This window comes from Pseudomonas sp. JQ170C (assembly GCF_035581345.1).
Classification (GTDB): domain Bacteria; phylum Pseudomonadota; class Gammaproteobacteria; order Pseudomonadales; family Pseudomonadaceae; genus Aquipseudomonas.
The window spans coordinates 979149-1091868 of the sequence record NZ_CP141608.1; the positions used below are offsets into that span (position 1 = coordinate 979149).

General features: G+C 58.6%; 107 protein-coding genes, 1 tRNA gene and 3 pseudogenes (1 of these 111 running past the window's edge). 61 read left to right on the top strand and 50 right to left on the bottom strand.

The annotated features are described in order from the left end of the window. Positions 1 to 72: 72 nt before the first annotated feature. Together U9R80_RS04410 and U9R80_RS04415 are read right to left on the bottom strand one after the other, a co-directional pair. Positions 73 to 747: a heavy metal response regulator transcription factor gene (locus U9R80_RS04410; protein ID WP_038614581.1), complete on the bottom strand. Its 675-nt coding sequence runs from the start codon at positions 745 to 747 to the stop codon at positions 73 to 75. Between the two features lie 505 nt (positions 748 to 1252). Next, positions 1253 to 2596, bottom strand: a complete 1344-nt coding sequence (locus U9R80_RS04415; protein ID WP_038614579.1) for an OprD family porin — start codon at positions 2594 to 2596, stop codon at positions 1253 to 1255. Between the two features lie 399 nt (positions 2597 to 2995). Between U9R80_RS04415 and U9R80_RS04420 the strand changes: the two genes are divergently transcribed. The 6 genes from U9R80_RS04420 (at position 2996) to U9R80_RS04445 (ending at position 10862) form a co-directional block, all read left to right on the top strand. Next, positions 2996 to 4276: a TolC family protein gene (locus U9R80_RS04420; RefSeq protein ID WP_191832361.1), complete on the top strand. Its 1281-nt coding sequence runs from the start codon at positions 2996 to 2998 to the stop codon at positions 4274 to 4276. A gap of 218 nt (positions 4277 to 4494) precedes the next feature. Next, a complete protein-coding gene (locus U9R80_RS04425; RefSeq protein WP_038614578.1) occupies positions 4495 to 6084 on the top strand; it encodes an efflux RND transporter periplasmic adaptor subunit in 1590 nt (529 codons plus the stop codon). A 14-nt stretch (positions 6085 to 6098) separates the two neighbouring features. Next, the gene (locus U9R80_RS04430; RefSeq protein WP_038614576.1) at positions 6099 to 6440 is read left to right on the top strand and encodes a P-II family nitrogen regulator; all 342 of its coding nucleotides are present in this window, start codon (positions 6099 to 6101) and stop codon (positions 6438 to 6440) included. An 11-nt stretch (positions 6441 to 6451) separates the two neighbouring features. Next, positions 6452 to 9574, top strand: coding sequence for an efflux RND transporter permease subunit (locus U9R80_RS04435; protein ID WP_301840751.1), 3123 nt, complete (start codon positions 6452 to 6454; stop codon positions 9572 to 9574). A 237-nt stretch (positions 9575 to 9811) separates the two neighbouring features. Continuing rightward, positions 9812 to 10135, top strand: a complete 324-nt coding sequence (locus U9R80_RS04440) for a DUF2790 domain-containing protein (RefSeq protein ID WP_038614574.1) — start codon at positions 9812 to 9814, stop codon at positions 10133 to 10135. A gap of 538 nt (positions 10136 to 10673) precedes the next feature. Then, a complete protein-coding gene (locus U9R80_RS04445; protein ID WP_324804806.1) occupies positions 10674 to 10862 on the top strand; it encodes a hypothetical protein in 189 nt (62 codons plus the stop codon). A 19-nt stretch (positions 10863 to 10881) separates the two neighbouring features. Here U9R80_RS04445 and U9R80_RS04450 read toward each other — a convergent pair whose 3' ends face one another. The 9 genes and pseudogenes from U9R80_RS04450 to U9R80_RS04490 form a co-directional block, all read right to left on the bottom strand. Beyond that, the gene (locus U9R80_RS04450; protein WP_191832358.1) at positions 10882 to 11097 is read right to left on the bottom strand and encodes a hypothetical protein; all 216 of its coding nucleotides are present in this window, start codon (positions 11095 to 11097) and stop codon (positions 10882 to 10884) included. 598 nt (positions 11098 to 11695) lie between these two features. Continuing rightward, entirely contained in the window at positions 11696 to 13114 is a 1419-nt protein-coding gene (locus U9R80_RS04455) for a heavy metal sensor histidine kinase (protein WP_191832357.1), read from the bottom strand. After that, a complete protein-coding gene (locus U9R80_RS04460) occupies positions 13111 to 13785 on the bottom strand; it encodes a heavy metal response regulator transcription factor (protein WP_191832356.1) in 675 nt (224 codons plus the stop codon). The genes U9R80_RS04455 and U9R80_RS04460 overlap by 4 nt, the downstream gene beginning before the upstream one ends. A 910-nt stretch (positions 13786 to 14695) precedes the next feature. Continuing rightward, on the bottom strand, positions 14696 to 14950 hold the full coding sequence (locus tag U9R80_RS04465) for a YebG family protein (RefSeq protein WP_191832355.1): 255 nt from the start codon (positions 14948 to 14950) through the stop codon (positions 14696 to 14698). Positions 14951 to 15061: 111 nt separating this feature from the next. After that, positions 15062 to 16420: a tyrosine-type recombinase/integrase gene (locus U9R80_RS04470; protein WP_301840747.1), complete on the bottom strand. Its 1359-nt coding sequence runs from the start codon at positions 16418 to 16420 to the stop codon at positions 15062 to 15064. Continuing rightward, the gene (locus tag U9R80_RS04475) at positions 16404 to 16931 is read right to left on the bottom strand and encodes a hypothetical protein (RefSeq protein WP_191832353.1); all 528 of its coding nucleotides are present in this window, start codon (positions 16929 to 16931) and stop codon (positions 16404 to 16406) included. The genes U9R80_RS04470 and U9R80_RS04475 overlap by 17 nt, the downstream gene beginning before the upstream one ends. Next, a complete protein-coding gene (locus tag U9R80_RS04480; protein WP_191832352.1) occupies positions 16928 to 19036 on the bottom strand; it encodes a hypothetical protein in 2109 nt (702 codons plus the stop codon). Before U9R80_RS04480 ends, U9R80_RS04475 begins: the two co-directional genes overlap by 4 nt. Continuing rightward, complete coding sequence (locus U9R80_RS04485; RefSeq protein ID WP_191832351.1) at positions 19029 to 21311, bottom strand: hypothetical protein; 2283 nt, start codon at positions 21309 to 21311, stop codon at positions 19029 to 19031. Before U9R80_RS04485 ends, U9R80_RS04480 begins: the two co-directional genes overlap by 8 nt. A gap of 75 nt (positions 21312 to 21386) precedes the next feature. Continuing rightward, positions 21387 to 21482: pseudogene (locus tag U9R80_RS04490) on the bottom strand (YebG family protein); the annotation flags it as partial. Positions 21483 to 21719: 237 nt separating this feature from the next. On the opposite strand from U9R80_RS04490, the gene U9R80_RS04495 reads away from it, so the two are divergent. From U9R80_RS04495 to U9R80_RS04545, 11 genes are all read left to right on the top strand, one after another. Next, positions 21720 to 22226 carry a disulfide bond formation protein B gene (locus U9R80_RS04495; RefSeq protein WP_301840745.1) on the top strand — a complete coding sequence of 169 codons (507 nt, stop codon included), beginning with the start codon at positions 21720 to 21722 and terminating at the stop codon, positions 22224 to 22226. A gap of 564 nt (positions 22227 to 22790) precedes the next feature. Continuing rightward, complete coding sequence (gene cyoA, locus U9R80_RS04500; protein ID WP_274117863.1) at positions 22791 to 23735, top strand: ubiquinol oxidase subunit II; 945 nt, start codon at positions 22791 to 22793, stop codon at positions 23733 to 23735. A gap of 3 nt (positions 23736 to 23738) precedes the next feature. Further along, positions 23739 to 25757 carry a cytochrome o ubiquinol oxidase subunit I gene (gene cyoB / locus U9R80_RS04505; protein ID WP_301840744.1) on the top strand — a complete coding sequence of 673 codons (2019 nt, stop codon included), beginning with the start codon at positions 23739 to 23741 and terminating at the stop codon, positions 25755 to 25757. A gap of 3 nt (positions 25758 to 25760) precedes the next feature. Next, entirely contained in the window at positions 25761 to 26390 is a 630-nt protein-coding gene (cyoC, locus tag U9R80_RS04510; RefSeq protein ID WP_274117861.1) for a cytochrome o ubiquinol oxidase subunit III, read from the top strand. After that, positions 26391 to 26723, top strand: coding sequence for a cytochrome o ubiquinol oxidase subunit IV (gene cyoD / locus U9R80_RS04515; RefSeq protein WP_301840743.1), 333 nt, complete (start codon positions 26391 to 26393; stop codon positions 26721 to 26723). Between the two features lie 11 nt (positions 26724 to 26734). Continuing rightward, positions 26735 to 27622: a heme o synthase gene (gene cyoE, locus U9R80_RS04520; protein WP_028942727.1), complete on the top strand. Its 888-nt coding sequence runs from the start codon at positions 26735 to 26737 to the stop codon at positions 27620 to 27622. Between the two features lie 137 nt (positions 27623 to 27759). Continuing rightward, complete coding sequence (locus U9R80_RS04525) at positions 27760 to 28890, top strand: hypothetical protein (protein WP_301840741.1); 1131 nt, start codon at positions 27760 to 27762, stop codon at positions 28888 to 28890. A gap of 138 nt (positions 28891 to 29028) precedes the next feature. After that, positions 29029 to 30225 carry an alanine transaminase gene (gene alaC / locus U9R80_RS04530; protein ID WP_301840740.1) on the top strand — a complete coding sequence of 399 codons (1197 nt, stop codon included), beginning with the start codon at positions 29029 to 29031 and terminating at the stop codon, positions 30223 to 30225. Positions 30226 to 30407: 182 nt separating this feature from the next. Next, positions 30408 to 30779: a YkgJ family cysteine cluster protein gene (locus U9R80_RS04535; RefSeq protein WP_028942731.1), complete on the top strand. Its 372-nt coding sequence runs from the start codon at positions 30408 to 30410 to the stop codon at positions 30777 to 30779. A 131-nt stretch (positions 30780 to 30910) separates the two neighbouring features. Then, a complete protein-coding gene (locus tag U9R80_RS04540) occupies positions 30911 to 31405 on the top strand; it encodes a GNAT family N-acetyltransferase (protein ID WP_442964962.1) in 495 nt (164 codons plus the stop codon). Beyond that, on the top strand, positions 31405 to 31962 hold the full coding sequence (locus U9R80_RS04545) for a hypothetical protein (RefSeq protein ID WP_442964935.1): 558 nt from the start codon (positions 31405 to 31407) through the stop codon (positions 31960 to 31962). Before U9R80_RS04540 ends, U9R80_RS04545 begins: the two co-directional genes overlap by 1 nt. Here the strand turns inward: U9R80_RS04545 and U9R80_RS04550 are convergent. After that, the gene (locus U9R80_RS04550) at positions 31959 to 32438 is read right to left on the bottom strand and encodes a DMT family transporter (protein ID WP_301840738.1); all 480 of its coding nucleotides are present in this window, start codon (positions 32436 to 32438) and stop codon (positions 31959 to 31961) included. The genes U9R80_RS04545 and U9R80_RS04550 overlap by 4 nt on opposite strands. Before the next feature lie 89 nt (positions 32439 to 32527). Here U9R80_RS04550 and U9R80_RS04555 point away from each other — a divergent pair, with 89 nt between their 5' ends. Together U9R80_RS04555 and U9R80_RS04560 are read left to right on the top strand one after the other, a co-directional pair. Next, a complete protein-coding gene (locus U9R80_RS04555) occupies positions 32528 to 33433 on the top strand; it encodes a LysR family transcriptional regulator (protein WP_301840737.1) in 906 nt (301 codons plus the stop codon). A 64-nt stretch (positions 33434 to 33497) separates the two neighbouring features. Then, the gene (locus tag U9R80_RS04560; protein ID WP_301840736.1) at positions 33498 to 33866 is read left to right on the top strand and encodes a lysozyme inhibitor LprI family protein; all 369 of its coding nucleotides are present in this window, start codon (positions 33498 to 33500) and stop codon (positions 33864 to 33866) included. Between the two features lie 11 nt (positions 33867 to 33877). Here U9R80_RS04560 and mnmH read toward each other — a convergent pair whose 3' ends face one another. Together mnmH and selD are read right to left on the bottom strand one after the other, a co-directional pair. Further along, positions 33878 to 34981 (bottom strand): tRNA 2-selenouridine(34) synthase MnmH, encoded by a 1104-nt coding sequence (gene mnmH / locus U9R80_RS04565; protein ID WP_301840735.1) that lies wholly within the window; start codon positions 34979 to 34981, stop codon positions 33878 to 33880. After that, a complete protein-coding gene (selD, locus tag U9R80_RS04570; RefSeq protein ID WP_301840733.1) occupies positions 34981 to 36015 on the bottom strand; it encodes a selenide, water dikinase SelD in 1035 nt (344 codons plus the stop codon). The genes mnmH and selD overlap by 1 nt, the downstream gene beginning before the upstream one ends. A 122-nt stretch (positions 36016 to 36137) precedes the next feature. On the opposite strand from selD, the gene U9R80_RS04575 reads away from it, so the two are divergent. From U9R80_RS04575 to phnE, 4 genes are read left to right on the top strand one after another with little or no spacing between them, the layout of a single operon-like run. Beyond that, on the top strand, positions 36138 to 36992 hold the full coding sequence (locus U9R80_RS04575) for a putative selenate ABC transporter substrate-binding protein (RefSeq protein WP_301840731.1): 855 nt from the start codon (positions 36138 to 36140) through the stop codon (positions 36990 to 36992). Continuing rightward, complete coding sequence (locus U9R80_RS04580) at positions 36989 to 37783, top strand: phosphonate ABC transporter ATP-binding protein (RefSeq protein WP_301840729.1); 795 nt, start codon at positions 36989 to 36991, stop codon at positions 37781 to 37783. Before U9R80_RS04575 ends, U9R80_RS04580 begins: the two co-directional genes overlap by 4 nt. Next, the gene (locus U9R80_RS04585; RefSeq protein WP_301840727.1) at positions 37777 to 38607 is read left to right on the top strand and encodes a PhnE/PtxC family ABC transporter permease; all 831 of its coding nucleotides are present in this window, start codon (positions 37777 to 37779) and stop codon (positions 38605 to 38607) included. The genes U9R80_RS04580 and U9R80_RS04585 overlap by 7 nt, the downstream gene beginning before the upstream one ends. After that, positions 38604 to 39371, top strand: coding sequence for a phosphonate ABC transporter, permease protein PhnE (gene phnE, locus U9R80_RS04590; RefSeq protein ID WP_301840726.1), 768 nt, complete (start codon positions 38604 to 38606; stop codon positions 39369 to 39371). Before U9R80_RS04585 ends, phnE begins: the two co-directional genes overlap by 4 nt. Positions 39372 to 39380: 9 nt before the next feature. On the opposite strand, the gene U9R80_RS04595 is transcribed toward phnE, so the two are convergent. From U9R80_RS04595 to U9R80_RS04610, 4 genes are all read right to left on the bottom strand, one after another. Then, the gene (locus U9R80_RS04595) at positions 39381 to 40031 is read right to left on the bottom strand and encodes a hypothetical protein (RefSeq protein ID WP_301840725.1); all 651 of its coding nucleotides are present in this window, start codon (positions 40029 to 40031) and stop codon (positions 39381 to 39383) included. A gap of 138 nt (positions 40032 to 40169) precedes the next feature. Continuing rightward, on the bottom strand, positions 40170 to 42713 hold the full coding sequence (locus U9R80_RS04600; protein WP_301840724.1) for a TonB-dependent siderophore receptor: 2544 nt from the start codon (positions 42711 to 42713) through the stop codon (positions 40170 to 40172). 114 nt (positions 42714 to 42827) lie between these two features. Next, positions 42828 to 43820, bottom strand: coding sequence for a FecR domain-containing protein (locus U9R80_RS04605; RefSeq protein WP_301840723.1), 993 nt, complete (start codon positions 43818 to 43820; stop codon positions 42828 to 42830). A gap of 5 nt (positions 43821 to 43825) precedes the next feature. Then, positions 43826 to 44329, bottom strand: coding sequence for a sigma-70 family RNA polymerase sigma factor (locus U9R80_RS04610; protein WP_442964963.1), 504 nt, complete (start codon positions 44327 to 44329; stop codon positions 43826 to 43828). Between the two features lie 361 nt (positions 44330 to 44690). Between U9R80_RS04610 and U9R80_RS04615 the strand changes: the two are divergent. Continuing rightward, positions 44691 to 44882: pseudogene (locus U9R80_RS04615) on the top strand (addiction module antidote protein); the annotation flags it as partial. 34 nt (positions 44883 to 44916) lie between these two features. Here U9R80_RS04615 and U9R80_RS04620 read toward each other — a convergent pair. Further along, on the bottom strand, positions 44917 to 45393 hold the full coding sequence (locus U9R80_RS04620; RefSeq protein WP_301840721.1) for a GNAT family N-acetyltransferase: 477 nt from the start codon (positions 45391 to 45393) through the stop codon (positions 44917 to 44919). Positions 45394 to 45458: 65 nt separating this feature from the next. Further along, positions 45459 to 46859 carry a GABA permease gene (gene gabP, locus U9R80_RS04625; RefSeq protein ID WP_301840720.1) on the bottom strand — a complete coding sequence of 467 codons (1401 nt, stop codon included), beginning with the start codon at positions 46857 to 46859 and terminating at the stop codon, positions 45459 to 45461. A 336-nt stretch (positions 46860 to 47195) separates the two neighbouring features. Between gabP and U9R80_RS04630 the strand changes: the two genes are divergently transcribed. After that, positions 47196 to 47387 carry a YhfL family protein gene (locus U9R80_RS04630; RefSeq protein WP_028942749.1) on the top strand — a complete coding sequence of 64 codons (192 nt, stop codon included), beginning with the start codon at positions 47196 to 47198 and terminating at the stop codon, positions 47385 to 47387. Positions 47388 to 47796: 409 nt separating this feature from the next. Here the strand turns inward: U9R80_RS04630 and U9R80_RS04635 are convergent, their stop codons facing one another. Together U9R80_RS04635 and U9R80_RS04640 are read right to left on the bottom strand one after the other, a co-directional pair. Continuing rightward, positions 47797 to 48213: a TMF family protein gene (locus U9R80_RS04635; protein ID WP_301840719.1), complete on the bottom strand. Its 417-nt coding sequence runs from the start codon at positions 48211 to 48213 to the stop codon at positions 47797 to 47799. A gap of 182 nt (positions 48214 to 48395) precedes the next feature. Continuing rightward, on the bottom strand, positions 48396 to 48638 hold the full coding sequence (locus U9R80_RS04640; RefSeq protein WP_301840718.1) for a hypothetical protein: 243 nt from the start codon (positions 48636 to 48638) through the stop codon (positions 48396 to 48398). 188 nt (positions 48639 to 48826) lie between these two features. Here U9R80_RS04640 and U9R80_RS04645 point away from each other — a divergent pair. Further along, positions 48827 to 49977 (top strand): IS3 family transposase gene (locus U9R80_RS04645; protein WP_301843448.1). Its coding sequence is split into 2 segments (ribosomal slippage): positions 48827 to 49064 and positions 49064 to 49977, totalling 1152 coding nucleotides; the frame shifts between segments, so codons are not numbered across the junction. A 15-nt stretch (positions 49978 to 49992) separates the two neighbouring features. On the opposite strand, the gene mobV is transcribed toward U9R80_RS04645, so the two are convergent. Beyond that, positions 49993 to 50919: a MobV family relaxase gene (gene mobV / locus U9R80_RS04650; RefSeq protein ID WP_301837473.1), complete on the bottom strand. Its 927-nt coding sequence runs from the start codon at positions 50917 to 50919 to the stop codon at positions 49993 to 49995. A 219-nt stretch (positions 50920 to 51138) separates the two neighbouring features. On the opposite strand from mobV, the gene U9R80_RS04655 reads away from it, so the two are divergent. Continuing rightward, positions 51139 to 52143 carry a hypothetical protein gene (locus tag U9R80_RS04655; RefSeq protein WP_301837472.1) on the top strand — a complete coding sequence of 335 codons (1005 nt, stop codon included), beginning with the start codon at positions 51139 to 51141 and terminating at the stop codon, positions 52141 to 52143. A gap of 131 nt (positions 52144 to 52274) precedes the next feature. Here the strand turns inward: U9R80_RS04655 and U9R80_RS04660 are convergent, their stop codons facing one another. Further along, complete coding sequence (locus U9R80_RS04660) at positions 52275 to 52520, bottom strand: helix-turn-helix transcriptional regulator (protein WP_301837471.1); 246 nt, start codon at positions 52518 to 52520, stop codon at positions 52275 to 52277. Between U9R80_RS04660 and U9R80_RS04665 the strand changes: the two genes are divergently transcribed. Together U9R80_RS04665 and U9R80_RS04670 are read left to right on the top strand one after the other, a co-directional pair. After that, positions 52500 to 53048 (top strand): helix-turn-helix transcriptional regulator, encoded by a 549-nt coding sequence (locus U9R80_RS04665; protein ID WP_324804807.1) that lies wholly within the window; start codon positions 52500 to 52502, stop codon positions 53046 to 53048. The two genes, U9R80_RS04660 and U9R80_RS04665, sit on opposite strands and share 21 nt — an antisense overlap. Positions 53049 to 53068: 20 nt before the next feature. Further along, entirely contained in the window at positions 53069 to 53194 is a 126-nt protein-coding gene (locus tag U9R80_RS04670; protein ID WP_324805287.1) for a hypothetical protein, read from the top strand. Positions 53195 to 53253: 59 nt separating this feature from the next. Here U9R80_RS04670 and U9R80_RS04675 read toward each other — a convergent pair. The 21 genes and pseudogenes from U9R80_RS04675 to U9R80_RS04775 form a co-directional block, all read right to left on the bottom strand. Beyond that, positions 53254 to 53808 (bottom strand): annotated as a pseudogene (locus U9R80_RS04675) (hypothetical protein); the annotation flags it as partial. Between the two features lie 303 nt (positions 53809 to 54111). After that, positions 54112 to 54360 carry a hypothetical protein gene (locus U9R80_RS04680; RefSeq protein WP_301837468.1) on the bottom strand — a complete coding sequence of 83 codons (249 nt, stop codon included), beginning with the start codon at positions 54358 to 54360 and terminating at the stop codon, positions 54112 to 54114. A gap of 2 nt (positions 54361 to 54362) precedes the next feature. Next, positions 54363 to 60476: a hypothetical protein gene (locus U9R80_RS04685; RefSeq protein WP_301837467.1), complete on the bottom strand. Its 6114-nt coding sequence runs from the start codon at positions 60474 to 60476 to the stop codon at positions 54363 to 54365. Further along, positions 60473 to 62569, bottom strand: coding sequence for a transglycosylase SLT domain-containing protein (locus U9R80_RS04690; protein WP_301837466.1), 2097 nt, complete (start codon positions 62567 to 62569; stop codon positions 60473 to 60475). The genes U9R80_RS04685 and U9R80_RS04690 overlap by 4 nt, the downstream gene beginning before the upstream one ends. After that, complete coding sequence (locus U9R80_RS04695; protein WP_301837465.1) at positions 62569 to 63117, bottom strand: hypothetical protein; 549 nt, start codon at positions 63115 to 63117, stop codon at positions 62569 to 62571. Before U9R80_RS04695 ends, U9R80_RS04690 begins: the two co-directional genes overlap by 1 nt. Positions 63118 to 63119: 2 nt before the next feature. Continuing rightward, on the bottom strand, positions 63120 to 63557 hold the full coding sequence (locus U9R80_RS04700) for a hypothetical protein (RefSeq protein WP_301837464.1): 438 nt from the start codon (positions 63555 to 63557) through the stop codon (positions 63120 to 63122). After that, positions 63554 to 64015, bottom strand: coding sequence for a GNAT family N-acetyltransferase (locus U9R80_RS04705; protein WP_301837463.1), 462 nt, complete (start codon positions 64013 to 64015; stop codon positions 63554 to 63556). Before U9R80_RS04705 ends, U9R80_RS04700 begins: the two co-directional genes overlap by 4 nt. Positions 64016 to 64659: 644 nt before the next feature. After that, positions 64660 to 66459 (bottom strand): DUF927 domain-containing protein, encoded by a 1800-nt coding sequence (locus U9R80_RS04710; RefSeq protein ID WP_301837462.1) that lies wholly within the window; start codon positions 66457 to 66459, stop codon positions 64660 to 64662. Beyond that, positions 66446 to 67327 carry a toprim domain-containing protein gene (locus U9R80_RS04715; RefSeq protein WP_301837461.1) on the bottom strand — a complete coding sequence of 294 codons (882 nt, stop codon included), beginning with the start codon at positions 67325 to 67327 and terminating at the stop codon, positions 66446 to 66448. The genes U9R80_RS04710 and U9R80_RS04715 overlap by 14 nt, the downstream gene beginning before the upstream one ends. Beyond that, positions 67324 to 67542, bottom strand: coding sequence for a hypothetical protein (locus tag U9R80_RS04720; protein ID WP_301837460.1), 219 nt, complete (start codon positions 67540 to 67542; stop codon positions 67324 to 67326). The genes U9R80_RS04715 and U9R80_RS04720 overlap by 4 nt, the downstream gene beginning before the upstream one ends. Further along, the gene (locus U9R80_RS04725; protein ID WP_301837459.1) at positions 67533 to 67697 is read right to left on the bottom strand and encodes a hypothetical protein; all 165 of its coding nucleotides are present in this window, start codon (positions 67695 to 67697) and stop codon (positions 67533 to 67535) included. Before U9R80_RS04725 ends, U9R80_RS04720 begins: the two co-directional genes overlap by 10 nt. Further along, entirely contained in the window at positions 67694 to 68047 is a 354-nt protein-coding gene (locus U9R80_RS04730; protein WP_301837458.1) for a hypothetical protein, read from the bottom strand. Before U9R80_RS04730 ends, U9R80_RS04725 begins: the two co-directional genes overlap by 4 nt. Continuing rightward, a complete protein-coding gene (locus U9R80_RS04735; RefSeq protein WP_301837457.1) occupies positions 68040 to 68330 on the bottom strand; it encodes a hypothetical protein in 291 nt (96 codons plus the stop codon). The genes U9R80_RS04730 and U9R80_RS04735 overlap by 8 nt, the downstream gene beginning before the upstream one ends. 2 nt (positions 68331 to 68332) lie before the next feature. After that, complete coding sequence (locus U9R80_RS04740; RefSeq protein ID WP_301837456.1) at positions 68333 to 68650, bottom strand: hypothetical protein; 318 nt, start codon at positions 68648 to 68650, stop codon at positions 68333 to 68335. Continuing rightward, a complete protein-coding gene (locus U9R80_RS04745; protein WP_256824972.1) occupies positions 68647 to 68913 on the bottom strand; it encodes a hypothetical protein in 267 nt (88 codons plus the stop codon). The genes U9R80_RS04740 and U9R80_RS04745 overlap by 4 nt, the downstream gene beginning before the upstream one ends. Next, on the bottom strand, positions 68910 to 69164 hold the full coding sequence (locus U9R80_RS04750) for a hypothetical protein (RefSeq protein ID WP_301837455.1): 255 nt from the start codon (positions 69162 to 69164) through the stop codon (positions 68910 to 68912). The genes U9R80_RS04745 and U9R80_RS04750 overlap by 4 nt, the downstream gene beginning before the upstream one ends. Then, positions 69161 to 69622 carry a hypothetical protein gene (locus tag U9R80_RS04755; protein ID WP_301837495.1) on the bottom strand — a complete coding sequence of 154 codons (462 nt, stop codon included), beginning with the start codon at positions 69620 to 69622 and terminating at the stop codon, positions 69161 to 69163. Before U9R80_RS04755 ends, U9R80_RS04750 begins: the two co-directional genes overlap by 4 nt. After that, a complete protein-coding gene (locus U9R80_RS04760) occupies positions 69619 to 69840 on the bottom strand; it encodes a helix-turn-helix transcriptional regulator (protein ID WP_301837454.1) in 222 nt (73 codons plus the stop codon). Before U9R80_RS04760 ends, U9R80_RS04755 begins: the two co-directional genes overlap by 4 nt. Before the next feature lie 115 nt (positions 69841 to 69955). Continuing rightward, positions 69956 to 71620: a hypothetical protein gene (locus tag U9R80_RS04765; RefSeq protein ID WP_301837453.1), complete on the bottom strand. Its 1665-nt coding sequence runs from the start codon at positions 71618 to 71620 to the stop codon at positions 69956 to 69958. Between the two features lie 47 nt (positions 71621 to 71667). Beyond that, on the bottom strand, positions 71668 to 72876 hold the full coding sequence (locus U9R80_RS04770; protein ID WP_301837494.1) for a tyrosine-type recombinase/integrase: 1209 nt from the start codon (positions 72874 to 72876) through the stop codon (positions 71668 to 71670). A gap of 202 nt (positions 72877 to 73078) precedes the next feature. Continuing rightward, positions 73079 to 73163 (bottom strand) — tRNA-Leu (locus U9R80_RS04775). Positions 73164 to 73271: 108 nt separating this feature from the next. Here U9R80_RS04775 and queA point away from each other — a divergent pair. The 6 genes from queA to U9R80_RS04805 all read left to right on the top strand — a co-directional run bounded on the left by queA (position 73272) and on the right by U9R80_RS04805 (position 79358). Then, positions 73272 to 74321, top strand: a complete 1050-nt coding sequence (gene queA, locus U9R80_RS04780) for a tRNA preQ1(34) S-adenosylmethionine ribosyltransferase-isomerase QueA (RefSeq protein WP_301837452.1) — start codon at positions 73272 to 73274, stop codon at positions 74319 to 74321. 14 nt (positions 74322 to 74335) lie between these two features. After that, positions 74336 to 75451, top strand: coding sequence for a tRNA guanosine(34) transglycosylase Tgt (tgt, locus tag U9R80_RS04785; protein ID WP_301837493.1), 1116 nt, complete (start codon positions 74336 to 74338; stop codon positions 75449 to 75451). A gap of 46 nt (positions 75452 to 75497) precedes the next feature. Next, entirely contained in the window at positions 75498 to 75839 is a 342-nt protein-coding gene (gene yajC, locus U9R80_RS04790; RefSeq protein ID WP_028942753.1) for a preprotein translocase subunit YajC, read from the top strand. A gap of 63 nt (positions 75840 to 75902) precedes the next feature. After that, positions 75903 to 77768, top strand: coding sequence for a protein translocase subunit SecD (secD, locus tag U9R80_RS04795; protein ID WP_301837450.1), 1866 nt, complete (start codon positions 75903 to 75905; stop codon positions 77766 to 77768). A gap of 9 nt (positions 77769 to 77777) precedes the next feature. Next, positions 77778 to 78689 carry a protein translocase subunit SecF gene (secF, locus tag U9R80_RS04800; RefSeq protein ID WP_301837449.1) on the top strand — a complete coding sequence of 304 codons (912 nt, stop codon included), beginning with the start codon at positions 77778 to 77780 and terminating at the stop codon, positions 78687 to 78689. Between the two features lie 120 nt (positions 78690 to 78809). Beyond that, a complete protein-coding gene (locus U9R80_RS04805) occupies positions 78810 to 79358 on the top strand; it encodes a glycine zipper 2TM domain-containing protein (protein WP_301837448.1) in 549 nt (182 codons plus the stop codon). Between the two features lie 69 nt (positions 79359 to 79427). On the opposite strand, the gene suhB is transcribed toward U9R80_RS04805, so the two are convergent. After that, positions 79428 to 80246 carry a type III secretion system regulator SuhB gene (gene suhB / locus U9R80_RS04810; RefSeq protein ID WP_301837447.1) on the bottom strand — a complete coding sequence of 273 codons (819 nt, stop codon included), beginning with the start codon at positions 80244 to 80246 and terminating at the stop codon, positions 79428 to 79430. A 145-nt stretch (positions 80247 to 80391) separates the two neighbouring features. Between suhB and trmJ the strand changes: the two genes are divergently transcribed. The 21 genes from trmJ to U9R80_RS04915 all read left to right on the top strand — a co-directional run bounded on the left by trmJ (position 80392) and on the right by U9R80_RS04915 (position 99030). After that, positions 80392 to 81165, top strand: coding sequence for a tRNA (cytosine(32)/uridine(32)-2'-O)-methyltransferase TrmJ (trmJ, locus tag U9R80_RS04815; RefSeq protein ID WP_028942758.1), 774 nt, complete (start codon positions 80392 to 80394; stop codon positions 81163 to 81165). Further along, positions 81166 to 81948 carry a serine O-acetyltransferase gene (gene cysE, locus U9R80_RS04820; protein WP_301837446.1) on the top strand — a complete coding sequence of 261 codons (783 nt, stop codon included), beginning with the start codon at positions 81166 to 81168 and terminating at the stop codon, positions 81946 to 81948. It begins immediately after the preceding gene. Positions 81949 to 82100: 152 nt separating this feature from the next. Then, positions 82101 to 82592 (top strand): Fe-S cluster assembly transcriptional regulator IscR, encoded by a 492-nt coding sequence (iscR, locus tag U9R80_RS04825; RefSeq protein WP_038614519.1) that lies wholly within the window; start codon positions 82101 to 82103, stop codon positions 82590 to 82592. 42 nt (positions 82593 to 82634) lie between these two features. Continuing rightward, positions 82635 to 83849, top strand: coding sequence for an IscS subfamily cysteine desulfurase (locus U9R80_RS04830; protein WP_301837445.1), 1215 nt, complete (start codon positions 82635 to 82637; stop codon positions 83847 to 83849). 46 nt (positions 83850 to 83895) lie between these two features. Next, positions 83896 to 84282 carry a Fe-S cluster assembly scaffold IscU gene (iscU, locus tag U9R80_RS04835; protein ID WP_002552476.1) on the top strand — a complete coding sequence of 129 codons (387 nt, stop codon included), beginning with the start codon at positions 83896 to 83898 and terminating at the stop codon, positions 84280 to 84282. A gap of 28 nt (positions 84283 to 84310) precedes the next feature. Then, positions 84311 to 84634, top strand: coding sequence for an iron-sulfur cluster assembly protein IscA (gene iscA / locus U9R80_RS04840; protein WP_028942762.1), 324 nt, complete (start codon positions 84311 to 84313; stop codon positions 84632 to 84634). An 8-nt stretch (positions 84635 to 84642) separates the two neighbouring features. Next, positions 84643 to 85164 carry a co-chaperone HscB gene (gene hscB, locus U9R80_RS04845; protein ID WP_301837444.1) on the top strand — a complete coding sequence of 174 codons (522 nt, stop codon included), beginning with the start codon at positions 84643 to 84645 and terminating at the stop codon, positions 85162 to 85164. 42 nt (positions 85165 to 85206) lie between these two features. Continuing rightward, positions 85207 to 87069: a Fe-S protein assembly chaperone HscA gene (gene hscA / locus U9R80_RS04850; protein WP_301837443.1), complete on the top strand. Its 1863-nt coding sequence runs from the start codon at positions 85207 to 85209 to the stop codon at positions 87067 to 87069. 3 nt (positions 87070 to 87072) lie between these two features. Next, entirely contained in the window at positions 87073 to 87414 is a 342-nt protein-coding gene (gene fdx / locus U9R80_RS04855) for an ISC system 2Fe-2S type ferredoxin (RefSeq protein ID WP_043864467.1), read from the top strand. A 13-nt stretch (positions 87415 to 87427) separates the two neighbouring features. Beyond that, on the top strand, positions 87428 to 87628 hold the full coding sequence (iscX, locus tag U9R80_RS04860) for a Fe-S cluster assembly protein IscX (protein ID WP_028942766.1): 201 nt from the start codon (positions 87428 to 87430) through the stop codon (positions 87626 to 87628). 91 nt (positions 87629 to 87719) lie between these two features. Continuing rightward, entirely contained in the window at positions 87720 to 88145 is a 426-nt protein-coding gene (gene ndk / locus U9R80_RS04865; protein WP_301837442.1) for a nucleoside-diphosphate kinase, read from the top strand. Positions 88146 to 88173: 28 nt separating this feature from the next. Then, positions 88174 to 89319: a 23S rRNA (adenine(2503)-C(2))-methyltransferase RlmN gene (rlmN, locus tag U9R80_RS04870; protein ID WP_301837441.1), complete on the top strand. Its 1146-nt coding sequence runs from the start codon at positions 88174 to 88176 to the stop codon at positions 89317 to 89319. A 13-nt stretch (positions 89320 to 89332) separates the two neighbouring features. Next, entirely contained in the window at positions 89333 to 90091 is a 759-nt protein-coding gene (gene pilW, locus U9R80_RS04875) for a type IV pilus biogenesis/stability protein PilW (RefSeq protein WP_301837440.1), read from the top strand. Continuing rightward, entirely contained in the window at positions 90091 to 91128 is a 1038-nt protein-coding gene (locus U9R80_RS04880) for a RodZ domain-containing protein (protein ID WP_301837439.1), read from the top strand. Before pilW ends, U9R80_RS04880 begins: the two co-directional genes overlap by 1 nt. 3 nt (positions 91129 to 91131) lie before the next feature. Beyond that, positions 91132 to 92241: a flavodoxin-dependent (E)-4-hydroxy-3-methylbut-2-enyl-diphosphate synthase gene (gene ispG, locus U9R80_RS04885; protein ID WP_301837438.1), complete on the top strand. Its 1110-nt coding sequence runs from the start codon at positions 91132 to 91134 to the stop codon at positions 92239 to 92241. 24 nt (positions 92242 to 92265) lie between these two features. After that, positions 92266 to 93555, top strand: coding sequence for a histidine--tRNA ligase (gene hisS, locus U9R80_RS04890; protein ID WP_301837437.1), 1290 nt, complete (start codon positions 92266 to 92268; stop codon positions 93553 to 93555). A 39-nt stretch (positions 93556 to 93594) separates the two neighbouring features. Next, positions 93595 to 94236 carry a YfgM family protein gene (locus U9R80_RS04895; protein ID WP_301837436.1) on the top strand — a complete coding sequence of 214 codons (642 nt, stop codon included), beginning with the start codon at positions 93595 to 93597 and terminating at the stop codon, positions 94234 to 94236. Next, the gene (gene bamB, locus U9R80_RS04900; RefSeq protein WP_301837435.1) at positions 94237 to 95379 is read left to right on the top strand and encodes an outer membrane protein assembly factor BamB; all 1143 of its coding nucleotides are present in this window, start codon (positions 94237 to 94239) and stop codon (positions 95377 to 95379) included. Positions 95380 to 95495: 116 nt separating this feature from the next. Next, a complete protein-coding gene (der, locus tag U9R80_RS04905; protein ID WP_028942775.1) occupies positions 95496 to 96959 on the top strand; it encodes a ribosome biogenesis GTPase Der in 1464 nt (487 codons plus the stop codon). 143 nt (positions 96960 to 97102) lie between these two features. Next, positions 97103 to 98251 (top strand): pyridoxal phosphate-dependent aminotransferase, encoded by a 1149-nt coding sequence (locus tag U9R80_RS04910; protein ID WP_301837434.1) that lies wholly within the window; start codon positions 97103 to 97105, stop codon positions 98249 to 98251. Further along, positions 98239 to 99030 (top strand): amidohydrolase, encoded by a 792-nt coding sequence (locus U9R80_RS04915; protein WP_301837433.1) that lies wholly within the window; start codon positions 98239 to 98241, stop codon positions 99028 to 99030. Before U9R80_RS04910 ends, U9R80_RS04915 begins: the two co-directional genes overlap by 13 nt. Positions 99031 to 99087: 57 nt before the next feature. Here U9R80_RS04915 and U9R80_RS04920 read toward each other — a convergent pair whose 3' ends face one another. After that, a complete protein-coding gene (locus tag U9R80_RS04920) occupies positions 99088 to 101640 on the bottom strand; it encodes a sulfite reductase flavoprotein subunit alpha (RefSeq protein ID WP_301837432.1) in 2553 nt (850 codons plus the stop codon). A gap of 104 nt (positions 101641 to 101744) precedes the next feature. Next, a complete protein-coding gene (locus tag U9R80_RS04925; protein WP_301837431.1) occupies positions 101745 to 104021 on the bottom strand; it encodes a TonB-dependent receptor in 2277 nt (758 codons plus the stop codon). 221 nt (positions 104022 to 104242) lie between these two features. On the opposite strand from U9R80_RS04925, the gene U9R80_RS04930 reads away from it, so the two are divergent. Next, complete coding sequence (locus tag U9R80_RS04930; RefSeq protein ID WP_301837430.1) at positions 104243 to 104923, top strand: Fe2+-dependent dioxygenase; 681 nt, start codon at positions 104243 to 104245, stop codon at positions 104921 to 104923. Positions 104924 to 104926: 3 nt separating this feature from the next. Then, positions 104927 to 105685 carry a tetratricopeptide repeat protein gene (locus U9R80_RS04935; protein ID WP_301837429.1) on the top strand — a complete coding sequence of 253 codons (759 nt, stop codon included), beginning with the start codon at positions 104927 to 104929 and terminating at the stop codon, positions 105683 to 105685. 84 nt (positions 105686 to 105769) lie between these two features. Here U9R80_RS04935 and U9R80_RS04940 read toward each other — a convergent pair whose 3' ends face one another. Then, the gene (locus U9R80_RS04940) at positions 105770 to 106933 is read right to left on the bottom strand and encodes a type III PLP-dependent enzyme (RefSeq protein WP_301837428.1); all 1164 of its coding nucleotides are present in this window, start codon (positions 106931 to 106933) and stop codon (positions 105770 to 105772) included. Between the two features lie 647 nt (positions 106934 to 107580). Between U9R80_RS04940 and U9R80_RS04945 the strand changes: the two genes are divergently transcribed. The 3 genes from U9R80_RS04945 (at position 107581) to U9R80_RS04955 (ending at position 111618) form a co-directional block, all read left to right on the top strand. Beyond that, positions 107581 to 108069, top strand: coding sequence for an RNA polymerase sigma factor (locus U9R80_RS04945; protein WP_301837427.1), 489 nt, complete (start codon positions 107581 to 107583; stop codon positions 108067 to 108069). Between the two features lie 17 nt (positions 108070 to 108086). Next, complete coding sequence (locus tag U9R80_RS04950) at positions 108087 to 109061, top strand: FecR family protein (protein ID WP_301837426.1); 975 nt, start codon at positions 108087 to 108089, stop codon at positions 109059 to 109061. A gap of 109 nt (positions 109062 to 109170) precedes the next feature. Continuing rightward, a complete protein-coding gene (locus tag U9R80_RS04955; RefSeq protein WP_301837425.1) occupies positions 109171 to 111618 on the top strand; it encodes a TonB-dependent siderophore receptor in 2448 nt (815 codons plus the stop codon). A gap of 66 nt (positions 111619 to 111684) precedes the next feature. Here the strand turns inward: U9R80_RS04955 and U9R80_RS04960 are convergent, their stop codons facing one another. After that, positions 111685 to 112720: the 3' portion of an osmoprotectant ABC transporter ATP-binding protein OsmV gene (locus U9R80_RS04960; RefSeq protein ID WP_301837424.1), read on the bottom strand. The gene runs 119 nt beyond the window's last position; 1036 of the gene's 1155 nt are visible here — the last part of the coding sequence; its start codon lies beyond the right edge, outside the window; the stop codon is at positions 111685 to 111687.

Here is a 112720-nt window from a genome sequence, read left to right on the forward strand (position 1 = left end):
ACGCTAAATAAATCCCGCTTTGACGGGGTTTTTAGTGTGCTAAGGGTGGCGTATGGTTTGTGGTGTAAGTTTTCAACGTTTATCTAGCACGTATCCTACACCTCTCAGTGTATGGATGAGCTTGGTTTCAAAGGGGTCATCTATTTTGGCTCGGAGTCTGCGAATTGAGACCTCCACTACATTCGTGTCGCAGTCGAAGTTCATGTCCCATACCTGCGAGATTATTTGTGTGCGACTTAAGACCACGCCGGAGTTGCGCATCAGGTAATGCAGCAGAGCAAACTCTTTCGTAGTTAAATCAATACGTTGGCCGTCTCGGAAGGCTCTATGGCGGCTCTGGTCCAGCTCCAGATCTGCTACTTGAATGATCTCAACCGAGGCAGGATGATCCGCTCTACGCATCAAGGCTCGTACGCGGGCTAAGAGCTCCGGAAACTCAAACGGCTTGACCAAGTAGTCATCCGCACCATTTTCCAATCCTCTGACTTTATCTGCAAGGCGACTTCTTGCGGTCAGCATCATAATGCGCGAAGGGCAGTTTTTTCGCCGTAGCAGCTCGAGCACTTGCCAACCATCCATCTCTGGCAAGTTAATATCGAGGATGATAAGTTCGTATTCATGCTGCTTGGCTAGGAAGAGGCCATCAGGGCCGTTGTGCACGAAATCTACAACATAACCACTTTCCGTAAGCCCTTGTCGCACGTACTCCGCTGTTTTTACCTCGTCCTCAATTACCAGAATTCGCATGGGGTTTTGTCTCGATATCGCTGAGCAATTAAATAGCGCCTGTGCGCCGGTAGTATTTAGTAAAATAGTAAATCAATTTTTGGCACTCAGGGTCTAAATAACGCATTTGTAATTTATTGGTAATATGGCTGATAGCCTGGCGATATATTGTGTCGCAGCTTGGCTTGGAGGTGATATCAGCCGCTATTATGGTTCGCAGCATGACAGTATGAAGTATTTTTTATTTCTGGTTTTTGTGTTGGGTGCGTTGAGGTCTGATTACAAAGAGACCTCACTCGATGAGGAGGCGGAACATTGGTGCAGCCACGAGTTGCATCGTCATGTGATGGTGAAAGTTGGACGGCTTCTCGAATTTTAACCACGAAAAAAAAGGCGCCCAGAGGGCGCCAAATATTCACCTCTAACCAAAGGAGCAATTAAGCTTCTTAAGGTGAATTAGTGGAACGAGTGGTGCTCAACGGCCTAATAGAATTAGTGCTCAGGGATCACTGATCCTATGAGGTATTTACAGAATAGAGAGTGGGTATTCGACGATCAGGCGGACCTCATCTAGGTCCGATTCAAATGCCGTGGCGCGAGTGTTAGCCTGGCGTACCCGGAAAGAAAGGTCTTTGGCGGTCCCAGTCTGCACTACGTACTTGACTTCGATGTCACGTTCCCATCGCTTCTGGTCGGTAAGTGGATTGCCGTTATCATCGGTCCGCATGTAAAACTGGTTAGCGTTGGAGTAGTCGGCGTCAGTGCCCTTGCCATAGCGAGTCATGAACGAAAGACCAGGGATACCGTAGCTGGTCATGTTCAGGTCGTAGCGTAGCATCCACGAGCGCTCATTCGGCGAGTTGAAGTCGCTGTACTGGATTGAGTTATCGAGGAAGATGGAGTCAGACTGGCGCAGATAGTCGAAGTCATCGTCGCCGTTGTTGCGCTGATGAGAAAGAGCCAGCGTATGGCCGCCGAAGCGAACGCCGACCTTAGCGCTCCAGATGCTGTTGTCGAAATCGCCCAGCAACTGTTTGCCTTCATCGAGCGCACGGTAGTAGTTCAGGCCACCAATCAGCGCGACGTCGTCATTGAGGGGGTAGCTGAAGCTGGAACCAGCATAATACTGGTTCCAGACGTCCTTCAGGCGGCTGGCATAGAGGCTCACGCTGATATTCTCGTTGACGTCATAGTCAGCACCGCCGTAGCCAACCCAAGGTGAGTCAACTGGGCCACCATAGAAGGTCGCAAACTTATCGCGCATATCGCTAGAGACTGGCTGGCTCATCGAATGCAGACGACCGGCCTGGATGGTGAGGCCCTCAAAGCTAGTGTTCTCGGCAGTAACGCCGCGGAAGCTTTCCGGCAGCAGGCGTGAATCGCCGAAAGCAACCACCGGAGTGAGAGGGAACACGTCCCCGACTTTCACCACGGTGTCCAAGAATCGAACTTTAGCGGCGCCACCCAGCTTGGTGTATTCATCGCGCGCTTCGCCCTCGCTGTTGACCGGGAGTACGTCAAAGGAGCTGCGGCCGCCATTTCGGCCGTCACCGGTGTCAAGCTTGAGGCCGATCATTGCGAAGGCGTCTATACCAAAACCAACGGTGCCTTGGGTAAAGCCCGAATTAAAATTGGTGATGATTGCATGAGCCCATGCTTCGGAGTAGCCGTTCGTGTTGCCCTTGCCACTGTTGTAAGTGGGGGCGGAGCTGTCACGGTTATCACGATTGAAATAGAAGTTTCGGTTCAAAACGGTGAGGCTGCTGCCCTCAATAAAACCTTCTGCTTTTTCCTCTGCCTGGGCTGTAACTGCATAACTGCCGGCGAGCGCAGAACATGCGGCCAGGTAAAGCGACAATTTACTTCTCATTCAATGCTCCTTCGATTGCGGCAGCTTTTATTATGATTGTCCGACTCGGGTGTTTAGGTGATTGTTCTGACCCGGCGGCGCGCGTAGCGAAGCGCCTTGCGCAATACTTACAGGCGGAAGATAACGGGAGGGTGATAAGATAATTACAATTTTGTCATGTTGTTGTTATTCACTGTATAGGGCGCTCGCGCTGCCATGTACAGCCCTTCCTTAAACCCCATTGGATACGCAGTTTCTACAAGGTTTACGGGCAAAGCTTCGATTGATTACGAAATTGTAATTTTCCAGCCACCCCTCTGATAGCTATCGCTGATTAGAGTGCCATCACCTAATCCAGTGGGGCTTGGCAGCTATTTCTGCATTCTCGCCAAGCTTTATCGAAGTTTGCGCACGAGGATCATGAAAGTGCCCCGGTACGATAGAAATGTCTTGTTAAAGACCTCACAGTCTCCTTGGAGGCTACTTGCGCTCTGTGCGCTAATTACGGGCCTGATTACACCTGCAGCACTCGCTGGGCAAAGCATTAACCTCTCCCAAGCACTTTCCACTGCGATGGATTCCAACCCTGATATGGCCGCTGCACGGCAGGAAATTGGCATTGCCGACGGGGCTCGTAAGCAGGCTGGTCTCATCCCTAACCCGGAGATTTCATACGAGGTTGAAGACACCCAGCGAGACACCAGTACCACCTCCGTATCGATTGCCCAACCCTTGGAACTTGGTGGAAAACGGGCCGCCAGAATCGAAGTTGCTACGCTCGGCCAGGGGATCGCACAGATGGAGCTGGAGCGTCGTGTGAACGGTCTACGAGCCGATGTTGTGCAAGCGTTCTACGCAGCCCTGCGAGCCCAGACGGGGCTCGACCTGGCCAAGCAGTCTCTTGACTTGACCGAGCGCGGACTGCGTATCGTGGATGGCCGCGTGCGGGCGGGTAAATCCTCACCGGTAGAGGCTACACGAGCTCAAGTGCAGTTAGCCGAGGCCAGGCTGCAGGTGCGTCGTGCCGAAACGGAGAAATCTACGGCATATCAGCAGTTGGCTCAGATCACTGGCAGCGCAGTTACGGTCTTCGACCGCCTTGAGTCACCCACCTTGTCTCCGGGCACACCGCCACGGCCAGCGGAGTTGTTGGCCAGGTTGGATCAAACCCCTGAGATGCGTCAGGCCGTGGCGAAAATCGACCAGAATGACGCTTCGCTCGGCTCGGAGAAGGCCCAGCGTATTCCGAATCTGACAGTTAGCATTGGTAGCCAGTACGACCGTTCAGAACGGGAAAGAGTCAATTTAGTTGGATTATCGATGCCACTTCCGCTGTTCGACCGTAACCAGGGCAACATCCTTTCTGCTGCTCGCCGGGCTGATCAGGCCCGTGATCAACGTAATGCTGTGGAGTTGAGGTTGCGTAGCGAAACTCAAACTGCTTTGAACCAGTGGGCTACCGCCATGCAGGAAGTTGAGTCCTATGACCAGACCATCCTGCCCTCTGCCCAACAAGCTGTGGATACCGCCACTCGCGGATTCGAGATGGGCAAATTCGGTTTCATCGAGGTACTGGATGCCCAGCGCACCTTGATCGTTTCTCGTGGCCAGTACCTCGACTCGTTGGCTGCGGCAACCAATGCGCGTGCTCAGGTGGAACGGGTTTACGGCTACGTCGGTTCGGATGCCGGCGTTCGTTGAGCCTGCCAGACATTTTCTTCGTCATGCGGCAATCATTGAGTCGGGCACCAATGAAGCGCGCCGCGAGATTAGCAGGGCTGTGTGCGAAGGCTGAGCACACTCGGGCATACGGCATGACGCCTCGCCTGGTTACAGAACAACTTCATGTTTATCGAGTGTGTTTTGTCACCTTCGGGACATGAGTCAAGTTCAATATTTTTGATAATTTGGAGTTACCAATGGCATCAACAACTCCCCGAAAGCAGCGGCTGATGATTGCGGCCGTTGTCGTAATCGGTTTGGCCGCGGCGGGTCTAATTCTAAGTGGAAACCCGGGTCAGTCCGGGGAAAAAGGCCATGGTCATGGTGAAAGTCATGAGGAAGCGTCGGCTCACTCAGATCCCGAGCACCACGGCGAAGCTTCGGCGGAGGTGCATGAAGATGCCGACGAACATGCAGATGAAGAGCATCATGAGATCGAAGAGGCCACCAAGGGCGAGCATGGTGGCAAGCTTTTCACTGAGGGTAATTACGCGCTTGAAGTGACGATTTTTGAGGAAGGCGTAGAGCCTCAGTTCCGGCTCTATACCTACCTGGACGGAAAGCTTCTAGACCCAGCTGCCAGTACTGCGCAAGTGACTTTGTCGCGTCTTGGGCAGGCTCCACAACTCATCAGCTTCAGCAAAGAGAATGATTATCTTCGTGGCGATGCCGTTGTCGTAGAGCCTCATTCTTTCCAGGTTTCCATCAGCGCCAAGCACAAAGGCAAAAGTTACTCGTTCGGTTACGAGCAGGTTGAGGCCCGCGTGACCATGACGGATGTGCAGCTTGAGCAGGGTGGCGTCACGCTCGCCACTGCTGGTCCCGCGAAAATTGCTTCCACGCTGCAGGTGCTCGGTGAGGTTCGCTATAACGGCGACCGTACGGTTCAGGTGACCCCGCAACTTGCCGGTCGGGTCGATTCGGTGGCAGTTAGTGCTGGCGATACGGTCCGCAAGGGCCAGGTGCTGGCCAAGATATCCAGCCAAGCGCTTGCCGAACTGCGTGGCGAGCTGCTTGCTGCACAGCAGCGTTCGGCGCTTGCCCGCACGACCTACTCGCGTGAAAAGCAATTGTGGGAAGAGAAAATTTCTGCCGAACAGGACTTCCTACAGGCGCAGGTTGCCATGCAGGAAGCCGCTATCGCGGTGCAGCGCGTCCAGCAACAAATCGCCTCGCTGGGCGGTACTCCAGCCAAAGGCCAGAACCTCACCGAGTTCGAGATTCGCTCTCCTATTGATGGCGTGATAACCAGCAAAAGCATATCGGTTGGTGAAGTTCTCAAAGAGGACTCTGCGGTCTTTACCGTTTCGGATTTGTCGACTGTGTGGGTGGATTCAACCATCGCGGCAAAGGACCTGGGCGTAATCGCCGAAGGGCAAAAAGTTGTAGTGAGCTCCAGTGCATTCGTAGCCAAGGCGGAGGGTACCATTTCGTATGTCAGCGCTCTGGTTGGGGCACAAACCCGCTCCGCAACGGCTCGCATCGTTCTTGCTAATCCAGATCGGGTATGGCGTCCCGGTTTGCCGGTGACCGTCGAGGTGGTTGCTGCGGAGAGCGATGTTCCCGTTGCTGTGGCGGTCGAGGCGATCCAGACCGTTCGAGACTGGCAGGTGGTATTCGGCCGCTTCGATAACCAGTTGGAGGCTCGGCCTGTTGAACTTGGCAAGTCCGACGGACGCTTCGTAGAAGTTATCTCGGGTCTGAAGGTGGGTGATCGTTACGCACTGAAGAACAGTTTTCTGATCAAAGCTGAGCTAGGCAAAGCCGGCGCGAGCCATGACCACTAATTCGGAGTTGAGCTATGAAACAAGTTACTGCCATTTTTCGCCCGGTTCGGCTTGAGGCCGTCGAGCAAGCGTTGCACGCATTGCCGCATCTGCCTGGGTTTACCATCCTGCCTGCTTATGGTCACCCGCGTGGCCATGGTAAAGATCACAGTTACATCGCAGACGAGTGGAACCCCGACGCCCATCAGCATCTCGTGCTGCTAGCGTTTTGTTCCGACGATGTTGCCGATGAGATCGTCAAGGCCATAGAGAAGGCTGCCCACACAGGTGTACCCGGTGACGGAATCGTCGCCGTATCCCCTTTGACTGACGCATTGCGCATCCGTACTGGAGAGCGCGGTGATGCTGCGCTTTAGGGGAAATTTACATGTACGAACGATTAATTCGCTTCGCAATCGATCAGCGCTGGCTGGTTTTGCTGGCTATTCTCGGCATGGCAGCGTTGGGTGTTTACAGCTACCAGAAATTGCCGATTGATGCGGTTCCCGATATCACCAACGTGCAGGTGCAGATCAATACCGAGGCCAAGGGATATTCGCCGCTGGAGACCGAACAACGTGTGACTTTCCCGATTGAGACGGTCATGGCGGGGCTCCCCAACCTGCAGGAGACGCGCTCCATCTCGCGCTATGGGCTTTCGCAGGTCACTGTCATCTTTGAAGACGGTACGGACATCTACTTCGCTCGTCAGTTGGTGAATGAGCGGATACAAGAAGCCCGTGGCAATCTTCCCAGGGATCTATCACCGAGCATGGGACCCATTGCCTCTGGCCTGGGTGAGATCTACATGTGGACCGTTGAGGCGCAAGAAGGCGCGAAAAAAGCGGATGGCAGCGCCTACACGCCGATGGATCTGCGTGAGATTCAGGACTGGATCGTCAAGCCGCAGCTACGAACTGTCAAAGGTGTTACTGAGATCAACACCATTGGCGGCTATGCCAAGGAGTTCCAAGTTTCACCCAAGCCGGAGCTCTTGGTCGCCCATGGCGTCAGCCTGCAGGACATTGTAGTTGCGTTGGAAAGCAACAATGCCAACGTCGGTGCGGGCTACATCGAACGCAGCGGCGAGCAGTACCTGATCCGAGCTCCAGGGCAAGTTGGCAATATTGCAGACATCGCCAACATAATCATCAAGAACACCGATGGCGTTCCTGTCCGTATCGGTGATGTGGCTGAGGTGGGCCTGGGTAAGGAGCTGCGTACCGGTGCCGCAACTGAAAACGGTCAGGAGGTGGTACTCGGCACGGCGTTCATGTTGATTGGTGAGAACAGTCGCTATGTATCGCAGGCTGTCGACCAGCGCCTGAGCGAGATCAATCGCAACCTGCCGAAAGGGGTCATGGCGAAGACGGTCTATGACCGCACCGTATTGGTTGACAAAGCCATTAGTACGGTGAAGAAGAACCTGATCGAAGGCGCCCTGCTGGTTATAGCGATCCTGTTCCTGTTCCTAGGCAACATCCGTGCCGCCCTGATCACCGCAATGGTGATCCCGCTGTCGATGCTGTTCACCTTCACGGGCATGGTCAGCAACAAGGTCAGCGCGAACCTGATGAGTCTCGGTGCGCTCGACTTCGGTATCATCATCGATGGTGCCGTGGTGATCGTTGAGAACTGCGTGCGGCGACTGGCCCACGCCCAAGCCGCCGCGGGTCGAGCACTGACCCGTAACGAGCGTTTCCATGAGGTGTTCGCTGCCTCGAAGGAAGCGCGTCGTCCGCTGCTGTTCGGTCAACTGATCATCATGGTGGTGTACCTCCCGATCTTTGCGTTGACTGGTGTGGAAGGCAAAATGTTCCACCCGATGGCGTTTACCGTGGTGACTGCACTGTTGGGGGCTATGATCCTCTCGGTGACGTTCGTCCCGGCGGCTGTTGCGCTGTTCCTCAATGGCAACGTCAGCGAGAAAGAAAACCGCTTGATGATTTGGGTCAAGCAAGGCTACGCGCCGTTGCTGGATTGGGTCATGGTAAGCAAGCCGCTGGTGTTGACCATTGCAGCAGTCATCATGGTGCTTTCAGGCTTGGTTGCTTCGCGGATGGGTAGTGAGTTCGTGCCGAGTCTTGATGAAGGCGATATCGCGCTGCATGCTCTTCGCATTCCAGGCACCAGCCTCTCGCAAGCGATTGACATGCAGGTGCAGCTTGAACAAAGGGTCAAATCCTTTGCCGAGGTTGATACGGTGTTCGCCAAGCTGGGAACTGCTGAAATCGCGACCGATCCAATGCCACCGAACGTGGCGGACAACTTTGTCATGCTCAAACCGCGCGAGCTGTGGCCGGATCCTGATCGCAGCAAAGCCGATCTGGTTGCGGCGATGCAGGAAGCGGTCGAACAGGTTTCCGGCAACAACTACGAATTTACCCAGCCCATCCAGATGCGTTTCAATGAACTGATCTCCGGCGTGCGCAGTGACGTCGCGGTGAAAGTGTTTGGCGACGACATGGACGTGATGAACGAGACCGCCGAGCAAATCGCTGAGGTGCTGGAGGGTATTCCGGGTGCAGCCGATGTGAAGGTTGAGCAGACCACTGGCCTACCGATGCTCAGCATACAAATCGACCGTGAGAAAGCCGCGCGATTTGGTTTGAATGTATCGGAGATTCAGGACGCCATTTCCACCGCCATCGGTGGGCGCGAAGCTGGAGCGCTGTTTGAAGGTGACCGGCGCTTCGATATCCAGGTTCGCCTGGCCGATGAGTGGCGCAATGACGTCGACAAAATCCAGCAGTTGCCTATTCGCCTAGCCAATGGCGATGTTTTAGACGGTCCAGGGTTTGTGCGTTTGGCTGATGTGGCGAGTGTGGTTTTCGCACCAGGTCCGAACCAAATCAGCCGTGAAAGTGGCAAGCGCCGCGTGGTGGTTACCGCGAACGTTCGCGGCCGTGATATCGGCTCTTTTGTCGCCGAGGCTGAGAGCAAAATCGCTGAGGCGGTGAGTGTCCCTGCAGGCTATTGGACTACTTGGGGTGGCACCTTCGAGCAGCTTCAGTCAGCGGCCAAGCGCCTGCAGATTGTCGTGCCAGTATCGCTGTTGCTTGTGTTCACGCTGCTGTTCATGATGTTCGGCAATGTCAAAGATGGCCTGCTGGTATTCACCGGCGTGCCCTTCGCACTGACAGGCGGGATAATGGCGTTGTGGATGCGTGATATTCCGCTCTCGATCTCTGCAGGGGTGGGCTTCATTGCGTTGTCGGGTGTGGCGGTACTCAACGGCCTGGTCATGATTTCCTTCATTCGTAGTTTGCGTGAGAACGGCGTGGGGCTGGATGAGGCCATTCGCGAAGGCGCGTTGACTCGTCTGAGACCTGTACTGATGACTGCCTTGGTGGCGTCTCTGGGCTTTATTCCGATGGCTACTGCCATTGGCACGGGTGCGGAAGTTCAGCGGCCTCTGGCGACGGTGGTGATTGGTGGAATCCTGTCCTCAACGGCGCTGACGCTGTTGGTTCTGCCATTGCTCTACCGCTTGGCCCATCGCACGCGTTAAGTTCACAGCGCTATTTTTGTGTAAGTAAAAAAACTGCTCTTGAGCGCAATGCTGTTTACTTAAAGTCACAAATTGACGATTCGCACTGAATAGCCCACAACACTTGTTGTGGGCTTTTTCTACTTGATTAGAACTAAGTGAATGGCATTACCTTTCAAAATTGTAAGTTTTTTGTCATGTCGGTGATGCCAACGTATTGCTAAGGTACTCTCGAGATGGTTAATTTAAGAGAGTATTATGAAAAAGCTTATTGTTACTGCGGCGCTGGTTATCTTCTCGGTGACTGCGCAAGCCAATACTTATTCCGAGAAACGTCAGCTGCAGTTCATTCAGGAGCATCAGAAGGCCGTAGCTGCCTACGCCGAGAAAAATGGTAAACCAATGCCGGATATTCAAGACTACAAATACGGTATGAAGATCGACGTGGCTAAGTTTGTACGGCAGTCTCAAGACCCTCGAAACTGCTCAGTCTACCCAAGGCTCATGACCTTCGAAGACTCCATGGGTACACTAAAGACTTTTCGATACTCAATGTTTGCTACCTGTATCAATAATAAGTAGGTTATCTTTGATTGCAAAAAATACGAACTCAAAAATGCCAGGCAGTGCCTGGCATTTTTTATTTGAAATCGATTTTAACGATGCGGGTCACGCTTTCTTGAGTTCTTTTGCAGCGCGTTGACCTGGATGGATAGGCCGAAGCTAATCAGTTCAGGATTTGGAACTGTGTAGGGCGTTTTCGTTCACCCTGCAGAAGTAAAGAGTTATGGGGAATCGGTCTGATGGCCCGGAAACCGTATGGTACCATTTCGATTCAGCTTGGTTTGTCCCTACTATTCGCGGCGGAGAGCAGTGCTGTGGCGTTACCCAACATTGGGGTGGAGCATCATCTTTGTGGGAATTATCGAAGCTTGCCTCAGAACCAGTTTGACGCTGTACAGGCTTGGCTGGATGTTGAATCAACCAGCACCAGCCATCTGTCTAGGACGTCACTCGTACTCGTCGGAGTTCTACCGCAACGATAAGTCCGAGAATATCAAGGATTCTACAAGGTGGCCGTATGATGGCATATTTTAACGGGCCCAGACTGCACGCTGGTGTGAGCTACAGCAAAATCACTGAAGTCAACGTCATTCAGCTGCTGTTGTGTAAACGGCATAACGTTAAGTTTGAGACGGGCGGTTTTGCTGGAGAGGCCAAGGCTGAGCCAGCTAGAAAAGATAAACCAAAATTAGAATTAAAAAGCCAGGCAACTACCTGGCTTTTTGTTCGTCAATATTGTCATTAGGAGTCCGGCTCCATTCCGATTAGTTGTCGGACTTTTCCTGGCGTTTTTCGGGCTCTTTCTGTTGCTGTGCATCTTGCCCATTCTTTTTTTCCGACTGATCGCCCCAGAGACGGGCCTGTTCTGCTCGGAAGTCTTCGGTGAAGCTTTTCGCTCGTTCGAAGCCTCCTTCAGCATAAGCAGTGCCCATGAGACCAAGAAGCAAGCTACCAACAGCGATAAATTTTACAAATCTCATGATGAGCCTCTGAACATACTAGTAGGCTGGCCAGCGTGGCTGCCTTTGTTGCTTAGCAGTTTAGGAACGAGAAGCTAACGCCATGATGAGTCAATAATTACAATTCCGTCATGTTCCGGAGCGGTGCACAGTCTTTAGCCCTTAAATTCATGGGCGTGGTGTCTATCTCAGCGTTGTCGGGGCGGTGACAGAAGCGCACTCTTTTGCTTTTCTCGTTGTTGATGAGGTAATTAAACCGATGATTTTCGAACTGTTCACTGCTTATCAGCGACCAACCAGTAGTTTTTGCAGATCTGAAACGTATGCCTGCTTATGCTAAAAGGTATGTGTTGACCGTACCGACTGAATTCTTAATTTTGGCGCTGATATGTGTTTGCCCGACCATGTATTTGGCCTATAGCTTGGATGCCGTAAGCGCTCAGGAGAAAGTTAACGTATATTATTTTGTGCACTTATGGAGAGATTTTCGCGTCTCTATGGATCCGCAAATCATGGAGCGTTAAGGGTCTTTGCTGAATGAGAGAGACCCGCCTATCGACAGACCCTCTCTTCTACAAGGTGTATCGCTGAGTTAAATTCTAAATTGAGCCGTTTGTACTTAAGTGACCCCGCTGGCGTGATGTCTCGCATGTTCTTCTGGAAAGCTCAGATGGAACCATGTGAAATTCTCATCGACAACTTCTACATCAGCCACGCCGTGGTGCAGGCACATGATTGATTGGACAATGGCTAAGCCTAGCCCTGTGCCGCCTTCGCTCCTTGCGCGGCTTTTGTCTACTCGATAAAAGCGTTCGAACAAATGTGGCAGATGTTCTTTGGGGATTCCACGGCCAGGATTGCCTACGCTCAGTGTAACGCCGCTCGGTCCTCTATGGACTCTGACAAAGACTGTCCTTCCGCTTGGGCAGTATCTGATCGCGTTGGAAAGAAGGTTCGAGACTGCACGCTGAATCATCAGCCTGTTCCCTTGCACTACGTCCGCGCAGCCAGAGATCTGCAGCTGGACTTCACTTTCCTCAGCCGTGATGCTGAAAAGGTCGCACACCCGCTGAACTTCGTCCACCAACACAATGGCCTCGAAATCGACCAAGGAAGCCGGATGGCTGACCTGGGCTAGGAAGAGCATGTCGGAAACCATACGGCTCATACGGTCCAGTTCCTCAGTGCAGGATTCGAGCACGTCACGGTATTCCTCAGGTGATCTATCCCTAGTCAGCGCTACCTGGGCCTTGCCCATCAGGTTAGAAAGGGGGGCCCGGAGCTCGTGTGCGAGATCGTCAGAAAACTGCGAGAGCTGCTGCACGCCATCATCCAAGCGAGCGAGCATGATGTTGATCCCATCAGCTAGCTCCTTCAGTTCTGCCGGCATGCCATTGGTTGGGAGTCGATGCTCAAGACTCTCGGTGGAGATCTTTGATGCGACTTTCAAGAACTTAGTCAGTGGCAATAAGCCGCGGCGGACGGTCCACCAGCCGATGACGAGGATTAGCGCAAGGAGGAGGGGGGATACCATTAGAGCCCAGGTCAACAACGCCTTTAGCAGAGCCTTGTTGGAGGTCTGGTCCATGGTCATGTAGACGCTTACCTCTCTGCCATTTCCTAATTGCATGATGCGCGACGTGCTCAGCATCGGTCTGTCCAGCGAGTCGCGCCACTCATATTCTTCCATCTGTACAGTGGCGCGGAACTGGTGTACCTCTTGGTTGACCTGCTTGGACCCAATCGTGAGTAGCGGGGTCTGACTCTGTGCCGGCTGGAAAATGCTCACGTACAGGTTGTTATGGCCCATGACCAGGTCGACAAGCTGATGTGCGTCTGCGGTAACGCCGGAAATGTCCGTAATGCTGGACAGATTGTGAGCCATCCCGCTCATTTTGACGACGAGATCACTTCGTGCCGTCCTTTCAAGAGCTTGGCCCACCATCAGGTAGCCGAAGGTGGCAAACATCAGCAACAAAGTCGCGCTCATCAACCCAACTTTAAGTCCCAGCTTTACGGCCAGGCTGAATGGCCTCATGCACGCTCCTCAAAAATGTACCCAACGCCTCGCAGCGTATGAATGAGTTTGGTTTCAAATGGATCATCGATCTTCGAGCGCAGGCGCCTGATAGCGACATCAATGACGTTGGTGTCGCAATCGAAACTTATGTCCCAGACCAGCGAGATGATTTGTGAGCGTGTCAGTGCTTCGCCTGTACGGCTCATCAGCAAGCGCAACAAGGCAAACTCCTTCGTGGTGAGGTCAATCCGTGTTCCCCCCCGGAACACCCGATGACGTTCAGAGTCCAGCTCCAGGTCGCCGATTTTGAGTGTGCTCTTTTCTACGAGCTCATCGCCGCGTCGCTGCAGCGATCGAATACGGGCGAGCAGCTCTGGAAACTCGAACGGCTTAACGAGGTAATCATCTGCCCCGCCGTCTAGGCCCTTGAGTTTGTCATTGATACGGCCGCGAGCGGTCAGCATGATGATGCGAACACGGCTCGTATGTCTGATCGTTTGGAGAAGATCCCAGCCATCAATGCCAGGTAGGTTCACATCCAAAAGAACTAGCGAGTAGGTGTTGTGACTAAATAAGTGTAGGGCGTCAACACCATTATGCGCTATATCAACGACATACCCGCTTTCGGAGAGGCCCTGCTGAAGATATTCAGCAGTCTTTATTTCGTCTTCCACAACTAGCACGCGCATAATTGATCTCAAGATGTGAGGGGTGAGAAGTTTGCCTAGTGCACTAATAACATCGCTGTAGGTTGCAAAGGTAGGTCGGAGTAGTGCATAGCACTCAGTATGTCTCTAATATTAAGCATACCTCATGGTCACTTTATGGCGTGTGAATTTTAACGTGAAGTAAAGGGCTTTGGCGAAATCCTACAAATTTGTAATATGGTTGCAAGCTTTCTGACATCTATGTTGGCTTACCCACCTGAGCATAGCGGGTTCTATGGTATCCCGCGGTTGATGATGGTCACGGCTGACAGGCAGATTAGGCCGGGAAACGCTGCATTTGTAGCAAAAAATTGAATGTGCCGAGGGTGTCGGTGGCAGTAAACTTAGGGTGTGGTTCGCGTTGAAAATGACCTAAGACTCTGTTAATGAATATTTTATTATAGGGCGGTTGCAGGCGTTGGTGCGATTGCATATGTTCTATGCATATTTGAAGGTGCTATTGCTTGTCTACATTGTAATTACCTTGCCATTCTTATTTTAGTCTTCTTTGCCAGGCTATCCGAAGTATCAGAGGTAGTGCTTTTTGGGAAGTGTCTAATTTCAGAGTGGCATGATGATGGCAATGAGAGCCCGAGCCTTAGTGGAGGCTGAACTAGAGTAGCTGGTCACTGGCGTCGCAGGTCTCGTGCAGTCGGTTGCTCGCGGCCATCGGATTTTCACTATCGCAGCAGTAGATGATCTTTACGAAATAAAGGTTTGCTAGGTTGTCGTCGCTGGTGCGGTAGCATGATGACAATTCCGGCTGATATTACGGGCATTGAACAGTTGCTCCTAAACGAGCCTCGGGAGTCCGCAGCGTGCTGACACTCATCCTCCCGCGCTCGAACCGGCGTCTGCCGGCAGGGCAGGGGTTACGACGGCGGTAGTTTTATTATTTTGTAGTGTTTAGTTCGTCAAGAGCCGAAATGTTATTTTTAAATGCGACGGCAAATATAGCTCGATTCTTAGCCATGAAGATGCTCGCTTCCTCAGCAATGTCCTCAGAGATACCAGGAACATTTTTTAATAGAAGCTGGGTCAGTGATTCACTAAGCTCAAGCATTTGGTCATGGGCGTCAGCAAGCTTCCTGTCCAAAAAAGTAGTCTCCAAATCACGTGTGCTACGGTAGAGAGTTTCTACAGCCATGTCTGGCCCTCATGTGGTGTAGGTTTAGCTGAGCAAGATGCTCAGAATCGATTTTACATGCTGAGTCGCATCTGTGCAGAGGCGATTGTAAGATAAAACTATCAAAATGAATCAAAGTAGCGCTTCGAATGACAGCAGCAAGTCGAGTAATGCTTTAGTTTCCTTGGAGGGACGCTGTTCTGTAAGGTTAGCCAGCAGCGCCGTTGCTTGCTCCCGTATGGCGTCGATCTCCGTCAGTGTTTTGAACTTCGGTGAGGTCTTGGATATCGCCATTGCCTCTTCCCATGCTAGGTGGATGTAGCGTTCTAATGATGCAAGACGTCGATGGCCAGTTAGCTCCTGAATCTTACGCTTTAGAGACTCTGTTTCCAGTATTGCTTGTTTGAAATCCTCAAGGCTGTCGGCTTTCTGTCTCAGAATTTCTGCAACAAATATTTTTGTTATGAAACGGTGGCGAAATAGGTGCGGACTAACAGGGTCCAAAATTTTTCCTAGCTTCGCGATGTGTTGAATTTCAGCTGTGAAAGCGTTTGGTGTCAGGGGGTTCCCAGTTCTTTCGTTCAGAAATAGATAGTCGTGCGTGGTCTTGAGTCTACGTGCTAGGGGAGCTCTCACGTACTCAATGTAGTCCGTAAGTAATTTTAAATCTGCCTGAGATATCGGGATTTCTCTGAATCGCCCAGAATCGTCCGCAGCCGGGTTTATGCTGCGTCTGACACCACCTTTTAGAGTGACGACCCGCAAATGTTGTGTCTGGACCGCTGCTCTAACGTCTCTCACCCGAAGCTGCCCTACCTCCGCGCGCCTCGCCCCTAGCATCTCGAAGCAGCGGATCATGACACGTCGTCTTGATTTGACATATGGGGACGCCGATGCGTCTGCAGCTGCGGCAAGGCGAAGACACTTTATTGTCTCAATATTTATTGGGAAACGCTCCTCGACCCTTGTCATTGGAGGTATCGCCGAGTGAGACTTTGAGTTTCGAATAAGCTTTGATCCGTCGGGAGTGAAGATCGTTTGTTCTATTGCTGTAATGGTTAAGCGACTAGGTGAATGGAACTCTCTAGATAAAAAATCGATAAAGTCTACGCAGTTTTTTGCAATGTTTTTAACTGTGTTTTGGGTGCGTAGTTTTGTACCATCCGCTCTGCGTTGGCCGAGTAGGGTTGTGACAAAAAAATTGAATTGCAAATCGGTGAGATCAAGAAATCTTGTATTTTGTGCATCGCAATAACGTATCAGGTGGCTAATGTTTGTGGCGTAAGAGAGTAGTGAACCACCTCTGTCGCTTCTTGAAAGCCCCCTATCATAGAGCTCCAATAGCCATATGTTAGCTTCGATGCACCACGAGCCGCTTGGCCATCTAAGTGTTGGGATATTTCCTGCATCACTGAGGATGATCGAGTGATCAGGTTTAACAGCGAACGGAAGTTTTTGATTGATGTTAATATGTTTATAGAGCTTTTTCATGAAGCTTGCCCGCTAACGTTCCCACAGTTGACAGCATATCAAGCAGCTCGCTTGATTCTTTTGCATAAAGTGCCGATGCTACGCTGTCGTTGCAAAGCTGAGCAAAGGACCGAGTTTGGCGCATGGATAGTCGCAGCAGCTTGGTTATAGCCAATAGATCCAAATTCAGCTGAGCATTTTCTTGTGTGAGTTTGGCTATTGTGTCTTTTTGACTTTTTCGTTTTACCGAGGTCGGCGTAGTAGCCTGTGTCACTGCACTCAAAGCGCTGGCCCGTAGCTGATCCAAGTGCGTAAACCCACCAGGAGCGTAATGCTCACAGTGACGTTTCAATGTGTTCAATGATGTTTTGGAAATCCCCAGCTTTTCAGAGTGATAGCTCGACAGCTTTCCCTGGCTTTTGAGCGATGAAAGAAGCACAGAGTCTTGTAAGTATGCGGCCGGATTAGCAGAAACTAAAACTAGTAGTTTGCACAAATTTTGGATTGACTGCTCTTGAGTAGCACTACTCATGTATTATTTCCTTTGTCTCGAATTGTGGCGATGATTCTATAAGGGGTGCCGTCCGAGCCAGTCAGAAATTCTGGTTCTATTTTTACTGATCCGGTCGAAATGCAATAGAGTAGATACTCTTCTATTTGTTCTTCTGGTAGTATTGCAAAATCAGATATTTGATAATGCTTTTGTATGAAAGTGGTAAGGTTACTTACCTTATCGGGCTCTGCGCGAAGCATCCGTGCGCCCCACTCTGCTTTCACCTCTCTCAAGACCTGACCTGGTGTGCTTTCGGTAATGTAGTGGTAAATCATCTCGCTATCGCCGTGGCCAAGCACCCACCTCAAAATATCCAAAGTGTCTTCTTTTTCTGTTTGATGCCAAAAGAAAACTTGCGCAAAGAATCGTCGAAGTTGGTGATGCCGCAAATAAAACCGACGCCCTCTATCGTCTAGGGGAGTTTGAAAGTAATCGCAAAAAATGTCGAACTTCAACTGAGATGTGTGCGGGTGCAAGTTCTCGAGCCTGCCGTTTTTTAATGGCCCGCTTAGTACTTCTCTGTGCCGGTCGAGTAAGCCAAGTTTTATTAGGCTTGCCTGCATGGTCTCTAAGCTTTGAATCATGTCCGCAGCGATATGGGGTATTGGTCGAACAATTTTTACGTTCAGTCCGTAAAGCCCGGTTTTTCGATTGACTGTTTCAAGGGATCGGTGGTCTGAGGAAAGGCATTGGCCTGCGATAATTTTCCTCAGTTCCGAAGCACGCCGAGCCTGTAGTACTCCTAGCGTGACTTGGATCGCCCCCAGTAGTACCTGCATGAGTTCGTGGAGTGAGGGAGTTGATCGAAGCGAGTCAAATTTCGCCTTGAAGTTAGGGTCGTTTTTTCTGGTGCGGGAAGAAAATTGCTTGTTCCAGACATTTACATTGAGTGCGCTCAATTTTCCATCTAGGTAGCGGGATATATCAATAGACTCGCATCGTGTGGATTGATACGGTATTCCCATAATTATCACTGATTCCATTAGCCTTAGGTAGCTTGAAATGATTGCTTTGCCATATTCAAGATAGAACTCAATTGAGTCTCTAAGGCACTTTAGGGTGAGCGCTACAGGCAGCGAGGTGAAACGTCCTACTTTGCTTAGGTTAAACTGCTCCTCAAGGTATTCCGAGGATGGGATTTCGAGATCTGAAACTGGTGTGAGATTAGAGTTCTGTCGTAACACCCTTAAAACTTCAAATGTTGAAAGAATCGCTCCGGTTGCAGGCGGAGTCATACTTGCATGTCTTGCGCGTACGGGAACCCGTGAGAACTCAGGGACTTGATAGTTGCGAGGCTTTAGCACGAAAAAAGTAGGGATCGGATAGTGTTTTACTCCGCCTAATGTATTCACATATAGGATTCTAGCTATTTTTGTTGTGTCGATAGTGAGTGCTGATCGCGGGCCGCAAATGTAAAATCCCGCAAGCCAAAGCGCCGCTCGCACCGTGCAAATATCTTCGCGTTGCGGGAAATCGTCACGCAGCGCATCCTCGATTTCTAGGATACTTTGCGATAACTCCTCCCATGGCTCCGTCAAGATTGGGTAATCTTCGAGTGCCTGATAAATTTCAATTTTTGGGGTTGACTCAACTAAACCTTTCAGGAAGCCTCTAAGTTTTTCTGGCCATTCATACACCACAGTAGAAAGGTTGGGTGAGCGGCCACAGCTTGCAAGCAGCGCCTTAAGATTGTTGCTGTTAAGCAATTTTAAGCCATGTTCGTGTATGCGGAAGCTGTCGTTATTAATTAGTAGCCAGTCAATCACACCGACTGTATTTGCAACCTTCCTTTGCATTGTCGAATTTGATAGTGTGGACATCGGGTTGTAGTTTGTTCCGGCAGCGCAAATCCACCTTTTAAAAAGTCTGCACAAATCTCCATCCAAGCAAGATGTAAGGGGGACGGTTTCGACCAAGATTCTGAAGTCGATGCGCATAGGTTCGGATAGACCAAAGTCGAGATCCCAAGTTTCCGCTTCAAATTTGTTTTTAAGGAAGGGGGCTGAATCGAATGGTGTGGGTTCGCTTCCGAAATACTTATCAAAGTACTCAATATTTGCTTTGAGGAAGTCTAGGTTATCCATTTGATGAGATGCCTATGTCGCTCATTGGGCCAAGTTCCTTCGCAAGTTTGAATACTTCGAGGGCTTCAAAGCTGTTGTCTTTATCAGAATGTAGATGGTCAAGTAAGTGCTCGCAAAACTCTGCCCAATGCATAAGGTTTTCGCTCAATTCGACTTCTTCTCTACGCTCTTTCAAGGTCAGTAGTATTCTCGCGACGGGCAAACTAATTGATATAAGGACCTTGGTGTTGCCTGGTCGAGTTGGATCTGGTAAGATAGGCAGAGTTTCTTCGTTTATGTCAGGTAGTGTGTGGTTTTCCAGAAATGAGGCGAGCTCATGGTCATTAGTGAAATTTGTCGCCTCTAGTAGGAGCTTGCTGGACTTCATTGCTTGAACTATTACCCCTGTCTGAAAAACTCTAACCCACCGGTCCCGAAAGTAATGCAAGATACTTGTGGGTAAGTAGGTCGCTAGTAATTTTGGGTCGTAGTTAGCGTGACCTAATACCTTTGCCATCGAATGGAGGCTGCCAGTCTCTAGGAAATGTACGACGCCGGATGTGGTTCTCATTTTTGAGGGGCAGAGAATAGCCTTGGCGAAGTGCTCGAGTTCTTCCGGTTTCCAATGGGATAAGTCATGGGTTGTTGTGAGTTCGTTTACTAGGTTCTTTACTCGTCCGTCGTCAGTTTTTGCTTTGCACCCGAACTCACATGGAGGGCCTACGAATTGCCTGGAGGTCAGCAGTAGCTTTCGCCATCGTGGGTCGTTTGTTTTTTTTAAGGACGCACGCAGTGGTGAAGTGATGTCAACTAGTAGTTGAACTATTTTCTTTGATTCTTCATTCAGTGGAATTCGAATTTCAGATTTGCTGGGGCCGCGCCGATCTTTATGGCCATGCAGGTATTCTATTGTGTCTCCCGAGTCTATACCCCTGCACTTGCCATTTTTATCAAAGATCGCCACGCTGGTGAGAAAACTTGGGGTGATCTTAGGGTCTAATGAAATAAGTTTTATGCATATTGGTATTAAAGCGTCAGTGGTTGGTAGTCCTAGGCTTTCAGCAATGGGGCCGTGAGAAACGTTGCAGTTTTTGAGAACGCGTCGGAGTTCGTCGTATCCATATATTTCTAGGGTTGCGGCGAGATTTTTTAGCTGGTCTGGATTATCGTTCGACGCGAGCCAGGCGTTAGGCTCATCGTGTAGTCTGGAGCCCGTAAGTATAGGTTTGCCATCTCGAGCTAAAAGAGCGAGTCTCTTGTTGGCAGTCTGAACCCTTTGAACAACTCTGTTACACCATTCAATTGCTGCGCTATGGCAGAAAATGATCCGTCTTTTCAGGTGTCGAAATGCTTCGTCATCTGAGATATGGAGGGGGATCTCTGTCAAGAGATTGGCTTTTACAATTCCGCCCGAGCGTTCTTTTAGATTTTTGTTTTGTCCGCGTGAATCGGTCGGGGCCGGATCGGCGAGACAATCAGGTTTTGCAAAAAGACCATTCGGAATAAGTTGGGTTTTGATAAACGGTATAATTTGATAGCGCCAAGAAGCTATGGCAGTCTCATGATGTAGGTTCTTTTCTACGGAGCTAAGGTAAAGGTGTCTCCACAGGGCGCTGAAAAAAAGAGTGGAGCCATCTTTGTTGCTAAAATCCGCTTCGTCGAACTCATTTGGATATATGGAAAGGTACGAGCTAAATAAACTGACAAATTGAATGTTTGGCAAGCGACGGCCTGCAAGATACGTTTCGCATATGTTGTATAACAGCTGGGTGAATTTCCTACCATATGAGTAATAAACGTTGACGAGGGGTAAGTTGACAGTTTTCCCTGCTCCGTTGAGGCATGCCCACCCGGACCAGTACCAGACTTTCTCCTCATTCAAATGTAAGCTTTCAAAGGCTGAACGATACTTGATAAATAATGGATTGGCGGTCGTATCCGAACCAAACGTTGAAAAGGGCGGGGCGTCATGTTGGGATCTGACGCAGTTTACGACAGCCGTAAGTTTTCTAATGATTGTAGAAATCGTCCCTTTAGTTAGGGTGGCGAATTTCGGGCTTGATAGAGCGCCGCAAAACGTGGCGAGAATCTCATCGCTGGCAGTGGACGCGACATCCTGATAGGTAAGCGTTTGATCCGTAATCTGAAGGTAGCACTCGAGATAGCGGAGCGTGCTAGTAATGCGCTGCCCCTGAGGAATATGGTCTCTGGCAAAGAGGGAGAGAGGCCGCTCTTCAAGATTTTCAAACGGATGGTCCGCCCGCGCGATTATGTCTTTGATAATTGTCAATGTCATACCCCGCCGAGAAAACAGGCTTGCCAGCAGCTAGCAAGCTGCTTGTGCTAGGTATAGACAAGATTATGCAGAACGCAAAACCAGCTTCTTGTCGTGACGGTCTGCTTCAGCTTTATCCATGAACAAGCGCTCCAGATCGCGGCTGCTGCGGTATACCACTTCGACGGCCATTCATCACCTCACATGCCTTTTGAATAACAGTGTGCTTAGCACTGTGTTTTTGTACAGTGTTAATGATAGGGTAATCCTCAGGACTAAGATAGTGGCAATTCAGCAGTCTGCCGTGCGGGACAGGTCGCGTCGGTTTTTCCAGCCCTGGCGCGGCACTTTTACCGCTCTCAATGGTCTTGTCCTGCGTGTAGAATTCCTGGGCAGGCCGTCAGTTATCTAGTCAATCAAGGATTTGCAATGAACGATCAAACATCGCGCCTGAACCGGGAAAGGCGCTTTCTGGTGCTGCTGGGAGTGATTTGCCTGGCGCTTATCGGTGGTGCCTTGTACATGCAGATCGTTCTCGGTGAGGCGCCATGCCCACTGTGTATCCTGCAGCGCTATGCGTTGTTGCTGATTGCCTTGTTTGCCTTCATTGGTGCCGCCATGCCGGGGAAACGCAGCCTGACGATCCTTGAGGGCCTGGTTGTGCTCAGCGCCATCGGGGGCATGGCCGCGGCGGGCAACCACGTCTATATCCTGGCCAACCCGGCCGTCAGCTGTGGCATCGACACCCTGCAGCCCATCGTCGATGGCCTGCCGTTGGCGACGGTGTTGCCGCTGGTGTTCCAGGTCGATGGATTCTGCTCCACGCCGTACCCGCCGGTACTGGGACTTTCACTGGCCCAATGGGCGCTGTTGGCGTTCGCGTTGACGGCCATTCTGGTGCCCTTGGGGATCTACCGGAACCGTCGCAAGGCTTAGACAAAAGTCATGTATTGACGCAAGTCTGTTGAGCAATGAAATTTTCACAATGCGTCGCACCCCGGTTGATCTGGATCAAGCACCAAGCCTTGTATAATGGGCGTTTCAGGGCTATTGGAAGGGGTGCGACAAACTGTCGCGAAACTGATTTGTAACGCTCGATTGTTGCAGGTTCGGTAAAAGACTGTTGCTCAATTAGTCATAGTCATTGATTGTCTACCTATCTACAATCGCCCCCAATTTCCGTTCGGCACCGCTTGCGAGTCGCAGGAACAAAGGAGCTTAAGCCTTCTTTTTGCTGACTCTGACGAGCATCGCCTGCGGCGATGCCGGGCTGACCCCCCTCCGTGATTTCCCGCACCAAATGGAATTGGTCTGAATACAGGCCTGTTGCCTACGAAGTCAGAATAATAAGCACCGTAATACCCGGTCGATACCGAGCCGCCGCAGCTGGCATCACGGTATGACCGTATTCGATCCCATAAATGCTAACGCTTGGCAGGACGAAGTGTTGGCGACCAAAACACAAATTGCATTGAAGCAAGCTGCTCTAGAGGTCGTGAGATGAGTAAAAAGCGTTACCCCAGACTGTTTGGCATTCTGCCCTTTTTAGGCATGCTTTTACTCAGTGGGTGCAACTGGACCCTGCTCGACCCGAAGGGCCAGGTCGGCATTGAGCAAAAGAACCTTATCCTGATCGCTACCGGCTTGATGTTGCTGGTGGTGATTCCTGTCATTTTCATGACCATCGCGTTCGCCTGGAAGTATCGCGCTTCCAACAAGGCGGCGACCTACACCCCTGACTGGTCGCACTCGACCAAGATCGAAGTGGCGGTGTGGACCATCCCGGTCCTGATCATCATTGCCCTGGGCTATGTGACCTACAAGACCACCCACGAGCTGGACCCTTATCGTCCGCTGGTTTCCGATGTGAAGCCGGTGCAGATCGACGTGGTCGCTCTGGACTGGAAATGGCTGTTCATCTACCCGGAACAAGGCATTGCCACGGTCAACAAGATCGTCTTCCCGGCCAACACCCCGGTCAACTTCCGCGTGACGTCCGACTCGGTGATGAACTCGTTCTTCATTCCAGGCCTGGGCGGTCAGATCTACGCGATGGCCGGCATGACCACCAAGCTGCACCTGATCGCCAACGAGAATGGCGAGTTCGACGGTATCTCGGCGAACTACAGCGGTGCAGGCTTCACCGGTATGAAGTTCAAGGCAATCGCCACCTCCCAGGCCGATTTCGAGGCGTGGGTGAACGAAGTCAAGCAATCGCCTAAACAGCTGGATCCGGCTGAATACGCGGCATTGGCCAAACCTAGCGAAAACAATCCAGTCGCGCTGTACAGCGTGGCCCCGTCTGACACGTTCCAGGACATCGTAGACAAATACGAAGGCATGAACCGTGGCAAGCCGGTGGTTCACGAAGAGCAGACCAAAGCAGCGGCCGGTACCGAAGGGATGGACGTGAGTATGCATTCAGCTGCTGGGGCAGAGGAGTAAGAGATGTTCGGTAAACTAAGTCTGGATGCGATTCCGTATCACGAGCCGATAGTCATGGTGACGATTGCCATGATTGCGCTCGGCGGTCTCGCGCTCGTTGGTGCTATCACCTATTTCCGCAAGTGGACCTACTTGTGGACCGAGTGGCTGACTTCGGTCGACCACAAAAAGATCGGGGTGATGTACATCATCGTCGCGATGATCATGCTGCTGCGCGGCTTTGCCGACGCCATCATGATGCGCTCGCAGCTGGCCATGGCCACTGCAGGCTCCGAAGGCTACCTGCCGCCTGAACACTATGACCAGATCTTCACCGCCCACGGTGTGATCATGATCATCTTCATGGCGATGCCATTCTTCACCGGCCTGATGAACCTGGCGCTGCCGCTCCAGATCGGCGCCCGTGACGTTGCCTTCCCGTTCCTGAACTCCCTGAGCTTCTGGCTGCTGGTGTCCGGCGTTGCGCTGGTCAACATCTCCCTGGGCGTTGGTGAATTCGCCAAGACCGGCTGGGTGGCCTATCCGCCACTGGCAGGTATCCAGTACAGCCCTGGGGTCGGTGTCGACTACTACATCTGGGCGCTACAGATATCCGGTCTGGGTACCACACTGACAGGCGTCAACTTCCTGGCCACCGTGCTGAAAATGCGCGCCCCTGGCATGAAGCTGATGGACATGCCGATCTTCACCTGGACCTGCACCTGGGCCAACGTCCTGATCGTGGCTTCGTTCCCGATCCTGACCGCTACCCTGGCACTGCTGACGCTTGACCGTTACATGGATTTCCACATTTTCACCAACGAACTTGGTGGCAATCCGATGATGTACGTCAACCTGTTCTGGGCTTGGGGTCACCCTGAGGTTTACATCCTGATCCTGCCGGCCTTCGGTGTGTTCTCGGAAGTCACCTCGACCTTCACCGGCAAGCGCCTGTTCGGCCACAAGTCGATGATCTACGCTTCGGGCGCGATCGCGGTACTGGGCTTTGCGGTATGGCTGCACCACTTCTTCACCATGGGTTCGGGCGCAAGCGTCAACACCTTCTTCGGATTGGCGACCATGCTGATCTCGATCCCGACCGGTGTGAAGTTGTTCAACTGGCTGTTCACGATCTACCAGGGCCGTCTGCGCTTCACCGCGCCGGTATTGTGGACCCTGGGCTTCATGATCACTTTCTCGATCGGTGGTATGACCGGCGTTCTGCTGGCTGTTCCAGGTGCTGACTTCGTTCTGCACAACAGCCTGTTCGTAATCGCCCACTTCCACAACGTGATCATCGGTGGTGCGGTGTTCGGCTACATTGCCGGCTTCGCCTTCTGGTTCCCGAAAGCCTTCGGTTTCACCCTGAACGAGAAGTGGGGCAAAGCTGCCTTCTGGTTCTGGATCTCCGGTTTCTACGTGGCCTTCATGCCGCTGTACGCACTGGGCTTCATGGGTATGACCCGTCGTCTGAACCACTCCGACAACCCGCTCTGGGAACCGTACCTGTACGTTGCCTTGGTCGGTGCTGTGCTGATCCTGTTCGGTATCGCTTGCCAGCTGATCCAGCTGTACGTCTCGATCCGTGACCGCAAGGACAACATGGACGTGACCGGTGACCCGTGGAACGGCCGTACCCTGGAATGGTCGACCTCGTCGCCACCTCCGTTCTACAACTTCGCCACCATGCCTGAGAAAGTGGGCCTGGACGCCTGGCACGAAGCCAAGGAAGCGGGTGTTGCCTACAAGGCTCCGGCCAAGTACGCACCGATCCACATGCCTAACAACACTGCCACTGGCGTGTACATGGGCGCACTGATCACCGTCTTCGGCTTTGCCTTCGTCTGGCACATCTGGTGGTTGGTCGCGGCCAGCCTGGTCGGCACCATCGCTGTCTTCGTTGCTCACGCTGCGCGTGACGACCAGGGCTACATGGTTCCTGCCGAGGAAGTGGCGCGCATCGAAGGTGAGCGCATGAAGGCCCTGGGCCTGGCTACCGGTTCTCCGGTTGGCGCACGTGTCGAATCGTTTGAACGGGTTTAATCAATGTCCAGTCATGTAATCAACGCTGATACTCATGCTCATGGTCACGACCATGGGCACGATGACCACCACCACGACTCGGGCCAGATGACCGTCTACGGTTTCTGGCTGTACCTGATGACCGACTGCATTCTGTTTGCGTCGCTCTTCGCAGCTTACGCGGTGCTGTCCGGCAACTTTGCCGGCGGCCCGTCGGGTCATGACATCTTCGAGCTGAACTTCGTACTGGCCGAGACCGCGCTGCTGCTGTTCTCCAGTATTACCTTCGGTTTCGCCATGTTGCAGATGTACAAGGGCAACAAGGGCGGCGTACTGGGCTGGTTGGCAGTGACCTTCCTGCTCGGTGCAGGCTTCATCGCGATGGAAGTCTATGAGTTCCATCACCTGATCGCTGCGGGCTTCGGCCCACAGCGCAGCGGCTTCCTGTCGGGCTTCTTCGCCCTGGTCGGCACCCACGGTCTGCACGTGACCGCCGGTCTGATCTGGATGGCTGTGATGATGTACCAGATCAACAAGCACGGTATCACCGGTACCGCCAAGACCCGCATGAGCTGCCTGAGCCTGTTCTGGCACTTCCTGGACGTGGTCTGGATCTGCGTGTTCACCGTTGTGTATCTGCTGGGGGTTCTGTAAATGGCTAACGCACATAACAGCCACGCCGAGGGCAACCACGGTAGCGTGAAGTCCTACGCAATCGGCTTCATCCTGTCGGTCATCCTGACCGCCATTCCTTTCGGCCTGGTGATGTACCCAAGCCTGCCGAAAGACATGACCGTGTTGATCGTAGTGGCCTTCGCCGCGATCCAGATCGTGGTGCACCTGTACTACTTCCTGCACCTGGACCGCTCGAAGGAGCAGCGTGAGAACGTCAGCGCCTTCTTGTTCACGGCAATGGTCATTGCCCTGTTGGTTGGCCTGTCGCTGTGGATCATGTTCAGCATCCACACCAGCATGATGGCGAAGTGAGGTAAGACGGCATGTCCATTAAGCACTTTATCCAAATCACCAAACCGGGGATCATTTTCGGTAACGTGCTTTCTGTGGCAGGCGGTTTTTTCCTTGCCGCGCAAGGGCATGTCGACTTCATGCTGTTCCTGGCCACGGTGATTGGCACTTCTCTGGTGGTGGCGTCCGGTTGCGTGTTCAACAACTGCATCGACCGTGACATCGACATCAAGATGGAGCGCACCAAGAACCGTGCAATGGTTCAGGGCCAGATCTCGCTGAAAGTCGCACTCGCCTACGCCACCCTGCTCGGGGTGGCCGGGCTTGGCCTGCTGTATGTGCAGGCCAATGCCCTGGCGGCGCTGTTCGGCCTGATCGGCTTCGTCATCTATGTGGGTTTCTACAGCCTGTACCTGAAGCGCAAATCGGTGCACGGCACCCTGGTTGGCAGCCTGTCCGGTGCCATGCCTCCGGTGATCGGCTACTGCGCCGTGAGCAACACCTTCGACCTGGCTGCGTTGACCCTGCTGGTGATGTTCAGCCTCTGGCAGATGCCGCATTCCTATGCCATTGCGATCTTCCGCTTCAATGACTATCTGGCTGCCTCGATCCCGGTCCTGCCGGTCAAGCGTGGCATCCTGGTCGCCAAGAAGCACATCCTCTGGTACATCGTGGCATTCCTGGCGGCAACCCTGATGCTCACCATCGGTGGTTACGCCGGCATGAGCTACATGGCCGTCGCAGCCGCCATGGGCATGTACTGGCTGTACATGGCCTGGACCGGCTACAAGGCTGTGGACGACCGGCTCTGGGCGCGCAAGCTGTTCGTGTTCTCGATCTTCACCATCACCGCCCTGAGCGTGATGATGTCGCTGGACACCAAAGTGCCGACCGAGCTGCTGCTGACCTACGCACACTGATTCCAGTGTGGGTAAACAAGAACGCCCCGTGCTGCAGAGCACGGGGCGTTTTTGTTTGTGCGTGGTATGGCTGCCCTCTGATCCAGGCAGGGTTTGCCGATTAGCGTGACCTCCCATTCAAATGTGAGGGTCGCACCATGAGTATTTTGACTGTGTATTTCTGCGGCACAGGCTCCCATCGTTTCGACACCGCCAACCCCAGCTTCTGGAACGGCGAGTTGGTATCGACCCTGGCCAGCAACGACCAGCGCCGTGAGTTTGCCCACTGGGTGGCCATCGACGGGCCGGGCAGTGGCAACCTGCAAGCCGATGAGCTGTTCATCAGGACCGAGCTGTACGGCCCGACGGGCACGTTGTTCGGTAGCGGCTGGGAAGAGAACGTCGACCACGCCCTGCACATCATCAAGGGCCACTGTAGCTGGCAGCGCAAGGCGCTGAGCCAGGAGCAGTACCAGCAGCTCAAGGCTGCGGGGGTGCCGATCGAAGATGTAAAGGAGACCGGCTCCTGGTACTGGCGAACCTACGACTTCGGCGAGCGCCTGCTGACGCCCCAGCAACTGCAGGAACAGATCATCAGAACGTTTCGCCAAGGTGGCCTGATTCCCAGCCAGGTCAACCTCGTGGGCTGGAGCAGGGGCGGGGTGAGTTGCCACATGCTGGCCAATGCCATGCTCAATGACCGCGCGCTCAGCCACATTCCGGTCAACATCTTTGCCATCGACCCGGTGCCAGGGTTGCTGAACTTCCAGGCACACCGCATCCAGCTTGGGGAAAACGTCCGGCAGTACGTGGGGTTCTATTCACGTGACGAACGATCCAAGGGCTTCACATGCGTGATACCCAGAACCCACGCCAGTACCCGTTGCCATATCTACCCGCTGCCAGGGCGCCACGCGACCCTGGTGGGCAATGCGTCGGTCGACGGTGTGACCAAGGGGAAGGCGCTGATGGAGCCCGGCCTGATCGTGCGCCACTTTGCCGAAGTCTGCCTGACGCGCTGGGGCGTCAAGCTCGGCAACCGGCTCAACCTCAGCGACGACGAGCTGCAGGCCTATCATCAGGCGATGAGCAGGGATGACGACGAGTACCAGAACATGCGCGATTACTCATACACCGTGCTCACCGAGGCGCAGGAAGGGGAGCGCTGTGTGTCCCTGGGCGACAAGGGGACGGCGCTCTCGAAGGTCGCCGGTGGGATGTTCCAGCCTGGCAGCGGCCTGGCGGCAGCCGTGAAGTGGGACGCGCAGGCCTATAAAGCCATTCGCTGAGTGTTGAACCGGCGGCACAGCAGGTATTTGTGCCGCCCTCTGGACAGCCGCCCCACCCAGGCTCTATTGTTCGCTCCGGCCACCGCAGTGGCCAACGTCGCTCGGACGGTTCCGGGCGCTTACGTCTTCGAGGAAGCCATGGCTGACCAAGGTTCGCCGCGCCGCTTTACGCGCATTGATCGTCTCCCCCCCTACGTCTTCAACATCACCGCCGAACTCAAGATGGCCGCGCGCCGTCGTGGCGAGGACATCATCGACCTGAGCATGGGCAACCCCGACGGGGCCACGCCGCCGCACATCGTTGAAAAACTGGTGCAGGTCGCCCAGCGTGAAGACACCCACGGCTACTCGACGTCACGCGGTATTCCACGCCTGCGCAGGGCGATTTCGCGTTGGTACAAGGACCGCTACGAGGTCGAGATCGACCCGGAAAACGAAGCCATCGTCACCATCGGCTCCAAGGAAGGCCTGGCGCACCTGATGCTCGCCACCCTGGACCATGGCGATACGGTGCTGGTGCCCAACCCCAGCTACCCGATTCACATCTACGGCGCAGTGATTGCCGGTGCGCAGGTGCGTTCGGTGCCGTTGGTGCCGGGTGTGGACTTCTTCAACGAGCTGGAGCGGGCGATCCGCGAGTCGATCCCCAAGCCGAAGATGATGATCCTGGGCTTCCCTTCCAACCCGACCGCGCAGTGCGTCGAGCTGGACTTCTTCGAGCGCGTGGTGGCCCTGGCCAAGCAGTACGACGTGCTGGTGATCCACGACCTGGCCTATGCCGACATCGTCTATGACGGCTGGAAGGCGCCCTCGATCATGCAGGTGCCTGGCGCCAAGGACATCGCGGTGGAGTTCTTCACCCTGTCCAAGAGCTACAACATGGCCGGCTGGCGTATCGGCTTCATGGTCGGCAACCCCGAACTGGTCAGCGCCCTGGCGCGGATCAAGAGCTACCACGACTACGGCACCTTCACCCCGCTCCAGGTGGCTGCCATTGCCGCCCTCGAAGGGGATCAGCAGTGTGTGCTCGATATCGCCGAGCAGTACCGCCAGCGTCGCAACGTGCTGGTCAAGGGCTTGCACGAGCTGGGCTGGATGGTCGAGAACCCCAAGGCGTCGATGTATGTCTGGGCGAAGATCCCTGAGCAGTACGCGCACCTGGGCTCGCTGGAGTTCTCCAAGAAATTGCTGGCCGAAGCCAAGGTCTGTGTGTCGCCAGGCATTGGTTTCGGTGATTACGGCGACGATCATGTGCGTTTTGCCCTGATCGAGAACCAGGACCGTATTCGCCAGGCCGTGCGGGGTATTCGTCAGATGTTCCGCAAGCAGCAGTAAAAACGCGTAGTGCGGGTGGGCGTCGGCAATGTCGGCTCCCACCCGTGCGATGGGCGACTAAGCCGCCTGTCAGAAGTCAGATATTTCTGCTGTACCCCCCTTCTCAAACGTTGGCCGAAGCATAGAATGGCGGCGGGTTTCCTCCCAATAACGATAATCTGCCCCCCCGTCTTTTTCTCATCATGTCCGATAATCCTTGCTTGAACTGCGGCGCCTGCTGCGGGTATTTCCGTGTGTCTTTCTTCTGGGGCGAGTGCGAGTCGGCAGGTGGTGTGGTGCCCGACGACCTGGTGGTTCAGATCAACCCCACCCGTGTGGCGATGATCGGTACCGACAGCAAACCCTGCCGTTGTATCGGCCTTGAGGGCGAGATTGGTAAAGGGGTGAGCTGCTCCCTTTACGAGAAGCGCTCCACACCTTGCCGTGAATTCGAGGCCGCCTGGGTCGATGGCAATGCCAACCCCAGCTGCGATGCCGCGCGTGCGGCCTATGGCTTGCCACCGCTGGAAGCCAACGAACCGATCTGGCCGGATGAAGGGGCCGAGGTCGCCTGAAGGGCGTATCAGCCCGAGGGTGAGGTAGACTGTGCGGCTTTTCGGCAAGAACAGGAGTTCTACCCGTGCCGCACCCCTATGCCTTTGCCCAGGACCTTAGCCTGCTGACACCGCGTTTGCAGTTGCGCCCCATGGGCGCCAACGATGCCGCGGCCTGGTTTGCGATCATGGCCGATCCGCAAGTCATGCGGTTCTGGAATCACGCCCCCTGGCACGAGCTGTCCGAAGCGCAAGCGGCCTTGGCGGCCGATCGCCAGGCCTATGCCGACGGACAGGTGTTCAAGCTCGGGATCTATCGTCGCGACAGCGACGAGCTGATTGGCATGTGCCAGTGCTTTCACGTTGACGCCGAGTCGCGCCGCGGCGAAATCGGCTACTGCCTGGCCAGCAATGCCCAGGGTCAGGGCTTTATGGGCGAGGCGCTGGAGCACTTCGTCCGGTACCTGGGCCAGGGCCTGAACATGCGCCGCCTTGAAGCCGAGATCGATCCGCGCAACAGCGCCTCGGCACGTACCCTGGAGCGCCTGGGCTTCGTCTTGGAAGGCACCCTGCGCCAGCGTTGGTGCGTGGCCGGGGAGTTGTCCGATTCGGGGCTCTACGGACTGTTGCTCGAGCAGGTCGGCTGATGATCGCGCACCGCTATATCTCGATCACGCTGCTGCTGTTTCTATCCTGCCTGTGTTTCAACGCCCTGTACCTCAGTGGCGAGGGCCGCCTGCATGCGTTGCAGGCGCTGTTGTATGGCCCCTGGGGCATCGTTTTCGAGATGTATGGCTGGTTCGCCAATCCACTGCTGGGGCTGGCGATCCTGCTGCACCGGCGCTGGCGCTGGGTGTCGCTGCTGCTGGGCCTCGGCGCCCTGGCCCTGGCTTTGAGCAGCTTCGGCATCGAGCGTGTGCCAGACAACCGTAGCTATGACTTCTTGAATCTGGAGCATTTCGCTCCAGGGTTCTATCTGTGGCTGTTGTCGATCCTCGGGTTTTGTCTGGGTCAGGCCTGGTGGTGCCATCAGGTGCGCCAAGGGCTGTCGATACCCGGCTGGCACTGGCTCGATGCCGCCTTGGCGGTGGTGCTGGGGCTGGTGATTCACTTTGCGATACAGGCGCCGAGCCTCAGGTTTGAAATCGACCGGGCCCTGGCGCCGCCGTCCTCTGTACAACCGTCCCCTCCCAACGCTATCTAGCGAGAGGTCGAGGTGCCCCACTGCACCACCAGCATGCCCAGCACGATCAGGCCAACGCCTGCCAGGCGCAGGCCGTTCACTGGGCGCTCGGGCAGGCCCATCAAGCCCCATTGATCAATGATCAGGGAAGACAACACCTGACCGGCGATCACGCAGACGATAAACCCCGCGGCGCCCAGGCGTGGCGTCAGCATCAGCGCCGCAGTGATGTAGGCCACCCCGGCTGCACCTCCCAGCCATGCCCACCACGGTGCCTGGGCCAGCGCGCCGAGCTGTGGCAAGGGCGCACGCAGTGCCAGCAGCGCCGGAATCACTAACAGCACACTGACCCCAAGCGACACCAGCGATGCCCACAAGGGGTGCCCCAGCAGTCGGCCCAGGGCGGCATTGCTGCCGGCCTGAAACGGCACTGCAGCCCCGGCCAGCAGGGCGATAACCAGCGGCAGCAGGGCGGCGGGGGCGAAAGACAGGTTCATGGCAAGACTCCTTGTAAGTGGCTTGCTAAAGTCTTTGTTATTCGCGTGAGTAATGGAAATTCAAACGCTGCACAGGAACTATTCGCCTGATGGATGATCTGCGCCGTATTGATCTGAACCTGCTGCTCACCTTGCATGCGTTGCTGGTTGAACAACATGTGTCGCGGGCCGCCGTACGCCTGCATCGCAGCCAGCCGGCGGTCAGCCATGGCCTGGCGCAATTGCGTGAATTGTTCGGCGACCCTTTGCTGGTGCGGCGGGGCGGGCGGCTGCAGGCCACCGCCCGCGCCCAGGCCCTGCTCGAACCCTTGCAGCAAGCGCTGGCGCAGCTCGACGGGCTGATTGCCAGGCCTGGCTTTGATCCCGGCCAGGCGCAGCGCAGCTTTCGCCTGGCGATGTCGGACTACGGCGCCAGGGTGGTGTTGCCCGGCTTGATGAAGGTGTTGAGGCAAGAGGCGCCGGGGATCGACCTGGTGGTTATCCAGGGCAGCCGCGAGGCGATGCTCGGGCATCTATTCGATGGCGAGGCGGACCTGGCGCTGGGCGTGTTCCCGCAACTGTCGGCCGAGCTTCGGGTCGAGACCTTGTTCGAGGAGCGTTTCACCTGTGTGGGGGACCGTAGCGTATTGCCGGCGCGGGGCGGCCTGGGGCTGGAGGAGTGGCTGGCGCGGCCGCATGTGCTGGTGGCGGTACGCCCGGGGATCGACAACGAGATCGACCTGGCGCTGGAGGCCATTGGCGCCCGCCGCCGGGTCGCCCTGGCGCTGCCCCATTGGGCCGCCGCCCAGGAAGTGATCGCCGGCACGGACCTGATCCTCACGGTGGCGCAACGCAGCCTGGACAGCGGCACGCTCGATCCGCGCCTGCGACGTTTCGAGCCGCCGCTGCCGATCCAGGCCTTTGCCTTCCAGCAGGCCTGGCATCAACGCCGGGACGGCGATGCCGCCCACCAATGGCTACGCGAAGCCTGCAGGCGCGGGCTTGTCCCGCGATAGCAATCTGTCAGGCACAATGCACCGCGGGGCAAGCCCGCCCCTGACAGTACAAGGAATGCACTTGATGAAGCCCCTGCTGGCCATCGCCCTGCTCAGCGTCATCGCGCCATTTGCCAGCGCCAATGACGCCTACAGCCAATGCATGAACACCGCCCAGACGACCCTGGCCATGAACGACTGCAACGGCGCCGAGATCAAGCGTCAGGACACCCGCCTCAACGCTGCCTACAAATCCGCGATGGCCGGTCTTGAAGCCGAGCAACAAGGCAAACTGCGTGACGCCCAGCGGCAGTGGATCAAGTACCGGGACGCCAATTGCGGCCTGTACTTCAGCCTCACCGGCGGCACCATCGATCAGCTCAATGGCGCAGGCTGCGTGCTGAACATGACCAAGGCCCGGGCAGACGAATTGCAGAATCTGCGCGAGCCTTGAGGGCGGAATAATCAGTGACGGGCAGCGCGGGCACGCAGGTACTCGCGCACCTCGACGTGATTGCCGGAAAACTCGATGCGCCCGGCCTTGCTGTCACGGTGGTAGGCGTACATCGGGTCGTAGTACTCACTGAGCAGTCCACTGATCCAGGCGCGGTGCAAGGCCACGTCACCGTTGCGCTGCTGTTCGTCGAGGGCTTGTTGCAAGAGGGCCGACAGGCGCTGGTAGCGCTCGCCACCCAGGCGCTTGAGGATGTTGCCCATGCTCTGGTTCAGGCGCTGGGCAAACAGCGGGAAGCCTTGCTCGTCACCGTGCAGGGCGACGAACTCGGCGCAGAGGTTAATCACGTAGTCGCCGAGGATTCGTTCGACGCGGTTGTCGAAGCTGTCTTCCAGCCATACCAGCGGGTAGTGCTGCATGCCCTGGTACAACTCCAGCGGCAGCGAGCAACTGCCGACGATGCGACCTTCGTCTTCAAGCACGAATTGCTCGATGCCTCGGGTGCGCTTTTTCAGCACGTCGATGGCCAGGCGGTTTTCAAAGTCGATCTGCGCGGGTTGTGCGGTGGCGCGTTTGCCGAAGCTGGAGCCACGGTGGTTGGCGTGGCCTTCCAGGTCGATGGCGTTCTCCAGCTGCTGCAGCACTTCGGTCTTGCCGGTGCCGGTCAGGCCGCCGATCAGTATGAAGTCGCATTCGGCCACGGCGCCCTGGGTGGTCTCGATCAGGAAGTTACGCATGGCCTTGTAGCCGCCGACCACCTTCGGGTAGGCGATGCCGGCCTCTTCCTTGAGCCATTGCTGGGCAATCTGCGAGCGCAGGCCGCCGCGAAAACAGTAGAGGTAGCCTTGCGGGTTGGCCCGGGCGAACGCGGCCCAGGCGGCAATGCGTTCGTCCTTGATCTGGCCGTTGACCAGTTGATGGCCAAGGGTGATGGCGGCCTGTTGGCCGTGCTGCTTGTAGCAGGTGCCGACCTTCTGCCGCTCCAGGTCGTTCATCAGCGGCAGGTTGATCGCCTGGGGGAACGCGCCCTTGCCGAATTCGACCGGGGCACGCATGTCCATCATCGGTACATCGTTCAAAAACAGTTGGCGGTAGTCGGTGGTGTTGTCACGCATTACAGCACCTCAACCGCGTGGCTCTGTCGCTCGACCAGCGCGCCGATCGGCGCCAGGTTCAGGCCCAGTTCGGCGGCGACGGCGAGGAACTCGGCTTCACCTTCAGGCGTTACCGCCACCAACAGGCCACCGCTGGTTTGCGGGTCGCACAGCAGATGCTTTTGCTCATCGCTCAGCGGTGCGATTTTTTCGCCGTAGCTGTCGAAGTTGCGCAGCGTGCCGCCAGGTACACAGCCTTCGGCCAGGTAATGCTCGACGCTCGGCAGGCGCGGCACGGCGCTGTAGGTCAGGCGAGCGCTCAAGCCGCTGCCGTCGGCCAGTTCCACCAGGTGGCCGAGCAGGCCAAAGCCGGTGACGTCGGTCATGGCCTTGACGCCCTCGAGCTTGCCGAAGCGGCTGCCGGGGGTGTTGAGGGTACACATCCAGTCGCGTGCCAGGCCTTTGTCCTGATCGCGCAGCTTGGCTTTTTTCTCGGCGGTGGTGAGGATGCCGATGCCCAGGGGCTTGGTCAGGTACAGGCGGCAACCCACGGTGGCGGTGTCGTTGCGCTTCATGTGGCGCTTTTGCACGACGCCGGTCACGGCCAGGCCGAAGATCGGCTCCGGGGCATCGATGGAGTGCCCGCCGGCCAGGGGAATGCCCGCTTCGGCGCACACGGCGCGACCGCCACGAATCACTTCGCGGGCCACTTCCGGGGCCAGCACATTGATCGGCCAGCCGAGAATGGCGATGGCCATCAGCGGGTCGCCACCCATGGCGTAGATGTCGCTGATGGCATTGGTGGCGGCGATGCGGCCGAAGTCGTACGGGTCGTCGACAATGGGCATGAAGAAGTCGGTGGTCGAAACCACACCGCGCTCCTCGTCGAGCGCGTAGACTGCCGCGTCGTCGCGCGAGGCATTGCCCACCCAGAGGTTCGGATCCAGGGCCTGGGTACCGCTTTCGGCAAGAATCACTTCCAGCATCTTCGGAGAGATCTTGCAGCCACAACCGGCACCGTGGCTGTACTGGGTCAGACGAATCGGCTCGCTCATACGCACCTCGAAAAATCGTGAAGGCCGATTGTAGCAAAGCTGGTCTTTGCGCCGATGCCTCTTATAATTCCGGAGCTGGCCTGATGCTGGCTCATTCCCCGCTATTGAACCGGAGAACCCCCATGCTCAAACGTCCCTTGGCGCTGTTCGCCGGCCTGGTGCTGTCGTGTTCGACCTACCTGGCCCAAGCCGCCGATACCCTGCGCGTCAGTGCCATTCCTGACGAGGCCCCCACTGAACTGCTGCGCAAGTTCAAGCCGCTGGGCGAGTACCTGGAGCAGCAATTGGGCATGAAGGTTCAGTTTGTGCCGGTGGCCGACTACCCGGCCGTGGTCGAGGCGCTGGCGACGGACCGTCTGGACATGGCCTGGCTGGGCGGCTTCACCTTCGTTCAGGTGCACCTGAAGAGCCCGACCGCGACCCCGCTGGTACAGCGTGAGCAAGATGCGAAGTTCACCAGCAAGTTCATCACCGCCAACCCCGACATCAAGAGCCTGGCGGATCTCAAGGGCAAGACCTTTGCCTTCGGTTCGATCTCGTCGACCTCCGGCAGCCTGATGCCGCGCTACTTCATGCTCAAGGACGACAACATCAAGCCTGAGAGCTATTTCAGCCGCGTGGCCTACTCCGGTGCCCACGATGCCACGGCCGCCTGGGTCCAGGCCGGCAAGGTCGATGCCGGTGTACTCAACGCCAGTGTCTGGGACAAGCTGGTCGCCTCGGGCAAGGTCGATACCAACAAGGTCAAGGTGTTCGCCACCACGCCAAGCTACTACGACTACAACTGGACCGTGCGCGGCAGCCTCGACCCGGCCCTGAAAGAGAAGATCAAGCACGCCTTCCTCGCCCTCGATCCTGCCAAGCCGCAAGACAAGGCGATCCTCGACTTGCAGGCGGCCAGCCGCTTCATCGAGACCAGCCCGGACAACTACAAGGGCATCGAGGAGGCTGCTCGCGCTGCTGAGCTGCTCAAGTGACCCTTGCGCTGAAAAGCGCCAGCCTGCGCCACGGCCAGGTCCAGGCGCTGAATGAAGTCGATGTGCAGATCGGCACCGGCGAGCGGGTGGCGATCATCGGCCCGTCGGGTGCCGGCAAGTCCAGCCTGTTGCAGTTGCTTGCCAGCGCCATCGCTCCCAGTACCGGCAGCGTCGAGTTGCTCGGGGAGGCGCCCTGGCGGTTGTCGGCCTCGGCCCGCCAGCACCTGCGCGCGCGCATCGCCCTCATTCACCAGGCGCCTCCGTTGCCCCCGCGCCAGCGGGTGGTGACGGCGGTACTGGCAGGGCGGCTGGGGCAGTGGAGCACCCTGCGTGGCTTGCTCAATCTGCTGCACCCCTCGGACATCCCCGGGGTGCGTGAAGTGCTGAGCAGCCTGGGCATGGCCGACAAGATCTTTGCCCAATGCGGGCAGCTCTCCGGTGGGCAGCTACAGCGGGTCGGCATCGCCCGGGCGCTGTACCAGCAGCCGGAGCTGCTGCTGGCGGACGAGCCGGTGTCGGCCATGGACCCGGTGCTGGCCGACCACAGCCTGAAAATCCTCAGCAACCATGCACAGGCTCGCAACGTGACCCTGGTGGCCAGCCTGCACGCGGTGGACCTGGCGCTGGCGCATTTTCCCCGGGTGATCGGCATCCGCGAAGGGCAGGTGGCGTTCGACCGGCCTGCTGCTGACGTCTCGAGCGAGATGCTCGATGCCTTGTACGCCAACGAGCACCTGGCCTCGCCGGTATTGCCGCTGCCGACCTTGAACCTGCAGATTCCCCGATGCTGAAAGCCGCCGCCAACCGCGATCCGGCAGCGTTGCCACGGCTGCTGTTGACCCTGCTGGCGATTGCCTTGCTGTGGCCGGGTATCCACCTCAGCGAGCTCAATCCTGGCGTGTTGTTGCAGGCCGACAACCGTCGCGAGATGGGTAACTTTGTCAGCGCGTTCTGGCCGCCGGCCCATGATGCGGCGTTTCTGGAGCTGCTGCTGGAGGCCACGTTGCAGACCCTGGCGGTTGCCACGGCGGGCATGGCCCTGGCCTTGCTGCTGGCGATTCCGGCGAGTTTGCTGGCCAGCCGCGCGTTGTCGATGGGCGCAGCCTCCCGTGGTGGTCGCCTGGGGTTCTGGTCCCGGACGGTGCGCCTGCCGGTGCGTGGCCTGCTGATCTTTTTGCGCAGCGTCCCGGAGATCGTCTGGGCGTTGCTGTTCGTTCGCGCGGTAGGCCTGGGCCCCACCGCCGGAGTGCTGGCCATCGCCATCACCTACAGCGGCATGCTCGGCAAGGTGTATGCGGAGATCTTCGAGTCGGTCAACCAGCGCCCGGCCCATGCCCTGTTGCAGGCAGGCAGCAGTCGCTTGAGTGCATTCTTCTACGGCATCTTGCCGGATGCGGCGGCGGAGCTGGTGTCGTACACGGTGTACCGCTGGGAATGCGCGATTCGCGCTTCGGTGGTGATGGGCTTTGTGGGGGCCGGTGGCCTGGGCCAGCAGATCGACTTGTCGATGCGCATGTTCGCCGGCGCCGAGGTGGCGAGCATGCTGCTGGCGTTCCTGGTGCTGGTGTGGCTGGCGGATCAGCTCAGCCGATTGTTGCGCGGGAGGCTGGCATGAGACGGTTGATCAATGCCTCGCTGGTGCTTGCGCTGGTAGCGGCGGTGGTGGCGTCCTTTACCTATTTGAGCCTTGATCTGCAGGCGCTGTTCGGCAACGGCGGCCTGGGCCAGATGGGTGCCTATGCCGTGCGCTTCCTCAGCCCGGACCTGAGCCCGGAGCACCTGCGCGCGGTCGGCAAGGGCGCACTGGAGACCCTGGCCATGTCCGGCCTTGGCACCTTGCTCGCGGTGGTCCTGGGGATGTTGCTGGCTTTGCCGGCTGCGGGGCGCTTTGGCTGGCCGCTGCAGGGAGCTGCGCGTTTGCTGCTCAATGGCTTGCGGGCGATTCCCGAGCTGGTCTGGGCGGCGCTCACCGTACTGGCGGCGGGCCTTGGCCCGAATGCCGGTACCCTGGCGCTGGCCTTGCACACCTCGGGCGTACTGGGCCGGTTGTTTGCCGAAGCCCTGGAAAACGCCCCACCCGAACCCGCCGCCGCCATCCGCTTGCAGGGTGGCAGCCAGGTCACCGCATTCTGCTTCGGCACCTTGCCCAACCTCTGGCCGCAGCTGTTGGCCTACAGCCTGTACCGCTGGGAGAACAACATCCGCATGGCCAGCGTACTGGGCTTCGTCGGCGCGGGCGGCCTGGGGCAGATGCTCTACACCACCCTGAGCCTGTTCCAGGAAGCCCAGGCCAGCACCGTGATCATCGCCATGCTGGTGTTGGTGTTGCTGGTGGATGTCTTGAGCGACCTGCTCAGGCAGCGGTTTGTACGGGCCTGACAGAGCCGTTCAGGGCTGTTTCAGGTCATGGCTGGCCCACTCCAGGTAGCGTGCCAGCCGCCCTCTGTGTTGCTTGAATTCGCTGATGGTCTGAAGCACCGTCCAGAGAATGACGGTGAGCCAGACGGCCAAACCCAATGCCAAATCACCTTTTTCGTAACCCCACAACAGGGTCTGTTTGACTCGCTCCACGGCGAGAGCGGCAATGAATGTCATCATCCAGACGAACAGTGTGTTCTGCATCAGGTTTAGCGGATTGTTCGGGGGGCCTGCAATCTTGCTGAACTGCGCCATGCAGGAAACCTGGCTGAGTTCGACGCCATGATGTCTGAGTGCATCGAGAAAGTGGGCGTAGTGCAGGTAGTTGTCCCGCTGCAGGAAGGGCTGGTCGGCAATGGCGTGGCGTTCGTAGTAGTCGCGAAAGTAGTGGCTGACAAAGAGCTCTCGTGCCAGCAGAAGTGCCCAGGTGAACATGCAGAGGCAGAATGTCAGGGCAAAAAGCCCCATCGACTCCCGATAAGCAATGCTGGCCACCAGGCCCAGCACTGCGACCCAGGATGGCAGCAAGTGCAGGGACACTGGATTTTGCAGGATCGCGTGCCAGTAATTGGGTCTGCTGCTTTTGTAGAGCCGAAGCATTTCGCTCCATTGCTTGAACATCAAAACCTCGCGGTAAGTGACTTACCCCAAGGTTAACGGCTGAAAGTGCGAAGCCTGTAGGAGCGGGCTTGCCCCGCGATGCGATGTGTCGGCTGGATCGCTATCGCGGGGCAAGCCCGCTCCTACAGTCAGCCCAGGTCAGAACGCTCCGCGCACTGTCAGCATGAAGTTGCGGGGTTCTCCGTAGTAATTGCCGTACTCCGAGGTGCCCACCGTGGCGTAGTAGCGACGGTCGAACAGGTTGTTGCCGTTGACGGCCAGCGTCCAGTTTTCATCGACCTTGTACTCGACCATGGCGTCGTAGACGGCATAGCCGCTCTGGGTGAAATCATAGGGCTTCTCGTTGATCACGTTGCCTGCGGCGTCAAAGTTGTAGGCAGTGCCTTTGACGTAGTTGGTGCTCTGGATGTTCACGCCACCCCCCACCCGCCAGGCCGACCAATTGTCCGGCAGGGTATAAACCGACCAGAGCTTGAACAGGTGTTTGGGCGTGATGCTGGTGTAGTCGCTTTCTTCGGTGCGGTTGTCCATCAGATTGAGGGTGTAGCCGGCGATGACTTCAAGCCCCGGCAGCACTTCGCCCGTGGCTTCAATGTCGATGCCTTTGCTGATGACCTCGCCCTGGCCGATGAAACAGCACGAGCCGCTGTAGCTGAACGGTGCCTGGGGATAGGCCGGGTCTTGCATCGCTTCGTGTTCACGCTTGGTGTAGAACAGGGCGGTGGTCAGGTTCAGCGCGCCGCCAAACAACTCTCCCTTGATACCCGTCTCGTAGGTCTTGCCGGTCATGGCTTCGACCGCCGAGCTATTGCCTACCGGACCTTCGAGCTTCTGGGCCTGGGGCTTGAACACTTCGGCGTAGCTGGCATAGGCGGACCACTCATCGTTGAGGGCGTAGATCAGGCCGCCGTAAGGCACCAGCTTGGTCGGTTCGCGATGGCTGATTTCCGATTCGTAGGTCCATACGTCGTTGTCCCTGGTCTGGTAGGCCTGCTCGTATTTGTAGCGCTGGGCACGGGCGCCGATGATCAGTTTCAGCGGGTCGGTGATCTGCAGGCGCAGGGTCGAGTACAGGCCATATTGCTCGCGCGTGTTGGGGCTGTAGTCGCGCCAGTAGTCATGGTCGGAGGCATCCGAGGTCAGCGGCGTCGACTGCGGGTCCCAGAGGTTGATCAGGCCGCCCTTGCCGACCATGCCCCGGGCGGCGCGCCAGCGGCTGGTGACCTTCTGGTAGTCGGCGCCCACCAGCAACTCATGCTCGCGGCCAAAGGCATCGAAGGTGCCGGAGAGGTTGACGTCGAATACCGACTGCTTGCTCCAGGACGAGACATAGCTGCCCCACCAATAGGGGCCGGTGTTGGTCGTCTCGTCCACCGAACCGTAGGGGATGATCCCCTCGGTGTCGGATGTGTCGTAGGAGTAGGTGTAGGAGGTGTTGAGCTTCCAGTAGTCGTTGAACTGATGGTCGATCTTGGCGAACAGCTCCTTGGCATAGCCGTCCATGTAGGCCTGGTTGGTGGTGTACCAGGTGTGGCGCGGCAGCTTGACGTCGCCTCCGGTGCTGTAGCGGGGCAGGCCGTCGCCGATGCCGTTCTCGTGGGTTTTTTCATAGCTGCCACCGACAGTGATCATGGTGGCGTCGGTCAGGTCCGCTTCGAGAATGCCGTAGATAAACGGCTTTTCAGTGCTGCGGTTATCCATGAAGTACTGGCGATCGGTATAGGCGGCGACCATGCGCCCGCGCAGCTTGCCGTCGAAGGCAAGCGGGCCGGTGACGTCGACTTCGCTGCGGTAGTTGTCCCAGGAGCCGGCCGAGGTGTTGAGCTTGAGCTGGTACTGATCCATCGGGCGCTTGCGCACCATGTTGATGATGCCGCCCGGGTCGCCCGTGCCGCCCAGCAGGCCCGAGGACCCGCGCAACACTTCGACGTGGTCGAACTCGGCGAGGTCGTAGATCTTGTCGCCGTAGAACGTGCCGATACCCGAGCCGATGTCCATCGGTGCGGCGCCGTCGATCTGGATGTTGTCGATGCCAAAGCCGCGGGAGGCGAACTTGGGCAGGCGGTAGTTGCCGTTTTTCACGGTGATGCCGGGCGTGCGTTTCATGGCATCGGACAAGTCGGTCATGCGCAGGTCTTCGATGGCCTGCTGGCTGATCACCGAGATCGACTGCGGGGTGTTCTTGATACTGGTCGGGGTCTTGGAGCCGACGCTGGTCAAGCCGGTGGTGTAGGAGCCGGAGTTTTCCGTGGCTTCACCCATGCCTTGGCCCTGGATGGTGGTCGCGCTCAGTTCCAGCGCGCTACCGATGCTGGCCTGCGGCACCAGCAGGTAGCTGCCGTCGGCTTGCTGCTCGGCGCTGTAGCCGCTGCCAGCGAGGATGCGGGCCAGCCCTTCGCTTACCTCATAGCGGCCCTGCAGGCCCGAGCTGACCTTACCGCTCGTGAGCCGGGCATCGGTGGACAGGGCGATACCGGCCTGGCGCCCGAACTGGCCGAGCACCTGGTCCAGCGGCCCGGCTGCGATGTTGAAGCTCATCCCCGTTTGCTGCTGCACTTCGCTGGCGTGTGCCTCGGGCATTGCCAGATAACTCAGGCCCAGCCCGCCGATCAGGGCCAGGCTGAGCCGGGAAGCACGGGTGGTGGCGATGGCACGGGCCAGCGGATGGGGACGCAAAATCATGACAAGTTTCCATGTTCAGAGGAGTGGAACCGCACGCAGAAGGCGGGATTTCCTCTAAAGCCAAACGAGAATGAGAAACCTGCCGATTTAGTTCGATTATTTTTTGCTGCCGCTTCAGGCCCGCGTGGTCACCGTGATCCAGTACGGGGTGCGCCGTTGCAACTGCACCGGCAAGCTCTTTTCCAGCAGGGCAAAGATCTGCTCGATGTTGTTCAACGGGAAGGAGCCGGTCAGGTACAGGTTGGCCACGGCCGGGTCGCAACGCAGTATCCCGACGTGATAGCGCGACAGCTCGGCAATGAAGTCGCCCAGGCGCATGCGCTGGGCGACGATAAAGCCGTCGATCCAGGCCGTTGTGCTTTGATCGAGCGGATGGGGTGGGGCAACGCCGTACTGATCGATACGGGTTTGCTGGCCGCTTGGGATCAGTTGCTCGGCACCTGCGGCAACAGGCCTGGCAGCGACCTGACCGCTGCTCACCGCCAACAGCGTGCCATGGCCGTTGGGTTCGCTGCGGACGTTGAACCGGGTACCCAGCGCCCGCAGCCGGGCCTCGGCGGTGTCCACGATCAAGGGGCGGGTGTCGCGTTGGTTCGTACTCAGAATGTCGAGTTCGCCTTGGCGCAGTACCAGCAGGCGCTGGCTGGCGCTGTAGCGAACATCCAGCGCTGTGCGGGTGTTGAGCCAGACCTGCGTGCCATCGGCCAGGGTGTGGTGGCGGCGCTCGCCGGTGCCGGTGTGGTAGTCGGCCAAGGCACCTTGCAGCCAAAGGCTGTCACGGGATTCCCAGGCCGTTGCGCCGATCAGGCCGAAACCGACGAAGGCCTTGAGCAGCTGGCGGCGGTTGGCGTTCGGGGCGCGCGTCTGCTGCAAGGCCGCACGCGCCACCGGGGTGTTCAATTGGCGAGCGCGTTGTTGCAACTGCAAGGGGATGCCCGCCAGGCGTTGCCAGGCACGTTCGTGATCAGGGGCGGCCTGGCGCCACTGCTGCAGCGCGTGATGTTCGTCAGGAGTCATGTCGCCTGACTGGGCCAGGGTGAACCAGGCAATCGCCTGGTCACGCACGGCAGGTGCAATCGGCGAGTGCTCGGGCCCCGGGAGTGACATGGCGTTCACCCGTATTGACTGGCATAGCACAAGGCAAAAGCCTTGCTCATGGATTTCTGCACCTGATCGACACTCAGCCCCAACTGCACGGCAATCTGCTTGTAGGTCAGGCCGTCGAGCTGCGACAACAGGAAAATCTCCCGCGCCCTGGGCCCCAGGCCGTGCAACAGCGCATCGACTTCGACCAGGGTTTCAATCAGCAAGTATTGTTCTTCGGCAGACAATGCCAGCGCTTCGGGCTGCGCCGCCAACGCCTCGGCATAGGCGCGCTCCACGGCCTGGCGCCGCCAGCGGTTGACCAGCAGGCCATTGGCGATGGTGGCCAGGTAGGCCAGGGGCTGACGCAACTCGCTGACGGACTGGCGCGAACGTATCACCCGTACAAACGTGTCCTGGGCCAGATCGTCGGCATCGGCACTTTCGCCCAGGCGCTTGCGCAGCCAGTTGCGTAACCAGCCGTTGTATTCGAGATACAGGAGTTCGACATCCCGCGGCAAAGACTTGGGCATATCCATGAAAGTGCAAGCGCCAGTATGTTACTGATAATTGTTCTCAATGCTACTGGAGGCTGTAGGAAAGATGCAATGGCTCGCACAGAACCCTTGAGCCAAAGCCTGACGGCAGTGGGGTGATCGGTGCTTGAGGGGGGCGGCGCCTACTCATCTCGACAGCGCGTGCCCGGTGATGAGGCTTGGGAGTTGGACCACACGGAGTAGAGAAGCGGCTGTTGCGCATCGATGTCGGTGCGAGGGACCGGGTGTATTTCACGATTCGCGATGGTGTCGTCATCGTTGTGTTGGCGGGGGGAGATAAGTCGTCGCAGTCCGTTGACTTTCAACTGGCCAGGAACATGGCCAAGGAAATCCGATCATGAGCCTGACGCTCAGTACATTCGACATGGCCTCTCTGCTTGATAGTGATGAGGCGATCAGTGAGTACCTTTCCCAAGTGCTGGCGGATGGTGACCATGACGAGCTGATACGTGCCCTTGGGTACGCTACCAATGCACGAGGCATGGGCCAGATAGCCTCCGCCAGAGGCTTGGGGGGCGAGCTTCTTTACCTCTCGCTGCGCCAGCGTGCAGTTCATCCTTGCGCTACAGCACTTGCTTCATCTGCACCAGCGCAACCCGCGTGTTACCTGGCCCTTGTCGCTCTTCGATGGCAAAGGGCACGAATCCCAGTTGTGGGTAGAGCAACAGCCCGGCGGTGTTGTGGTTGAAGCACGACACCCAGAGTTCACGAGCATTGAACTGGCTTCGGGCCAGGTCGATCATGCACTGCACCAGGTAGCGCGCCACGCCATGGCCGCGGGCTGCGGGAGCCACCACCACGTTGCCCAGGGCACAGACCCCGCCAACCTCTGCCTTGTAGAAGTTGGCAAAGGCCAGCACCGTGCCGTCTCCCTCGACCACGGTGGACCCGCTGCGCTGGGCGATGGCCTCGCTCAGTTGCGCCGGTGTCAGCGGGTACTGGGCCTTGGGAAACATGTAGAACAGTTCGTCCGGGCCTTGAGGAAGGCAGCAGAGGGTGGGGATGTCCTGGGTCTGGACGGGTCGGTGGCTCAGTTGCATAGGACACTCGTTCAAGGGTGGGCGTGACAGGGATCGTAAACACAATCCCTGATCCACTCTCAACCCTAGACGGTCGAGCGAACCCGTGCTGGTTGCCCGTGCTGGCGAGTCAGCACGATGCCGACGAGGGAAATGGCCAGTGCCAGTCCCATGGTGGTGGTCACCTCCGCGCGGTGTTCCGGCGTCACCAGCATCACGCCGAGCGCTGCGATGATGAAGGCGATGACCGCATAGGTAAGCCAGGGGAACAGCCACATCTGGAATTCGAGCCGTACATTCTGCCGGCGCAGCATCCCGCGCATCCTCAGTTGTGAGACGGCAATGGCCAGGTACACCAGCAAGGCAATGGCGCCGGAGCTGGCGAGGAGGAATTGGAACAGCCCGGCAGGGGCGAAGTAGCTGACCACCGTGATGATCGCGCCAAGCACCGTGCTGGCGATGACCGCTGCCCGGGGAACGCCGGCAGACGAGGTGACTTTCACACGCTTGGGGGCCTCGCCGCGCTTGCCCAGGGAGTAGAGCATGCGCGAAGCGATGTAGATCGAGGAGTTCATGCAACTGGCCACGGCGACCAGTACCACGACATCCATCATGAACTTGGCGTGGGGAATGTTCATCAACTCCAGGGCGCGCTGGTAAGAGCCTACTTCAGCCAGTAGCGGGTCATTCCAGGGCACGATGGAGATAATCACGGAGATCGACAGCAAGTAGAACACGCCGATACGCCAGATCACCGAACGGGTGGCCTTGGCGATGTTCTTGGCCGGGCTCTGGGATTCGGCAGCGGCGATGGTTACCGCTTCAGTGCCGATAAAGCTGAACATGACTGTAATGAACGCGCCGACTACTGCAGAGATGCCGTTAGGCGCGAAGCCGCCATGTTCATCCAGTAGTCGGCTGAGGCCGCTGACTTCTCGTTCCGGCACCCAGTCCATCAGCACCGCAAAGCCCAGGCTGATAAAGGCAATGATCGCGATGACCTTGAACATGGCGAACCAGAACTCGAACTCACCGTACTTAGCCACACTGAAAAGATTGGTGGCGGCCAGGGTAATGATCGACAGCAAGGCGAATAACCAGGCGTCGACTTGGGGGAACCAGTTGTTAAGGACGTGGCCGGCTGCCAGCGCTTCAATGGGAATGACCAGCACCCAGAACCACCAATACATCCAGCCAATGGTAAAGCCGGCCCAAGGTCCGATGGCCTGGTCGGCGTAGGTGGAAAACGAACCGGTGTCGGGCCGGGCGACGGCCATTTCGCCGAGCATGCGCATGACCAGAATGACCAGGATGCCGGAAAACACATACGCCAGAATTGCAGCAGGTCCGGCGGCGGCAATGGCGTGCCCGGAGCCGACGAACAAGCCGGCACCAATGATGCCGGCAATAGAAAGCATGGTGACATGGCGCGGCTTGAACCCTTGCGCCAGCTGACCCTTCGTATCCTCGGAGCCCGGACTGATCATTGTGCTTATTCTCTTTGTTGTTTGATCTTGGGACGTGCTGACTGACCGTTAGGCGAACATCACGCCTTCCCCTCGAACACCCTGGAAAACGGCACACACTGGACACTGTTGCTCGGGTCGATCAGTCATCACGACGAACGCACGGTTGATAAAGGCCAGGCCACATTACCTAGGTGTAATAACGGGCCGGTTTGTCGAGCGCGCCGTAATCGGGTCCGATCGCGACATGGGGGGAAGTAGAAGTTGGGGGCAAGCTTGGGAGGTACAAACGATTGATTTGTGTATAATCGCGCCGCTTCCATTAAGGGGGCGGTTCATAAATTAAAGGATTTTTGTATGAAAAAGCTGTTCAAGGTAGCGGTCGCTACTGCCATGGTTTCCGGTGTTGCTCTGCTGTCCGGCTGCACTGGCCAGGTGTACAACCAGCAAAAGAATTGCTCTTACGACTACCTGTTCCACCCTTCGGTTTCGGTATCTAAAGTTATTGGTGGCTGCGGTCCTATCGATAAGCTGCCACAACAGCAGTAATTTTAGAGCGGTATGACTGGACCGTTTTCGGTTTAGTCCAAGACCCCCTGCTACGGATGTAGCAGGGGGTTTTTGTTTTAGGGCGAACCGCCAGGCGTTGATGAGGCACGCCGGAGACGACAACTCCAGTGATTGCCCTCGGACGTGGGTGAGGGGACGCGCGGGTTTCGCGGGAAGGGGCGCCGATGCGCTGATGATCGGCAAATTGCGCCCACAAAAAAGCCGACGGTTAAGTCGGCTTTTTCATGCGTTTGGTGCCCGAGGGAGACTCGAATAGCTTTCGTAAGCAGATGATTTACAAGTGTTTTATGTGTGTTTGATTGTAATCTTACTCACAAATGTACTCACATTTGCCTTCGTGGCTCATTACCAAGGCGGTTCAGAGCCTTCCAGAGCAGCCCCGATGTGCCTAGGTTGTGAGCTGATGCTCACAGCGGGACAGCTCTTTGCCATCGTCTGCGATCGAGTACCCGCACTCGTAGTTATTGATCACGATGTCCGCCTCCTGTTCACCATCCCTACCTCCATAGATCGTTTGTACCTGGCGGCCGGCTAGTGGATCCCCACATTTCGGGCATACCAGGTCGCTTTCACGAATCAACTCGGAGAGAGAGGCCAGCTTGGCTTGGATTTCTGCAAGCTCGTTTTCCTTGGATTCGATCTGCTTCTCATGGGTAGCCCCATCACTCCTCAGGCGGGAGATCTCCTCCAGGGAGATTTTGATCCGATCCGAGAGCGCTGCTGCCAAGGAATCTGGACTCTGATCCTTTAGCTTGGCGATCTGCTCATCCTTCTCTGCAATCCGCTCCTTCAGCAGCTGGATCACGGCATCCTTCTTCTACACCAGTATCCGATATAGGACAAATACGGCAGTGATGAAGCCAATGATTGAGGCCGCTTGCCCCATCGAAATTATCTCTGTGGTCATAACTATGCTCCTTGTCATTGCGCAGGCAGGGTACCTCCACCCGGCCTTGCTAACTAGCGATGGTTCGAGACGGCTAACTGTCACTTGGCGTGATAGGCCCACCAGTCATCAATGGTCACAGTTGGCACCCGTGTGCGCTCCAGGCCGGTTGCATGGCTCCACAGGGTCAACAGGCGATCGCCACCCGAATGGGGCGGTTCTGCACCTTGGCGCCAACCGATGAGGGTGGTGCGCGCCACCATCAGCTCATCTGCCAGCGCTTGCATGGAGTAGCCCTTGCGGGATAGCGCAGTGATCACCTGGAACCAATCGATGTGCTTCACTGGTGCCTTTCGCCTGGTCATATTGAGCCCCCAAACGCGCGCGCGCGCGAGGCAGGGGCTAGTGCGGATGTCAAGGAATGAAGCTCATTGATCAAATCCGTCTCTCCGCGTCAAAGCATAGTGATCTGAATCGCCCCGGGTTTCGTAGACACCTCTTTGCCTTAAACTGAGGCCAATTAGGAGGTTCCATGAGCAACCCGCGTTACCCCGAAGAATTCAAAATCCAAGCGGTCAATCAAGTGACTGAAAAGAAGCTGCCTGTCGCTGATGTGGCAGCACGTCTTGGTGTGTCGACACATAGCCTCTATGCCTGGATAAAGCGCTACAGCAAACCTCAAGAAGAGCGGCAGCAGGACGATGATCAGCACGCTGAACTGCGTCGCCTGCGAGCGGAGCTCAAGCGGGTCACCGAAGAGCGAGACATATTAAAAAAGGCCGCCGCGTACTTTGCCAAGGAGTGCGGCTGAAGTACGCCTTTATCAAGCAGCGAGCGGGCGACTATTCCATACGACGGCTTTGCCTGACGCTGAAGGTCCATCCCAGTGGTTATTACGCCTGGTTGTCTGAGCCGCAATCTGCACGCGCCAAAGACGACCAGCGATTGCTGGGTTTGATCAAGCATTCATGGTTTGAGAGCGGCGGAGTTTATGGCTATCGCAAAATCCATGATGATCTGCGCGAGGTTGGTGAGGATTGTGGTCGGCATCGTGTGGCGAGGCTGATGCGTCTCGAAGGTCTGCGCTCTCAGACAGGATATCGACGACGCCCTGGAAAGCACGGCGGTAAGCCAGCGGTCGCCTCACCCAATTTGCTGAAGCGCCAGTTCGATGTCGTAGAGCCCAACAAAGTTTGGGTCACTGACATCACCTACATTCGTACGTATGAGGGCTGGTTGTATTTGGCTGTGGTGCTGGATCTGTTTTCGCGTCAGGTCGTTGGCTGGTCAATGAAGCCGCAGATGACCAGTGATTTGGCCATTGATGCGTTATTAATGGCGGTGTGGAGACGAAAACCGAAGCAGGAGGTGATGGTTCACTCCGACCAAGGCAGCCAGTACAGTAGCTCCGATTGGCGCAGTTTTTTGAGGGCAAACAATTTGGTTGCCAGTATGAGTCGCCGAGGCAACTGTCATGACAATGCTGTGGCCGAGAGCTTTTTCCAGCTTCTAAAACGGGAGCGAATCAAGCGGAAAATCTACACCACGCGGGATGACGCTCGTAGTGATGTGTTCGATTACATCGAGATGTTCTACAACGCAAAACGCAGGCATGGCTTCAACAATCAGCTGTCACCGATAGAGTTTGAAAAGCGTTACGCAAAGAGCTTGCAAGGTGTCTAGAAAACCCGGGGCGATTCAATCAGTCGATAGAGCCTTCAGAGCGGCCAGTTGACTAGATAGCCTGTCGGCGCGCGCTCTTTCGCTTGCGGCTCTGTATAGGGCCATCTCTAGCTCGCGATCGATTCTATCAAGTTGGTCTGCTCGCTTCTCAAGCGAGAGCTCCAAGCTTTCAAGGGCAAGCTCACGAGCGTGAAGCTCATCAGCCTTGCGGGTCAGGGCAATGTTTCGAGCTTGGATTGAGTCAGTTGCTGATTGTTGAAGCTCGGTTACGGCTGATAGGGATCTGACTGCTGAATGGTACGACTTGAACTTGGAAGTCTGGATACCAAATGCAGCAGCGAGCATGTCCGAACGGCCAATCATTGGTGGGCTGGATTGGAGGGCTTGGTAATAGGCGCTGACCGCCCGGTGAGTTGCTTTCGAACCTTTAATACCCCGGGCGAGCCCAAATGGCTCACCACATTGCTCATGGAAGTCGGTTTGCATCCTGCGTAGCTTTGCCGGGCCTCCAAGGAAATCACGAGCTGACAACCGCCCGTCCCGGGTTAGAGGCGTGATGTAAGCAATCAGGTGCGGAGTCCTCTCGTCCAAGTGCAGCTCCGCGCAGACAATGTTTGCTGCTCCATGGCGCGCTCTTAGCCAGGCCATGGCTCGATCAAAATATCCGCCGCTTTCTGGCATGTTACCGCCATGCCTTGAGAATGCTTCTGGGCTTGCTGTTATCAAGTATTCAATGCAGAGCACCGCGTCGCTCCGGCGCCTTATCGGAAGCCTAGTCAGGACTGCCCTGGCCAATTCGGCAGAGCTTGTTGCCCCACAGATGTGCATGCTCGGCGCGCCATCTGAGTTCGGGGTTGGTATCTCTCGAAATGTGTGCCGGCCTGATCCCAATACCCCAGCGACCGTTTTCAGCTTTTTCGTCCTCAGTATTGCGTAGGGCATCTTGGCCACCGTATTGACAGTGTTTGCTCTATCGTGTGGATGGAGCAAAGCCCGACGCAAGAGCCTCTAGCCAAGGCCCATGCATATACTCACTACACATTGTTTTTCCGCTGACGAAATCTGCTGTGCCGCTAGGGGAGTCAAGGCGTGGTCACTGGTACGCCACATCAGCAGGCATTGCCTGGGTTACAGTGTGTGCATCTAAAACAAGGATGAGTCATGGAAAATATGACGAGCATTGAAGCGCGCATGATCAGCTTCCTTGAAACACAGGATCATGTGCAGGTGCTAGATGGCAGGGTTGACCAGCCCAAAAACGTAAAAATGGCCGACTACTTATTTTTCAACGGTCGAGCGGTAACCGAACTCAAGACGCTTGAGATAGACCCAAAAGATAAGATTTTCGCCTTGGCCAAATCGGCAATGGACTCTGATGATTTCCCTCTGATTTTCGGTCAGTACGATCTAGAAGCTGCGATCAAGACAATGCCCGGTGGTGAGGCAATCATGGGCAGAATATTCACCAGTGCGACCAGAATGGTTGAAGGTGTATGCCGCCAAGCAAGGGATCAGATTAAGTCAACGAAGGATCATCTTGGCCTTGATCCGGAAACCCCTGGCATCCTGCTCGTACTGAACGAGACCGTAGAGAGCATCCCGGTTAACCAGTTGGTGGATCGATTCAATTTCTGGCTTGCAGGTGGTAGCGAGAAAAGACTGGGGCGCTTTTCCCATATCGATTTCGTTGTGCTAATCCAAACCACTTATCGTGTCAAAGGCGACCAAGGCAAGGTGCTGCCGGCATTCGTCATTTACAACGAATGTAACCCCCACCGACACCACCTTGTGGAAGAAGATATTCAGAACTTCCTGGAGTCGTGGGCACGATCTCAAGGGCACCATTTCACCTCCGCGGAGAACATTCAAAGCTTGAAGTTCGAGCCTGACCTCTCCCCCCCATCGCCTCCGCAATCCAGGCAAGAACATGTGGAACATCGCTATCGACAAAATCGATATCTCCAAAATTTCACCGAGGAGCAGATTATTCAGTACGGCTGTAAGGTCATGGAGCAGGTGTTCTCAATTGCTCTGATAGGCGTTCCGAAGCCCTCGAATGAGACTGCGATGTTGTATTTGACGCAATTTACGGAGTTTCTAGAAGAGTGCCGCCTGAGAAGCTTCGATCTAAAGAAAGTAACTAGCAGGTTGCCGCCACGAGCCTAATAACCTGACGAGTCGGCGGGGTCATGGCTTGCATCATGACCACCACAAGTGTGCGAACCGCCCCGTTGCCAGAATGCGTACCAACATTTCGCACCCTCTAGCCGCTGTCACCCGGAGCAGTTCGCTTTGACTTACTTGACGCTAGTCAGCGTCATCGGCGCTTTCCGTTTCCGGCCGGCTTTGGCTGGTTTGTGTACGCCCAGTTCGTACTCTTCCAGGAATTTACGCACCGTGGCGACCCGCCAGCACAGGCGTTTGCCCTGCTTGAAACATGGCGGCAGCCAGCTGGCTCCTTCCTGCCGCGCGCTGCGGATAGATGCTTCTGTGCGCCCGAGCATCTCGGCCAGCTCGGGGATGTGGACGATCTCTGGTTCCATGTGAGGCTCCTGCCGCGCTCTGCGGCTGTCGATAGGCTGACGCTCTGGTTGGATAGACACCAAGTCAAGCTACCAGCCAGGCCTCGAAGGTGTTTCCAGACCGACTTCCGGTTGCTCCATGTACGCCGTGGAGATCCTTGGATAGGGGTTGTCCTCATCAGCGACTACGCTCCTCGGGCCGTCTCGGTGGAGGCTTCTGCCATCGCCGAGATCCCTGGCAATCAACCCAACCCGTTGCTGGAGGTTCCACAGATGAAAGGAGCAACCCTTTTTCCTGCAGGCGAGACGAAGCACCTTGCAGACGATATCGAGTTCATCAGGCTACGTGAGGTCAAGAGAATTACTGGAATGGGCACCTCCTACATCTACGAGAAGATGAGGACTGGGGATTTCCCAGGACAGATCAAGCTTGGCCCTCGTACTGTTGCCTGGATCAAGGCAGAGGTAATGGCGTGGGCGAGAGAAAAAGTAGTCAGTACCAGAGCCGCAGTGGTAGAGCACGCCGGAGAGCCTATGCACCCTGAGTGATGCGGAAATCCCCGGAATTCTTGCCAGAGCATCTGAACGGTATCCAGCGCCGTGCTCAACGCGAGTTCGGTCAGAGCTACTGGTGGGAGCCAGGTGGCACCGTGCCGTCCAGGGCTCCAGATTTTGAAGCCGCCGCCGGCAACTGATCTGGAATCGTTTGCCGGATACCCGTGCACCTGGGGAACTTCGAGCATCCATAAAACGAGTTTCCCTTGTGCCTACCGCGCTTGGCTACTCGGGGAACCATGCGGCTACCGCAATCAGGGCATAGGCCCAGGGCCTCCCAGGTTTCACGCGAAGGGATTTGCGGAGCTTGCGGTGGCGGGGCGGCCGGTGTAATCGGGCCATCGGACTTTCTTGCACGCTTCCAAGACGGATAGAGCAACCACAGCCATGGCGCAACGAAGATCAGAAACAGCAGTGTAATGGCGAGCGTCACCCGAGCCCCGCGACTCAGGTATGAGCCGCCACCGCCACCTCCACCGCCAAATCCTGAACTGCCGCCAGATGATCGAGAGTAGCTGGTGCCGCTGTATGACGACGCAGACCCAGGTGGCGTGATTGGCGAGGTGCCAAGATACGGGTTGGGAGTCAACTGGTTTCCGGGCCTGGGTTCTGGGTGAGCGGTCAGCGAGGCGTAGGGAAACGGGAAGGAAGGGGTCAGTGGCACCTCGTGCCACTTAGCATGCTGTTTAACACACCCTGATATCAGCAGGGCGGTCAGTATAGCCGTGGTACCTGGAAAGAATTTGATTGCCATTGGCGATTCCCTGCCAGTGAGGATTAGCGTTTTACACCGTGTTCCCTAGCCAAACAACCTGCCACACCCAAAGCCCACCGAAGCCCGCCCGAGCGCTTTCATAGCCTCCCCATACGTTGTGCTGGCAGGCGTGGACGAGCAGCGCTGAGTAGTTTCGGCCTTGATGAACGAGCGTTGAACGGGCGTTGGTGCTTCGTTGAATCGGTCAGCCACCGGGCGTTACACGAAACGTTACGAGGCCGTTACGCCCTGCGAGAAAACAAAAGACCCGCGTTAGCGGGCCTGATGTTCTGGTTTGGCTGGTTACTTTTTCAAGTCAGCGATTTTCTTCTGCTCCTCGAGGGCTTTTCGCTCGAGGTACAGAGACAGCAGGCCTTTACCTGGTTGACCAGCATGCTTCGAAAGCGCGATGAGGTTAAACGCGGGCGTGAGGATCAGGAGCATCACCAGGGTGATTTCCAACCCACTGTCCGGCATCCCTTTCTGACTGATCAGATAGACAAGTACGCCGATCAGGGCGATGTTCAACGCGATACCGAGCTTTCGAATCATGGCTATTTTTTCCCTGTAAGTAGTCCTTTCATCAGCTCCGCAGCATCCTCGGGTTCTTCGTCGCCGAACGTCACATCCCAGAGATATGTACCTTGCCTGGTGATGGGCTTGATCGGGACTCCAAGCAGGTAGCCAGTTGCCGTTACTGCGGATTTGAACACTTGCCCCGAGTCCTTGTCACCCGTTGCCGCGCCAGCAACGCTGGAGGTGAGCTGACGGCCTGCGTTGATGGCCTGCCAAGCGGGTGACAGAGACCCAGCGTGGCCACTCAAGGCTGAACCGATCGTGTCACGAATGACCGGGAAGCCAGAAACGCCGAAGCCGAGTGTACTTTTTGCCATCCAAGCGGCGGTGTTCTCATCCTCTTCCGGGCCTTTCCCTGTCAGCAGGTCGCCGATAACACCCTGGAAGAAAGCTAGCGCCAGCATTGAGGCCGCCGCGCTGGCCACTGTCCTGGAGCCTTGGCGGGCCTCGAATGCCAAGTCACGATTCTGATTGTAGTAGGCGCTGAACGGCGTATAGAACATCGTCAGCAGCCGCATCGCTGCCCCTTGGTCTTTACGCTGAATGGCTGCGATATCCATCACCCCGGTACCACCTTGTGACTGGCGCACCGCCTTGTCCCCATCCAGGGCTGCTGATGCGGTGTCTTTCCCTGTAGCGATCGCATCGCGGTACGCGGCAAGCCAGATTGCCCCGGAGATCCCTCGATCAAGGTATCCGAGCAGGTTGAACGAGAACCGTACCAGGTCGGCTTTCTTCCTGAAGAATGCATTTCGCCCGATGAGTTCGCTCATGTTCGATTGAAGCCGGCCATCTTCCATATCCCAGCGCAGTCGCATTGCTGGAGAGGCCTCAGTGATCATCTTGTAGGTTTCAACTGGCGATCGAATGCCATCGAGCAGTGCAGTCGCGAGCGATCGAGGCTTCACGTACAGAAGCCCTGGTATCAATCCCGCGGCCTGGGCGAGCAGGGTAGTGGTCGACAGCCCAAGGCCAACGATGGAGGTATTTGTGCGCGCCGCGTCCAGGAACTGGTTGAAGTTGCCAGTCTCGGGAGGGTTTCGGTCGTTGGCGATGGCTCTTAACCATGGCAGGAATGCGTCAGCTCCCCGGGGGCCGAGTTTGTTGATGAGCACGGCACGGATGTAAGGATCCTGCGTCAAACGATGGGCATCCTGCAGCGCTTCCCGGTGGGTCAGGTCGTGGACATGCTGCGCCAGGCGTTGAGGAATGGCACTGAGGTCAAGCAGCAATGGCCCCGATACGCTCTCATTGCGCTGGTTGGTGAACCCGTTGCCCGGTAGCGCCCCTTCGAACCCTTCACCGAACAGCTCGCCACCTACGGCTGCAGGTGGCGCACCGGCGCGCTTGCGGTCATAGATGATCGGGAAGTACCCGCCGCGGTACTCGCCGAATGCGGTTGTGATTGGTGTCGGTTCGATACGCGGAGGTTCCACGCCCGACAGACGTTTGTACATAGCCGCAATATCGGGCCAGAGGCCATCGAAAGAGTCCCATACAGACTGCACCAAGTCCCAGTCCTGCTTATCGAGACGCCCCAGCATATCGGCCAGTGATGCCTCGTCGACCTTGTTCCCCTTCATCAACTTGGCGCGGTTGGAATCATTGCCGGTATTGAGCGCATGCATGATCAGTTCGCGGCGGTTGAACGACTTGCCCAGTGTTGGGATGTAGAACCGGTCAGCCAAGCGCTCGGCGTCCATGGTTGCAAAGCGTTCGACTATTGATCGGATCCCTGCATTGAACAGGCGGCGCTCGTCGGCTTGAGCCTCGGCGAGTGGATTCCAGATCAGCTGATGCCAAGGGCCATTCGTGTCTCTGCCGTCCAAGCGGTTGATCACGTTCTCCATCCGAGTCAATGAGGCGTCTAAGCCCTGCAGAAGGTTTGCCGCCTTGTCACCAAGCGTTTCGCTGCTTTCGGATACGGCGACTTTTCGAGCACGTTTGGGGACATTCGTGTCTAGCGCTGCAATCAGGTCAGTTCTGGCCTGTTCGTAATCTCGCTTGTCCTTGCGGTTCAGCAGCTTGTTTTTCAGCTTGGCCATATGCTCGATGTTTGACACCGCGTCGCGAAGGCCGCCGAGCTCTTCGAATGTCAGATCCCGATAGTTGATGCGGGCGCTTTGCTCAATCAGGTGTTGTGGCACCGCGACGATGTTGCCCGCAGCTTCCTGCTCGCTGACGAACTGGGCAAGGCTGCGCCGGCGCTCAACTTGGGGGCCGCTGACCTTGCGGAACTCGTACTGATCGAGCAGGCCTTCGATTTGCTCCAGGTAGTTCGCTCCGGCTTTGCCGATCCGTTCCCGGGTTGCGGGCTTTTCAAAGCGGCGCATGAAGGCGTAAATCCGTTCTTCTTCCTTGCGGGCAGCGGTTGCCTCGCGGAAGAGGTAATGGTTCAGAAGCTCTCTCTGCTTGGCCTCTGCGGCCTCTTGCCAGCGATTCTTCGAGGCGAAGTTGAAGGCGTCCCTATTAGCCTTGCGCTCTGCGTTGAGGTACAGGTGAGGCTGGATTTCTCGAACCACCTTGTCTGCGATCACTTGCCTGGCAACTGAGCGGATGACATCGAGGGGTGGAATGGTGCTGTAGGCATCGGTACGCAGAGCCCGAGAGTCCGAATCCCTGGCCCTTTGTACCTTGTCTACTTGACGGCGCAGACGTTCGATTGCCCGCAGTTCCTCTCGCAGAACCTTGGCGCGATCGTCGTTGTGCACAGCTTCGATGGCCCGGTCGGCCAGGGAGCCGTCGTTGAGCATATCGCCGTACTCGGCACGCATCCTGGCGTCGGTCTCAGCTTTGATGAGCTCTTTCCGCGGGCGAGCTCCTACAAGAGCCTGCACCAGCTCATCGCCCGACGTGTACCCGAACTGTTCAGCAACCAGGTCGGGGTGAATACCTTCTTCGTCCGTCATGCCCCGTAGGCGTGAAACGACGGTCTTGCCGTAGCGCTCTACCAGTGGGCCGCGGAGCAGCTTTGCCGGCACTCCAATCGTCCTGTCAGGCTGGAGCCCTTTCAGCAAGTAATCTTGGACGCGATAAACCGGTTGGGAATCAACTTCGGTGCCTACGTCAGCGAGCATTTTCTCGCGGGCATCTTTCCACCACTTCTGTTGCTCCTGGGTCAGTTCGCTCAGAGCGTCAGCTGTAAGCCGTGCTTCAGCAGCCTGGCCGGCCTTACTTGCGGCGGCGTGATAAGCGTCGAACTCAGCTTTCGACATGCCGGCAGTCTGGGCATCGCTGAACAAGTTGCGGAAAGGGGCCTGGGCAACGGCTATTTCATCGTCGGTCGCCAGGAGACGATCAAACACCCGGCGCACCTCGTCGTTGATCTGCACGTTGAGACGGCTGACGTCGCGGTAGATCTGAGTCAGCCACGCCTTGAAGCGTGAAAATGCCGACTGCAGCGCAGCGCTGGGGGCTTTCCCTTCACGCAGGTACGCCTCAAATCCCCGGGCGAACTGTTCATGCTGCTCTACTTTGATGCCATCGCGACTACTGACGCCAAACCATTCCAGGATCGTCTGGTAGTCCTGCTTCACTTGCTCAGGGGCATCGGTGCGCTCAGCGAGGTCGCCCAAAACCTCAAGGTAGAAGTGACCAGTTTCATGCAGGAAGGTCGAGAGGTTGGCCTTGTCGGTGAGTTTGATTTCGAACTTGCGGTCGCTACCGAACTGGATGAAACCTCGCGCACCATCCTCCGATTGATCAAAGCGAACGGCATCACTACCCAGCAGTGTTCGTCGCGCTGAAGCGTTGTCCATGACACTTAGATCAAGACCAGATTGCTCGAGCGCCCGTTGGAGGTCATCCAGTGAGCCGCGCGCGTTGAGTAGTTCCTGATTGATGTTGCCTGGCGCTGACTGACGTTGGCCGCGCAACTCTTTGTCCAGCGAGGCCAGGAGCATGTCCGGAGTGGCAGTGAGCACATTGCCCAGGTATCCGGCCTCTGCGGCCAGTGCCGCCATATCGTCCAGGCTTCGCCCCCCTTTTCTGGCGATTCGGTTGCTACCCCGGCGCCCGACATCAACGTCGCGTGCCGCGAGCTCGCCACCATCGTCACGGATGCCGCCCCGCTCACGGATGAAGTCGATCAGTGAGGCACCGTAGATGGCGCCGTCGTCGGGGATATCTCCCGCCCGCAGTCGATCAAGCAACAGGTCTAGCTGATCGACGCCGCCAGGCGTGCGCAGCACTTCTGGAATGTCCTGACCGATGCGGAGCCGGTACTCGTTGAACAGGTCATATGGATCAAGGCCTGAACGTTCCCCCAGAGATCGGAAGGCTGATTGATACAGCGAGGCCTCTCGATCTGCCGTCTGCGCTTCACGGCCAATGCCAAGCAACTGGCCGCGGACGTCCTCATAGACCCGACGATCGGAGGTGGCAGCATGGCCCTGTTCGACCTGGTCACGCAGACGTTCCAGTTCCTGAGGGGCGCGCTGTTGAAACTCTGCAAGCTCCCGCAGCGTCATCGCGTCGGGTGTAGCCCGAATATCTTGCTCAAGGCCGCGGTGGTGACCATCTTTAGCGATGACTGATGCCCACTTCTCCAGCGGGATAGAAATGTCTGCGCCAAGCTCCAGGGCTTCACCGAGGGCGTCGGCGTTTCCTGTGGCCGCTTTGGCATATTGGTCAGGGTCAAGATTGTTCTCTTGGAAGTAGCGCTGGAACTGCTCGGCGGGTACCAGAATGTTTTCTACGGTACCGCCTGCTTGCTCTTTTAGCCTGGCCACCAGAGCTTCCGCCCGCTGCGGAGAGCGTTTGAACATCTTGGAGTTCTGGGCCATGTCGCCCAGTTGCTGGACTGCAGCCAGATCCTGCTCGATCTGCCAATAGCGCCGGCCAGAGCTGGCGCTAGCGATCGCCACATCAAGCGGGGAGGTGGCTAAGCCCAGGGCTGCGTTCAGGAACATTTCACCGCCGGTGGCTTGTTCACCCACGGCTGCGGCGCCGGCCACCGTGCCGCCAACTCCACCGGCAGCCTGAGCGGCCCCCTCAACTGCGATGTTGCCAAGCTTTCCTGCGATGCCACGACCGGCAAACGGAATCGGCAACATGCCACCCAAGGCGTTGACCGATGCCTCAGCCAGGGTGCGCTTGAGGCTGTAAGCGTAGGCTTGGTCAAGGTCGCCAGTCTTCTTGAGGCCTTCCGCCAGATTTTCACCAGCGCCGCCAGCGATACCGGTACCGAAGTTCACGCCACCCACTACGATGGCTTTCTCGGCAGCACGCTGCGCGAAGGTGCTGGCGAGTCGGCTGACGGCGAAGCTCTTCACGGGCTGGGTGGCGACACCGCCGACAACGCCTCCAGCCATGAGGCTTGGGAGTGCTTCCGTAAGTGCACTGCCGATCAACCCTGGATTTCGCAGCGCATAGATGGCCGTATCGCCCGACGCACCGCCCACTCCTGCACCACTGGCGCGCGCCTGATCAAATATCTGTCCGGCGAATGCGATGCGTTGGTCGCGAGGAAGAGCCAGATATCCTTGAGCCACGGTGGTCACGTTGCTTTCTGTGCGACCCGAGTAGTTCGGCTCCTCACCATCGTTGCGATCCAGAGCGCTCTGGGGCGCCAGGGCATTAACGAAGAAGCCGCCCACGGACGACAGCGCCCTGTCCAGCATGTTGGCGCCGGCTTCACCGATGATGCCGAGCTGACCAAACCCCTTAGTTAGCGCATCGCTCTGGCTTGTGGAGTGGGTCTGCCCTGACTCCTTGACGAAGCGGTCGAATGCGCCTTCAACATTTGCAAGCCCGTCGATATCGTCGTGGGCTACGCCGGCGTTGTTAGGGTCAGTCAGGAACTGATTGGTGGTCGGTGCGCGCGCTAGCAGCGCGTCATAGTCCACCGACGCAAGCTTGGCTTGGCGCTCAACCTGCTTACGGTTGCGAACGACCATGTCGGATGGAATACCGGTCAGCTCCGACAAGCGTTGAATGTTGGCCTGATCATCGGGGTTGAGATCTGCGACATAGCTCAACGCATTTCGGGGGTTGGGCTTGTTCTGCTGGCTCTGAATGACAGTGTCGTACTTGTTGGTTTGGCTGTCCGGAGATATGGGCTCGCCGGCGAGCGCTTCATCGTACTTACTCATTGGTTGGCCTCGTTGAACAGATCCAGAATCGCCTTGTTGGTTACTTGTTGCTTGGCTCGGCCCAACGCGGCCTTGATCTCCTCGACTTCACTCGGGGGAATCTGCTTCACGTCCGTCACCAGCACGTTGTCCCCTGGCTGGCGCTCGAAGGCACGCCGCTTGTTAGTGAAGAGGCCGAACACACCGGAGCCCTGAACCTCTCCCTGGATGAACGCCTGGTCAACGATCTGCTGAACCTGGTCGTGAGTAGCCTTCTTCCCCTGCTGCTCTTCAACGCCGCGGATCTGATCGTCCACATAGCGTCGAGCTACAGCCAGGCGTTTCGCATCCTCTGATCCCGGCTTGGGGTTTGATTTCATGCCGGCGTTTCGAAGGGCGTCGTTGAACATCGCAGTGCTGGTGGCGATCGATGCCGTGGCAGATGGGCCACCGGCTAGGCGCTTGATCTTGAGGTCGGTCAGCCTGGTGAAATCCTCGTTGCTGAACTTGTCCCGCATGTCGAGCAGATTGACGTCATTGCCGTTAACGATGAGATCCCGGACACGGGTGTACACCTCGGGGTCGGTTGGCTGGTTAGGCTTGAATGCCATCAGCTGCTTACGGTCTTTTGCCGGCAGCTTCGTCCAGAGGTCAGGATCCATGTCTTGCCACTTGTTACCTGCCAGCACGAAGTCCCATGCCTGCCCCTGGTTCTGCGTATGCTCTTGCTTCACTTGATCTTGCTGCCAGGTGAAACGGTCGCGAGCGTCAGCAATCGCGATACGCTTCTGCTCCGGGGTTAGATCGGTGCGAGCATCGATTTGCTGTGCAATGGGGCCGAATGTGGGCTGCGTGTCGCGCTGCGCGGCGTTCAACACCTTCTGGGTGTAGCCCTTGGTTTCTTTGAAGGGAATGCTTTCAACGAACTCGGATTCGCTGATCTCACCTTTCCTTGGATCGCCGATTTGCTGGATCCACTCTTGTACCTTGCCCGGGCCAGCGTTGTAGGCCGCGATCGCCAGCGCTTCGGAGCCATCGAAGGTTTGGAGCAGCTTGCCGAAGTAAGCCTCACCCAATGAGCGGTTGTAGTTGGCATCAGTTCGAAAGCGTTGCTCATCCCAAGGAAGGCCGGCAGCTTTGGCGGCCTCTGGGCCTGTGCTTGGCATGACCTGGGCAATCCCTACTGCACCGCGGCTGGATGTGAGGGGCGCGCCGGACTGGTCAAGTTGCCGCCCACCGCTTTCGGCCTGGATCATCGCGGAGAAAACAGGGCCGGCGCCAGTGGTCGCCTGCTCGACAGCTTGGGCTCCCGCTGTGACACCGACGCTCCGATCGAGCAGCGGGGAGAGGGTCTTCAGAACTGCCTGGCGAGTCTTCACGCTCATCCCGGCGTAAGGCCCATTCTCCCAGTCAGACACATCACGCTGTACTGCCTGGAGTTGTTGGGTGTCGTTGCCCGCGTTATGTATCCGGGCAAGGGCATTGGCTGAGTAAGCTGTTTGCTCAAACGTCCGGAGTTCCTTATCCCAACCGTCGACACCATAGGCAGTGCGCCCGACCGCCTGGACGCCTTCAACACGGGCGCGTCTCAGGATCGTGTTCAGGTCTGCGTCTGGCCTTGCTGCAGCGCCTTCCAGGCCATCAAATCGTGAGCGCAGCTCACTCTTCGCTTGGCCTGTTCTTGCTTCAGTCGCCGCCTGTTGTACCTGTTGAAGCTTGTTCATCTGTAGCTTGCGCATAGCAAGGTTCAGATGCTCCTGATCGCTCTCATCCAGGCCATCAATCTTGGGCGGATCCAGCTTGCTCACGAACTGCTGGTAGCTCGATTCACCCTGGTCGGGCTGAATCTCTAGAGACTTGAGCTTTCCGCTCAGCTCAGTTGCACCAGTGTCGAGCTGGCTTTCATAATCCAGCAAAGCATTACTGACCTTAAGCCCGGTAAGCTCCCGTTCTTCTTTTCGCTGTTGATCGAGCACATTCAGAGCAGTGTTCTGAATGGCGCCTGCAATCTGTTGAGCACCTCGAGAAAGCGCGCTCGGGTCAGGTGTGATTACACGGTTTTGAGGTGCCTCGGGCAAAACCCGAACTCCTGGGCCCGTCGGTATCTTTGCCATCAGCTATTCCTCACCCATGCCGGATTGGTATTCAGTGCATCAGCCTGCCCCTGCATGTTCAGGCCAGTTTTCTTGCTGGATTTCCAGCCGCTAGCGATGTTGGAGGCGCCGGCGAGGACACTTGATGTGGCTTGCATATTTGCGGCTGTGCGAGCCTGGCTACCGGCAAGCTGCATGTTGCTGGCGTCAACGTATCCGCGCTTCTTCGCCTCCTGGGCGTTGAAAATGGTCAGTACAGCGTCTTCCTCCGCATCACCAATGATGTCCTTGTTGATGTTGAGTGCGGTGCCCTCGCCAACTTCAACGCCGGAAGCTGCCAGTGCGGCATTGGCCTGGCTGGCTTGTGAACGGGCCATCTTGCGAATGCGCTCTGCCTGAACCTTGGCGGCGCTCAGCGAGTTGTCCGCATCCAGCTGAGCCTGCTCGGATTGAGCATCGGCGTTGAGTTGCGCTTGCTTGCCCTGCTGCACTGACGAATAGGCCGAGTACGCGGTCGAGGCTGCGACTGCAGCTGCGGCTACGTAGGTGGCAGTGGTTGCTCCAGACATGGTTACTCTCCCGAGATGTAAATGGAGTTGGTGGCCTGCCGGCGAGAAAGCAGCAGGTTGGTTTCGGCGGTGAACTCTTCTTCGGCCTGCTCCACGGTCTTGGCCTGGGTGGCGAAGGTCATGGTCAGATCGGTGTCGGTGTGGGCCAGGAATGCTTGCTTGCGCCCGGCCTGGCCTGGCAGCACGTGGTAGCCGGCCAGTTCGCAGGCCTCCCCCCCGATGAATACGGTGGCGTGACCGGAGAGGATCAGAAGGGTTGGGATACGTATCAGGGCGCCCGTGAGCATCACGCCGGCGGGGATGCGGATGGTTCTGGCATACACCCCGGCATGGAAGTGGTGCTGAGTGGCGATCGGCACCTGCGGCATTTGCGCCAGATGGGACTCGAGCGCCCGCACCTTGGCGACCTCATCGCTGTTCATTGTCGGGAGGCGGTTCATGCCAGGGCCCTCAAGAACACTTCGTTGGTCTGTCGGTAACCGGAGCGCGGGAGCACCTGGGCCAGTCGACTATTCACCGGTGCACTGACCATTAGCGCGGTGGCGCCCAGCTCCAGGGCCCTTGCCTCAGCGGCGCGCAGCAGCTTCAGCCCGGAACCACCATCGCGATAGGCCGGCGACACGAAGAACGATTCCATGGTGCAGATGCGGCGCCCCGAGTAGTGGGGCAGGGCGTAGACGAGCAGCGATGCAAGGCCAACAAGATTTGGCGCGAAGACGCCAACCAGGTGAAGGGCGCCAGCGGCCTCCATGGCTTGGTACGCCGCGAAGTCGGGTGAAGCCGTACCGAACTCGGGAATACTGGACTCTTCGCTGTAAGCTGCCAGTAACTCTTGCAGCGTGCTTGATTGCTCAGTTTCTGCAACCGTGCAGCTTCGAATGGTTGTCTCTACGCACATGTCAGCGCTCCTGTATCTGGACAATCTGTTGGGAATTTTCGGATGGCATATCTGGATTTCCGAACTCTGGGTGCACCACCAGAGCGTTAGGCCAGCGGTACCGAACCTCTTTCAGGGCTTCCGCTTGCGTCATGGGTTCTCCGATCATGCTGCAGAGCGATTTGCCGTCCAGGACGACCCGCCAATGGGAAAACCTGGGCTCAGTCGACTGCGACGAGGTGGGGGCTGGCAGTTCTGGAGGCTTGGGCATAGAAGCCGCGGCCAGCCGCTCAAACATGCCGCTCAGAACGCTCATGGCTTTAAGTCACTAAGAGGTGTGTGTTCCCACTTGTTCACACCTCTCTCTATTAGTGGGAACGCCTCTAACCCCCGTCGGCATTGGCTGTTCCCACCGTTCCCACTGTTCCCACCACTTTTCATCAATGGCTTATTCAGGGAGTTGGAAAAAGGTGGGGAAAACAACCACTGAGGTACGTGCTCCCAATAAAGTGTTTCTGTGTTTCCAAAAACGGTGGGAACAGTGGGAACTGCGGGAACGGCCAGAGCTGGCAAGGGCTCCAGCAGTTCACACCCGTTCCCACCAAGATTCGTAGTGGGAACAGCGTCCGGTCGGGCAAGGGGCTGATGCAGGGCATATGGCGTGTTCATTGGTTCACGCCCTCTCGATCCAGAGGCTCTGTATCGATGACATACAGCCCACTGCTGCCACCTCCGGGAAGGCGGTATTTCTTGGTGTACCGCTTCTTGTCGGTGTCTCGTTTAGCCAGAGCGCCGGCGTTGTCCAAGGCTTTGACAACTCGGGGCAAACCGTACCCGCGGGCGGCCTCAATCAAGGCAGACTTGTTGAACAGGTACAGCCGCTTTCCTCCCAACGACTCCCAGTATCCGGCCCGGTTGGGGACTCGGGTTTCGGCTTGGTCGTCGCTGACATCGGAGAAACGACTGCTGCCGTGGCGATCGATGAAATCGAGGATGCTGGAAAGGATCTGGCGATCTTCCGCATTGCCACTGCCAACTCGGTTGAGCCACTCACCGTAAAGAAGTTGGCAGTCGGCGAGGGCGCTGCCTTCCTCCCAGGGAAGAAGCCCGTATGCAATTGCCATCTCGCAGGCCAGGGCGATGACCGCGAACCTGTCGGCTACTCGGCCCGCCTGGGCGTTGTCCTCGACAAAGGTCTCGCGAACCCGGGCAAAGTCCTCAAGCAAGCCTGAGGGATCCTGTTTAGCCACCAAGCACTCAATGAACGCGGGGCCGAGAAGTCCGTGATTTCGAGTCACTGCGACGGTAAGGGATCGGTGGAAGTCTGCGCCGGCCAGGCCATGCAGTTCATCGAATGCCCTATGAGTTCGCGTACCAGCATTGACGTCGACCATGCGAAGCTCCGAGCCGGCATGCGCGGCATTGCCAGAGATGGCTGCATGTTCTGAAAGCGAGCGCTCGCCACTGGAGAGCGTGAGGAGGCGCCAGCTCAATTTCCCCCGGGCCTCTCGATCACGGGTCATGGTTCCCTTGCCCTGGCCGTTGGCGAGGGAGTAGGCCATTTCCTGTACGCGCTTGGGGTCGGCGCGCTTGATCTCATCAAGAGGCAGGATGGTGTCATTGCGGCTTGAGGCTTCAATCTCCAGGCCGCCCTTGCTCATGTCCCAGCTAGCGGCGAAAACACCTGGGTCGCTCCAGACGGATGACCCCACCAACTGCGCCAAGGACTTACCACTGGAGCTGTCACCCACCAGGTGCACGCCACCACCAAGGACGCCGACCAGGCTGAGCAATGGGCCTGCCAGCGCGCAGCCGATAGCCAGCACCAGGACGGGGTTGCCCGCGCACTTGGCCGCGATCTCTTGTTGCCAGTCGAGGAGACTCCCCTTGGCTTTGAACAGGCTCTGTTCCCGACCGCTGGCTTGATACCGGACATTCCCGTTGCCAATCGTTCGACCAGGAAGGACAAATGCCCCGGACTCGTGCCAACCAGGGCGACTCGTGGTCGCGAATACCTCTGCAGGCGTCTGGTCGAGCAGATACTCCATGAACGTTATGCGCTTCTTGAGTGCGATGATCACACCCATGCCGAAGAGCTGGCGGCGGGCGTCTTCTCCGCTACCACCAAACACCTCCATGGGAATGATCCAATCTTTGTGTCCGGCCTCGACCTTCATACGCAGTAAGCGGCCTTCGCTGCCGTCATCGCTACTGATCGTGCGCGCCATGACCGTGACTGGGCTCGAGATCCATTCATCAACAACTGGGCGATCGCTGCCGTCATCGCCATCCGTGTCTTGATCGCTCGCGGTGCGCTGGTAGCCATGCCAGTACACGCCGGGTTTCAGCTTGCGTCCCTTCTCATTGACTACCCAATGCTCATAGACGCCCCAGCAAGGTCGATCAGGGCTAATGGCTGGCGCTGTCGCGCGCAGATTGATCACCTTCTTCTCAGGCTTGGCCATTGGCACGCCTCCAGTTCGCGAGGTCGTTGAAATCGGTCAAGCTCGGCGGAGCATCCACAGGCCATTCCGGAAAGGTAACGAGACCGCGGCAGGCCAGGGCCGCAGCGTTCGCGGCTGCGCGCCCAGGGTTGCCATCGGTATTGCGGTCATCGTCGCCGGCGATGATGATTTCCACGTTGGGGTAGCGACTGCGGAGAGCAGTGGCCACTGCCTTGAGGTTGCCGGCGTTCATCGCGCACGCAACGGTGTAGCCGCCGTCTTGATGAAGGGTCGCGCCAGTGGCCCAACCTTCACAGATGCAAACAGCGGTACCGGGGGAGATGCGACCGAGGGTTGAGTAAGCCCCTTTGATGCGTCTGCCATACAAGAAGCGTTTCGAGCCGTCCTGGGCGATGCGCTGCAGGTTCACCAGCTCGCCGGCAACGTAAAGCGGCACAAGTAGTTCGTCTCCGCGTTGGCGCAAGGCGTGGGAGCGAACCTGTTTGGTAACCAGGTATGGATGCTCCGGATCCGCACGGCGAGCATCGCGCCACCAGTGCTGAGCCAGGCTCGCGGCCTTGAGCTGGCGGCGTTGTTGCTCGGCCTCCCGCTGGCGGCGTGCCTGCTCAATGCGCTCGCGCACCTGCTCGGCTTCTCGGGCGTCCACAGGCTCACGACTACACCAGGTGCTGGCGCCACCCGTCTTCCAGCTTCCAAACGCGCCCGATGCGATGCCATCAGCAAACAGGCAGTACCAGCCGTTCTGCGTGTTGGGCTTGTCCCCGGGAACGTGGAAGCGGTGGATGTCGCCATCGTCCAGAGGGAGCCAGTCGAGCGGCCCATAGGCCGACTGGAGTGCGTCACGGAAAAGGATCACTGAGTCAGTCATACGGCATCCAGCGGCGGGTTGTGCCGTTCCACGACTACGGTAAGCAATTCCACCATGCCTTCCAGGCAGTGCTTACCCAAAGGGTCTTGCTCGCGAGCATGCAGCTTGATCAGATGATCCAAGCCAACCTTGATCATGTGCAGGCTGCGCGCGTCGATGTGTGGCCGCTCTTTCGCTGACACGCTCATTGTCGGATCAAACGGAATCACAGGCATGGCAGTGCCTCCACGGTGATTGGCTGTGAAGGATTTGCGGCGGCAAGCACTTGTGAGCATCCAGCCTGGATCTGCATGAGCAGGCGAAGATTGGCCGAGTCGGTGTGCGAGTAGCCGCGGTCGAAAATGCTGCTCACGAGGTTGAGGACGGTCATCGCTCATCCCTCTCACCCGGGGTGTCGATACAGGCCTGCAGAACCTCTTTCAGGTTGCGCTCGAGATCTTCGAGTTCGGACATGAGCAGATCCGTAGCCCGTTTCAGTCCTGGCGATTTCGACTTACGGCCAATGAAGTCGGTCAGTGTCTGGAGCATGACTAGCGACAAGTCGACCCTGACGCAGAACATAGTCAGCGCACTGTCACGGGCTTCCACTTGCCGGGCGATCAGCGCTTGTTTCGCCTGGAACCTCTCCACCAGGTCAATCATCTCGAAGGCCTGCTCTTGGCGTGCCAACGCTTCAAGGCGTTCAGCGTCTGTTACCTCTGGATGGGTTTGATTACCCATGCCCCACCTCCGAGCTGCTGGCGCCAGCGAAAAGCCGGCAGACATAGCCGTTGTTCACCGCATGCCAGCGGGTCATGTTGTCGATAGCCGCGACCGGGCGAGCTGACACAGTCGCATCAGCACTACGCAGAACTACGCGCCCACACTCGGCATCGGCGTGGGTCAGGAACGGCCCAAGGACGTCGCGCGGGGCCTTCGGGTGAGTCACGTAGAACAGTTCGGTGACTTTCTTAGGGCAAGCCGATCCCGTCAGCGCAATATCGCGCTGTTGAAAATTGGTCATGGTTACGCCCCTGGTTGGTTGGCTTTCAGCCGTTCACGTACACCGTTGCCGGTCTCTTGCAGGCTCGAGATCAATTCGCCAAGGTTCTCGATCAGCCAGCCGAGGTCTGTCACGGCGTCTTGGGAAATCTCGCCAGCCTGCGAGGCTGTCGCCAGCAGGTGTCCGATCGCTTTGATGCCGTGACCAATGGTTTGGCTGTAGCAGCCCGCTGTCTGGCTGATAGCCTTCAGCTGTTCGGTCTCTTCGAGGCTTGGAGCCTTATCGCTCTGTTGCTCAAGGGAGAGGTTGGGCAGCAACTGATTCCAGTTAATGTTTTTCACTGGGTCACCTCCACGCTATCCAAACTGTTCTGGAGCTTCTCTGAGCTGGACTCAAGGTAAGCGAGGCAGTCGTCGCCCAGGTACTGACCGAGGTTTGCGAGGTCTTTGGCGCATCGTCCGCAGTTGTGCTGGAGATCGATTTGGATCGCGCGCATCAGCGCCGACAACCAGCGGATGTGATCTTTCTCAAAGCCAAGAAGCTCGACTGCGTCGTTCGCGATCTTAGTAAGCGAGTCTTCTACTCGGGAGTTTTTAGCGCTCATTTTGCGACCTCCTGAGAGATGCCATTCAAAGCGGTCACGCATGAGGCCATGGCAGCCTGCACAGCCAGTCGCAGAAGAACCGGGTCAAAGTATCCACCGACAATCGCCTCGGTCAGGCTGCCTTCAACGGCATCGAGCAAGTCGTAAGCCTGCTCAATTGCTTGCGGAGCGGGAATACCCGGTGTGGCCTGGTAATGAGATGGCTTGTTAGTTGCCGCTTTGAACTCTACAGCTTGCGGGCGGCAATTCATTGCACACCGCCTTGCGCTTCGAGTGCGCGGACGATGGCCATGTGGGCGTTGTAGCGATTGATGCGGACGGAGAGAGAAGAGTTTGCGCGGAGAGCATGCAAGGCCAAGCGGCGATGAATGCTTGCGCGAATTTTGGACGGAATGAGGGCGGTCATTGGTGTAGCTCCCATGTGTGAGGAACTGCCACCGTTCGCGGCCAAGCGAGTAATGGTGGCAGATTGCGCAGGGTTGGCCGACCGGGCACATAGGATCCCGGCACACCCGAAGGTGTCCCCGCGCAACCCGCCATAACTCTGGATTGCAGGCACAAAAAAAGCGCCTGCAATTCGAAGAAGGGCGCTGTTGCGCCTATGTGTGTTCGACCGGCCAAGGTCGGTCACTGAGTTTGCAGTGACAGCCGAACTGTAGCCGTCCTGGGCACGGTTGGCAAGCACCGGGAAGAAAGGAGAAGTGGTCATGCTGCTTCTCCGCGGCTTTCAGCGATGCGCGCTTCAACCCATGCAACAACCTCGGCTTCGATCCAGGCTACGCATCTTGGGCCGAGATTGATTTGCTTTGGGAAGTTGCCAATAGCAATGCGCTTATAGACCTCGGCCTTGGAGAGGCCGCATAGATCTGTTACCTGATGGATCTTGATGAACTTGCGAGACTGAGGCCGCTGGGTACCTGCTGACATCTCCTGAGCCCTCCTGAGACGTTTGGGGAATCAACGAGGGCAATGCTGGGGGATTTGCTGGGGGTGTCAGCTAGGGGTGACATACTGACATGTCAGTATTCTCTAGGTTTTTTGGTCAGCTTTTGGGTAAATCGTCCGGCTTTATCGCGTTAGCTAACTCAAAAATCTTCCTTGCATTCTCACCAGTTCGCCCGGAAAGGAATGTCTGTATCGTTTTCTGAATACCATAGGGCGCTGGCTTGCTTCGATCATGGTTCATCCAGTGCTCTACCGCCGCATCGCGCATGGCGAGCAATTTCTTAGTTGAATATGGGAATACGAGTCGCCCAGCAGACTCAGATACCTCCGTCGCTTTGGCTGACACCGTTTCCAGGAGTCGGGACTGAGTTGCTACCAGTTCACGTAATCTCTCCAGCTCAACTTCATCAAAGTGGCTGACGTCAGCCGTCTGATCAAAAGATCTGGCGGGCGCTGGTACGGCCAGAGGAAGCAAATCGGAACCCAGTTCCGCCAGGAGTTGACCGTCATCGAACCTGACGCAGTAGCGAACCTGGTCACGAAGGTTGTCGATTGTGATCTGCAGTTTTTGAAGGCGCTCAATCAGCTCCGAACCATTGCAATCCGCGGGTGACTCATCGGCCTCGATGGGCTCTACGCTAGACCAACCACCTCCCTCAGTAACAATCCGGCCCATTCTTTCGATGTCTGACGGCCTGAACAGAACTTCGTAATCTTCTAGGTCGTTAATCCACCAGGCGCGTTGAGGCTCGATCTCTTGGAGGCCATACATGTCGACATGAATTGCTGGGCCTCGTAGGTGCAGAGGCGCGCCTTCGACCCTAACGGCATTCATTACTTGGCAAATGCCAAGACCAAAGACCTCCCGGTGCTCAAACTCTCCATCTGCAGCATATGTAAGCCCTCGAACCGCCCGACCGTCCATGAAGGCATCGCACATATTGAAGCCAACCATTGCCCACAGTGTTTCCCACTCCACATGATGGCCAGATATGCGCTTCATCCAATCAAGGGCTTGATCTGCTCTGAGGTAATCAATGTGCCTGTAAACTTCCTCCGGGTCTTCGAGCTTCAGGGTTGCAGGTGGTGGCAGAGAGGAACTCTGCACTGGCGCACGACTGCTTGACTCATGAATCACCCGAAGGCCGAGCAAGGCAAAAAGCTCTGCGCCAAGTCTTACGTCTTTCTCGTAGCGTCGAAACAGCTCTTTGCTATCACCTCCTATCACCTGAGCGATAGCGTTTAGTCCAACCGACTCAATTCGACTTAGTACCAAAGGCGCAAAGTCCTCAGAGATCGGTGACAACGGGGCGTCATCGTTTACAAAGACGCTCATTACAGGGTCTGCGAGTTGCTGGGCTTTGATGCGGAGCTTTCGCTCCTCTTCAAGCGCTCTTTCCAGCGATTTAATTCGTTCGATGTAGCTCTCGGGAATAGGCCAGTCAATCCCCTCTTTGGCGCACCAAGCTCTGATTTTTTCGTGCTGCAGCACGTAGTCACAAGGGTTCTTGTAAGTACGTCCAAATAAGGCTGTGAGTTGGTCGATATTGGATTCGAGGGTCTCGACCCATTGCTTTGCCCTCAGGCTGATACGCTCATCAGAACCTCTAGGTGCACTATAGCTAGGGGGGGCTCCGGCCAAGATGTTGGCTGCCTCGGCAATACTGAAGGTTACTCTGGTTGAATATGCTTCGCGCCAATCAGGATGGTGGTCGCCATGCTGATCCCAGAAGCTAAAGTCCATAGTCCCGTCATTGGTCATGTCAAATTCTCCTGGGCATAGGTCTTGGAGACCCAGACCGGACAAAATCAAGCGCGCTGCTGAATGCTTACAATGTCTGCACCAACGCAGAGTGAGTCGATGACGTCAGCCCACTCCTGCATCATGGTGCGGCGTTGCTCAAGGTAGGACGCATGGTTATAGGTGTCCCTGATCGAGTCCTGATCGCCATGAGCCAGTTGCCTCTCGATCCAATCGCTGTTGTAGCCGCGAGTGTTCAGGCTGGTGCTTAGCAGGTGTCGGAAACCATGACCTGTCTGGCGGCCTTCGTAGCCGATGGTCGAGAGCACCTTGTTCACCGTGTTCTCGCTCATTGGTCGCGATCGATCGTTACGGCCAGGAAATGCCAGTGGATAACTGCCAGTGATTTCCTGCAGCTGGCGCAAAAGGGCAACAGCTTGGGAGGGAAGGGGAACGAGGTGAGGGCGCCTGGCCTTCATCCTGACTGCCGGGATTGTCCAAGTGGCAGAGTCCAGGTCGAACTCTTCCCAAGGCGCGTTCCGCAGTTCGCCAGGTCGGACGGCAGTGAGCACCAGCAACCGGATAGCGAGCTTGCTCGTGAGGTCGCAGTTGGCAGAGTCCACCTTCCTAAGTAGCTCGGGCAATTCCGCTTCGGTGACATGCGGGTGGTGGCGTGTTTGTGGCGCATGGGCAGCGACCACATCTAGATCAGTAGCAGGATTGGCGGCGACAACGCCCTTTGCAAGGCCGAATCTGAATATCTGCCCCAGCCACTGGCGAACCTTGCGCGCGACGTTGAAGGCTTCCCGCTTTTCGATTCGCCTTACCAGGTCAACCAGATCGGGACGCGACACCTCGGCAACCGGGCGGCTGCCTATCACTGGAATGATGTCGCTCTCCAGATACTGCAGTGCCTTGTTGGCCGTGGCGGGGGCCCAGCGCGGCTTGTTGTAGGCATACCATTCACGCGCCAGCGATTCCAGGGTGAGCGCCTGGGCCGCGGACGCGGCTCTCTCTTCGCGCTTGTGGGCGCTGGGGTCTATGCCTTGAGCCAGGATCTTGCGCGCAGCCTCTCTTCGTTCGCGTGCCTGCGCCAGTGTGACTGCCGGGTAGGATCCGAGGCTAAGCATCTTTGCCTTGCCCTCGAATCGATAGCGCAAGCGCCAGAGCTTTCCGCCAGAGGTTGTCACCTCGAGGCAGAGACCTTGGGAGTCCGCAATGCGGTACAGCTTTTCACGAGGCTTGGCGGTGCGGATGGCGGTATCAGTGAGCGCCACGTAGATTCCTTCCTGCCAGCCGCCCTTGTTGAGCGCCCGGCTGTGAGTAGATTTGGAGACCGAACTCGATCTACTCGCAAATCTACTCACATAGGATTGAGCTTTCAAGAGACTTCCTGAGACTCATGGAGACAAAAAACCGGCTCAATGGCCGGTTTTCTTGGGTTCCAGAGACTCATGGAGAACTCTGGAGATTTGGATTTGGTGCCCCGAGGGAGACTCGAACTCCCACTCCTTTCGAAAACGGATTTTGAATCCGCCGCGTCTACCAATTCCGCCATCAGGGCTTGTGGCGGCGGAGTATAAAGAGGTGCCTACCGTTGGTCAATCAGGTTTCATAGTCAATTTTCGTCTTTTCGGCTAAACTTTGCGGCCCTGTCGAACCGAACACCATCATGCGCGTCGCCGATTTTTCTTTTGAGCTCCCTGATTCCCTGATCGCTCGCCATCCGCTGGCGCAGCGCCATAGCAGCCGGCTGTTGACCCTGGATGGGCCGAGCGGGGCACTGGCTCATCGCCAGTTCACCGACTTGCTCGAGCACCTGCGTCCAGGCGATCTGATGGTGTTCAACAATACCCGGGTGATTCCGGCGCGCCTGTTCGGCCAGAAGGCCAGTGGCGGCAAGCTGGAGATTCTGGTCGAGCGTGTGCTGGACAGCCATCGGGTACTGGCCCATGTGCGTTCGAGCAAGTCGCCCAAGCCGGGCACGCAGATCCTGATCGACGGTGGTGGCGAGGCCGAGATGGTTGCCCGTCATGACACGTTGTTCGAGCTGCGCTTTGCCGAAGAAGTGCTGCCGCTGCTCGACCGTGTCGGGCATATGCCGCTGCCTCCTTATATTGACCGTCCCGACGAGGGCGCCGATCGCGAGCGCTACCAGACGGTCTACGCCGAGCGCGCAGGTGCCGTAGCCGCGCCCACCGCCGGGCTGCACTTCGATGAAACTTTGATGGCGAAGATCGCCGCCAAGGGCGTTGAAACGGCCTTTGTCACCTTGCACGTCGGCGCTGGTACGTTCCAGCCCGTGCGGGTCGAGCGCATCGAAGACCACCATATGCATAAAGAGTGGCTAGAGGTCAGCCAGGACGTGGTCGACGCCGTCGCCGCCTGCCGCGCTCGCGGTGGCCGGGTGATTGCCGTGGGCACCACCAGCGTGCGTTCTTTGGAAAGCGCCGCCCGCGATGGTGTGCTCAAGGCGTTCAGCGGTGACACCGACATCTTTATCTTCCCGGGCCGGCCGTTCCATGTGGTCGATGCCCTGGTCACCAACTTCCACCTGCCTGAATCCACGCTGCTGATGCTGGTTTCGGCCTTCGCCGGTTATCCCGAGACCATGGCAGCCTACGCGGCGGCGGTCGAGAATGGTTACCGCTTCTTCAGTTACGGTGATGCCATGTTCATCACCCGCAATCCGGCGCCGCGCGGCCCCGAGGATCAAGCATGAGTCGCACCTGTCGTATGTCCTTCGAGTTGCTGGCCACCGACGGCAAGGCCCGTCGTGGTCGCCTGACGTTCCCCCGTGGCGTGGTCGAGACCCCGGCATTCATGCCGGTGGGTACCTATGGCACGGTCAAGGGCATGCTGCCCCGGGACATCGAGGCCATCGGCGCGCACATGATCCTGGGCAACACCTTCCACCTGTGGCTGCGCCCGGGCACCGAGGTGATCAAGGCCCACGGTGACCTGCACGATTTCATGAAGTGGCAAGGCCCGATCCTCACCGACTCCGGTGGTTTCCAGGTGTTCAGCCTGGGCGCCATGCGCAAGATCAAGGAAGAGGGCGTGACCTTCGCCTCGCCGGTCGATGGCTCCAAGGTGTTCATGGGCCCTGAAGAGTCGATGCAGGTCCAGCGTGACCTGGGCTCCGACGTGGTGATGATTTTCGACGAATGCACCCCGTACCCGGCCGATGAAGACGTGGCCCGTGTCTCGATGGAGCTGTCGCTGCGCTGGGCCCAGCGCTCGAAGAACGCCCACGGCGACAGCACCGCTGCACTGTTCGGTATCGTGCAGGGTGGTATGCACCAGAACCTGCGCATGCGCTCGCTCGAAGGCCTTGAAAAGATCGGTTTTGACGGCCTGGCCATCGGTGGCCTGTCGGTGGGCGAGCCCAAGCACGAGATGATCAAGGTGCTGGACTACCTGCCGGGCATGATGCCGGCTGACAAACCTCGTTACCTTATGGGGGTAGGCAAGCCGGAGGATCTTGTTGAGGGTGTGCGCCGCGGCGTCGACATGTTCGATTGCGTGATGCCTACGCGCAACGCGCGCAACGGCCATCTGTTTGTCGATACCGGCGTGCTGAAAATCCGTAACGCGTTCCATCGCCATGATGATTCGCCACTGGATCCGACCTGTGACTGCTACACCTGCCAGAACTTCTCCCGTGCTTATCTGCACCACCTGGACAAGTGTGGCGAAATGTTGGGCAGTATGTTGAATACGATCCATAACTTGCGCCATTACCAGCGTTTGATGGCTGGTTTACGCGAGGCTATTCAACAAGGTACATTGGCCGCCTTTGTCGATGCCTTTTACGCCAAGCGCGGGCTGCCTGTGCCGCCCTTGGACTGATGTTTTGTCGATCCCTAACAAGTACTGAATGCAACTGGAGTGCTAAATGAGCTTTCTGATCCCCGCCGCTTACGCGGACGCCGCTGCCCCAGCCGCTGCCGCCGGCCCTGCCGGTACTGGCTTCGAGTGGATTTTCCTGGTCGGTTTCCTGGTCATCTTCTATCTGATGATCTGGCGCCCACAGGCCAAACGCGCCAAAGAGCAGAAAAACCTGCTGAGCAACCTGCAAAAGGGTGACGAAGTTGTCACCAACGGCGGCATCGCCGGCAAGATCGTAAAAGTGGCCGACGACTTCGTGGTACTGGAAGTATCCGACAACGTTGAACTGAAGTTCCAGAAGGGCGCCGTTGCCGCGACCCTGCCTAAAGGGACGCTCAAAGCGATCTAAGTTTCAGTTTTTTACCAATCGACGGGGCGCGCAAGGCGCCCCGCGTCTTGAACGGGCGGCGTGATGCTGAACAAATACCCTCTGTGGAAATACCTATTGATCGTGGCGGTACTGGCGATCGGTTTTATTTATTCCGCTCCCAACCTTTACCCTGATGATCCGGCCGTTCAGGTCAGTGGTGCCAGCACGGCGCTGCAGGTCACTCAGGCGGATCTGGATCGCGCGAGCAAGGCGCTCGTCGAAGCCGGTATCCAGGTCAAGGCTGCAAGCCTGGGCGAAAAGGGCAAGGGTGCATTGCTGCGCCTGACCAAGCAGGAAGACCAACTGCCAGCCAAGGATGTCGTACGCAAGGCACTGGGTGATGACTACGTTGTAGCGTTGAACCTGGCCCCGACTACCCCGCAATGGCTGCGCAACCTGGGCGCAAGCCCGATGAAGCTGGGTCTGGACCTTTCCGGTGGTGTGCACTTCCTGCTGGAAGTGGACATGGACAAGGCCATGTCGGCCCGCCTGAAAGTCTACGAAGGCGAAGTCAAAAGCCTGTTGCGTAAAGAGCGTGTGCGCTATCGCAGCCTGCCGCAGCAAGATGGCGACATTCAGTTGGGCTTCTCCGATGAAGCCTCCCGCGAGCAGGCTCGCAGCCTGATCCGCAAGAATTTCAACGATTTCGAGCTGACCACCACCGAGCGTAATGGCCTGTCGGTGCTGCGTCTGGCGATTACCCCGGCCAAGGTCGCGGAAATCCGCGAATACTCGATCAAGCAGAACTTGACCACGGTCCGTAACCGGGTCAACGAGCTGGGCGTTGCCGAGCCGCTGGTACAGCGCCAGGGTGCCAACCGCATCGTGGTGGAGCTGCCAGGCGTGCAGGACACTGCCGAAGCCAAGCGTATCCTGGGTAAAACCGCCAACCTGGAGTTCCGTCTGGGTGCCGAGCCGGGCGCTTCCAAAGCCACCACCGAAACCTTCGAGTTCCGTGAGGGCGGTCGTTCGGCCGCTGTCGAGCGTGGCCTGATCATCACCGGTGACCAGGTTACCGACGCCCAGGCCAGCTTTGACGAGCAGGGTCGCCCGCAGGTGAACATCCGTCTGGATGGCCATGGCGGCGAACTGATGAGCCGCGCAACCCGCAGCAACGTCGGTCGCAGCATGGCGGTGATCTTCATCGAGCAGCGCCCGACCACTCGTTACGTGAAGCAGATGGTCGATGGTGTCGAGAAAGACGTCGCCGTCCAGACCTTCACCGAAGAGAAGCGCATCATCAGCCTGGCAACCATCCAGTCGCCACTGGGCAGCCAGTTCCGCATCACCGGCCTGAACGGCCAGGGTGAGTCCTCGGAACTGGCCCTGCTGCTGCGTGCCGGTGGCCTGGCTGCACCGATGTACTTCGCTGAAGAACGCACCATCGGCCCAAGCCTGGGTGCCGACAACATCACCAAGGGTATCGATGCATCCCTGTGGGGCATGTTGTTCGTCTCGCTGTTCATCATGGCCATCTACCGCTTCTTCGGCCTGATCGCCACCATTGCCCTGGCCGGTAACATGGTCATGCTGCTGGCGCTGATGTCGCTGCTGGGTGCAACCCTGACCCTGCCGGGTATTGCCGGTATCGTCCTGACCATGGGTATGGCGGTCGACGCCAACGTGCTGATCTTCTCGCGGATCCGCGAAGAGCTGGCCAATGGCATGTCTGTGCAGCGCGCTATCCACGAAGGCTTCAACCGTGCCTACACCGCGATTGTCGACGCCAACCTGACCACCCTGTTGGTGGGCGGCATCCTGTTCGCCATGGGTACCGGTCCGGTCAAGGGCTTCGCAGTTACCATGTCCCTCGGGATTTTCACCTCGATGTTCACGGCCGTCATGGTTACCCGCGCAATGGTCAACCTGACCTGCGGTGGGCGTGATATCAAGAAGCTGTGGGTTTAAGGGGCTGCCATGTTACGAACCATTAACTTCATGGGTGTGCGCAACCTTGCGTTCGGCATCACCCTGCTTCTTACCGTACTGGCGCTGTTCAGCTGGTTCTATAAGGGGCTCAACTTCGGCCTGGACTTCACCGGCGGTACGCTCATCGAGCTGACCTACGAGCGTCCGGCCAACCTCGGCCAGGTGCGTGAGGAGCTGGTCAAGGCCGGCTTCCAGGACGCCGTGGTGCAGAGCTTCGGCGCGACCACCGACTTGCTGGTGCGTATGCCTGGCGATGATCCGATGCTGGGCAACCGCGTCTCCGAGGCCCTGCAGAAGATCAGCACCGACAACCCGGCCGTGGTCAAGCGCGTCGAGTTCGTAGGACCGCAGGTCGGTGAGGAGCTGCGTGACCAGGGTGGCCTGGGTATGTTGCTGGCCCTGGGCGGCATCATGCTGTACCTGGCCTTCCGCTTTCAGTGGAAGTTCGCCTTGGGGGCGATTCTCTCGCTGGTCCACGACGTGGTCGTGACCCTGGGTATCCTGTCGTTCTTCCAGATCACCTTCGACCTGACGGTGCTGGCGGCGGTGCTGGCGATCATCGGCTACTCGCTCAACGACACCATCGTTGTGTTCGACCGGGTACGTGAGAACTTCCGGGTACTGCGCAAGGCGTCGCTTATCGAGAACATCAACATCTCGACCACTCAGACCCTGCTGCGTACCGTGGCCACGTCGGTATCGACCTTGCTGGCCATCGCTGCGCTGTTGTTCTTCGGTGGCGATAACCTGTGGGGCTTCTCGCTGGCGCTGTTTATCGGTGTCATGGCGGGTACCTACTCGTCGATCTACATCGCCAACGTAGTGCTGATCTGGCTGAACCTGAGCAGCGAAGACCTGATTCCACCGGTCAAGGCAGAGGGTGTGGACGACCGTCCGTAAGGACTTTTCCCACGCTGTGTGTCGTAGAAGAAGGCGCGAGTATTGAACTCGCGCCTTTTTTTATGCTCCAAGGCAGGGAGAAGGCGGGCAATGTTCCGCAGGTACGATCAGGAGGTTCACGTGAACAAGTCAATGCTGGTGGGTGCGGTTCTGGGTGCTGTCGGTGTTACCGCCGGAGGTGCTGTGGCCACCTACAGCCTGGTCAAGAGCGGGCCGGAGTACGCCGAGGTTCTGGCGGTGCAGCCGGTCAAGCAGACCGTCAAGACGCCACGCGAAGTCTGCAAGGATGTCACTGTCACGCGTCAGGCACCGGTGAAGGATCAGCATCAGATTGCCGGTACTGTGCTAGGTGCAGTGGCAGGTGGCCTGCTGGGTAACCAGATCGGTGGCGGCACCGGCAAGAAGATTGCTACGGTGGCCGGTGCGGTCGGTGGTGGCTATGCCGGTAACAAGGTGCAGGAAGGCATGCAGGAGCGTGATACTTACACGACCACTCAGACCCGCTGCAACACGGTCAACGACCTGAGCGAGAAGGTGGTGGGTTATGACGTGAAGTATTCGATCGGTGACAAGGTTGGTCAGGTTCGCATGGATCGTGACCCGGGTTCGCAGATCCCGTTGGATAAAGAGGGCAAGCTGGTGTTGAGCCAGGCGCCGACGGAACAGTAATCGCCCTCTCTAGGCGCAACCCATAAAAAAAGCACCCCGAAGGGTGCTTTTTTTGTGCCCGATCGACGCTTAACGCTTGATCGAGGCAGGCAGGTGCGGCTGGATAGCAGTCAGTACGGCCTTGAAGCACTTGGTGTTGCCGGCAACGATGTGGCCCTTCTCGAGGAAGTCGTGACCACCGGTGAAGTCGCTCACCAGGCCGCCTGCTTCCTGAATCAGCAGGGCGCCTGCAGCCATGTCCCATTCCGACAGGCCCGATTCCCAGAAGGCATCGAAACGACCGGCGGCAACATAAGCCAGGTCCAGGCTGGCAGCGCCGGCGCGACGGATGCCGGCGGTCTGGCCAACCAGGGCGCGGAACATGCCCAGGTAGTTGTCCAGGTCAGCCATCTGGTTGTCACGGAATGGGAAACCGGTACCCAGCAGAGCGCCTTCCAGGCTGGTGCGAGGGCTGACGCGCAGGCGGCGGCCGTTCAGCTGGGCGCCACGGCCACGGCTGGCGGTGAATTCTTCCTGGCGGACAGGGTCCAACACCACGGCGTGCTCAAGGCGGCCACGGTATTTGCAGGCAATGCTGACAGCGAAGTGCGGAACGCCACGCAGGAAGTTGGTGGTGCCGTCCAGTGGGTCGATGATCCACAGGTAGTCCTTGCCTTCTTCGCCGCTGCCGGCGTGCAGGCCGGTCTCTTCGCCATAGATGGAGTGGTTCGGGTAGGCCTTGCGCAGAGCGTTGATGATGCTTTGCTCGGCAACACGGTCGACTTCGGACACATAATCCTTGGCGTCTTTTTCATCAACCTTGATGCTATCCAGGCGCTCGATGGAGCGGAAAATCAGTTCACTGGCGCTGCGGGCGGCGCGCAGCGCGATATTCAGCATGGGCTGCATGGACGTTTCACCTGGGTCGTTAAAGAAAGCCGAACATTCTAGCAGAAAACTTCGCGCGAAGAAGTGTGTCATTTGCTTTCGTAGCGTAATGTTGGTCGGTTCTGTAAGATTTGCCCCCTTATTTCCATGTCTGTGAGCACTCGCCTTGCTGCAAAATATTCGTGTTGTTCTGGTCAATACCAGCCACCCCGGCAATATCGGCGGCGCTGCGCGTGCCATGAAAAACATGGGCTTGTCGCGCCTGGTGCTGGTCGATCCGCTGGATTTCCCCTCCCATGAGGCCGATGCCCGCGCCTCCGGTGCCGATGATGTGCTCGCCGGGGCGCAAGTGGTCGCGACCCTCGAAGAGGCGTTGGCCGGCTGCAATCTGGTGCTCGGCACCAGTGCCCGCGATCGGCGTATCCCCTGGCCGTTGGTCGATCCGCGCGAATGCGGCAGCAAAACCATCGAGCATGCGGCTCAGGGGCAGGAGATTGCCCTGGTTTTCGGTCGTGAATATGCCGGCCTGACCAACGAAGAGCTGCAGCGCTGTCATTTTCATGTGCATATCCCTTCCAATCCTGATTTCAGCTCGCTGAACCTGGCGGCGGCCGTGCAGGTACTGGCCTATGAAGTGCGCATGGCCTGGCTGGCGGCTGAAGGCCAGCCGTCGAAGGTGGAGAAATTCGAAGTGACGTCAGTGCGCAGCAGCGAGCTGGCGACCATGGATGAAATGGAGCTGTTCTATGAGCACCTGGAGAAGACCCTGGTGGACATCGGCTTCCTTGACCCGGAAAAGCCCAAGCACCTGATGCCGCGCTTGCGTCGTCTGTATGGGCGCAGTTCGGTCAATCGTTCGGAAATGAGTATTTTGCGCGGCATTCTCACCGAGACCCAGAAAGTGGCCCGGGGCGAGCCGCATAAACGCAAGGATCAATAGATGTTCGAGCGTCTGCGTGAAGATATCCAGAGCGTTTTCCACCGTGACCCGGCGGCGCGCAATGCCTTTGAGGTCCTGACCTGCTACCCGGGCATGCATGCGATCTGGCTGCATCGGGCGGCGCATGCGCTATGGAAGCGTGACTGGAAATGGCTGGCGCGGCTGGTATCGAACTTCGGGCGCTGGATGACCGGTATCGAGATTCATCCGGGTGCCAAGGTGGGGCGGCGCTTTTTCATCGACCACGGCATGGGAATTGTCATCGGTGAGACCGCCGAGATCGGTGATGACGTCACGCTTTACCAGGGTGTAACCCTGGGCGGCACCAGCTGGAACAAAGGCAAGCGTCACCCGACCCTGGAAGACGGTGTCGTGGTCGGTGCTGGCGCCAAGGTGCTGGGCCCGTTCACCGTGGGTGCCGGGGCCAAGATAGGCTCCAATGCCGTGGTTACCAAGGCGGTGCCGGCAGGTGCTACTGCGGTGGGTATCCCAGGGCGGATCATCGTCAAGACCGACGCCGAGGTCGAGGCCAAGCGCAAGGCAATGGCCGAGAAGATCGGATTTGATGCCTATGGTGTCAGCGAAGACATGCCTGACCCGGTGGCACGCGCCATTGGTCAGTTGCTGGATCACCTGCAGGCGGTGGACGGGCGGCTGGAGGACATGTGCGGTGCGCTGAAGAACCTTGGCAGCGACTACTGCGCCAAGGAGCTGCCGGCCTTGCGTGAAGAGGACTTCGCCGAGGTCAAGGGCGAGTCGCGCAGCGACACGCCGACGCATTGACAGAAGGGCGTGCGCACACGCCCCTTCGTTTGCTATCATTCCGCCGCCCTCCTGCGGCAAACCCGACTAAAGCACTAGGTCTTATAGTTGACTTAAACGCTCGGGAATAGCATACTCGCTCCCATTCCGTAACCCCGTGGTACCTACTAGCCATGCGACTGACTACAAAAGGCCGATACGCCGTGACCGCCATGCTTGATCTGGCGTTGCACGCGCAGCATGGGCCGGTGTCTCTGGCCGACATTTCCGAGCGCCAAGGCATCTCCCTTTCTTATCTGGAGCAGCTGTTTGCAAAGCTGCGCCGCAGCAGTCTGGTTTCCAGCGTGCGCGGCCCTGGCGGCGGCTATCAGCTGTCGCGAAGCATGGAGAGCATTCAGGTCGCACAGGTCATCGATGCGGTTAACGAATCGGTTGACGCAACACGCTGCCAGGGTCTGGGTGATTGCCACGCCGGCGACACCTGCCTTACCCACCACTTGTGGTGCGACCTGAGCCAGCAGATTCACGAATTCCTCAGCGGTATCAGCCTGGCTGACCTTGTTACTCGCCGTGAGGTACAAGAAGTCGCCCAGCGCCAGGACCTGCGACGTATCGCAGGCCGGGCACCGCAGCTGGACAAGATTGAGACGTCTGCCGTCGAATGACCGTTTCGACGCGCGGCGCGACCGCCTGATAGGAGATATTCAATGAAGTTGCCGATCTACCTCGATTACTCCGCGACCACCCCGGTCGACCCACGCGTTGCCCAGAAGATGAGCGACTGCCTGCTGGTCGACGGGAACTTCGGTAACCCGGCGTCGCGCTCCCACGTCTTTGGCTGGAAAGCCGAAGAAGCGGTCGAGAACGCTCGCCGCCAGGTCGCTGACCTGGTCAATGCCGACCCGCGTGAAATTGTCTGGACCAGCGGTGCAACCGAGTCCGACAACCTGGCAATCAAGGGCGTTGCGCACTTCTACAGCACCAAGGGCAAGCACCTGATCACCTCCAAGATCGAGCACAAGGCTGTCCTGGACAGCACGCGCCAGCTGGAGCGTGAAGGCTTTGAAGTCACCTACATCGAGCCAGGCGCCGATGGCCTGATCACCCCGGCCATGATTGAAGCTGCCCTGCGTGACGACACCATCCTGGTGTCGATCATGCATGTGAACAACGAAATCGGCACCATCAACGACATCGCAGCCATCGGCGAACTGACCCGCGCTCGCGGCGTTATGTTCCACGTCGATGCTGCTCAGTCCACTGGCAAAGTCGAAATCGACCTGCAGAAGCTGAAAGTCGACCTGATGTCCTTCTCTGCACACAAAACCTACGGCCCTAAAGGCATCGGCGCGCTGTACGTCAGCCGCAAGCCTCGCGTGCGCCTGGAAGCCACCATGCACGGCGGCGGTCACGAGCGCGGCATGCGTTCGGGCACCCTGGCAACCCACCAGATCGTCGGCATGGGTGAAGCGTTCGCCATCGCCAAAGAGCTGATGGCCAGCGAGAACGTTCGTATCAAGGCCCTGAGCGACCGCTTCTACCAGCAGGTCGAAGGCCTTGAAGAGCTGTACATCAACGGCAGCATGACCGCGCGCATTCCGCACAACCTGAACCTGAGCTTCAACTACGTTGAAGGCGAATCGCTGATCATGGCCCTCAAGGACCTGGCAGTGTCGTCCGGTTCGGCGTGCACCTCGGCTTCGTTGGAGCCGTCCTATGTGCTGCGCGCCCTGGGCCGCAACGACGAGCTGGCTCACAGCTCGATCCGTTTTACCTTCGGTCGTTTCACCACCGAAGAAGAAATCGACTACGCCGCGCAGAAAGTTTGCGAGGCCGTGACCAAGCTGCGCGAGTTGTCGCCGCTGTGGGATATGTACAAAGACGGCGTCGACATCTCCAAGATCGAGTGGGCTGCGCACTAAGTAGTCGCCGGCAAGAGCGGCTCTCTGATGAGGAAGGAATTGCACCATGGCATACAGTGAAAAGGTCATCGACCATTACGAAAACCCACGCAACGTCGGCAAGATGAATGCCGAGGATCCGGATGTCGGAACCGGCATGGTCGGCGCTCCAGCGTGCGGCGACGTGATGCGCCTGCAGATCAAGGTCAACGAGCAGGGCGTCATCGAAGACGCCAAGTTCAAGACCTACGGCTGTGGTTCGGCCATCGCCTCCAGCTCCCTGGCCACCGAGTGGATGAAGGGTAAGACTCTGGACGAAGCCGAAACCATCAAGAACACCCAGCTGGCCGAAGAACTGGCGTTGCCGCCCGTTAAAATTCACTGCTCGGTACTCGCCGAGGACGCCATCAAGGCGGCCGTACGCGATTACAAGCAGAAGAAAGGTTTGCTCTAAGTTCGCCTGTTGCAGGTAAGGAGTCTCGATGGCTATCAGCATGACAGAAGCCGCCGCCAACCATGTGCGGCGCTCTCTCGACGGACGCGGCAAGGGTCTTGGCATTCGCCTGGGCGTTCGTACCACCGGCTGCTCGGGTCTGGCCTATGTGCTGGAGTTCGTTGATCAGCCAGACGCCGAAGACCAGGTTTTTGAAAGCCACGGCGAGAAAGTGATCATTGATCCAAAGAGCCTGGCCTACCTCGACGGTACCGAGCTCGATTTCGTCAAGGAAGGGTTGAACGAAGGCTTCAAGTTCAACAACCCCAACGTACGCGGTGAGTGTGGCTGCGGCGAAAGCTTCAACGTCTGAGGCTGCGCGTGGGAACTCCTTGTCATTTCGCCCTGTTTGACCTGCAACCTGGCTTCCGTCTGGACCTCGACAAACTGGCCGTTCGCTACCGCGAGCTGGCCCGTGAGGTCCACCCGGATCGCTTCGCCGATGCCTCCGAACGTGAACAGCGCATAGCGCTCGAACGTTCGGCCGCGCTGAACGAGGCCTACCAGACGCTAAAGAGCGCGCCCCGGCGTGCCCGTTACCTGTTGGCGATCGGCGGCCATGAAGTGCCGCAGGAAGTCACCGTCCATGATCCCGAGTTTCTGCTGCAGCAGATGCAACTGCGCGAAGAGCTCGAAGACCTCCAGGACAGTGCCGACCTCGACGGTGTTGCCGTGTTCAAGCGTCGCTTGAAAACCGCCCAGGAAACGCTCAACGAGGATTTCGCCGCCTGCTGGGATGATCCTGCGCAGCGCGAACAGGCCGAGCGCCTGATGCGCCGCATGCAGTTTCTCGACAAGCTCGCCTACGAAGTGCGCCAGCTGGAAGAGCGCCTCGACGATTAACTCGGCGCTGCTTCTGGCGGCGCCCCTGGTATTCAGATAAGCATGGCCCTACTGCAGATCGCCGAACCCGGTCAGAGCCCTCAACCGCACCAGCGTCGCCTGGCGGTGGGTATTGACCTTGGCACCACCAACTCCCTGGTCGCGGCATTGCGCAGCGGCCGTAGCGAGCCCCTGCCCGACGCTCAAGGTCGGGTCATCCTGCCTTCGGCTGTGCGTTACCATGCCGACCACATCGATGTCGGTCAGGTAGCGCGTGATGCCGCCTCCAGCGACCCACTCAATACCGTGCTGTCGGTCAAGCGTCTGATGGGCCGTGGCCTGGCGGACGTCAAGCAACTGGGTGAGCAACTGCCGTACCGCTTTGTCGGCGGCGAGTCGCACATGCCGTTCATCGACACCGTGCAGGGCCCGAAAAGCCCGGTGGAAGTCTCGGCCGATATTCTCAAGGTGCTGCGTCAGCGCGCCGAGGAAACCCTGGGTGGCGAGTTGGTGGGCGCGGTAATCACCGTGCCGGCCTATTTCGACGATGCCCAGCGCCAGGCGACCAAGGATGCCGCGCGTCTGGCCGGGCTGAACGTCCTGCGCCTGCTCAACGAGCCGACCGCAGCTGCCGTGGCCTATGGCCTGGACCAGAATGCCGAAGGCCTGGTGGCCATTTATGACCTGGGTGGCGGAACCTTCGACATCTCGATCCTGCGGCTGACTGGCGGTGTGTTTGAAGTGCTCGCCACCGGTGGCGATAGCGCCTTGGGTGGCGATGATTTCGACCACGCCATCGCCAGCTGGATTGTCGAGCAGGCCGGCCTGTCTTCGGACCTCGATCCGGGTGCCCAGCGCCAACTGTTGCAAGCAGCTTGCGCAGCCAAAGAAGCGCTGACCGACGCTGACTCGGTCACTGTCGCCTACGGCAACTGGCAAGCCGAGCTGACCCGCACTGCATTCGATGCCCTGATTGAGTCGCTGGTAGCCCGTAGCCTCAAGGCCTGCCGTCGCGCTGTGCGTGACAGCGGTGTCGAGCTCGAAGAAGTGGCTGCCGTGGTCATGGTTGGCGGCTCGACCCGTGTGCCGCGCGTGCGTGAGGCCGTCGGTGCTCTGTTTGGTCGTACGCCGTTGACCGATATCGACCCGGACCAGGTGGTTGCCATCGGCGCCGCAATCCAAGCCGATACCCTGGCCGGCAACCGTCGCGATGGTGGCGAACTGCTGTTGCTCGACGTGATTCCGCTGTCCCTTGGGCTGGAGACCATGGGTGGGTTGATGGAGAAGGTGATTCCGCGAAACACCACCATCCCGGTTGCCCGCGCCCAGGAGTTCACCACTTACAAGGACGGCCAGTCGGCCATGATGATTCATGTGCTGCAGGGTGAGCGCGAGCTGATCAGCGACTGCCGTTCGCTGGCGCGATTCGAGCTTCGCGGTATTCCGGCGATGGTCGCGGGTGCCGCGAAGATCCGCGTCACCTTCCAGGTCGATGCCGACGGCCTGCTCAGCGTTTCGGCGCGAGAGCTGGGATCGGGTGTCGAGTCGAGTATTCAGGTCAAGCCTTCCTACGGCCTGACCGACGGTGAAATTACCCGCATGCTCAAGGATTCCTTCGAGCATGCAGGGTTCGACAAGGTGGCGCGCCAGCTGCGCGAGCACCAGGTCGACGCCGAGCGCCTGCTTGAAGCTGTGCAGGGCGCGCTGGACGCCGATGGCGACCGGCTGCTGGACGCCGAAGAGCGCCTGGCTATCGAACAACAAATGCAAGACTTGCGTGATTTGATCAACGGCACCGATGGCGCAGCCATCGAGCAGCAGACCAAGCGTCTGTCGCAGGTGACCGATGCCTTTGCCGCCCGTCGCCTTGATTCGACGGTAAAAGCCGCGTTGGCCGGGCGCAACCTGAATGAGATCGAGGAATAACTGATGCCGCAGGTGATTTTTCTGCCCCACGAGAAGTTCTGCCCGGATGGCATGGTGGTGGAGGCTGAGACAGGTAAGTCCATTCTTGAAGTGGCGCACGACAACCACATCGAGATCGAAAGCGCCTGCGGTGGTGTCTGCGCATGCACCACGTGTCACTGCGTGATTCGCGAAGGCTTCAACTCGCTCAATGAAGCCGACGAGCTGGAAGAGGACTACCTGGATCGCGCCTGGGGCCTGGAGCCTACCTCGCGCCTGACCTGCCAGGCCAAGGTCGGAACCGAAGACGTCACCGTCGAAATTCCGAAGTACTCGCTCAACCACGCAGCCGAAGCGCCGCATTGATCCTGGAGCCGACATGAGCCTGAAATGGGTTGATGTACTTGAAATTGCAATCCAGCTTGCGGAAAGCAAGCCGGAAGTCGATCCTCGTTATGTGAATTTCGTCGATCTGCACCAGTGGGTGCTGGCATTGCCGGAATTCAGTGACGATCCGCAGCGTGGCGGCGAGAAGGTTCTCGAAGCCATCCAGGCGGCCTGGATCGAAGAAGCCGACTGAGCGCGCTCGGCAGGTTAGGCAATCCCCCGGAACCCGCGTATAATTCGCGGGTTTAATTTTTCGCTTCACTCAACGTTTCTGGAGTTACACCATGGCTGTTCAACGTACTTTCTCGATCATCAAGCCTGACGCCGTTGCCAAGAACGTGATCGGCAAGATCACCACTCGCTTCGAAGAAGCTGGCCTGCGCATCGTTGCTTCGAAAATCAAGCAACTGTCCAAAGCCGAAGCCGAAGGTTTCTACGCTGAGCACAAAGAGCGCGGTTTCTTCGGTGACCTGGTTGCCTTCATGACTTCCGGTCCAGTTGTTGTTCAAGTTCTGGAAGGCGAAAACGCCATCGCTCTGAACCGTGAGCTGATGGGCGCTACCAACCCTAAAGAAGCTGCTCCAGGCACCATCCGTGCTGACTTCGCCGAGTCGATCGACGCCAACGCCGTTCACGGTTCGGACTCCGAAGCAGCCGCTGCTCGCGAAATCGCTTACTTCTTCGCAGCTACCGAGGTAACCACTCGCTAAGCGAAAGCTTACGAGTGAGGGTGAATCCATGACGACATCGACTGGCAAAACTAACCTGTTGGGGCTGACCCAGCCGGAAATGGAAAAATTCTTCGACTCTATCGGGGAGAAGCGTTTCCGTGCCGGTCAGGTAATGAAATGGATTCACCACTTTGGCGTCGATGATTTCGACGCCATGACCAACGTCGGCAAGGCCTTGCGTGAAAAGCTCAAGGCAGTTGCCGAGGTTCGCGGTCCGGAAGTGGTCAGCGAGGACATCTCCACCGACGGTACCCGTAAATGGGTAGTGCGCGTGGCGTCCGGCAGCTGCGTCGAGACCGTGTACATCCCCCAGGGCAAGCGTGGCACGCTGTGTGTCTCGTCCCAGGCCGGTTGCGCCCTGGACTGCAGTTTCTGCTCTACCGGCAAGCAAGGATTCAACAGCAACCTCACCGCCGCCGAAGTGATCGGCCAGGTGTGGATTGCCAACAAGTCGTTCGGCACAGTGCCTGCCAAGATCGACCGTGCCATCACCAACGTGGTGATGATGGGCATGGGCGAGCCGCTGCTGAACTTCGACAACGTGGTCGCCGCCATGCACCTGATGATGGACGACCTCGGCTACGGCATTTCCAAGCGCCGGGTGACCCTGTCCACCTCCGGCGTGGTACCGATGATCGAAGAGCTGGCCAAGCACATCGACGTCTCCCTGGCCCTGTCGCTGCACGCGCCGAACGACGCGCTGCGCAATGAACTGGTGCCGATCAACAAGAAGTACCCGCTCAAGGTATTGCTCGCCGCGTGCATGAACTACATGTCGCAGCTGGGCGAAAAGCGTGTGCTGACCATCGAGTACACCCTGCTCAAGGACGTCAACGACAAGCTCGAACACGCCGTGGAAATGGCCGAGCTGCTCAAGGATGTTCCGTGCAAGATCAACCTGATCCCGTTCAACCCGTTCCCGCATTCCGGCTACGAGCGTCCGAGCAACAACGCCATCCGCCGTTTCCAGGATCACCTGCATCACGCCGGTTACAACGTGACAGTGCGCACCACCCGTGGTGAAGACATCGACGCGGCGTGCGGCCAGTTGGTAGGCCAGGTAATGGACCGTACCCGTCGTAGCGAACGCTTGCTTGCCGTGCGTCAGTTGAACGCCGACGGCGATGTGCAAGAAAGCGCTGTACGGAACTGAAGAGAGGACCTCCATGACCTTGCGCGCCGCGCTGCCGATCCTGTCGCTCGCCCTGCTTGCAGGCTGCGTGTCCGGCGGGAGTTCGGACACGCTGGCAAGTCGCGAGGGCAGGGAGCATGCAGCTCAGGCCTATGTGCAGCTTGGGTTGGGTTATTTGCAACAAGGTTTGACCGGTCAGGCCAAGGGGCCACTGAAAAAAGCGCTTGATCTCAATAGCCAGGATGCCGCCGCCAACGCTGCCCTGGCTTTGGTGTATCAGGCTGAAGATGAGTCGGAACTGGCTGAGAAACACTACCGCAAGGCGTTGGCCAGTCGCCCGGACGATACGCGGATCCGTAACAACTACGGCAGTTTTCTTTATGCTCGGGGCCAATACGCGCAGGCGCAGCAGATGTTTGCCCAAGCAGCGGCCGATACGCTGTATCCTGAGCGTTCCCGGGTGTTCGAGAGCCTTGGCCTAACTGCCTTGAGGCTCGGCCAGCGTGATCAGGCGCAGCAATACCTGGTAAAAGCTTTACGCCTCAACCAGCAGCAACCGCGTGCGTTGCTCGAAATGGCTGAGTTGTCTTACGAAGACAGGCATTATGTGCCGGCCCGTGACTACTACGATCGTTTCAGCCAGCTGAGCGACCACAGTGCCCGCAGCTTGCTGCTGGGCAGTCGCCTGGCCAACGTTTTCGAGGAACGGAACAAGGCCGCCGATCTGGGCCTGCAATTACAACGACTTTATCCCGGTACGCCGGAATATCAGCAATACCTGTCGGAGCAATGATGAAAGCGGCGCATCCCGAAGTAGCAGCAGCGACTCGCGAGAACCCAGGTGAGACTTTGCGTCAGGCCCGCGAGAGCAGGGACTTGTCGCAGGCCGAAGTGGCCCGCAAGCTCAACCTGACCGTGAGTTCCCTGAACAATCTTGAATCCGGCGCCTTCGACAAGCTGCCCGGGCACACCTTTGCCCGTGGCTACATCCGCGCTTATGCCAAGCTGCTGGACATGGACCAGGCCGCTCTGGTGCAGGCCTTCGACCAATGCACCGGCACCCACGCCCAGGGCAGCGATGTGCATGCCCTCGGTCGTATCGAAGAGCCTGTTCGCCTCTCACACAACATCCTGCGCATTGTCAGCCTGTTGATGCTGGTGGTGGTGATCGGTGGCGGCTTCTTCTGGTGGCAGGATCAGAGCAGCCAGCGCAGCAAGGACCTGGTCAACATGGCCCTTGAGCACGTAGAGGTTGAAAGCGCCGATGGCACTACCCAGATCCACCCGCTGGACGAGCCTGAAGACCAGGCTGTGACCGCCGGCCAGCAGCCTGAAAGCACCACGCTGAACCTGGACCAGGCTGTGACGCCGTCCGAACAGGCTACCCAGACGCCAGCACCAGAAGCTGCCGTCAGCCCGGCAACGCCTGTGGCACCTGTCGCTCCGGCTGCAGTGGTTCCTGCCCCCGCGCCAGCTGCAGTGATTCCAGCACCAGCACCAGCTCCCGTGGCACCGGTAGCGCCTGCGGTAGTTGCCAGCGCTCCTGCCACTGCCCCGGCTCCTGCCGCCGCAGCCCCTGTCGCTGCCGGAAGCGGCCAGGTGCACATGCAATTCACCGCCAATTGCTGGACGTCGGTCACCGACGGTAACGGCAAGGTGCTGTTCAGCGCCATCAAGCGCAAGGGCGAGAGCCTGCAGCTGAGCGGCAAGCCGCCGTTCGCGGTACGCCTGGGCTTCGCCCGGGGCGTGCAGCTCAGCTACAACGGCCAGGCCGTCGACCTTGCGCCGTTCACCAGTGGCGAGACTGCTCGCCTGAAGTTGGGACAATAAGTCATGCACGGCGAATCTCCGATCAAACGTCGCGAATCCCGGAAAATCTGGGTTGGTAATGTGCCTGTCGGCGGCGATGCACCCATCGCCGTCCAGAGCATGACCAACACCGACACCAACGATGTCGCCGCCACCGTGGCGCAGATCAACCGCCTGGTCGATGCCGGCGTTGATATCGTGCGTGTCTCGGTTCCGGACATGGATGCCGCCGAAGCTTTCGGTCGCATCAAGCAGCAAGTCAGCGTTCCGCTGGTTGCCGACATCCACTTCGACTACCGCATCGCTCTGCGCGTGGCCGAGCTGGGTGTCGATTGCCTGCGCATCAACCCGGGCAACATCGGTCGTGAAGACCGCGTTCGTGCGGTGGTCGATGCCGCCCGCGACCGTGGCATTCCAATCCGCATCGGTGTCAACGCCGGTTCCCTGGAAAAAGACCTGCAGAAAAAGTACGGCGAGCCTACCCCGGCAGCGCTGGTCGAGTCGGCCATGCGCCATGTCGAGCACCTCGATCGCCTGGACTTCCAGGACTTCAAGGTCAGCGTAAAGGCCTCCGACGTGTTCATGGCCGTCGAAGCCTACCGCCTGCTGGCCAAGCAGATCATCCAGCCGCTGCACCTGGGTATCACCGAAGCCGGTGGCCTGCGTTCGGGCACGGTGAAATCCGCGGTCGGCCTCGGTATGCTGCTTGCCGAAGGGATTGGCGATACTATTCGCATCTCCCTGGCGGCAGACCCGGTCGAAGAGGTCAAGGTCGGTTACGACATCCTCAAGTCCTTGCACCTGCGTTCGCGTGGTATCAATTTCATCGCCTGCCCGAGCTGCTCGCGGCAGAACTTCGATGTGGTCAAGACCATGAACGAGCTTGAAGGTCGCCTGGAAGACCTGCTGGTACCGCTGGACGTGGCCGTGATCGGCTGTGTGGTCAATGGTCCTGGCGAAGCCAAGGAGGCCCATGTGGGGCTGACGGGCGGTACGCCGAACCTGATCTACATCGATGGCAAGCCATCGCAGAAGCTGAGCAATGACAACCTGGTCGATGAGCTGGAAAGACTCATCCGCCAGAAAGCGGCCGAAAAGGCCGAAGCCGACGCGGCCCTGATCGCCCGTGGCTGACACCCAGATTCGTAAGGATTTTCCGTGAGCAAATCGCTGCAAGCCATCCGTGGCATGAACGACATCCTGCCCGAGCAGACGCCGCTGTGGCGCTATTTCGAGAGCACCGTGGCAGGCCTGCTGGACTCCTATGGCTATCGCCAGATCCGCACGCCTATCGTCGAGTTCACCGAGCTGTTCAAGCGCTCGATCGGTGAAGTCACCGACATCGTCGAAAAAGAGATGTACACCTTCACCGACCGCAATGGCGACTCCCTGACCCTGCGTCCGGAAGGCACCGCGGCCTGCGTACGTGCCGTGCTCGAGCACGGTATCAGCGGTGGCGGCCAGGTGCAGAAGCTCTGGTACATCGGCCAGATGTTCCGCCATGAGCGCCCGCAAAAAGGCCGTTATCGTCAGTTCCACCAGATCGGCCTCGAGGTGTTCAACCTCGACGGTCCGGACATCGACGCCGAGCTGATCGTACTGACCTGGCGCCTGTGGAAGCTGCTGGGTATCCGTGATGCGGTCAAGCTCGAACTCAACAGCCTGGGCACCAGCGAAGCCCGTGCCCGTTACCGTGATGCGCTGGTCGAGTTCCTCTCGGCGCGTCTGGACCAGCTGGACGAAGACAGCCAGCGTCGCCTGAAGACCAACCCGCTGCGCATCCTCGATACCAAGGACGCCAATACCCAGGCGGTGCTGGTCGATGCGCCGAAGCTTGAAGACTACCTGGACGAAGAGTCCCGCGTGCACTTCGAGGGCCTGAAGGCGCGTCTGGATGCCGCCGGCATTCCATTCGTGATCAACACCAAGCTGGTACGTGGCCTGGATTACTACAGCAAGACCGTGTTCGAGTGGGTCACCGACAAGCTCGGCTCCCAGGGCACCGTCTGTGCCGGCGGCCGCTACGATGGCCTGGTCGAGCAGATGGGCGGCAAGCCGACCCCGGGCGTTGGTTTCGCCATGGGTATCGAGCGTCTGATTCTGCTGCTCGAAACCCTGGGACAGATCCCCGAGTCGATCAACCGCCAGGTCGATGTCTACCTGTGCGCCTTCGGCGAGCAGGCAGAACTGGCAGGCCTGGCCCTGGCCGAGCGTCTGCGTGATCGCTTGCCGAACCTGCGCCTGCAGGTCAATGCCGGTGGTGGCAGCTTCAAGAGCCAGTTCAAGAAGGCCGACAAGAGTGCAGCGCTGTTTGCCTTGATCCTGGGGGACGACGAACTGGCGCAACAAGTGGTAGGTTTCAAACCCCTGCGTGGCCAGGGCGAACAACAAAACATTGCCTGGGATGCTCTGGCAGAGCACCTGGAAGCTTCCCTCGCGCAGGCGTGAAGCGGGTCAACAGCCGATTTGGTGAAAAGGAGTATTGGGGTGTCGAGTACCGATGATGAACAGCTGGCGGCATTCAAGGACTGGTGGCAGCGTAACGGCAAGCCACTGGTAACCGGCGGCCTGCTGGCACTGGTGATAGTGTTTGGCTGGCAAGCCTTCCAGAAGTACCAGGGCAACCAGTCGCAAGGCGCCTCGAACCTCTATCAGGCCCTGCTGGAAACCACCCTGACGCCAAGTGGCGAGCCGGATGCGGCCAAGGTCGCCGAGTTGTCGGGCAAGCTCAAGAACGAGTTTGGCGGCACCGCCTATGCCCAGTACGGCAGCCTGTTCGTGGCCAAGGTCGCGGTCGAGGCTGGCAAGCTGGATGATGCTGCAGCCGAACTCAAGTCAGTAATGGACAAGCCGGCCGATGCCACCCTGGGTGAAATCGCCCGTCAGCGCCTGGCTCGTGTCCTGGCTGCCCAGAACAAGGTCGACGAAGCCTTGAAGCTGCTTGAAGGCGACGCCGACAAGGCGTTCCTGGCCAGCCGTGAAGAGCTCAAGGGCGACCTGCTGGTGCAACTGGGTCGTGTAGCCGATGCGCATGCCGCTTACGAAAAAGCCAAGGACGCGCTGTCTGATGACGCTGCGATCGGTGGCCTGCAACTCAAGCTCGACGACCTGGCCAAAGGGGATGCGTAAGTGATCGGTTGGAAACATGCAGCAGTGCTGACCCTGGCCCTCATGGCCGTGGGTTGCAGCAGCAACAGCAAAAAGGAATTGCCTCCGGCTGAGCTCACCAGTTTCACCGAAGAGGTGGTCCTGAAGAAGCTGTGGAGTCGCTCGATCGGTGATGGTCAGGGCGAATCCTTCAATATGCTGGTCCCGGCGATCGAGAACGACCGTATCTACGCTGCCGATGTCACCGGCGTGGTGATGGCCCTGGATCGCAACACCGGCGACGTGGCCTGGAAGAAAGAGCTTGAGCTGCCTGTTTCCGGTGCAGTTGGCGTGGGTTACGGCATGGTCATGCTCGGCACCCTCAAGGGTGAAGTCATTGCCCTGGACGCCAGCACCGGTGAACAGCGCTGGCGTTCGCGCGTTACCAGTGAAGTCCTGGCACCGCCTGCCACCAACGGTGACGTGGTGGTGATTCAGACCCAGGATGACCGCGTGATCGGCCTGGATGCCAGCACCGGCGACCGTCGCTGGATCTACGAAAGCACCCCGGCAGTACTGACCCTGCGTGGTACTGGCGCGCCTATCGTGACCAACCGCCTGGCCATCGCTGGCCTGTCGACTGGCAAGGTCATCGCCCTGGACACCCAGAACGGCGTGCCGGTGTGGGAACAGCGCGTTGCCATCCCGCAAGGTCGCTCGGAGCTTGATCGTGTTGTCGATATCGACGGCGGTCTGCTGTTGTCCGGCGGCACCCTGTATGTAGCCAGCTACCAGGGCCGTGTTGCCGGCCTTGACCTGGAAAGCGGCCGGGTGATGTGGCAGCGCGACGCCTCCAGCTACACCGGTGTGGCCCAGGGCTTTGGTAACGTCTACGTGAGCCTGGCTTCGGGCACCGTGGAAGGCATCGACGAACGTTCGTCCAGCGCGCTGTGGAGCAACGACTCGCTGGCCCGTCGCCAGTTGTCGGCGCCGGAAGTGTTCTCAAGCTATGTTGCAGTAGGTGACCTGGAAGGCTACCTGCATCTGCTCAGCCAGGTCGACGGTCGTTTCGTCGGTCGTGAGCGTATCGACAGCGATGGCCTGCGCGCCCGTCCGCTGGTGGTGGGTGACACCATCTATGTGTACGGCAACAGCGGCAAGCTCGAGGCGCTGACCATCCGCTGAGGCTATGCTTGAGGCCGTGCAGGCCTCGGGCTGCGGCACTTCGGGTGCCGCCCGAACTCCGGCCGCTGCAGTGCAGCGGCCTTTGTATTTTTTGAATTTATGAAGTGGAGAGCCGCATGGTTCCCGTAATCGCCCTGGTGGGCCGACCGAACGTCGGTAAATCCACCATGTTCAACCGCCTGACCAGGACCCGCGACGCCATCGTCGGCGACCTGTCCGGGCTGACCCGTGACCGTCAGTACGGTGAAGCACGCTGGCAAGGCCGTTCGTACATCCTGGTCGACACCGGTGGTATTTCCGGTGACGAGCACGGCATGGACGAAAAAATGGCCGAGCAGTCGCTGCTGGCCATCGAAGAGGCCGATGTGGTGCTGTTCCTGGTGGACGCGCGCGCCGGTCTCACCGCCGCCGACCAAATGATTTCCGAGCACCTGCGCAAGCGCAACAAGCGCTCCTTCCTGGTCGCCAACAAGATCGACAACATCGATCCGCAGATGGCTATCGCCGAGTTCTCGCCACTGGGTATGGGTAACGCCATAGGCGTCGCCGGCGCCCAGGGTCGTGGCGTCAACAACCTGCTCGAAGCGGTGTTGAGCGAGTTCCCGCGCGACAAGGAAGAGGAAGAGATCGACACCAACGTCGCCGAAGGCGAGGAAGCGGTGCGTATCCCTGGCCCGAGCGAAAAAGATGGCATCAAGATCGCCATCATCGGCCGGCCGAACGTTGGCAAGTCGACCCTGGTCAACCGCATGCTCGGTGAAGACCGGGTGATCGTCTATGACCAGCCCGGTACGACGCGCGACAGTATCTACATTCCCTTCGAGCGTAACGAAGAGAAGTACACGCTGATCGACACCGCCGGTGTGCGCAAGCGCGGCAAGATCCACGAGGAAGTCGAAAAGTTCTCGGTGGTGAAAACCCTGCAGGCGATCAAGGACGCCAACGTGGTGATCTTCGTCATGGACGCCCGCGAAGGCGTGGTTGACCATGACCTGAACCTGCTGGGCTTTGCCCTGGAAGCCGGTCGCGCCATTGTCATCGCCCTGAACAAGTGGGATGGCATGCAGCCGAGCGAGCGCGACTATGTGAAGACCGAGCTTGAGCGCCGGTTGTTCTTCGTCGACTTCGCCGACATTCACTTCATCTCGGCGCTGCACGGCACTGGCGTGGGCAACCTGTACCAATCGGTGCAGAACTCGTTCAAGTCGGCGGTTACCCGCTGGCCGACCAGCCGCCTGACCCAGATTCTCGAAGACGCGGTCAGCGAGCACCAGCCGCCGATGGTCAACAGCCGCCGGATCAAGCTGCGCTACGCTCACCTGGGCGGCGCCAACCCGCCGATCATCGTGATCCACGGTAACCAGGTCGAGAAGGTACCCAAGTCCTACTCGCGCTATCTGGAGAACACCTACCGCCGTGTGCTGAAGCTGGTCGGTACGCCGATCCGCATCGAGTACAAGGGCAGCGACAACCCGTACGAAGGCAACAAGAACACCTTGACCGACCGCCAGGTCAACAAGAAGCGTCGCTTGATGTCGCACCACAAGAAAGCTGAGAAGAAGCGCAAAGACAAGCGCTAAGCGTATCGCGGGGCAAGCCCGCTCCTACAGGAGCGGGCTTGCCCCGCGACTGTTACAACCTTTTTCCTGACCACTCAATCCGCTATGCTCGGTCTCTGACCGCGCCGCCTCGAGCCGGAATGATTCGCAGGAAAGAGGGCTCCATGATCAGCAGCAAGTTGCCGAACGTCGGCACGACCATCTTTACCACCATGTCCCAGCTCGCCGCGCAAACCGGCGCCTTGAACCTGTCCCAGGGTTTTCCCGATTTCAACGGCCCCCAGGCCCTGCTCGATGCGGCAGGCCGGGCGATCAGTGCCGGCCATAACCAATATTGCCCGATGACCGGCTTGCCGGCCCTGCGCCAGCAAGTGGCGACCAAGATCGCCCGCAGCTATGGCGTCAGTGTCGATGCCGACCATGAAATCACCATCACCCCGGGTGCCACCGAAGCGATCTTCTGTGCCATCCATGCGGTGATTCGCGCCGGTGACGAAGTCATTGTCTTTGACCCCAGCTACGACAGCTACGAGCCATCGGTTGAATTGGCCGGTGGCCGCTGCGTCCATGTGCAACTGAGCGATGGCGATTTCCGGATTGACTGGCAGAAGCTCACGGACGCCCTGAGCCCGCGCACGCGGATGATCATTCTCAACTCACCGCACAATCCCAGCGGTGCACTGATCAGCCGTGACGACCTGGAAAAGCTGGCGCTGTTGATCGCCGATCGGGACATCTACCTGATCAGCGACGAGGTCTACGAGCACCTGGTGTTCGACGGCGTGCAGCACGCCAGCGTGCTGGCTATCGAAGCGCTGTACCAGCGTGCCTTTGTGGTGAGCTCGTTCGGCAAGACCTATCACGTTACCGGCTGGAAGACCGGCTATGTGGTGGCGCCGCCCGCCTTGAGCGCCGAGCTGCGCAAGGTCCACCAGTACGTCAACTTCTGCGGCGTGACCCCGCTGCAATGGGCCCTGGCCGAGTTCATGGCCGAGCACCCCGAGCATGTCGAGGAGTTGCCGGCGTTCTACCAGGCCAAGCGCGACCTGTTCTGCGACTTGCTGGAGCCCTCGCGCTTCAGCTTTACCCGTACCGCCGGAACCTATTTTCAGTTGGTCGACTATTCAGCCATCCGCCCGGACCTGAACGACGTCGAGATGTCGCTGTGGCTCACCCGTGAACACGGCGTGGCGACTATCCCGGTGTCGGTGTTCTACCAGCAACCCATCCCGGAGCAGCGCCTTGTGCGCCTGTGTTTTGCAAAACGCGAGGAGACGCTGCGTCTGGCAGCGGAGAAGCTATGCGCGATCTGAGTGAACTGCCCAACCTGAAAGTGGCCCTGGTGCAGACTACCCTGGCCTGGCAGGACCGCCTGGCCAACTACGAGCATTTCGAGAGCCTGCTGGAGCAAGCCCGCGGAGCCGACCTGATCATCCTGCCGGAGATGTTCACCACCGGCTTTTCCATGGACTCCGAAAGCCTGGCCGAGCCAGAAAACGGCCCGACCTACAAATGGCTCAAGAGCCAGGCGAAAAAGCTCGAAGCCGTGGTCACTGGCAGTGTGATCATCCAGGCCGCCGACGGCAGCCATCGCAACCGCCTGCTGTGGGCGCGTCCTGATGGCGAGATTCTGTTCTACGACAAGCGTCACCTGTTCCGCATGGCCGGTGAGCACAAGCACTACACCCCGGGCGAGCGCCAGGTGCAGTTTGAAATCAAGGGATGGCGGGTGCGTCCGCTCATCTGTTACGACCTGCGCTTCCCGGTGTGGAGCCGTGATGCCCAGGACACCGATCTGCTGCTGTACACCGCGAACTGGCCGGCGGCCCGCCGCCAGCACTGGAATCGCCTGTTGCCGGCGCGGGGTATCGAAAACCTGTGCTATGTGGCGGCAGTGAACCGGGTGGGCACGGACGGCAAGGGCTTTGCCTATACCGGTGACAGTCAGGTGCTGGACTTCCAGGGGGAGAGCCTGCTCAGTGCAGGGGAAGCCGATGGGGTGTTCACGGCCGTATTGAGTGCGGCTGACCTGGCGGCGTACCGCACGCGCTTCCCGGCCAACCTGGATGCCGATACCTTCGATCTGCATTGAACGCTTCGCGGGGCAAGCCCGCTCCTACTGTAGGAGCGCGCTTGCCCCGCGATGGCTTCAATACACGTCCCGCCGATAGCGCCCAAGCTCGATCAAACGTTCCACCTCACCGGCACCGAGCACTTCGCTCAGCACCTCATCCACGCCACTGGCCATGCCTTGCAGGCTGCCGCAGATATAGATCGAGGCACCCTCATCGAGCCAGCGGCGCAGTTCAGCAGCCTGTTCACGCAAGCGGTCCTGGACATAGACCTTGTGAGCCTGGTCCCGCGAGAACGCCAGGTCCAGGTGGACCAGATCACCACTGCGCAACCAATGCTCAAGCTCGTCGCCACACAAGTAGTCGTGGGCCTGGTTGCGCTCGCCGAACAGCAGCCAGTTGCGTTGCTCGCTCGCCGAAATCCGCCCCTTGAGCAGGCTGCGCAAGCCGGCAATGCCGGTGCCGTTGCCGATCAGGATCATCGGCGTTGTCGGTGCCGGCAGATGGAAACTACTGTTGCGACGCAGGCGCAGGCTGACGCTGTTGCCCAGCGCCAGGTGCTCGGTCAGCCAGCCGGAGCCAAGCCCCAGGCTGCCATCGGCGAGGCGCTCCTGGCGCACGATCAGCTCCAGCACGCCATCGCTGGCGATGGAAGCAATCGAGTACTCCCGCGCCGTCAGTGGAATCAGCGCATCGACCAGTGCCTGGGCGTGCAGACCGACCAGGTGGCCACGGCTTTTGGGTAACTGTCGGCTGCCCAGCGCCTGAACCAGGGTTTCCTGCAGGCCTTCGACCTGGACCGACGCATTACCGTCCAGGCCCAGCCCACCCAGGAACAGGTCCAGGCTGTGAGGGCTGTTGCGCGGCAGGACTTCTACCAGGTCACCCGCGTCCCAGCGCTCTGGCTGCTCGGGCTTGAGCCCCAGCAGGTACACCGCCGAGCCTTGGCTGCCCGGGTTCATCAGTTCACGGTTCACCAGTGTCCAGTTGGCAAACTCCGGGGCCTTCCACGCGGCCGGTGGCTTGCTGCCCGTCAGTTGCGCCAGTTGCTGTTGCCATTGCTGCAGGGCGGCCGGGTCGGCGCTGTCGACTTCCACCGAGGCGAAGGCGCTGGTGGCGCCACGTTCGGCAAGCCAGGCCTGCAAGCGGTGGGCAAAGCCGCAGAAGTGCGGGTACTGGCGATCGCCCAGGGCGAGCAGGGCGTAGTTCAGGTTGTTCAGGGCCCAGGGCTGGCCGAGTACCTTGCGCTCGAAACCGCGGGCGCTGTCTGGCGCTTCACCGTCACCGAAGGTGCTGACCACGAACAACGCGCGTTCAGCCCGGTTGAGGTCGCTTTCAGTCAGCTCGGCCAACGGCCGCACTTGCACGGACAAGCCGGCCGCCTGCAATTGGCCGGCGCTTTGCCAGGCCAGTTGTTCAGCGAAGCCGCTCTGGCTGGCGAAGCCCACCAGCCATCCCTTGTCCGAGTCACTTGATGCGACCAGGCCGCTGCGGGCCGCGCGCACCTGGCGCTTCTTGCGACGGCGGTCCAGATACAGCAGCCAGCCGGTGATGAAGAACAGCGGCATGGTCAGGCTGGCAATGGTCACAATGATGCGGCCGGTCAGGCCGAAGTAACTGCCGACGTGCAAGGCATAGACACTGGCCAGCAGTTGCGCCTTGAACGACTTGTCGGTGTAGCGATCATGCTTGCTCACCTGGCCGCTGGCAGGATCAAGGGTCAGGGTGTTGAAGGCACGCTCATGCTCGGCACTGTCGAGCAGGTAGAACAGCGTCGCCGGCTGACCGCCCGCCGGTGGCAGGCGCAGGTTGTAGGTCACAAGGCCCGGGCCTGCGGCGGCCTGCAAGCTGGTCCAGATGGCGTCGTAGTCGACCACCAGCGGCTTGGCATCCTTGGCCGGTGCGCCGCCTGGGCGGCCGCGGCCTTCGCCACGCTTGTGCTGCTGGCCAGCCGCGGGCTGGTCGGCCAGCAGCTTGTTCAGGCCCTCGCGGTACCACTCGTACGACCAGAACAGGCCGGTGAGGGCGAACAACAGATAGAACAGCAGACACCAGGTACCGGCCACCGCATGCAGGTCCCAGTTGAACGCGCGACCTTTCTTGGCCCAGTCCAGGGTCAGCCAGGTACGCCAGTTCAGCGCCTTGCGCGGCCAGCGCAGGTACAGGCCCGAGAGGCAGAAGAAAATCAGCATCAGCGTACAGGCGCCGGTGATCTGCCGGCCGGTATCGCCCATGGCCAGGAAACGGTGCAGTCGCAGCATCAGGTCGAAGAAGCCCTGGCCTGCGACATCGCCCTGCAACTTGCCGGTGTACGGGTCGGCGTAGCGCATCAGGCCACGGCGTTCGCCCGGTGGTGGGGTAAAGAACACCCGCGCAGCGTTGTCGTTGCGCACATCGACCCAGAGCATGGCGACCTTGTCCCCTTGCTCGGTCTCGATCCGGCGCACCAGTTCAGCCGGCGGCAGCACGCCTTCCTGGCGCACCTCGACCTTGAGTACATCCGGATTGAACAGGCCCAGCAGCTCATCCTGGAACGACCAGATCGCCCCGGTAATGCCCATCAGGGCCAGTACCAGGCCTGCCGTGATCCCGAAGAACCAGTGCAGTTGGAACAGGGATTTCTTCACCACATCAACCACCTTGTCTTGTCGCAAATGCGAATGCGACGCGCATTATGCCCTGATACACGAAAGCCCCGGTCACCTAAGTGAACGGGGCTTGCCGGCCAGCGTCCTTAGAAGTGGACGCTGGTGGTCAGCAGGGCAGTGCGCCCGGCAGCCTGGTTGGCGAAGTGTGCGCTGTAGGCTTTGTCGTAGTAAGTCTCGTCGGTCAGGTTCTGCACGTTCAGTTGCAGGTCGACGTTCTTGGTCAGCTTGTAGCTGGCCATGGCGTCGTAGCGCACATAAGAAGGCACATAGACCGTGTTGTTCAGGTCACCCCAGACATCGTCGACATAGAACGCGCCACCACCCAGGGTGAGCTTGTCGGTGACGTTGTAGGTCGACCAGAGGCTGAAGCTGTTTTTCGGCGTGTTCGGCAGTTCGTTGCCTTTGGCCGGATTCACGCCGCCGGTCAGCTGGCCGTTGCGGTTACCCGCTTCGCCCGGATCAACGGCTTCGCTCTTGAGGTAGCTGTAGCCGGCGAATACTTGCCACTTGTCCGTCAGCTTGCCGCTGGCACCCAGCTCGATACCGTCGACACGGGTGGTGCCGGAGTTTTCGTAGGTGTTGTTGGCGACCAGCACGCGGGTGTTTTCTTTCTCGGTGCGGAAAATCGCGGCAGTCAGCGACAGGCGCTCATGGAACAAGTCCCACTTGGTGCCCAGTTCATAGTTCTTGGTGGTTTCCGGTTCCAGGTCGCTCACCAGCGTACTGTTGCCCGGGGTGTTGGGGTTGGGGTCGACACCGTCGGTCACGCCACCTGGCGGCGTCGCCGATGTGGCGAAGGACGCGTAGATGCTGCCGTTATCGGCTGGCTTCCAGACCAGGCCTGCCTGCCAGCTCCAGAAGTGCGAATTGTTGCTCGCTTCGCCGGTGGTGGTGCTGTCGGCTTCGGTCTTGAACGAGTCATAGCGGGTGCCCAGGTTCAACAGCCACTGCGGATCGAGCTCGATGGTGTCAAACACATAGGCTGCGCGCGTGGTGGACTCGGTGTCGGTCACGCTGGCGTAGTTGCGCGTCACCGAGCCGTCCCATGGATCGTTCGGGTTGGGGTTGGACAGCGATGTGCAGGTCGGTGCCGTGCCTGGGTTGCAGGTCAGCTTGCTGTTCGGCGTGACGGTGTAACCACTGACCATGGTGTCTTCGCGGGTGAATTCGACGCCGGTGGAGTAGTTGTGCTTGAAGCCCAGGGCCTGGAATTCGCCAAACAGGTCAGTCTGGTTGGTGGTGGTGGAAGTGTTGCTGATGCGCGAGTTGGCACGGCGCCATACGGTACCGAACTGGCTGACGTTGTGAGCGCTGTCATCCGGTTGGGTCAGGACGTAATCCTGGCTGGTGCTGCCGTGGCGCAGGGTGTTCTTGACGGTCATCGCGTCATTGAGGTCATGCTCGATGGCAAAGGTGCTGATATCCGCACGGGTCTTGCGGAAGTCGCGATCCTTGAGCCCGTAGAAGTTGCTGCTGTCACCGCCGTCGACGGGTTTGTCGTGATCGTGCGCGGCGTTCGCGCCAGGCAGTTTGTAGCCATAGGGAATGCCCGAATCCGGGAGGTCGTTGCTTTCCATATGGTAGTAGTTGAGGTTGACCCGGGTCGGCGTGCCCAGGCCGAACGTCAGCGATGGCGCCACACCCCAGCGGTCGTAGTTGATCGAGTCGCGGCCTGCCACATTCTGCTCATGGCTCATCAGGTTCAGGCGGAACGCGGCGCTGTCGAGGAACTGGCGGTTCACGTCCAGGGTGTAACGACGGGTCTGGTCCGAGCCATAGGTGAAGCCGCCGTTGAGGAAGTCGCCCTGTTTCGGCGCTTTGCTCACCAGGTTGAGGCTACCACCTGCCGATCCGCGGCCGCCCATTGCCGAGTTGGGCCCTTTGCTGACTTCGATGGATTCGACGGCGAAGATTTCGCGGGTCTGGGCACCGGTGTCACGCACGCCGTCCAGGTACGTGTCGCCCTGGGCGTCGAAGCCACGGATGAAGGGGCGGTCACCTTGAGGGTTGCCGCCTTCGCCGGCACCAAAGGTGACGCCAGGCACAGTGCGCAGTGCGTCCTGCAACGAAACGGCACCGGTGTCCTTGAGCACTTGCTGCGGGATGACGGTAATCGAGCGAGGGGTGTCTACCAATGGCGCGGTGTACTTCTGTGACGACGCACGTTCAACCTTGTAGTCGGTGCTCTCTTGCGCTTCACCGGTGACGCTGGTTGCGTCCAGGGCAATGGCGCCGTTCTTGGCCGGCGCTTCTTCTGCGGCGTAGGCCAGGTGGCCGGCAGAGGTGGCGGTAATGGCCACGCCAATGGCGGAGGCGAGCAAGCGTGGTGAACTGACAGCAGTTGGCACATAGTGACGCGGCATTAGTGTTCCCCTTCCCCGGAAAATTCAGGCCGCGAAATATAATGTAAACAAATATGAGTAACAATTGAGAGGAATTGCTATTTGTACGGAATTTACAATCTTTACAATTTGTTACTGCCTGTTTCGAGCCGCTCAAACGTCCCCACACGCCGAAAGGGCTTGTAGTGAGTCAATGGGAATCAATATCATTGCCTCCTTTTCCGCCTTCAGGTGCCTGCGCCATGCTGCTACATATTTCCGGGCTGTTCTCTACCGAGGAAGTCACGCGTATTCGCCAGGCCCTGGAGCAGACTGAGTGGACAGACGGCAAAATCACCGCCGGCTACCAGTCGGCCAAGGCCAAGCACAACCTGCAATTGCCCGAAGGGCATCCGCTGGCCAAGGAAATCGGCACGGCCCTGATCGAGCGCCTGTGGCAGCACCCGCAGTTCATGTCGGCGGCGTTGCCGCACAAGGTCTTCCCGCCGTTGATCAACTGCTACCGCGAAGGCGGCAACTTCGGCTTTCACATCGACAATGCCCTGCGCCAGCCGCGTGGCAGCCACGAACGCGTCCGCACTGATCTTTCGTCCACGTTGTTCCTGAGCAACCCGCAAGACTATGACGGCGGCGAACTGGTCATCCAGGACACCTATGGCCTGCAGCAGGTCAAGCTGGCTGCAGGCGACCTGGTGCTGTACCCCGGCACCAGCCTGCACAAGGTCAACCCGGTCACCCGCGGTGCGCGTTATGCCGCCTTCTTCTGGACCCAGAGCCTGGTGCGCGAGGACAGCCAGCGCGCCTTGCTGTTCGAGATGGACAACGCCATTCAGCAGCTCACCGCCGACATGCCAGACCATCCGGCGCTGATCCAGCTCACCGGCACCTACCACAATCTGTTGCGTCGCTGGGTCGAGGTCTGAGTCATGCCGTTCGAGTTGCGCAACCGCCAGGAACTGGACAGCGAACAGTTTGCCCAGATGCTTGAGCACAGCCCCGCCAAGGCGGCCCAGGCCTTGCTGGCAGCGGCCGGGCAGGGGATCGTCGAGGCCCAGCTATTGCTGGGGCAGATCCTGCTGGACGGTCGCGGTATCGAAAAAGACCCGGCCCTGGCGCGGCGCTGGTTCGCCATCGCGGCCAATGGCGGCAGCGCCATGGCCACCAACATGCTCGGTCGCTGCCTGGAGCATGGCTGGGGCGGTGACGTCGACCCGGCCCAGGCCGCTCGGCATTATCGTCAGGCGGCCCAGGCCGGCCTGGATTGGGGCTTGTACAACTACGCCAACCTGCTGGCGACCGGGCGCGGTGTGGCCAGGGACAACCTGGCCGCGCTGGCCTGTTATCGCCAGGCGGCCGAGCAGGGGCATGCCAAGTCAATGAACCTGCTGGGGCGTTACCTGGAAGAAGGCCAGCATTGCCCGCCGGATGTGGCGGGGGCGCAGCGCTGGTACCAGCGCTCGGCTGAAGCCGGGGATTTTCGCGGGCAATTCAGTCACGCCGGTGTGCTGGCAGCGCAAGGACGAACGCAAGACGCACTGGCATGGCTGCAGCGGGCGCTGGCGGCGGGCAATGTGAATTTCCTCAGGGTCGCCGGCCCTGCGCTGGAGCAGGCCGGGCAGCCCGAGATCCGCGCCCTGGCAGTGGACTACCGGGCGCGGCTGGCGCAGCTCGAAGCGCTCGCCTGAATGCAAACGGGGCCAGCCCGTACCTGGTGACACCCAGGTACGGGCTGGCCCCGCGTCGGGCTGCAGCGCAGCCCGGTACAACACTTACAGGTAGAAGGCTTTCAGCGGCGGGAAGCCATTGAATTCCACGGCGCTGTAGCTGGTGGTGTAGGCGCCGGTCGACAGCCAGTACAGGCGGTCACCGATGGCCAGGTTCAGCGGCAGGCCGTACTTGTAGTGCTCGTACATGATGTCGGCGCTGTCGCAGGTTGGGCCTGCAATCACCACTTCTTCCATCTCGCCTTTCTTCTCGGTCCAGATCGGGAACTTGATCGACTCGTCCATGGTTTCGATCAGGCCCGAGAACTTGCCCACGTCGGTGTAGACCCAGCGCTCGACCGCGGTACGCGACTTGCGCGCCACCAGCACCACTTCACTGACCAGGATGCCGGCGTTGGCAATCAGCGAACGGCCCGGCTCGAGGATGATTTCCGGCAAGTCGTCACCGAAGTCTTCCTTGAGGAAGCGGATGATTTCTTCGGCGTAGGTTTCCAGGCTGTTGGTGCGGGTGATGTAGTTGGCCGGGAAGCCGCCACCCATGTTGATCAGCTTGAGTTCGATGCCGTCTTCTTCCTTCAGGCGCTCGAAGATCACCTTGACCTTGGCGATGGCCGCGTCCCAGACGCTGATGTCGCGCTGCTGGGAGCCAACGTGGAAGGAAATGCCGTAAGGCACCAGGCCCAGGTCACGCGCCAGGATCAGCAGGTCCATGGCCATGTCGGTCTGGCAGCCGAACTTGCGCGACAGCGGCCAGTCGGCAGTGGTCGAGCCTTCGGTAAGGATGCGCACATAGACTTTCGAGCCGGGCGCGGCCTTGGCGATGTTGCGCAGGTCGGCTTCGGAGTCGGTGGCATACAGACGCACGCCCTTCTCGTAGAAGTAGCGGATGTCCTTGGATTTCTTGATGGTGTTGCCGTAGCTGATGCGATCGGCACTGACGCCGCGGTCCATGACCTTGTCCAGCTCGTAGATCGAGGCGATGTCGAAGCTCGAGCCCTTTTCCTTGAGCAGGTCGATGATCTCCACGGCAGGGTTGGCCTTGACCGCGTAGTAGACCTTGGCGAATTCAAAACCCGCGCGCAGGTCGTCGTAGGCCTGGCTGATCATCTGGGTGTCGATGAGTACGAACGGGGTTTCTTGCTTGTCGGCGAACGCCTTCATTTTCTGAAAGGTATCGCGCGCGAAGTAGTCTTCGACCTGAATCGACATGCTTAGGGACTCCATGGGCAAACTGAAAAAATAAGTGGCTGCAACTGAACGCCCTCCGTATCCCCACTTTGGTTCGCCTACTTCCCAAGGCATGTCGCCGAAAGCAAAAAGGTCAACCGTGCCTGTTAAAGCGAGCTACGGGTGACCTTGCTGTCTCGTCGTCAGTACTTGAGCCGGATGGATCGTTTCCAGCATGGACGTTCGGCGCGAACTTTAGGACCTGAGGGGCTCAAGATCAACAAAAAATGTCGCGATTTTGCACACGTCTGTCGCCGCGTTTCGGCCAGTCACTTTGCTACCGACCCAGGTAAACAGTAGATGTTCAATTTGATGACAAAAGCGTTAAAAATACCCGTATGCGCCGGGATCTTGTTGCTAGTCTGCTGCGCAGTCATTGGCCCCCATGATCGGCGAAGTTAGCCGCCAAAGGGCGTTAGAAAAACGCAATTTGCCACCTGTCTGCTTCAAGTCGGAAACGCGCAGCCGTTCAAATTTTTTTTCGCCCTGACAGCCGGTTCGCGGCGCGCCGGCCTCGTTCTTTTTTACGTACTCACACTTCGTCGGCGCTCAGGATCTTCGATTGCTGTGCTTAATAAGAAACATTACTATTCGCGCCTTCCCTCATTGCCTGGCGTAACCCCCGCATCGTGTCGCGACACAAAGGCTTTCTCGACCACTACCATGAGCTGATCGGCACCTGGACGCGCAAGTTGCGTAATCGCCAGCAAGCCGAGGACCTGGCTCATGATGCCTTTGTCCGGGTGCTGGAAAATGACCAGGCCGGGGTCGAGCAGCCGCGCGCCTACCTGCACCAGACCGCACGCAATATTGCCGTTGACGGCTACCGCCGCGAAGACCGGCGCCAGGCCCTGGAGCAGGACGCCTGGGTACCTGGAGCCGACGCCCATGGCGACCCGGAGGCCTACATGCATGCCATCGAGCTGGCCGACAGCGTGGAGCGCGCCCTGGCGCAACTGCCGCTCAATTGCCGTCGGGTGTTCATCTGGCAGAAGCTCGAAGGCCTGTCCCAGGCGGAAATCGCCGAACGCATGGGCTTGACCAAGAACATGGTCGAAAAGTATATGATCCGCACGCTCCGGCATCTGCGTGAGCACCTGGATGTGTCAACGAGATGAGGCAGGCGAATGTTCACATGAATCAGCAGGCGTGCCCGTGCGGCAACGAGGCCGTGCGCAAGCAGGCGGCGCAGTGGTTTGCCCGCAGTTGTGACGGCGCACTGGCCCAGGACCAGCAGGCGCAACTGGCGACGTGGCTGGTGCAGCATCCCCAGCATCAATATGAATACGATCAGTTCGCCCGCCTGTGGGGCGCAGCTGATGAAATTCCGCGTGAGCGTCTTGAGGCCTTGTGCCAGCCCGATCCGGTGCGCGAGTTGCCGCGCCGACGTTTTCTCCAGCAGGCGCTGGCCGCCGGCATCGCGGTTGCCGCCGTGGGGCTTGGCTGGTTCGGTTGGCAACAGCATCAGCTCAATTTCCAGGACCAGATGCAAACCGCCCTGGGTGAGCGTCGCCAGTTGAGCCTGCCCGATGGCTCGCAACTGGAACTCAACGGACGCACCGAGTTGAAGGTCGATTTCAGCGCAGGCCTTCGGCGCATCGAGCTGGTGGCGGGGGAGGTGATGTTCAGCGTCGCCCACGACACCGCCCGGCCTTTTGTGGTGAGCACCGGCAACGGCACGGTGACCGTCACCGGCACCCGTTTTGATGTGCGCCTGGACCCGTCCCGAACCCGCGTGGCGGTGGAACAAGGGTCGGTCAAGGTTCAGGGGCGCGACGCGAGCCAGGCGCTACTGACCGCCGGGCTCGGTTCGCAGATCGACGCCCAGGGCACGGTTGCCGAGCCTTATGCGGTGGACGCAGCCGCGCTCACGGCCTGGCGCAAGGGCAAGCTGGTGTTCAACGATGCACCCTTGAGCGACGTGGTCGAGGAGGTGTCCCGCTACCGTGCCCAGCCGCTGCGCGTGGCGCCGGGCAAAATTGCCGCCCTGCGCCTGAGCAGCACCTTCAGCAGTGACGACACCGACGCCCTGCTGCGCGCCTTGCCGAGCATCCTGCCGGTGGCCATCAAGACCCACGCCGACGGCTCCAGCGAAATAATCGGAAAATAAATTCAGGTTTTTTTTCAGTTGTTCGTCTTCCTGGCCAACTGCAACTGCCAAGCATTTCCATTTGCATGCAGATGGCACTTATCCCGGACCTTCAGGATTTCTCGACGACGTGAACAACAACAAGTTTTCCCCGCGTTCTGCCTCCCGTTTCCGCTGGTTGCCCCTGGCCTTGGCCCTGGCCGTGAGTGGCGGCATCGCCAGCAGCTATGCCGATCAGGCCGTGACCGGCATCCAGATCCAGGCCCAGCCGCTGGCGTCGGCCCTGAGCCAGTTGGGGCAGCAGACGTCGCTGCAATTGTTCTTCAGCCCGGAGCTGGTGGCCGGTAAGCAAGCGCCGGCCGTCTCCGGCAACCTGGCGCCGGAGCAGGCCCTGGAAGCCTTGCTGCAAGGCAGCGGCCTGACCTACGAGATCTCCCAGGGCACCGTGGTGCTCAAGCCCGTGCAGAGCGCCGGCACCTTGAACACCGGCACCCTTGAGCTGGCGCCGACTGACGTCAAGGTGGTGGGTGACTGGCTCGGCACAGCCGACGAAGCCGTGGTGCAGAACCACCCGGGTGCCCGCACCGTGGTGCGCCGCGAGGCGATGGTCGAGCAGGGCGCAATGAACGTGCGTGATGTGTTGCGTGGCATTCCGGGTGTGCAGGTACAGGACTCCAACGGCACCGGCGGCAGCGATATTGCCCTGAACGTCGGTGTGCGCGGCCTGACCTCGCGGCTGTCGCCGCGCTCCACCGTGCTGATTGATGGCATCCCCGCAGCTTTTGCCCCCTATGGCCAGCCGCAACTGTCGATGGCGCCGATTTCATCCGGCAACCTCGACAGCATCGACGTGGTGCGCGGCGCCGGTTCCGTGCGTTACGGGCCGCAGAACGTGGGCGGTGTGATCAACTTCGTGACCCGGGCGATTCCGGAAAAAACCACCGGTGAGCTTTCCACCACCCTGGAGACTTCCCGTCACGGTGGCTGGAAGCACATCGAGTCGGCGTTCCTCGGCGGCACCGCCGACAACGGCCTGGGCGCGGCACTGTTGTACTCCGGGGTGAACGGCAACGGCTATCGCAGCAGCAACAACGGCAACGACATCGACGACGTGCTGCTCAAGACCCACTGGGCGGTCACCGACAGTGACGAGTTCTGGCTGAACTTTCACTACTACGACGCCAAGGCCGACATGCCCGGTGGCCTGACCCAGGCGCAGTTCGATGATGATCCGTACCAGTCCGACCGCGACTACGACGACTTCAGCGGCCGCCGCAAAGACGTGTCGTTCAAGTACCTGCGCCAGATCGACGACGTCACCCAGTTCGAGGTCCAGACCTACTACACCGACAGCTTCCGCGGCAGCACCATTGCCGCCCGCGACCAGAAGACCTTGTCGTCGTACCCGCGCAGCTACCACGTGTTCGCCATCGAGCCGCGCCTGTCGCGGATCTTCTTCGCTGGCCCGACCACCCAGGAAGTCAGCGTTGGCTATCGCTATTTGAAAGAAGCGATGCACGAGCAGTCGACCCGCCTGGCGCTGATCAACAACGTGCCTACCCAGACCCCGACCTCCGACGGCCACGTGTTTCAGGACCGTACCGGCGGGACCGAAGCCAGTGCCTACTACATCGATGACAAGATCGACGTCGGCAATTGGACCATCACCCCCGGCATCCGCTTTGAGCACATCAACACCGACTGGCGTGATCGCCCGGTACTGGGCACCAACGGTGTGCCGGTGCAGGAAAAGAACCGCAGCATCACCAGCAACGAACCGCTGCCGGCGCTGAGCGTGATGTATCACCTGTCGGACGAGTGGAAGCTGTTTGCCAACTACGAAACGTCGTTCGGCAGCCTGCAGTACTTCCAGCTGGGCCAGGGCGGCACGGGCGACCAGACCGCCAACGGCCTGGAGCCGGAAAAAGCCAAGACCTACGAAGTGGGGACCCGCTACAACAATGGCACCTGGGGTGGTGAGCTGACGGCGTTCTACATCGACTTCGACGACGAGCTGCAGTACATCAGCAACGATGTCGGCTGGACCAACCTGGGGGCTACCAAGCACCAGGGTATCGAAGCCTCCATGCATTACGACCTCTCGGGCCTTGATCCGCGCCTGCAGGGTCTGAGCGCCAATGCCGGATTCACCTATACCCGCGCCACCTACGAGGGCGAGATTCCGGGCTTCAAGGGACGTGACCTGCCGTTCTATTCGCGCCAGATTGTCAACGCAGGACTGCGCTATGAGATCAACCGCTGGACCTGGAACCTGGATGCCTACGCCCAATCCAAGCAGCGCGCACCGGGTACCGGGATGAATGCCGACGGCAGCTTCAACGGCAACTACATCACCGAGCCAAGTGCCGACGGCCAGTACGGCGATATTCCGGGTTATGTCACCTGGGCGGCGCGGGGTGGTTATGACTTCGGCAAGGAACTGTCGAACCTGAAGCTGGCGGCGGGGGTGAAGAACATCTTCGACAAGCAGTACTACACCCGTTCCAGCGACAACAACGCGGGGCTGTACCTGGGTGAGCCGCGCACCTTCTATGTGCAGGCCAGTGTAGGGTTCTGAGATTGATCGCGGGGCGAGCCCGCTCCTACCTGGTAGGAGCGGGCTTGCCCCGCGATCACCTGCAAATCAGGCCTGCGCTTCAGCCGGCGACACGATGCTGGTCTTGCCCCCGCGCGAGCGCCCCGAACTCAGGTAGGCGGCAATCGACTCCTGAGTGACCTCTCCCAGAAACACCTGCTCGGCATCGAGCACCGGCAACCACGAGCGATTGAATTCGTACATCCGCGACAAGAGGATGCGCAAATGCTCATCGTGCGAAGCCGTGGCATTGAAGGTACGCAGGAAGTCGGCACAGGTGCCCTGCTGACGGTGCAGATCGCGACGGCGCACATAGCCCATGGCCTTGTTCTGGCCATCAGTGACCACCACATTGCGGCGGTCACTTTCGTCCATCAGCTCCAGCGCTTCAGCCACCGGGGTAGTCGGGCTCACCGACGGCGCGTTGTCGGCGGCGTCTTCGGCGCGAACCAGCAACAGGCGCTTGAGGGTGCTGTCCTGGCCGACGAAGTTGCTGACGAAGTCGTCGGCCGGGTGGGCCAGCAAGGTGTCGGGGTGGTCGAGCTGGATCAACTTGCCGGCGCGGAAAATCGCGATCTTGTCACCCAGCTTGATGGCCTCGTCGATGTCGTGGCTGACCATGATCACGGTCTTGTTCAACGCCCGCTGCATTTCAAAGAATTCGTTCTGGATCATCTCGCGGTTGATCGGGTCGACCGCACCGAAGGGTTCGTCCATCAGCAGCAGTGGTGCTTCGGCCGCCAGGGCACGGATCACGCCGATCCGCTGTTGCTGGCCACCGGACAGTTCGCGCGGATAGCGTTGCAGGTACTGCTTGGGTTCGAGCTTGATCATGCTCATCAGCTCGCGGGCGCGCTCATGGCACTTTTGCTTGTCCCAGCCGAGCAGGCGCGGGACCACCGTGATGTTCTCCTCGATGGTCATGTTGGGGAACAGGCCGATCTGCTGGATCACGTAGCCGATGCGTCGACGCAAGGTCACTTCGTCCAGGCCGGTGGTGTCTTCGCCATTGATCAGGACTTTGCCGGAGGTCGGCGCAATCAGGCGGTTGATCATTTTCAGCGTGGTGCTCTTGCCGCAGCCG

What these genes read in the sequence shown, in the direction of transcription:
- U9R80_RS04950 (WP_301837426.1), top strand. Translation starts at nt 108,087, where the DNA reads ATGAATCAGCAGGCGTGCCCGTGCGGCAACGAGGCCGTGCGCAAGCAG.
- cysE (WP_301837446.1), top strand. Translation starts at nt 81,166, where the DNA reads ATGTTCGAGCGTCTGCGTGAAGATATCCAGAGCGTTTTCCACCGTGAC.
- U9R80_RS04495 (WP_301840745.1), top strand. Translation starts at nt 21,720, where the DNA reads ATGAACGATCAAACATCGCGCCTGAACCGGGAAAGGCGCTTTCTGGTG.
- U9R80_RS04455 (WP_191832357.1), bottom strand. Translation starts at nt 13,114, where the DNA reads ATGAGGCCATTCAGCCTGGCCGTAAAGCTGGGACTTAAAGTTGGGTTG.
- U9R80_RS04735 (WP_301837457.1), bottom strand. Translation starts at nt 68,330, where the DNA reads ATGACCAATTTTCAACAGCGCGATATTGCGCTGACGGGATCGGCTTGC.
- rlmN (WP_301837441.1), top strand. Translation starts at nt 88,174, where the DNA reads ATGACGACATCGACTGGCAAAACTAACCTGTTGGGGCTGACCCAGCCG.
- cyoB (WP_301840744.1), top strand. Translation starts at nt 23,739, where the DNA reads ATGTTCGGTAAACTAAGTCTGGATGCGATTCCGTATCACGAGCCGATA.
- U9R80_RS04545 (WP_442964935.1), top strand. Translation starts at nt 31,405, where the DNA reads ATGATCGCGCACCGCTATATCTCGATCACGCTGCTGCTGTTTCTATCC.
- secF (WP_301837449.1), top strand. Translation starts at nt 77,778, where the DNA reads ATGTTACGAACCATTAACTTCATGGGTGTGCGCAACCTTGCGTTCGGC.
- U9R80_RS04915 (WP_301837433.1), top strand. Translation starts at nt 98,239, where the DNA reads ATGCGCGATCTGAGTGAACTGCCCAACCTGAAAGTGGCCCTGGTGCAG.
- secD (WP_301837450.1), top strand. Translation starts at nt 75,903, where the DNA reads ATGCTGAACAAATACCCTCTGTGGAAATACCTATTGATCGTGGCGGTA.
- U9R80_RS04475 (WP_191832353.1), bottom strand. Translation starts at nt 16,931, where the DNA reads ATGAGTAGTGCTACTCAAGAGCAGTCAATCCAAAATTTGTGCAAACTA.
- U9R80_RS04925 (WP_301837431.1), bottom strand. Translation starts at nt 104,021, where the DNA reads ATGCCGCGTCACTATGTGCCAACTGCTGTCAGTTCACCACGCTTGCTC.
- alaC (WP_301840740.1), top strand. Translation starts at nt 29,029, where the DNA reads ATGGCTGACCAAGGTTCGCCGCGCCGCTTTACGCGCATTGATCGTCTC.
- U9R80_RS04465 (WP_191832355.1), bottom strand. Translation starts at nt 14,950, where the DNA reads ATGGCTGTAGAAACTCTCTACCGTAGCACACGTGATTTGGAGACTACT.
- yajC (WP_028942753.1), top strand. Translation starts at nt 75,498, where the DNA reads ATGAGCTTTCTGATCCCCGCCGCTTACGCGGACGCCGCTGCCCCAGCC.
- U9R80_RS04450 (WP_191832358.1), bottom strand. Translation starts at nt 11,097, where the DNA reads ATGAGATTTGTAAAATTTATCGCTGTTGGTAGCTTGCTTCTTGGTCTC.
- U9R80_RS04730 (WP_301837458.1), bottom strand. Translation starts at nt 68,047, where the DNA reads ATGGGTAATCAAACCCATCCAGAGGTAACAGACGCTGAACGCCTTGAA.
- U9R80_RS04470 (WP_301840747.1), bottom strand. Translation starts at nt 16,420, where the DNA reads ATGAAAAAGCTCTATAAACATATTAACATCAATCAAAAACTTCCGTTC.
- U9R80_RS04410 (WP_038614581.1), bottom strand. Translation starts at nt 747, where the DNA reads ATGCGAATTCTGGTAATTGAGGACGAGGTAAAAACAGCGGAGTACGTG.
- iscU (WP_002552476.1), top strand. Translation starts at nt 83,896, where the DNA reads ATGGCATACAGTGAAAAGGTCATCGACCATTACGAAAACCCACGCAAC.
- U9R80_RS04420 (WP_191832361.1), top strand. Translation starts at nt 2,996, where the DNA reads ATGAAAGTGCCCCGGTACGATAGAAATGTCTTGTTAAAGACCTCACAG.
- mnmH (WP_301840735.1), bottom strand. Translation starts at nt 34,981, where the DNA reads ATGCGTGACAACACCACCGACTACCGCCAACTGTTTTTGAACGATGTA.
- suhB (WP_301837447.1), bottom strand. Translation starts at nt 80,246, where the DNA reads ATGCAGCCCATGCTGAATATCGCGCTGCGCGCCGCCCGCAGCGCCAGT.
- U9R80_RS04930 (WP_301837430.1), top strand. Translation starts at nt 104,243, where the DNA reads ATGCTGCTACATATTTCCGGGCTGTTCTCTACCGAGGAAGTCACGCGT.
- U9R80_RS04700 (WP_301837464.1), bottom strand. Translation starts at nt 63,557, where the DNA reads ATGAACCGCCTCCCGACAATGAACAGCGATGAGGTCGCCAAGGTGCGG.
- U9R80_RS04880 (WP_301837439.1), top strand. Translation starts at nt 90,091, where the DNA reads ATGAAAGCGGCGCATCCCGAAGTAGCAGCAGCGACTCGCGAGAACCCA.
- cyoC (WP_274117861.1), top strand. Translation starts at nt 25,761, where the DNA reads ATGTCCAGTCATGTAATCAACGCTGATACTCATGCTCATGGTCACGAC.
- U9R80_RS04540 (WP_442964962.1), top strand. Translation starts at nt 30,911, where the DNA reads ATGGGCGCCAACGATGCCGCGGCCTGGTTTGCGATCATGGCCGATCCG.
- U9R80_RS04585 (WP_301840727.1), top strand. Translation starts at nt 37,777, where the DNA reads ATGCTGAAAGCCGCCGCCAACCGCGATCCGGCAGCGTTGCCACGGCTG.
- pilW (WP_301837440.1), top strand. Translation starts at nt 89,333, where the DNA reads ATGACCTTGCGCGCCGCGCTGCCGATCCTGTCGCTCGCCCTGCTTGCA.
- U9R80_RS04940 (WP_301837428.1), bottom strand. Translation starts at nt 106,933, where the DNA reads ATGTCGATTCAGGTCGAAGACTACTTCGCGCGCGATACCTTTCAGAAA.
- U9R80_RS04725 (WP_301837459.1), bottom strand. Translation starts at nt 67,697, where the DNA reads ATGACCGTCCTCAACCTCGTGAGCAGCATTTTCGACCGCGGCTACTCG.
- iscR (WP_038614519.1), top strand. Translation starts at nt 82,101, where the DNA reads ATGCGACTGACTACAAAAGGCCGATACGCCGTGACCGCCATGCTTGAT.
- ispG (WP_301837438.1), top strand. Translation starts at nt 91,132, where the DNA reads ATGCACGGCGAATCTCCGATCAAACGTCGCGAATCCCGGAAAATCTGG.
- U9R80_RS04440 (WP_038614574.1), top strand. Translation starts at nt 9,812, where the DNA reads ATGAAAAAGCTTATTGTTACTGCGGCGCTGGTTATCTTCTCGGTGACT.
- U9R80_RS04560 (WP_301840736.1), top strand. Translation starts at nt 33,498, where the DNA reads ATGAAGCCCCTGCTGGCCATCGCCCTGCTCAGCGTCATCGCGCCATTT.
- U9R80_RS04660 (WP_301837471.1), bottom strand. Translation starts at nt 52,520, where the DNA reads ATGGAACCAGAGATCGTCCACATCCCCGAGCTGGCCGAGATGCTCGGG.
- U9R80_RS04690 (WP_301837466.1), bottom strand. Translation starts at nt 62,569, where the DNA reads ATGGCAAAGATACCGACGGGCCCAGGAGTTCGGGTTTTGCCCGAGGCA.
- U9R80_RS04630 (WP_028942749.1), top strand. Translation starts at nt 47,196, where the DNA reads ATGAAAAAGCTGTTCAAGGTAGCGGTCGCTACTGCCATGGTTTCCGGT.
- U9R80_RS04555 (WP_301840737.1), top strand. Translation starts at nt 32,528, where the DNA reads ATGGATGATCTGCGCCGTATTGATCTGAACCTGCTGCTCACCTTGCAT.
- iscX (WP_028942766.1), top strand. Translation starts at nt 87,428, where the DNA reads ATGAGCCTGAAATGGGTTGATGTACTTGAAATTGCAATCCAGCTTGCG.
- U9R80_RS04595 (WP_301840725.1), bottom strand. Translation starts at nt 40,031, where the DNA reads ATGTTCAAGCAATGGAGCGAAATGCTTCGGCTCTACAAAAGCAGCAGA.
- U9R80_RS04600 (WP_301840724.1), bottom strand. Translation starts at nt 42,713, where the DNA reads ATGATTTTGCGTCCCCATCCGCTGGCCCGTGCCATCGCCACCACCCGT.
- U9R80_RS04710 (WP_301837462.1), bottom strand. Translation starts at nt 66,459, where the DNA reads ATGGCCAAGCCTGAGAAGAAGGTGATCAATCTGCGCGCGACAGCGCCA.
- cyoE (WP_028942727.1), top strand. Translation starts at nt 26,735, where the DNA reads ATGTCCATTAAGCACTTTATCCAAATCACCAAACCGGGGATCATTTTC.
- U9R80_RS04620 (WP_301840721.1), bottom strand. Translation starts at nt 45,393, where the DNA reads ATGCAACTGAGCCACCGACCCGTCCAGACCCAGGACATCCCCACCCTC.
- U9R80_RS04680 (WP_301837468.1), bottom strand. Translation starts at nt 54,360, where the DNA reads ATGATTCGAAAGCTCGGTATCGCGTTGAACATCGCCCTGATCGGCGTA.
- U9R80_RS04575 (WP_301840731.1), top strand. Translation starts at nt 36,138, where the DNA reads ATGCTCAAACGTCCCTTGGCGCTGTTCGCCGGCCTGGTGCTGTCGTGT.
- U9R80_RS04430 (WP_038614576.1), top strand. Translation starts at nt 6,099, where the DNA reads ATGAAACAAGTTACTGCCATTTTTCGCCCGGTTCGGCTTGAGGCCGTC.
- cyoA (WP_274117863.1), top strand. Translation starts at nt 22,791, where the DNA reads ATGAGTAAAAAGCGTTACCCCAGACTGTTTGGCATTCTGCCCTTTTTA.
- mobV (WP_301837473.1), bottom strand. Translation starts at nt 50,919, where the DNA reads ATGCCCTACGCAATACTGAGGACGAAAAAGCTGAAAACGGTCGCTGGG.
- U9R80_RS04605 (WP_301840723.1), bottom strand. Translation starts at nt 43,820, where the DNA reads ATGTCACTCCCGGGGCCCGAGCACTCGCCGATTGCACCTGCCGTGCGT.
- U9R80_RS04910 (WP_301837434.1), top strand. Translation starts at nt 97,103, where the DNA reads ATGATCAGCAGCAAGTTGCCGAACGTCGGCACGACCATCTTTACCACC.
- U9R80_RS04715 (WP_301837461.1), bottom strand. Translation starts at nt 67,327, where the DNA reads ATGACTGACTCAGTGATCCTTTTCCGTGACGCACTCCAGTCGGCCTAT.
- U9R80_RS04695 (WP_301837465.1), bottom strand. Translation starts at nt 63,117, where the DNA reads ATGTCTGGAGCAACCACTGCCACCTACGTAGCCGCAGCTGCAGTCGCA.
- U9R80_RS04705 (WP_301837463.1), bottom strand. Translation starts at nt 64,015, where the DNA reads ATGTGCGTAGAGACAACCATTCGAAGCTGCACGGTTGCAGAAACTGAG.
- U9R80_RS04525 (WP_301840741.1), top strand. Translation starts at nt 27,760, where the DNA reads ATGAGTATTTTGACTGTGTATTTCTGCGGCACAGGCTCCCATCGTTTC.
- U9R80_RS04745 (WP_256824972.1), bottom strand. Translation starts at nt 68,913, where the DNA reads ATGAGCGCTAAAAACTCCCGAGTAGAAGACTCGCTTACTAAGATCGCG.
- U9R80_RS04755 (WP_301837495.1), bottom strand. Translation starts at nt 69,622, where the DNA reads ATGACCACTTCTCCTTTCTTCCCGGTGCTTGCCAACCGTGCCCAGGAC.
- U9R80_RS04415 (WP_038614579.1), bottom strand. Translation starts at nt 2,596, where the DNA reads ATGAGAAGTAAATTGTCGCTTTACCTGGCCGCATGTTCTGCGCTCGCC.
- phnE (WP_301840726.1), top strand. Translation starts at nt 38,604, where the DNA reads ATGAGACGGTTGATCAATGCCTCGCTGGTGCTTGCGCTGGTAGCGGCG.
- U9R80_RS04830 (WP_301837445.1), top strand. Translation starts at nt 82,635, where the DNA reads ATGAAGTTGCCGATCTACCTCGATTACTCCGCGACCACCCCGGTCGAC.
- U9R80_RS04460 (WP_191832356.1), bottom strand. Translation starts at nt 13,785, where the DNA reads ATGCGCGTGCTAGTTGTGGAAGACGAAATAAAGACTGCTGAATATCTT.
- hscA (WP_301837443.1), top strand. Translation starts at nt 85,207, where the DNA reads ATGGCCCTACTGCAGATCGCCGAACCCGGTCAGAGCCCTCAACCGCAC.
- U9R80_RS04720 (WP_301837460.1), bottom strand. Translation starts at nt 67,542, where the DNA reads ATGCCTGTGATTCCGTTTGATCCGACAATGAGCGTGTCAGCGAAAGAG.
- ndk (WP_301837442.1), top strand. Translation starts at nt 87,720, where the DNA reads ATGGCTGTTCAACGTACTTTCTCGATCATCAAGCCTGACGCCGTTGCC.
- U9R80_RS04655 (WP_301837472.1), top strand. Translation starts at nt 51,139, where the DNA reads ATGGAAAATATGACGAGCATTGAAGCGCGCATGATCAGCTTCCTTGAA.
- U9R80_RS04610 (WP_442964963.1), bottom strand. Translation starts at nt 44,329, where the DNA reads ATGCCCAAGTCTTTGCCGCGGGATGTCGAACTCCTGTATCTCGAATAC.
- U9R80_RS04425 (WP_038614578.1), top strand. Translation starts at nt 4,495, where the DNA reads ATGGCATCAACAACTCCCCGAAAGCAGCGGCTGATGATTGCGGCCGTT.
- fdx (WP_043864467.1), top strand. Translation starts at nt 87,073, where the DNA reads ATGCCGCAGGTGATTTTTCTGCCCCACGAGAAGTTCTGCCCGGATGGC.
- U9R80_RS04765 (WP_301837453.1), bottom strand. Translation starts at nt 71,620, where the DNA reads ATGACCAATGACGGGACTATGGACTTTAGCTTCTGGGATCAGCATGGC.
- gabP (WP_301840720.1), bottom strand. Translation starts at nt 46,859, where the DNA reads ATGATCAGTCCGGGCTCCGAGGATACGAAGGGTCAGCTGGCGCAAGGG.
- der (WP_028942775.1), top strand. Translation starts at nt 95,496, where the DNA reads ATGGTTCCCGTAATCGCCCTGGTGGGCCGACCGAACGTCGGTAAATCC.
- iscA (WP_028942762.1), top strand. Translation starts at nt 84,311, where the DNA reads ATGGCTATCAGCATGACAGAAGCCGCCGCCAACCATGTGCGGCGCTCT.
- U9R80_RS04480 (WP_191832352.1), bottom strand. Translation starts at nt 19,036, where the DNA reads ATGGATAACCTAGACTTCCTCAAAGCAAATATTGAGTACTTTGATAAG.
- queA (WP_301837452.1), top strand. Translation starts at nt 73,272, where the DNA reads ATGCGCGTCGCCGATTTTTCTTTTGAGCTCCCTGATTCCCTGATCGCT.
- cyoD (WP_301840743.1), top strand. Translation starts at nt 26,391, where the DNA reads ATGGCTAACGCACATAACAGCCACGCCGAGGGCAACCACGGTAGCGTG.
- U9R80_RS04750 (WP_301837455.1), bottom strand. Translation starts at nt 69,164, where the DNA reads ATGAATTGCCGCCCGCAAGCTGTAGAGTTCAAAGCGGCAACTAACAAG.
- U9R80_RS04685 (WP_301837467.1), bottom strand. Translation starts at nt 60,476, where the DNA reads ATGAGTAAGTACGATGAAGCGCTCGCCGGCGAGCCCATATCTCCGGAC.
- U9R80_RS04935 (WP_301837429.1), top strand. Translation starts at nt 104,927, where the DNA reads ATGCCGTTCGAGTTGCGCAACCGCCAGGAACTGGACAGCGAACAGTTT.
- U9R80_RS04535 (WP_028942731.1), top strand. Translation starts at nt 30,408, where the DNA reads ATGTCCGATAATCCTTGCTTGAACTGCGGCGCCTGCTGCGGGTATTTC.
- U9R80_RS04550 (WP_301840738.1), bottom strand. Translation starts at nt 32,438, where the DNA reads ATGAACCTGTCTTTCGCCCCCGCCGCCCTGCTGCCGCTGGTTATCGCC.
- U9R80_RS04760 (WP_301837454.1), bottom strand. Translation starts at nt 69,840, where the DNA reads ATGTCAGCAGGTACCCAGCGGCCTCAGTCTCGCAAGTTCATCAAGATC.
- selD (WP_301840733.1), bottom strand. Translation starts at nt 36,015, where the DNA reads ATGAGCGAGCCGATTCGTCTGACCCAGTACAGCCACGGTGCCGGTTGT.
- U9R80_RS04485 (WP_191832351.1), bottom strand. Translation starts at nt 21,311, where the DNA reads ATGACATTGACAATTATCAAAGACATAATCGCGCGGGCGGACCATCCG.
- U9R80_RS04435 (WP_301840751.1), top strand. Translation starts at nt 6,452, where the DNA reads ATGTACGAACGATTAATTCGCTTCGCAATCGATCAGCGCTGGCTGGTT.
- tgt (WP_301837493.1), top strand. Translation starts at nt 74,336, where the DNA reads ATGTCCTTCGAGTTGCTGGCCACCGACGGCAAGGCCCGTCGTGGTCGC.